Origin of the sequence: Asticcacaulis aquihabitans, assembly GCF_032490435.1 — a bacterium.
Lineage (GTDB): Bacteria > Pseudomonadota > Alphaproteobacteria > Caulobacterales > Caulobacteraceae > Asticcacaulis.
This window is the reverse complement of the sequence record NZ_JAVGWM010000004.1, coordinates 1-113,692: the sequence shown is the minus strand read 5'-3', so window position 1 is coordinate 113,692 and position 113,692 is coordinate 1. Positions and strand designations below refer to the sequence as shown.

The 113,692-nt window shown below is 58.6% G+C and carries 105 protein-coding genes and 1 tRNA gene (1 of these 106 cut by a window edge); 56 read left to right on the top strand and 50 right to left on the bottom strand.

All coding sequences use genetic code 11. The annotated features are described in order from the left end of the window. From chvI to RCJ00_RS14895, 7 genes are all read left to right on the top strand, one after another. Positions 1-58: the end of a two-component response regulator ChvI gene (chvI, locus tag RCJ00_RS14925; RefSeq protein ID WP_316222936.1), read on the top strand. 653 nt of this gene lie to the left of the window's left edge; only the last 58 of its 711 coding nucleotides appear in the window; its start codon lies beyond the left edge, outside the window; the stop codon is at positions 56-58. Positions 59-195: 137 nt separating this feature from the next. After that, positions 196-1,758 carry a two-component sensor histidine kinase ChvG gene (gene chvG, locus RCJ00_RS14920; protein WP_316222935.1) on the top strand — a complete coding sequence of 521 codons (1,563 nt, stop codon included), beginning with the start codon at positions 196-198 and terminating at the stop codon, positions 1,756-1,758. 8 nt (positions 1,759-1,766) lie between these two features. After that, positions 1,767-2,192: an HPr kinase/phosphorylase gene (locus RCJ00_RS14915; protein WP_316222934.1), complete on the top strand. Its 426-nt coding sequence runs from the start codon at positions 1,767-1,769 to the stop codon at positions 2,190-2,192. A 216-nt stretch (positions 2,193-2,408) separates the two neighbouring features. After that, positions 2,409-2,813 (top strand): PTS sugar transporter subunit IIA, encoded by a 405-nt coding sequence (locus tag RCJ00_RS14910; protein ID WP_316222932.1) that lies wholly within the window; start codon positions 2,409-2,411, stop codon positions 2,811-2,813. Between the two features lie 148 nt (positions 2,814-2,961). Next, entirely contained in the window at positions 2,962-3,249 is a 288-nt protein-coding gene (locus RCJ00_RS14905) for an HPr family phosphocarrier protein (RefSeq protein ID WP_023457373.1), read from the top strand. Next, complete coding sequence (locus RCJ00_RS14900; protein ID WP_316222931.1) at positions 3,246-4,082, top strand: hypothetical protein; 837 nt, start codon at positions 3,246-3,248, stop codon at positions 4,080-4,082. The genes RCJ00_RS14905 and RCJ00_RS14900 overlap by 4 nt, the downstream gene beginning before the upstream one ends. Positions 4,083-4,195: 113 nt before the next feature. After that, a complete protein-coding gene (locus RCJ00_RS14895; protein ID WP_316222930.1) occupies positions 4,196-4,399 on the top strand; it encodes a CsbD family protein in 204 nt (67 codons plus the stop codon). A gap of 131 nt (positions 4,400-4,530) precedes the next feature. On the opposite strand, the gene RCJ00_RS14890 is transcribed toward RCJ00_RS14895, so the two are convergent. From RCJ00_RS14890 to RCJ00_RS14880, 3 genes are all read right to left on the bottom strand, one after another. Continuing rightward, a complete protein-coding gene (locus tag RCJ00_RS14890; RefSeq protein ID WP_316222929.1) occupies positions 4,531-5,142 on the bottom strand; it encodes a hypothetical protein in 612 nt (203 codons plus the stop codon). 333 nt (positions 5,143-5,475) lie between these two features. Then, entirely contained in the window at positions 5,476-6,534 is a 1,059-nt protein-coding gene (locus RCJ00_RS14885; RefSeq protein WP_316222928.1) for a ribonucleotide-diphosphate reductase subunit beta, read from the bottom strand. A 234-nt stretch (positions 6,535-6,768) separates the two neighbouring features. Next, the gene (locus RCJ00_RS14880; RefSeq protein WP_316222927.1) at positions 6,769-7,659 is read right to left on the bottom strand and encodes a tetratricopeptide repeat protein; all 891 of its coding nucleotides are present in this window, start codon (positions 7,657-7,659) and stop codon (positions 6,769-6,771) included. Positions 7,660-7,781: 122 nt separating this feature from the next. Between RCJ00_RS14880 and RCJ00_RS14875 the strand changes: the two genes are divergently transcribed. Continuing rightward, positions 7,782-9,179 carry a leucyl aminopeptidase family protein gene (locus RCJ00_RS14875; protein ID WP_316222925.1) on the top strand — a complete coding sequence of 466 codons (1,398 nt, stop codon included), beginning with the start codon at positions 7,782-7,784 and terminating at the stop codon, positions 9,177-9,179. 157 nt (positions 9,180-9,336) lie between these two features. Continuing rightward, positions 9,337-10,197, top strand: a complete 861-nt coding sequence (locus RCJ00_RS14870) for a C40 family peptidase (protein ID WP_316222924.1) — start codon at positions 9,337-9,339, stop codon at positions 10,195-10,197. A gap of 120 nt (positions 10,198-10,317) precedes the next feature. Here RCJ00_RS14870 and RCJ00_RS14865 read toward each other — a convergent pair whose 3' ends face one another. Further along, the gene (locus tag RCJ00_RS14865) at positions 10,318-11,052 is read right to left on the bottom strand and encodes a c-type cytochrome (protein ID WP_316222922.1); all 735 of its coding nucleotides are present in this window, start codon (positions 11,050-11,052) and stop codon (positions 10,318-10,320) included. Between the two features lie 330 nt (positions 11,053-11,382). On the opposite strand from RCJ00_RS14865, the gene RCJ00_RS14860 reads away from it, so the two are divergent. Together RCJ00_RS14860 and RCJ00_RS14855 are read left to right on the top strand one after the other, a co-directional pair. Then, positions 11,383-12,246 carry a prephenate dehydratase gene (locus RCJ00_RS14860; RefSeq protein WP_411267550.1) on the top strand — a complete coding sequence of 288 codons (864 nt, stop codon included), beginning with the start codon at positions 11,383-11,385 and terminating at the stop codon, positions 12,244-12,246. An 8-nt stretch (positions 12,247-12,254) separates the two neighbouring features. Further along, on the top strand, positions 12,255-12,458 hold the full coding sequence (locus RCJ00_RS14855) for a SlyX family protein (protein WP_316222921.1): 204 nt from the start codon (positions 12,255-12,257) through the stop codon (positions 12,456-12,458). On the opposite strand, the gene RCJ00_RS14850 is transcribed toward RCJ00_RS14855, so the two are convergent. Genes RCJ00_RS14850 through ccmC form a run of 3 tightly spaced genes read right to left on the bottom strand, consistent with a single transcriptional unit; the run spans position 12,452 to position 13,879 of the window. Further along, on the bottom strand, positions 12,452-12,991 hold the full coding sequence (locus RCJ00_RS14850; protein WP_316222920.1) for a DsbE family thiol:disulfide interchange protein: 540 nt from the start codon (positions 12,989-12,991) through the stop codon (positions 12,452-12,454). The genes RCJ00_RS14855 and RCJ00_RS14850 overlap by 7 nt on opposite strands. Beyond that, positions 12,988-13,149, bottom strand: coding sequence for a heme exporter protein CcmD (ccmD, locus tag RCJ00_RS14845; protein WP_316222918.1), 162 nt, complete (start codon positions 13,147-13,149; stop codon positions 12,988-12,990). Before ccmD ends, RCJ00_RS14850 begins: the two co-directional genes overlap by 4 nt. Before the next feature lie 10 nt (positions 13,150-13,159). Beyond that, positions 13,160-13,879 carry a heme ABC transporter permease CcmC gene (gene ccmC, locus RCJ00_RS14840; RefSeq protein WP_316222916.1) on the bottom strand — a complete coding sequence of 240 codons (720 nt, stop codon included), beginning with the start codon at positions 13,877-13,879 and terminating at the stop codon, positions 13,160-13,162. A 109-nt stretch (positions 13,880-13,988) separates the two neighbouring features. Here ccmC and RCJ00_RS14835 point away from each other — a divergent pair, with 109 nt between their 5' ends. Then, positions 13,989-14,285 (top strand): hypothetical protein, encoded by a 297-nt coding sequence (locus RCJ00_RS14835; protein WP_316222915.1) that lies wholly within the window; start codon positions 13,989-13,991, stop codon positions 14,283-14,285. Positions 14,286-14,288: 3 nt separating this feature from the next. Here the strand turns inward: RCJ00_RS14835 and ccmB are convergent, their stop codons facing one another. Next, positions 14,289-14,966 (bottom strand): heme exporter protein CcmB, encoded by a 678-nt coding sequence (gene ccmB / locus RCJ00_RS14830; RefSeq protein WP_316222914.1) that lies wholly within the window; start codon positions 14,964-14,966, stop codon positions 14,289-14,291. Next, a complete protein-coding gene (gene ccmA, locus RCJ00_RS14825; protein ID WP_316222913.1) occupies positions 14,959-15,606 on the bottom strand; it encodes a heme ABC exporter ATP-binding protein CcmA in 648 nt (215 codons plus the stop codon). The genes ccmB and ccmA overlap by 8 nt, the downstream gene beginning before the upstream one ends. Before the next feature lie 191 nt (positions 15,607-15,797). Between ccmA and acnA the strand changes: the two genes are divergently transcribed. From acnA to RCJ00_RS14800, 5 genes are all read left to right on the top strand, one after another. Continuing rightward, positions 15,798-18,503 (top strand): aconitate hydratase AcnA, encoded by a 2,706-nt coding sequence (gene acnA, locus RCJ00_RS14820; RefSeq protein WP_316222912.1) that lies wholly within the window; start codon positions 15,798-15,800, stop codon positions 18,501-18,503. Between the two features lie 114 nt (positions 18,504-18,617). Further along, positions 18,618-18,890 (top strand): hypothetical protein, encoded by a 273-nt coding sequence (locus RCJ00_RS14815; RefSeq protein WP_316222911.1) that lies wholly within the window; start codon positions 18,618-18,620, stop codon positions 18,888-18,890. Between the two features lie 3 nt (positions 18,891-18,893). Continuing rightward, a complete protein-coding gene (locus RCJ00_RS14810; RefSeq protein ID WP_316222910.1) occupies positions 18,894-19,208 on the top strand; it encodes a hypothetical protein in 315 nt (104 codons plus the stop codon). Between the two features lie 8 nt (positions 19,209-19,216). Next, entirely contained in the window at positions 19,217-19,855 is a 639-nt protein-coding gene (locus RCJ00_RS14805; RefSeq protein ID WP_316222909.1) for a glutathione S-transferase family protein, read from the top strand. 342 nt (positions 19,856-20,197) lie between these two features. Beyond that, positions 20,198-20,545 (top strand): DUF2794 domain-containing protein, encoded by a 348-nt coding sequence (locus tag RCJ00_RS14800; protein ID WP_316222908.1) that lies wholly within the window; start codon positions 20,198-20,200, stop codon positions 20,543-20,545. A gap of 68 nt (positions 20,546-20,613) precedes the next feature. Here the strand turns inward: RCJ00_RS14800 and RCJ00_RS14795 are convergent, their stop codons facing one another. Further along, a complete protein-coding gene (locus RCJ00_RS14795) occupies positions 20,614-21,363 on the bottom strand; it encodes a Bax inhibitor-1/YccA family protein (RefSeq protein WP_316222907.1) in 750 nt (249 codons plus the stop codon). 148 nt (positions 21,364-21,511) lie between these two features. Between RCJ00_RS14795 and RCJ00_RS14790 the strand changes: the two genes are divergently transcribed. Beyond that, positions 21,512-22,297, top strand: coding sequence for an HpcH/HpaI aldolase/citrate lyase family protein (locus RCJ00_RS14790; RefSeq protein ID WP_316222905.1), 786 nt, complete (start codon positions 21,512-21,514; stop codon positions 22,295-22,297). A 2-nt stretch (positions 22,298-22,299) separates the two neighbouring features. Here RCJ00_RS14790 and zapE read toward each other — a convergent pair whose 3' ends face one another. Together zapE and RCJ00_RS14780 are read right to left on the bottom strand one after the other, a co-directional pair. Then, complete coding sequence (gene zapE / locus RCJ00_RS14785) at positions 22,300-23,427, bottom strand: cell division protein ZapE (protein WP_316222903.1); 1,128 nt, start codon at positions 23,425-23,427, stop codon at positions 22,300-22,302. An 85-nt stretch (positions 23,428-23,512) separates the two neighbouring features. Continuing rightward, complete coding sequence (locus RCJ00_RS14780; protein ID WP_316222902.1) at positions 23,513-24,352, bottom strand: NAD(P)/FAD-dependent oxidoreductase; 840 nt, start codon at positions 24,350-24,352, stop codon at positions 23,513-23,515. Between the two features lie 213 nt (positions 24,353-24,565). Between RCJ00_RS14780 and RCJ00_RS14775 the strand changes: the two genes are divergently transcribed. From RCJ00_RS14775 to rarD, 3 genes are all read left to right on the top strand, one after another. Further along, positions 24,566-24,976, top strand: a complete 411-nt coding sequence (locus RCJ00_RS14775; protein WP_316222901.1) for a response regulator — start codon at positions 24,566-24,568, stop codon at positions 24,974-24,976. Between the two features lie 131 nt (positions 24,977-25,107). Then, positions 25,108-26,136, top strand: coding sequence for an aspartate-semialdehyde dehydrogenase (locus RCJ00_RS14770; RefSeq protein WP_316222900.1), 1,029 nt, complete (start codon positions 25,108-25,110; stop codon positions 26,134-26,136). Positions 26,137-26,213: 77 nt separating this feature from the next. Beyond that, positions 26,214-27,119: an EamA family transporter RarD gene (rarD, locus tag RCJ00_RS14765; RefSeq protein WP_316222899.1), complete on the top strand. Its 906-nt coding sequence runs from the start codon at positions 26,214-26,216 to the stop codon at positions 27,117-27,119. Between the two features lie 6 nt (positions 27,120-27,125). On the opposite strand, the gene RCJ00_RS14760 is transcribed toward rarD, so the two are convergent. Further along, positions 27,126-28,250 (bottom strand): serine hydrolase domain-containing protein, encoded by a 1,125-nt coding sequence (locus RCJ00_RS14760; protein ID WP_316222897.1) that lies wholly within the window; start codon positions 28,248-28,250, stop codon positions 27,126-27,128. Between the two features lie 102 nt (positions 28,251-28,352). Between RCJ00_RS14760 and RCJ00_RS14755 the strand changes: the two genes are divergently transcribed. After that, complete coding sequence (locus RCJ00_RS14755; RefSeq protein WP_316222896.1) at positions 28,353-29,153, top strand: class I SAM-dependent methyltransferase; 801 nt, start codon at positions 28,353-28,355, stop codon at positions 29,151-29,153. Here RCJ00_RS14755 and cutA read toward each other — a convergent pair. Next, on the bottom strand, positions 29,150-29,464 hold the full coding sequence (gene cutA / locus RCJ00_RS14750) for a divalent-cation tolerance protein CutA (RefSeq protein WP_316222895.1): 315 nt from the start codon (positions 29,462-29,464) through the stop codon (positions 29,150-29,152). The two genes, RCJ00_RS14755 and cutA, sit on opposite strands and share 4 nt — an antisense overlap. Positions 29,465-29,520: 56 nt before the next feature. Here cutA and RCJ00_RS14745 point away from each other — a divergent pair, with 56 nt between their 5' ends. Genes RCJ00_RS14745 through RCJ00_RS14735 form a run of 3 tightly spaced genes read left to right on the top strand, consistent with a single transcriptional unit; the run spans position 29,521 to position 32,044 of the window. Beyond that, positions 29,521-30,753, top strand: coding sequence for a putative DNA modification/repair radical SAM protein (locus RCJ00_RS14745; RefSeq protein ID WP_316222894.1), 1,233 nt, complete (start codon positions 29,521-29,523; stop codon positions 30,751-30,753). Further along, entirely contained in the window at positions 30,750-31,574 is an 825-nt protein-coding gene (locus RCJ00_RS14740) for a TIGR03915 family putative DNA repair protein (RefSeq protein WP_316222893.1), read from the top strand. The genes RCJ00_RS14745 and RCJ00_RS14740 overlap by 4 nt, the downstream gene beginning before the upstream one ends. 59 nt (positions 31,575-31,633) lie before the next feature. Further along, positions 31,634-32,044: a DUF3597 domain-containing protein gene (locus RCJ00_RS14735; RefSeq protein ID WP_316222892.1), complete on the top strand. Its 411-nt coding sequence runs from the start codon at positions 31,634-31,636 to the stop codon at positions 32,042-32,044. On the opposite strand, the gene RCJ00_RS14730 is transcribed toward RCJ00_RS14735, so the two are convergent. Next, positions 32,045-32,854, bottom strand: coding sequence for an undecaprenyl-diphosphate phosphatase (locus RCJ00_RS14730; RefSeq protein ID WP_316222891.1), 810 nt, complete (start codon positions 32,852-32,854; stop codon positions 32,045-32,047). 139 nt (positions 32,855-32,993) lie between these two features. Then, positions 32,994-34,190, bottom strand: a complete 1,197-nt coding sequence (locus tag RCJ00_RS14725; RefSeq protein WP_316222890.1) for a citrate/2-methylcitrate synthase — start codon at positions 34,188-34,190, stop codon at positions 32,994-32,996. 183 nt (positions 34,191-34,373) lie between these two features. On the opposite strand from RCJ00_RS14725, the gene RCJ00_RS14720 reads away from it, so the two are divergent. From RCJ00_RS14720 to pgi, 5 genes are read left to right on the top strand one after another with little or no spacing between them, the layout of a single operon-like run. Continuing rightward, positions 34,374-35,345, top strand: coding sequence for a cation diffusion facilitator family transporter (locus tag RCJ00_RS14720; protein ID WP_316222889.1), 972 nt, complete (start codon positions 34,374-34,376; stop codon positions 35,343-35,345). A gap of 9 nt (positions 35,346-35,354) precedes the next feature. Continuing rightward, positions 35,355-36,056 carry an FtsZ-binding protein FzlA gene (gene fzlA / locus RCJ00_RS14715; RefSeq protein ID WP_316222887.1) on the top strand — a complete coding sequence of 234 codons (702 nt, stop codon included), beginning with the start codon at positions 35,355-35,357 and terminating at the stop codon, positions 36,054-36,056. Positions 36,057-36,100: 44 nt separating this feature from the next. After that, a complete protein-coding gene (queG, locus tag RCJ00_RS14710; RefSeq protein ID WP_316222886.1) occupies positions 36,101-37,249 on the top strand; it encodes a tRNA epoxyqueuosine(34) reductase QueG in 1,149 nt (382 codons plus the stop codon). Beyond that, positions 37,242-38,273 (top strand): glycosyltransferase family 2 protein, encoded by a 1,032-nt coding sequence (locus RCJ00_RS14705; RefSeq protein WP_316222885.1) that lies wholly within the window; start codon positions 37,242-37,244, stop codon positions 38,271-38,273. Before queG ends, RCJ00_RS14705 begins: the two co-directional genes overlap by 8 nt. Further along, positions 38,270-39,874, top strand: a complete 1,605-nt coding sequence (pgi, locus tag RCJ00_RS14700; protein ID WP_316222884.1) for a glucose-6-phosphate isomerase — start codon at positions 38,270-38,272, stop codon at positions 39,872-39,874. Before RCJ00_RS14705 ends, pgi begins: the two co-directional genes overlap by 4 nt. A gap of 56 nt (positions 39,875-39,930) precedes the next feature. Here pgi and RCJ00_RS14695 read toward each other — a convergent pair whose 3' ends face one another. The 3 genes from RCJ00_RS14695 to RCJ00_RS14685 all read right to left on the bottom strand — a co-directional run bounded on the left by RCJ00_RS14695 (position 39,931) and on the right by RCJ00_RS14685 (position 42,150). Beyond that, a complete protein-coding gene (locus RCJ00_RS14695) occupies positions 39,931-40,449 on the bottom strand; it encodes an FKBP-type peptidyl-prolyl cis-trans isomerase (RefSeq protein WP_316222883.1) in 519 nt (172 codons plus the stop codon). Next, positions 40,449-40,874 (bottom strand): FKBP-type peptidyl-prolyl cis-trans isomerase, encoded by a 426-nt coding sequence (locus RCJ00_RS14690; protein ID WP_023457322.1) that lies wholly within the window; start codon positions 40,872-40,874, stop codon positions 40,449-40,451. The genes RCJ00_RS14695 and RCJ00_RS14690 overlap by 1 nt, the downstream gene beginning before the upstream one ends. A 73-nt stretch (positions 40,875-40,947) precedes the next feature. After that, positions 40,948-42,150 carry a threonine ammonia-lyase gene (locus RCJ00_RS14685; protein WP_316222882.1) on the bottom strand — a complete coding sequence of 401 codons (1,203 nt, stop codon included), beginning with the start codon at positions 42,148-42,150 and terminating at the stop codon, positions 40,948-40,950. Between the two features lie 241 nt (positions 42,151-42,391). Here RCJ00_RS14685 and RCJ00_RS14680 point away from each other — a divergent pair, with 241 nt between their 5' ends. After that, a complete protein-coding gene (locus tag RCJ00_RS14680) occupies positions 42,392-44,428 on the top strand; it encodes an NAD(+) synthase (protein ID WP_316222881.1) in 2,037 nt (678 codons plus the stop codon). 36 nt (positions 44,429-44,464) lie between these two features. On the opposite strand, the gene RCJ00_RS14675 is transcribed toward RCJ00_RS14680, so the two are convergent. Beyond that, complete coding sequence (locus RCJ00_RS14675) at positions 44,465-44,899, bottom strand: hypothetical protein (RefSeq protein WP_316222880.1); 435 nt, start codon at positions 44,897-44,899, stop codon at positions 44,465-44,467. Positions 44,900-44,983: 84 nt separating this feature from the next. Further along, positions 44,984-45,904, bottom strand: coding sequence for a hydrogen peroxide-inducible genes activator (locus RCJ00_RS14670; protein WP_316222878.1), 921 nt, complete (start codon positions 45,902-45,904; stop codon positions 44,984-44,986). Positions 45,905-45,989: 85 nt separating this feature from the next. Between RCJ00_RS14670 and ahpD the strand changes: the two genes are divergently transcribed. The 3 genes from ahpD to ahpF all read left to right on the top strand — a co-directional run bounded on the left by ahpD (position 45,990) and on the right by ahpF (position 48,888). Beyond that, positions 45,990-46,520 (top strand): alkylhydroperoxidase, AhpD family, encoded by a 531-nt coding sequence (gene ahpD / locus RCJ00_RS14665; RefSeq protein WP_316222876.1) that lies wholly within the window; start codon positions 45,990-45,992, stop codon positions 46,518-46,520. Between the two features lie 121 nt (positions 46,521-46,641). Continuing rightward, positions 46,642-47,205: an alkyl hydroperoxide reductase subunit C gene (gene ahpC / locus RCJ00_RS14660; protein ID WP_316222874.1), complete on the top strand. Its 564-nt coding sequence runs from the start codon at positions 46,642-46,644 to the stop codon at positions 47,203-47,205. A 99-nt stretch (positions 47,206-47,304) separates the two neighbouring features. After that, positions 47,305-48,888 (top strand): alkyl hydroperoxide reductase subunit F, encoded by a 1,584-nt coding sequence (ahpF, locus tag RCJ00_RS14655; RefSeq protein ID WP_316222872.1) that lies wholly within the window; start codon positions 47,305-47,307, stop codon positions 48,886-48,888. A gap of 74 nt (positions 48,889-48,962) precedes the next feature. On the opposite strand, the gene RCJ00_RS14650 is transcribed toward ahpF, so the two are convergent. The 3 genes from RCJ00_RS14650 to RCJ00_RS14640 form a co-directional block, all read right to left on the bottom strand. Next, entirely contained in the window at positions 48,963-49,895 is a 933-nt protein-coding gene (locus RCJ00_RS14650) for a TraB/GumN family protein (RefSeq protein WP_316222870.1), read from the bottom strand. A gap of 73 nt (positions 49,896-49,968) precedes the next feature. Continuing rightward, positions 49,969-50,979, bottom strand: a complete 1,011-nt coding sequence (locus RCJ00_RS14645) for a TraB/GumN family protein (protein WP_316222869.1) — start codon at positions 50,977-50,979, stop codon at positions 49,969-49,971. Between the two features lie 2 nt (positions 50,980-50,981). Further along, complete coding sequence (locus tag RCJ00_RS14640; protein ID WP_316222868.1) at positions 50,982-51,848, bottom strand: glutamate racemase; 867 nt, start codon at positions 51,846-51,848, stop codon at positions 50,982-50,984. Between the two features lie 161 nt (positions 51,849-52,009). On the opposite strand from RCJ00_RS14640, the gene RCJ00_RS14635 reads away from it, so the two are divergent. From RCJ00_RS14635 to RCJ00_RS14610, 6 genes are all read left to right on the top strand, one after another. Further along, on the top strand, positions 52,010-54,124 hold the full coding sequence (locus RCJ00_RS14635) for a M3 family metallopeptidase (protein WP_411267554.1): 2,115 nt from the start codon (positions 52,010-52,012) through the stop codon (positions 54,122-54,124). A gap of 227 nt (positions 54,125-54,351) precedes the next feature. Further along, positions 54,352-55,185 (top strand): diaminopimelate epimerase, encoded by an 834-nt coding sequence (gene dapF, locus RCJ00_RS14630; protein ID WP_316222866.1) that lies wholly within the window; start codon positions 54,352-54,354, stop codon positions 55,183-55,185. Next, positions 55,182-56,453 carry a tRNA (N(6)-L-threonylcarbamoyladenosine(37)-C(2))-methylthiotransferase MtaB gene (gene mtaB / locus RCJ00_RS14625; RefSeq protein WP_316222865.1) on the top strand — a complete coding sequence of 424 codons (1,272 nt, stop codon included), beginning with the start codon at positions 55,182-55,184 and terminating at the stop codon, positions 56,451-56,453. Before dapF ends, mtaB begins: the two co-directional genes overlap by 4 nt. Then, positions 56,450-57,403 carry a signal recognition particle-docking protein FtsY gene (ftsY, locus tag RCJ00_RS14620; protein WP_316222864.1) on the top strand — a complete coding sequence of 318 codons (954 nt, stop codon included), beginning with the start codon at positions 56,450-56,452 and terminating at the stop codon, positions 57,401-57,403. The genes mtaB and ftsY overlap by 4 nt, the downstream gene beginning before the upstream one ends. After that, a complete protein-coding gene (locus tag RCJ00_RS14615) occupies positions 57,400-58,143 on the top strand; it encodes an inner membrane-spanning protein YciB (RefSeq protein ID WP_316222863.1) in 744 nt (247 codons plus the stop codon). Before ftsY ends, RCJ00_RS14615 begins: the two co-directional genes overlap by 4 nt. Before the next feature lie 91 nt (positions 58,144-58,234). Next, a complete protein-coding gene (locus tag RCJ00_RS14610; RefSeq protein WP_316222862.1) occupies positions 58,235-58,903 on the top strand; it encodes a MarR family winged helix-turn-helix transcriptional regulator in 669 nt (222 codons plus the stop codon). Here the strand turns inward: RCJ00_RS14610 and RCJ00_RS14605 are convergent. Further along, a complete protein-coding gene (locus RCJ00_RS14605; RefSeq protein ID WP_316222861.1) occupies positions 58,900-59,190 on the bottom strand; it encodes a hypothetical protein in 291 nt (96 codons plus the stop codon). The genes RCJ00_RS14610 and RCJ00_RS14605 overlap by 4 nt on opposite strands. A 135-nt stretch (positions 59,191-59,325) precedes the next feature. On the opposite strand from RCJ00_RS14605, the gene RCJ00_RS14600 reads away from it, so the two are divergent. After that, positions 59,326-60,882, top strand: coding sequence for an ArnT family glycosyltransferase (locus RCJ00_RS14600; RefSeq protein WP_316222860.1), 1,557 nt, complete (start codon positions 59,326-59,328; stop codon positions 60,880-60,882). A 543-nt stretch (positions 60,883-61,425) separates the two neighbouring features. Here RCJ00_RS14600 and RCJ00_RS14595 read toward each other — a convergent pair. Then, a complete protein-coding gene (locus RCJ00_RS14595) occupies positions 61,426-62,481 on the bottom strand; it encodes a 1,9-bis(guanidino)-5-aza-nonane synthase (RefSeq protein WP_316222859.1) in 1,056 nt (351 codons plus the stop codon). Positions 62,482-63,009: 528 nt separating this feature from the next. On the opposite strand from RCJ00_RS14595, the gene RCJ00_RS14590 reads away from it, so the two are divergent. Next, positions 63,010-64,032, top strand: a complete 1,023-nt coding sequence (locus RCJ00_RS14590) for an AraC family transcriptional regulator (protein WP_316222857.1) — start codon at positions 63,010-63,012, stop codon at positions 64,030-64,032. Between the two features lie 85 nt (positions 64,033-64,117). Here the strand turns inward: RCJ00_RS14590 and RCJ00_RS14585 are convergent, their stop codons facing one another. Further along, the gene (locus tag RCJ00_RS14585) at positions 64,118-65,389 is read right to left on the bottom strand and encodes a type III PLP-dependent enzyme (protein WP_316222855.1); all 1,272 of its coding nucleotides are present in this window, start codon (positions 65,387-65,389) and stop codon (positions 64,118-64,120) included. A gap of 307 nt (positions 65,390-65,696) precedes the next feature. Here RCJ00_RS14585 and phnD point away from each other — a divergent pair, with 307 nt between their 5' ends. Continuing rightward, on the top strand, positions 65,697-66,725 hold the full coding sequence (gene phnD / locus RCJ00_RS14580; protein ID WP_316222853.1) for a phosphate/phosphite/phosphonate ABC transporter substrate-binding protein: 1,029 nt from the start codon (positions 65,697-65,699) through the stop codon (positions 66,723-66,725). Positions 66,726-66,758: 33 nt separating this feature from the next. Here phnD and RCJ00_RS14575 read toward each other — a convergent pair whose 3' ends face one another. Beyond that, positions 66,759-67,835 (bottom strand): glycosyltransferase family 4 protein, encoded by a 1,077-nt coding sequence (locus RCJ00_RS14575; protein ID WP_316222852.1) that lies wholly within the window; start codon positions 67,833-67,835, stop codon positions 66,759-66,761. A 271-nt stretch (positions 67,836-68,106) separates the two neighbouring features. On the opposite strand from RCJ00_RS14575, the gene RCJ00_RS14570 reads away from it, so the two are divergent. The 3 genes from RCJ00_RS14570 to RCJ00_RS14560 all read left to right on the top strand — a co-directional run bounded on the left by RCJ00_RS14570 (position 68,107) and on the right by RCJ00_RS14560 (position 71,457). Beyond that, positions 68,107-68,781 (top strand): TetR/AcrR family transcriptional regulator, encoded by a 675-nt coding sequence (locus RCJ00_RS14570; RefSeq protein WP_316222850.1) that lies wholly within the window; start codon positions 68,107-68,109, stop codon positions 68,779-68,781. 170 nt (positions 68,782-68,951) lie between these two features. Further along, positions 68,952-69,317: an aspartate 1-decarboxylase gene (gene panD, locus RCJ00_RS14565; protein ID WP_316222848.1), complete on the top strand. Its 366-nt coding sequence runs from the start codon at positions 68,952-68,954 to the stop codon at positions 69,315-69,317. 262 nt (positions 69,318-69,579) lie between these two features. After that, positions 69,580-71,457, top strand: a complete 1,878-nt coding sequence (locus tag RCJ00_RS14560) for a ribonucleoside-diphosphate reductase subunit alpha (RefSeq protein WP_411267549.1) — start codon at positions 69,580-69,582, stop codon at positions 71,455-71,457. Between the two features lie 164 nt (positions 71,458-71,621). Here RCJ00_RS14560 and RCJ00_RS14555 read toward each other — a convergent pair whose 3' ends face one another. The 11 genes from RCJ00_RS14555 to RCJ00_RS14505 form a co-directional block, all read right to left on the bottom strand. Then, positions 71,622-72,641, bottom strand: a complete 1,020-nt coding sequence (locus RCJ00_RS14555; protein WP_316222846.1) for a type II secretion system F family protein — start codon at positions 72,639-72,641, stop codon at positions 71,622-71,624. A 9-nt stretch (positions 72,642-72,650) separates the two neighbouring features. Continuing rightward, positions 72,651-73,652, bottom strand: coding sequence for a type II secretion system F family protein (locus tag RCJ00_RS14550; RefSeq protein WP_316222845.1), 1,002 nt, complete (start codon positions 73,650-73,652; stop codon positions 72,651-72,653). Positions 73,653-73,656: 4 nt separating this feature from the next. Next, a complete protein-coding gene (locus RCJ00_RS14545) occupies positions 73,657-75,252 on the bottom strand; it encodes a TadA family conjugal transfer-associated ATPase (RefSeq protein ID WP_316222843.1) in 1,596 nt (531 codons plus the stop codon). Positions 75,253-75,303: 51 nt separating this feature from the next. Beyond that, a complete protein-coding gene (locus RCJ00_RS14540; protein WP_316222842.1) occupies positions 75,304-76,785 on the bottom strand; it encodes a CpaE/TadZ family protein in 1,482 nt (493 codons plus the stop codon). 51 nt (positions 76,786-76,836) lie between these two features. After that, on the bottom strand, positions 76,837-77,535 hold the full coding sequence (locus RCJ00_RS14535) for a CpaD family pilus assembly protein (RefSeq protein WP_316222841.1): 699 nt from the start codon (positions 77,533-77,535) through the stop codon (positions 76,837-76,839). Between the two features lie 8 nt (positions 77,536-77,543). After that, positions 77,544-79,103, bottom strand: coding sequence for a type II and III secretion system protein family protein (locus RCJ00_RS14530; protein ID WP_316222840.1), 1,560 nt, complete (start codon positions 79,101-79,103; stop codon positions 77,544-77,546). Next, positions 79,100-80,038 (bottom strand): Flp pilus assembly protein CpaB, encoded by a 939-nt coding sequence (gene cpaB / locus RCJ00_RS14525; protein WP_316222839.1) that lies wholly within the window; start codon positions 80,036-80,038, stop codon positions 79,100-79,102. The genes RCJ00_RS14530 and cpaB overlap by 4 nt, the downstream gene beginning before the upstream one ends. 224 nt (positions 80,039-80,262) lie before the next feature. Beyond that, positions 80,263-80,808, bottom strand: coding sequence for an A24 family peptidase (locus tag RCJ00_RS14520; RefSeq protein ID WP_316222838.1), 546 nt, complete (start codon positions 80,806-80,808; stop codon positions 80,263-80,265). Between the two features lie 171 nt (positions 80,809-80,979). Beyond that, on the bottom strand, positions 80,980-81,153 hold the full coding sequence (locus RCJ00_RS14515; RefSeq protein ID WP_316222836.1) for a Flp family type IVb pilin: 174 nt from the start codon (positions 81,151-81,153) through the stop codon (positions 80,980-80,982). An 89-nt stretch (positions 81,154-81,242) separates the two neighbouring features. Then, a complete protein-coding gene (locus RCJ00_RS14510) occupies positions 81,243-81,398 on the bottom strand; it encodes a Flp family type IVb pilin (protein WP_316222835.1) in 156 nt (51 codons plus the stop codon). A gap of 92 nt (positions 81,399-81,490) precedes the next feature. Then, complete coding sequence (locus RCJ00_RS14505) at positions 81,491-81,655, bottom strand: Flp family type IVb pilin (RefSeq protein ID WP_316222833.1); 165 nt, start codon at positions 81,653-81,655, stop codon at positions 81,491-81,493. 387 nt (positions 81,656-82,042) lie between these two features. Between RCJ00_RS14505 and RCJ00_RS14500 the strand changes: the two genes are divergently transcribed. The 3 genes from RCJ00_RS14500 (at position 82,043) to RCJ00_RS14490 (ending at position 83,764) form a co-directional block, all read left to right on the top strand. After that, positions 82,043-82,525 carry a pilus assembly protein N-terminal domain-containing protein gene (locus tag RCJ00_RS14500; protein WP_316222831.1) on the top strand — a complete coding sequence of 161 codons (483 nt, stop codon included), beginning with the start codon at positions 82,043-82,045 and terminating at the stop codon, positions 82,523-82,525. A gap of 109 nt (positions 82,526-82,634) precedes the next feature. Further along, on the top strand, positions 82,635-83,168 hold the full coding sequence (locus tag RCJ00_RS14495; RefSeq protein ID WP_316222830.1) for a TadE/TadG family type IV pilus assembly protein: 534 nt from the start codon (positions 82,635-82,637) through the stop codon (positions 83,166-83,168). Next, positions 83,168-83,764 carry a TadE/TadG family type IV pilus assembly protein gene (locus RCJ00_RS14490; protein WP_316222829.1) on the top strand — a complete coding sequence of 199 codons (597 nt, stop codon included), beginning with the start codon at positions 83,168-83,170 and terminating at the stop codon, positions 83,762-83,764. The genes RCJ00_RS14495 and RCJ00_RS14490 overlap by 1 nt, the downstream gene beginning before the upstream one ends. Positions 83,765-83,773: 9 nt before the next feature. Here RCJ00_RS14490 and RCJ00_RS14485 read toward each other — a convergent pair whose 3' ends face one another. From RCJ00_RS14485 to bioB, 3 genes are all read right to left on the bottom strand, one after another. Further along, positions 83,774-85,177, bottom strand: a complete 1,404-nt coding sequence (locus RCJ00_RS14485; RefSeq protein WP_316222828.1) for an anthranilate synthase component I family protein — start codon at positions 85,175-85,177, stop codon at positions 83,774-83,776. Between the two features lie 197 nt (positions 85,178-85,374). After that, positions 85,375-86,895, bottom strand: a complete 1,521-nt coding sequence (locus RCJ00_RS14480) for an AMP nucleosidase (RefSeq protein WP_316222826.1) — start codon at positions 86,893-86,895, stop codon at positions 85,375-85,377. 61 nt (positions 86,896-86,956) lie between these two features. Then, entirely contained in the window at positions 86,957-87,931 is a 975-nt protein-coding gene (gene bioB, locus RCJ00_RS14475) for a biotin synthase BioB (protein WP_316223623.1), read from the bottom strand. 96 nt (positions 87,932-88,027) lie between these two features. Between bioB and RCJ00_RS14470 the strand changes: the two genes are divergently transcribed. Together RCJ00_RS14470 and ahcY are read left to right on the top strand one after the other, a co-directional pair. Then, positions 88,028-89,128, top strand: a complete 1,101-nt coding sequence (locus RCJ00_RS14470) for an aspartyl protease family protein (protein WP_316222824.1) — start codon at positions 88,028-88,030, stop codon at positions 89,126-89,128. 89 nt (positions 89,129-89,217) lie between these two features. After that, positions 89,218-90,609: an adenosylhomocysteinase gene (gene ahcY / locus RCJ00_RS14465; RefSeq protein WP_316222823.1), complete on the top strand. Its 1,392-nt coding sequence runs from the start codon at positions 89,218-89,220 to the stop codon at positions 90,607-90,609. Between the two features lie 72 nt (positions 90,610-90,681). Here the strand turns inward: ahcY and RCJ00_RS14460 are convergent, their stop codons facing one another. Together RCJ00_RS14460 and RCJ00_RS14455 are read right to left on the bottom strand one after the other, a co-directional pair. After that, complete coding sequence (locus RCJ00_RS14460; RefSeq protein WP_316222822.1) at positions 90,682-92,238, bottom strand: methyl-accepting chemotaxis protein; 1,557 nt, start codon at positions 92,236-92,238, stop codon at positions 90,682-90,684. A 398-nt stretch (positions 92,239-92,636) separates the two neighbouring features. Next, complete coding sequence (locus RCJ00_RS14455; RefSeq protein ID WP_316222821.1) at positions 92,637-93,614, bottom strand: complex I NDUFA9 subunit family protein; 978 nt, start codon at positions 93,612-93,614, stop codon at positions 92,637-92,639. A 216-nt stretch (positions 93,615-93,830) separates the two neighbouring features. Between RCJ00_RS14455 and RCJ00_RS14450 the strand changes: the two genes are divergently transcribed. Next, positions 93,831-93,917: transfer RNA gene (locus RCJ00_RS14450), tRNA-Leu, on the top strand. Positions 93,918-94,973: 1,056 nt separating this feature from the next. Here RCJ00_RS14450 and RCJ00_RS14445 read toward each other — a convergent pair. Together RCJ00_RS14445 and RCJ00_RS14440 are read right to left on the bottom strand one after the other, a co-directional pair. Continuing rightward, on the bottom strand, positions 94,974-96,500 hold the full coding sequence (locus RCJ00_RS14445; protein WP_316222820.1) for a tryptophan halogenase family protein: 1,527 nt from the start codon (positions 96,498-96,500) through the stop codon (positions 94,974-94,976). A 221-nt stretch (positions 96,501-96,721) separates the two neighbouring features. After that, positions 96,722-99,844, bottom strand: a complete 3,123-nt coding sequence (locus RCJ00_RS14440) for a TonB-dependent receptor (protein WP_316222819.1) — start codon at positions 99,842-99,844, stop codon at positions 96,722-96,724. A gap of 452 nt (positions 99,845-100,296) precedes the next feature. Between RCJ00_RS14440 and RCJ00_RS14435 the strand changes: the two genes are divergently transcribed. Then, entirely contained in the window at positions 100,297-101,304 is a 1,008-nt protein-coding gene (locus tag RCJ00_RS14435; protein WP_316222818.1) for a LacI family DNA-binding transcriptional regulator, read from the top strand. 129 nt (positions 101,305-101,433) lie between these two features. On the opposite strand, the gene RCJ00_RS14430 is transcribed toward RCJ00_RS14435, so the two are convergent. From RCJ00_RS14430 to RCJ00_RS14415, 4 genes are all read right to left on the bottom strand, one after another. Then, positions 101,434-104,160, bottom strand: a complete 2,727-nt coding sequence (locus RCJ00_RS14430) for a TonB-dependent receptor (RefSeq protein ID WP_316222817.1) — start codon at positions 104,158-104,160, stop codon at positions 101,434-101,436. A 529-nt stretch (positions 104,161-104,689) separates the two neighbouring features. Then, entirely contained in the window at positions 104,690-106,543 is a 1,854-nt protein-coding gene (locus RCJ00_RS14425) for a glycoside hydrolase family 35 protein (RefSeq protein WP_316222816.1), read from the bottom strand. Between the two features lie 396 nt (positions 106,544-106,939). Next, a complete protein-coding gene (locus RCJ00_RS14420) occupies positions 106,940-107,722 on the bottom strand; it encodes a FadR/GntR family transcriptional regulator (RefSeq protein WP_316222815.1) in 783 nt (260 codons plus the stop codon). Positions 107,723-107,809: 87 nt separating this feature from the next. Continuing rightward, complete coding sequence (locus RCJ00_RS14415; protein WP_316222814.1) at positions 107,810-109,306, bottom strand: glycoside hydrolase family 30 protein; 1,497 nt, start codon at positions 109,304-109,306, stop codon at positions 107,810-107,812. 752 nt (positions 109,307-110,058) lie between these two features. On the opposite strand from RCJ00_RS14415, the gene RCJ00_RS14410 reads away from it, so the two are divergent. The 3 genes from RCJ00_RS14410 (at position 110,059) to RCJ00_RS14400 (ending at position 113,537) form a co-directional block, all read left to right on the top strand. Next, entirely contained in the window at positions 110,059-111,696 is a 1,638-nt protein-coding gene (locus RCJ00_RS14410) for a sodium:solute symporter family transporter (protein WP_316222812.1), read from the top strand. A 202-nt stretch (positions 111,697-111,898) separates the two neighbouring features. Next, complete coding sequence (locus tag RCJ00_RS14405) at positions 111,899-113,170, top strand: MFS transporter (protein ID WP_316222810.1); 1,272 nt, start codon at positions 111,899-111,901, stop codon at positions 113,168-113,170. Positions 113,171-113,234: 64 nt separating this feature from the next. After that, positions 113,235-113,537 (top strand): 1-deoxy-D-xylulose-5-phosphate synthase, encoded by a 303-nt coding sequence (locus RCJ00_RS14400; protein ID WP_316222808.1) that lies wholly within the window; start codon positions 113,235-113,237, stop codon positions 113,535-113,537. Positions 113,538-113,692: the final 155 nt, after the last annotated feature.

Genomic DNA, 113,692 nt, shown 5'->3' with positions numbered 1-113,692 from the left:
AACCTTTGATTCGATCGAAACCCTGTACGGTGTCGGGTATCGTTACCGCGAAATCTAGGCCGGGAAATCTGGGTCCAGAAATCTGAAACAAGAAATCTGGACCAGAAATCTCAGCTTGGCGGCAAACCCGGCCCGAGCATCGCATGACCCTTCGCCAGGAAGCCCACGCTTCCGGTACATTCTGGAAAGTGGCTGATGGCCAGACCCTGGTTTAAACGGTTCCCCTTCGGTCAATCCCGCCTTGGGCGTCTGATTTTCGGGCTGAACCTGCTTGGACTGGTCATTCTGGTCATTGGCGCGCTGGTCCTTAGCGACCTGCGCCGCAGCCTGATTGTCACCCAGATCAAGTCCCTGACCTCCCAGGCCGAACTGATGGCCGAGGTCATCGCCGAAGTATCGACCGAGGGCGAGCCCCAGCCGCACCTTGAGCCGGAGAACGCCGTCTTTGTCCTTAGCCGGTTTATACCGGCCGGCCAGCGCGCCCGCCTGTTCGACGACAAGGGCAAGCAACTGCTTGACTCGTATCCATTGTCCGACACCATCGACGTTCATACGCTGGCGCCCGCGCGCGCGCCGGGTGATCCCGTGCCCAAGGACAAGACGTCCAAACGCGAAGCCCTTCGCCAGGTGGCGGAGCAGCAGTTACGCACAGAAGTGATGATGGCGTTGTCGGGATCGGAATCGGCCACGGTTCGCGCGAACGAACGGGGCGTCAAGATTGTCTCCGTTTCTATTCCGCTGAAACGCGTCAAGGAAGTGCTGGGCGTCCTTACGATCGAAGGCGGAGACGTTGACAAGATCGTCCAGGCTCAGCGTTTGGCCATGCTACCCTTCATACTGATCGCGTTCGGCGTCACCATGTTGTCGTCTCTATTGCTGACATGGCTCGTGTCACGGCCGATCCAGCGCCTGAGCGCCGCAGCCGACAGCGTCCGCATGGCCAAGACACGCGCCATATCCCTGCCCGACCTGGAAGCCCGCCGCGACGAAATCGGCGTACTGGCGCGGTCCCTGGAAAGCATGACCGACACCTTGTGGCGGCGCATGGAAGAAATAGACCGGTTCGCGGCGGATGTATCGCATGAGATCAAGAACCCTCTCACCTCTATCCGGTCCGCGCTCGAAACCTTGCCCATGGTCAAGAACGAAGCGGCCAAGGAAAAGTTGCTGGCCGTCATCAATCAGGACGTCCGCCGCGCAGATCGTCTGATCACGGACATTTCCAACGCGTCGCGCCTCGATGCCGAACTGTCGCGCGATACCCCGCGCACGGTCGAGATCGGCGCCCTGCTGGAAGACGTCATTTCGCTCTATCAGCAAAGCCATATCGCCGGCGAGGTGAGCGTCGATTTCAAGCGTACCCTGACGCCGGCCGCATCCAAGGTCAGCGGGCGAGAAGGGCCGCTTGGTCAGGTCTTCCGCAACCTGATCGACAATGCTCGCTCCTTTTCGCCTCCGGGCGGCGAGGTGCGCGTGCGTCTGGAACACAGCAGCCTCGATCCTGCCCTGCCGCTCAGTATCGTTCTGGAAGACGACGGGCCCGGCATTCCGGAAGACAATCTGGAAACCATCTTCCAGCGCTTCTACACCTCGCGTCCCAAGGGCACGAGCTTCGGCAAGAATTCCGGCCTGGGCTTGTCAATCTCACGCCAGATCATCGCCGCGCATGGCGGCCGTATATGGGCCGAAAATCGCAAGGATGAGGCAGGTAACGTGATTGGGGCGCGCTTTTGCATTCTGTTGCCGTCGGTGTATTAACTGACCGAATGAGCAAACTTGTCATTCACGCCACGACCTTGAGCCTGCTTGTCGGGTCCGAGTGGCGCGGTGTGCTTATCCTGGGACCATCCGGCAGCGGCAAAAGCGATCTGGCCCTACGTGCCATAGATGCAGGCTGCGCCCTGGTCAGCGACGATTACAGCCACCTATGGACGTCCGGTGGCGCCCTGTACGCGACGGCGCCGCAAACCATCGCCGGACGCATGGAAGTGCGGGGGCTGGGCATCATGAGCGTACGGACCCGGCCGGTCACACGCATCGGCCTGGCCGTTCTGGTCCAATCCGACCCAATCGAGCGTTTGCCGGCTCACGATGTCACAACCATACTGGGACACAATATCCCAACCCTACGCCTCAACCCGCGCGAAGCCTCCAGCCTCAACAAACTCCTGCTACGCTTGAAAGTCCCTTAAAAAGACTTACATATTGAAGGTCATCGCGGCCATCTATTACCTGCATTATCGGCCCTGTCATATTTGACACACCCCTCTATTGGCGGCGCGAAATTTGCAGGTTGGCGGTAAATCTCATTTTGCAGTGCGATGAAATCGGGATTATGATGCGGGGCTACTCGTCCTCCGGCGAATAACCGGCGCGTTTAGCACAAAAGGTGCAAGGATAATGCTTTTATGATCGGACTGGTCATCGTTACTCACGGCAGGTTGGCTGACGAGTTCGTATCGGCGATGGAACATGTCGTGGGGCCCCAAAATCAGGTCGCCGCTATCTGCATCGGCCCTGACGATGATGTGGCTCAGCGCCGCAAGGATATCCTCGACGCCACTTTCAAGAACGATTCGGGCGATGGCGTCATTTTGCTCACCGACATGTTCGGTGGCACGCCGTCCAACTTGGCCATTTCGGTCATGGAGCAAACCAAAGCAGAAGTGATTGCCGGCCTGAACCTGCCCATGCTCATAAAACTGGCCTCCCTGCGCAAGAACGAGGACCTCGGGGCCTGCGTCTGCCACGCCCAGGAGGCTGGCCGCAAATACGTCACGGTTGCGTCCTACGTCCTGTCCGGCGATAACTGATCCACTTACCCACAGCGCCCGCCCTACCGCTTCGCTGCTTGAGGGCTTTGCATATACCCTACCGCTTCGCTGCTTGAGGGCTAACTAAATACTGGACTAAAGCCACGAACGCTTCCATTCTCATCGCGCCCCGGCAGGGAGGCGGTGAATGAGCGAGACTGAACAAAGCGTGCGTGCCGACGTCGAGATTTGCAATAACAAGGGCCTGCATGCGCGGGCCTCGGCCAAGTTCGTGAAGCTGGCCTCTTCATTTGACGCACAGATATATGTCATCAAAGACGATAATCGCGTCGATGCGCAGTCGATCATGGGCCTGCTCATGCTGGGCGCGGGAAAGGGTACGATGATCGGTATCGAAGCCGAAGGCGCTCAGGCCGAGGATGCCGTCAACGCCTTGGTCGAATTGGTCGCCAACCGTTTTGACGAAGACGCATGAAGCCGCTGATCGCCTTATGCGTCGCGCTTCTGGCCGGGCCATTTATTCTGGCATCGATCGCCCATGCCGAAGGCGCGCTCGAAGAGGACGCCGCACCCAAGCCCGTCAAGAAGCGGATCAAGCCTAAGGCCAAGCCCGCTGCGGCACCGGTGACACCGTCGTCGCCTATTCCTTATAAGGCCTACGGCACAGCTACCGCTGCGACACCCGCGCTCAGCCCGGACATGACGGCCGCGCTCACCCCCTCATTCCCGGCAAAATCACCGATTCCCACGACGTCGGAGCCATCCGATCATCCGTTATCCGCGCCGGCGATCAGCCAACCTGCGACCAGTCTTCCGGTGACCAGCCCGCCTTTGACCAGTCAGCCCCTGGCCGCTCCCCCGCCTGCGCCCCCCGCCGCCATACCCGCTCCGGAAGCCCCGCGCGCCCCTGCCTTTTCCACGGGTCAAGTCAGCCTGAAGTGCGAAACCCAGGTCACGCGTGGAGCGCGTTTCATTTCCCAGGGCACCTTCTACATCGACCTGTTCCCGTCCCCAGTCTTTCCCGATGAAAACGCCGACTTCAAGTTCCTGTTCGTCGATCCGGCGCATCAGTCATTGATACGCCAATCGGTATGTCTCGATGTGGGCTGTTCGGCAAATGTCAGCGGCACGGCCTATTACCTGGTCAACCGCGTCACCCGCAGGGGTAGCGCGCTGCGTATTACGCTCGATCGCTCAAACGGCGCCTTCTATGCCGAAGAGATCGAGAACAGCCGCTTAGGCCGCGACAGCCATCTCGGGGAAAAAGGCTACTGCGTGCCGCAGAAGCTGCCCAGCGCGATATTCTGACCCCAAAGGCCTTATGCGTTTCTTATGAAACCCGGACGCTCAAGCGTCGAAAACTTAGCAGGCAGGCCGCTAAGATATCTTCTAGGTTAACATATTGAATTCAGGAGATAATTATGAACAACGATCGTGTGCAAGGTAGCTGGGAACAGGTCAAGGGTCACGTTCAGAAGGCCTGGGGCAAACTGACCAATGATGACCTCGACGTTATCGAAGGTGACCGCAAGCTGCTCGCCGGCAAGATTCAGGAACGTTACGGCATCGCCAAGGACGAAGCGGATCGTCAGGTTGATGAGTGGAACAAGCGTCACGACGCCTGATTGCAAGAATTCATGAATTGTCGCTGCTTTCCCGCCGGATGGCAGCGATGATAAGAGCGGAAGGGCGTTTCCTCAGATGCGTCTTTCCGCTCTGTTTTTTTTGGCCGCTCTGTTTTTTTTGGCCGTACAGCCTAGCGAGATATCGTCCGCAGGGTTGATGGATCGAAAATCTGGATTTCGCTGCCCATATCGTAGTAGATGACCCGGGTCGGATCATCCGCCAATACGCGGAAGAAGCGGTCGCCGGCGGGCCCTATGCCCAGCTCTCCACACGGATTGGCCTGCGGTTCGACCGCATTGGCCTTATCATAGGCGACCCTCTCCGCGCCCGTTGGCTCCAGCAGCCACACCTTTCCCCAATCCCCATAGTCCGTCTCGACCAGTTGGCAGGACGCGCCGTGCGCTCCCGTCGCGGCCAGCACGGCGGACAAAATGGCCGAAACCGGCGCATTTGCCGACTTGGGAAAGGGTTGGATTACGGATCGCGGAGATGTGCCATCAGGCACGTTCGAACCGAGCGCAAAGCCCCCGGTTTTAGTGTCAGCGGTGAGCCGGACATTACCCATGTCCTCGCCGCACGCATAGCTCCATATCACCAGCGTCCGGCTTTCGACCTTCTCCCATTTGCACGTCTTGAAGGTGTCACGCATGGCTTGGGACGGCACGGGATCTGCCACCGGCGCAGACTGTTGCATACATCCCGTTACACTGATCATCGCCGCAACGGCTAGACATGCACGCATCCCTGCCTCCCCTTTTTGATTCAGGGGCAAAGTGTTGGCCAGTTATGACAGATTGTCCAGATGCGAAAAGGACCAGAAACACGCATATCCTTGACGGTGGTGCGTCAAAAAACCGGCTTCACGTGCCTCTGGTCCGTTGGCCTGCCAGGTGTTTCACAGTGAAACTTTGGCAGTCCTCACACCTTAGCGGCCATAGCATAAGGATGCGGCGCGGACCCCAGAGCTGACGGGTAAGCAACCCATAAGCCGGTCACGGCTAGCCAGTGCACGCTTGTCGCCATCCACCGTTTCCACATCCAAAACAAAGAAGCCTCCGTTTCCGGAGGCTTCTGCTTAGGCATTCACACCATTTTTTGTGGCTTCGGAGCGTTTTTTCAGCAACTGATCGAAGGCGCCCCAGACGCCTTCGTTACCGGTCCATTGCCCTTTGGTAGCAGCCTTGGAATATTCCGTGGCGCGCGCTTCAAAGAAGTTGGCGTGCTCGACGCCGGACAACAAGACTTGCAACCAGGGCAGCGGGTTTTCCTTCACGCCACCAAACACTTCCGGCAGTTCCAACTGGCGCAGGCGCCAGTCGGCGATATAGCGGATATAGGCCTTGATATCTTCGGGCGTCATGCCCTGGACCGGACCCTGCTCGAAGGCCAGGTCGATGAACTTGTCTTCCATCTTCACTACGGTCTTGCAGCAGTCGATAATATCGTCCGCCACCGACTTGGTGACCGCACCGGTTTCCTTGTTAAAGGCGTGGTACAACTTGATGATGCCTTCGCAGTGCAGGCTTTCGTCACGGACCGACCACGATACGATCTGGCCCATGCCCTTCATCTTGTTGAAGCGCGGGAAGTTCATAAGCATGGCGAACGAGGCGAACAGTTGCAGGCCTTCGGTAAAGCCGCCAAACATGGCCAGGGTGCGACACACATCGGCTTCGGTATCCATACCGAACGTGCCCATATAGTCGTGCTTGTCGCGCATGGCTTCATATTCCATGAAGGCGCCAAATTCCGACTCGGGCATGCCGATCGTTTCCAGCAGCAGCGCATAGGCCGCAATATGGATGGTTTCCATATTGGTGAAGGCCGACAGCATCATCTTGATTTCGGTTGGCTTAAAGACATGGCTGTAGCGTTCGAGATAGTTGTCCTGAACCTCGATGTCCGATTGGGTAAAGAAGCGGAAAATCTGGGTCAGCAGGTTGCGTTCGGAATCGTTGAGCTTCGTCGCCCAGTCCTTGCAATCCTCACCCAGCGGCACCTCTTCCGGGATCCAGTGGACCTGCTGCTGCTTGCGCCAGAATTCAAAGGCCCAAGGGTAGCGGAATGGCTTGTACGAGTGGCTCGGCATCAGCAGGCCAGCGGAAGACTTGGACAAAATTAGTGAACTGCTCATAAAAAATCCCGAATCGATACTAAAGGCCAGTGACAGACCTATATCACCACATTTCGTGGTTAAGGATAGGTTAACGTCTATATATGGTGTGTCTTTTTGGGGATAATTTCTTTTCCGCCTCAAGCCGACGCAACTTCGCGCCGTACCGCCTCACGCATAACATATGGCGATGCGGCGTCTAACCGAAAAGGTTAACCGGAACAATTTGTGATGGGGATGACGCCGTGGAGGGGGTTAGCTGCCGCTCGATTTCAGCGAATCCCACGACCGTACGGGCGCGGTGGCTGAGGCGGGCGCGGTCGCCGCCGGATGGGTGGCTATGGCTTGCTGCAACCAGGCCAGGTTGGCATCGGCTTGCGCGGGCGGCATGTCCTGGCGCAGAAGGCGTTCGGCTTCAGGCATCTTGCCTTGCAGCCCGAGAACAAGAGCCAGGTTCTGGCGGACCTGCATTGTCGCCCCTGTTTGCGCGGCGGCCGTCCGCAATAGCGGCTCGGCGCCGACGAAATCGCCACGCGTGACCTTGGCCATAGCCATGTTGGTCAGCACGACCGGATTGTCAGGGGAAATCTGCAAAGCCTTGGCCCAGGCGTTCTGAGCGTCTTCCGGCCGCTTGGTCTGATCGAAAGCGACGCCAAGCAGCGACCAGGCCTGCCAATTCTTGGGCTTGAGCTCCAGCGCGTGCTGCAACGAATCGATAGCGAAAAAGGCGTTGTTGTCGGCAATATGTGCGCGGGCCGCCGCAAGCAACAAATCCTGGTTGTCAGGGGCGAACAGCAGGACGCGATGCGCCGTGTCGGCGGCTTCTTCGTAACGGCCAAGCGCCCGTAAGGCGTTGGACAGATATAGTCCGATCTGCGGATTTGTCGGATTGTGAGAAAACTGCGTGTTGAAGAACGTCGCCTGGGCCAGCGGATCGGCGCGCAGGGCGGCTTCGATTTCGGCCTTAGTGGCCGGGGTGAAGGCCTCGGCTTGAGACGTCGTCTGGGCCAGTGTGGTGGTCGGCGCAGCCGGAGCAGCGGCTACGTCGGGCGTCTTATCCTTCTTGCCGAACAGGCCAGCGGAGGCGGGTTGTGCGGTGAGGGCAGCCAGAACGATCAGGCTGACGGCGGCGAGGCGAATGGACATGACGGCAACCCCGACTGCGCGCGGACTTGAATTGCGCGACGATTAAGATTTCAGTGACCGGTATGAAGATAGAGTTAAGCTCTTAATAAATGTTAACGCTGCGCCTCCGGAATTAACCAAAAATGTCCAAGCCGATCAAAACCCCGAAAACGACCGCCGAGCATACCCTTTTTGCCGTTTTCGAAGAGGATGTGGCCGCTGCGGTGGCGAGCCTGACACCGGTTCAGGCAGCCTATCTCAGCTTGAAGGCCTTTACCGGCAAGGCCGGCGCACTCGTCATCGTGCCTGACGAAACGGGGGTAAAGGCCTGGCTGGGACTGGGACCGCGTGCCGCCTATACGCCGATGACGTTTCGCGGCCTGCCCAGCCAACTGCCCAAGGGAACCTGGACGCTGATATACGACAAAACCTTGGACAGCCATGCGATCCATGTCGCGTGGGGCCTCGGCGCCTATGCCTTCACGCGCTACAAATCGGCCGCGGCATCCGGCGAGGTCAGGCTTAACGACGCACATCTCAGCGAAGCTGAACGCATGTCCATCGCGATCGAGGTGCGTGTGCATTCGCTGGCCCGCGACTTGGTCAATACACCGGCTAACGACATGGGCCCGGCTGATATAGAAGCGGCGGCGCGCCAGATCGCCCAGACGCATAATGCCGACATGTCCGTCATCTACGGCGATGACCTGCTTAAGGAAAACTACCCGGCGGTTCATGCCGTCGGCCGTGCCGCCGGTTCCGATCATCAGCCCTGTTTCATCGAAATCTCGTGGAAGCCCGCCGGCGGAGACGAAACCCTGCCGGTCATCGTATTGATCGGTAAGGGTGTGGCCTTCGATACCGGCGGCCTTAATATCAAAGGCGGCAGCGGCATGGGCCTGATGAAGAAGGACATGGGTGGGGCGGCCCACGCCCTTGCTTTGGCGGATTGGGTGATGACGACCCAATTGCCGGTGCGCCTGCACGTCCTGATCCCGGCGGTTGAAAATGCGATTTCCGGCAACGCCTTCCGTCCGGGCGACATCATTGCCTCCCGCGCCGGGTTGTCGATTGAAATCGGCAATACCGACGCCGAAGGCAGATTGATCCTGGCCGATGCCCTGGCGCGCGCCAGCGAACTGGCGCCCGCCCTGACCCTCGACTTCGCCACCCTGACCGGTGCGGCGCGCGTGGCGCTGGGTCCCGAGGTTATTCCCTTCTACACCGATGACGAGGATGTCGCGCGCCGTTTGGAGGTCGCCGCCATCGCGCAGTACGATCCCTTGTGGCGGATGCCGCTGTGGAAGGGCTACGATCCGGCGCTCGATTCCGACATCGCAGATTTGCGCAACGACCCCGCCGGGTGGGCCCAGGGTGGATCGGTGACAGCCGCCCTATTTTTGCAACGCTTCGCACCCAAGACAGGTGCATGGGTCCATTTTGACATCTACGCCTGGAACCCGCGCGGCCGCGCGGGTTGGCCGGTCGGCGCCGAAGCTCAGACGCTGCGCGCGGTCTATCAGTTGCTGAAATCATACTGAGGCACGTTAAGACCTGCTTCAGCTTTCATAAATCTCCTATTGACCGTGGCCGTTAAGGCGATCTTTGCAACCGGCTGCTAAAGTGCACATATAAAGGCGCATGGCGGGAAACCGGATGATGTGCCAGATGGTGACCTGTAGAAGGCAGATAAGCTAGATGACGCATCGCGATGACCCTTTCGACAAACGCGTCACGCCGTTCAAGGACGGTGTGACGGATCAGGCGCATGAAGGCCTGATCCGCGCCAAGACCTATGTCGCGGGTGAAGTCCTGAGCTGTTACGACGCGACCGCACCGATCCTGGCGCAGCCGGAACACGGCGCGGAACAACTGGATCAACTCCTGCTGGGTGAGCGCTTCAAGGTCATCGAGCGCAAGCACGACTTCTTCTGGGGCCAGGCCCTGCGTGACGGCTATGTCGGCTATGTGCCGGTGGCTGCTTTCCGTCGCGACTGGTACCTGCCGACCCATTTCGTATCGACGCTGCGGACCTACGTCTTCGCTGGCCCGAACCTGAAATCATCGACGATAGCGGCGATCAGCCTGAACGCGCTGGTGTCGGTGACACGCTACGAAAACGGTTTTGCTTATATCAATGAAATGGGCTGGGTGTTCGCCAACCACCTGTCGACCTTCGAAACCTTTGCGTCGGATTTCGTCAGCGTTGCCGAAAGCTATATCAACGCCCCGTATCAATGGGGCGGGCGCGAAAGCATCGGCCTCGACTGTTCGGGTCTGCTGCAGCAGGCGCTCTATGCCGCCGGCTACGGCTGCCCGCGCGATTCCGACATGCAGGCCAAGCTGGGCCTGTCGCTCGACATCGGACCCGACCTGAGCGGTCTGGTGCGTGGCGATCTGGTATTCTGGAAGGGCCACGTCGCCATCATGGTCGACGACGTCAACATCATTCACGCCAATGCGCACCACATGAAGGTGGCGATTGAGCCGCTGGCGGACGCCATCCATCGCATCGATGCGTGCGGCACCGGAATGCCGACCGCCTTCCGCCGCCTATAATCTTTTGTTTTACGCGCGTCTTAACTGAGTGCTCACTGTTTTACCCTGCCCTGAAGACGCAGTAAAAAGCCCCCGCCGGAGCCATCCGGCGGGGGCTTTTGCATCTGAATTGCCTGCCAATCAGTGTTTTGGTGCGGCGGCCGAAGACGATGCGGCCGATCCACCCGACAGAGGCGTATCCGTTTTCGTACCCGAAGCCGGCTTGGCCGGGGTTTCGGTCGTCGGCGCGCCAGCCGCAGGCGCTGCGCCTGAAGCCGGTACCGCACCTGCGGCAGGAGCCGCACCCGGTGCGCGTGACGGATCGGGAGCCGGGACGGCGTAACCGGTCGATCCCTGGCTATGCAGGTAAGCGATCAGGTTGATGCGTTCTTCCGGCTTCTTGACGCCGGCGAAGGTCATCTTGGTGCCCTTGACCACCTTCTGCGGCGCGCCGAGGAAGTGGAACAACGCGTCCCAGGACCAGTTCGGTGCGTCGGTGGCGTGGGCCTTCATGGCGTCGGAATAGGCAAAACCGCCGTGCGATGCCGTCGGACGGCCGACAACACCCCAAAGGTTCGGGCCGGTGGCGTTCGGGCCGCCATTGGCATTGTTGTGGCAGGAGGTACACTTGGTCTGGAATGTCTTTTCGCCGGCAGCAATGTCTGCCTTAGGAATGACCGTGCCCCAATCCGGCAGGACTTCCGCAGCGGCGGCACCACCGCCGGCAGCGGCCTCCGCCACTTCGATGGCATAGCCGGGCTTTTCCGGGGCTTCGCGTTTATAGATCGCTTCGGCGCCCAGCTTGACGCCCATGATAACCAGGCCGGTTGCCAGAACCGCACCGAGAATTTTGTTTACTTGAAGGTCGCCGCTCATATCGCCAAGTCACCCTGTGATTCTTTTGTTCACGAAGCTTAAGGCCGCAGACACGACTGTCAATATCGGCGCAAGCAACGCGCATTCATCTACTTGCCTTTGGCTCTCTGACACGCTACCGCCATTTGCGCAAGCGACGAAATGCCACCGAAGTGCCAAAAGTGGCATGATAGTGGCATTTCGTCGCACCCTTTGCCGCCCAATCGCCTTGACGTCTCATCCGTGCGAAGCCTGAGCGCTTAGCGGCCGGGGGACTTGATGGCGGGGCGCGCGACCCTGCCCGTCAAAGCTCTCCGGGCTTTGGCATTTTCGACGGAGAAGGTTACCTAAATGAACGTGCAGACCCATCGCAAGATCGCCTATCAGGGCGAGCCCGGGGCATTCAGCCATCAGGCCATCAAGCGTTGGTTCGGCGACTTTACCCCGACTCCGTTCCCGACCTTCGAAGCCGCCTTCGCGGCTGTCCGCGAGGGCGCGTGTGAACTGGGCATGATCCCGATCGAAAACTCCGTGGCCGGACGGGTCACCGATGTTCACCACCTGTTGCCGAATTCCGGCCTGAAGATCATCGGCGAGCGCTTCCTGCCGATCGAAATGATGCTTATGGCAGTGCCGGAAGCCAAACTGGAAGACATCAAGGTTGCCGCGTCGCACACCATGGCGCTCTTGCAATGCCGAAACGCCCTGCGCGAATTGAACATCACCGCCGAAGTTTTCCACGATACGGCGGGCGCCGCCCGCGCCCTGTCACAGACGCGCGAACTGGACCGGGCCGTCATCGCGCCGGAACCGGCGGCTGAACTGTACGGCCTCAAAATCCTCCGCCGCAACATGGAAGACGCCCGACATAATACCACGCGGTTTCTCATCCTGACGACGGAAGACCGCGTGGTCGCCCACGCGCCCGATGTCGATTGCATGACCAGTTTCATCTTCCGCGTGAAGAATATACCCGCGTCGCTGTACAAGGCGCTCGGTGGCTTCGCCACCAATGGCGTCAACATGACCAAACTGGAATCCTATATCGAAAACGGCGTCTTCGCCTCGACGGTCTTCTATTGCGATGTCGAAGGGCGGCCGAACGACAATGGCCTGAAACAGGCTCTGGAAGAACTCAACTTCTTTGCTGTCGATGTCGAAATCCTCGGCACCTATCCCCTCGACCCATTCCGCAACAGCGAGGGCCAAAGATGATTCCAGAGATGATTGAGGACCGCGTCACCGCGTTGGAAGAAACAGTGGCCCATCAGGTCAAGACAATTGACGAGTTGTCGGATCAGTTGGCCGAACAATGGAAGATCATCGATCAGATGCGCCGTATGCTGGGGCGGTTGGGCGAACGCGTTGAAAACGTCGAGTCTGGCGCCGGCGATGCCCCGCCGGTGACGCGGCCGCCGCATTACTGAGGCGGCGACTTTCCGCCGACCTTTGCATAGACCTCATCCAACGTCGCCGGCACGATCGGGCCGGTAATCTTATCGGTGATCGTGCCGTCCGGAGCGATGATATAGGTTTCCGGCACGCCGGAATTGCCAAAGGCCAGCGCCATCCGGCCGTCCGGATCGGTCAGGGTGCGGGCAAACGGATTGTCATGCTGGGCCAGAAATTTCAGCGTGTTTTGCGGCTCGTCCTTCCAGGCGATGCCGATGATCGTGATCCCCCTGGCCTTCAGCGCCATCAGTTGCGGATTTTCGCTGATACAGGGCGCACACCACGACGCGAAGAAATTGACCAGCACCGGCTTGCCCGATGCCGTGACCAGGCCCTTAAGCTCCGTTTGCGTCCCATCCTGCAAATCGGTCAGCGAAAGGCCAGGCACAGACTTGCCGACCATGGCGCGCAATTCAGATTGCGGCTTCTTATGGAAATTGTAGTAGCCCAAAACCGCCAGAAGGCCGACGAACAAAACCAGCGGCGCGAAAGCCAGAATGCGCTTCATTTCCTGACCTCATCGGCCGCGGCCTGAAGCGCCTCCAGCACCTTCCGGCGACGCATATGGGTGTGAAGCGACGCCAGTATAAGCCCGCCCAAGCCAAGTGCGGTTGCGCCATAGCAGCCCCAGACGAAAACGACATATTTGCCCATATCGAGGTCCATGACGATCTCCCTAGTTGAAGCTCAGACGCGCGCGCAGGGCGCGATACTTGCGGGCGAGAATTTCAGAATCGAGCCGCACCAGGAACAGCCAAGCCGTCAGCACATGATAGGCGGCGACCATGACGAACAGCGGCCACAGCATGGGCGCACCGATGGTCGGGCCGCCCTTGACGAAAATCGAGTCGCCCTGGTGCAGGCTGTTCCACCACTGCACCGAAAAATGCACGATGGGCAGATTGACCAGACCGACCATGGCCAGGATGGCGGTCGAGCGCGCGGCGCGGGCCTCATCCTCGATCGAGGCATGAAGGGCGATATAGCCGATATAGAACAACAGCAACACCAGCTCGGACGTCATGCGGCCATCCCATTGCCACGGCGTGCCCCACATCGGCATGCCCCACAAAGCGCCAGTGACCAGGGCCAGCGCCGTAAACACCGCCCCGATGGGGGCAATCGCCTTGGCCGCCGCATCGGCCAGGGAATGACGGAAGATCAGGCCGAAGAAGCTGGCCATCCCCATGGCAGCATAGACGGCAAGGCCCATCCAGGCGGCCGGGACGTGCACGTACATGATGCGCACCGTATCGCCCTGCTGGTAATCCTCGGGCGAGGCAAAACAGAGATAAAGCCCCCAGACGAACAGCAGGCCCGCAAGGCCGGCCAGCCATGGGCGCAAGGGCCGCGTAAGGCGCGTGAAGCGTTCCGGATTGGCTAGGAAATTGATCATGCTTCGCACATAGGGGTTTTGGCGTTTTTGGGCAAGAGGACGCGCCGTCGCACGTTAACCAGTTCCTTCCGGTTTTCGAGTAGGATGGAGGCACGCTGGGAGGCGCAGCATGTTGTTCAACCTATTTATTCTGGGCGTGATCGCCCTGGTGACCTTCACCATCTACTATGTCGAGATGCGCAAGGATTGCCGCTGGATCGCAGCAATTGCGACCCTGGCCATGGTCGCCACGATGGTTGCCATCTGGTATTTCGTTAAAGAAGAATCGCAAATGCAGATGCTGGTCAAGGGCGCGGTTCTTGTCATGGTGGGCCTAAGCATTCCGTCTCGCTACTGGTTTGGCGCCAGCCGCCGAAGCGTCTATCGCGAACATCACATCAAGACGACGCGCTTTCTGCCCTGGTAGGGCTCAGCTCAAGGCGCCGCGCAATGCCGCGCCCATGGCGATAGGCCCCAGAGCCAAGGCAAACAGGGCATAGGCGCCGAGAAAGGCCAAAGCCTGGGCCGGCGAAGCCCCCGTCTGGGTCGCCTGCATCAATCCCGCGCCGAAAATCACCGGCGGCACATAGAACGGCAGAACCAGCAAGGCCATCAGGACGCCGCCCTTGCGCGACCCCAGCGCCAGCGAGGCGCCGATGCCGCCGATCAAAGCGAAGCTCAGCGATCCGAGACAGGCGGAGACAAGCCCCATTAGCGCCAGGGACGCCGGCGCCCCCAGGATAATCATCACCACCGGCGTCATTAGCGACAAGATCACACCGGTGCCCAACCATTGGCTCAAAACCTTCAGCAGGGCGATCAGTTCAAGCGGCAAAGGACCAAGGCGCAAGGTATCGAATACGGCATCTTCGTAGTCGCGCTCGAACAGGCGCTCAAGAGACAGCAGGCTCGACAGCGCCAGACACAGCCAGGTCAGGCCGGCGGCAATACGCGACAAAACAGCCTGATCGGGTCCGAGACTTAAAGGGATCATCGCCATCAGAGTCAGGTAGAAGCCAACCGCCAGCAGCGGACCGCCGCCACGGGTGAGCGACAGACCCAGGTCACGTGTGATGAGGGCAAGGGCGGCGCGACGGAAATCAGACACAGGCCGCCTCACGATCCTGCATCGTCGGCCGCTCCAGGCGCAGGGCCTGGGTATTGAACGGCAGCGCGTCGTGCACGGCGGCGATGATCATGCCGCCATCGGCCAGATGCGCCTGCATCAGGCTGCCGAGCAAGGCGCGATGATCGACATCGAGCGGCGCCATCGGCTCATCCAGCAACCACAGGGGACGCTTGGCCATCAACAACCGGGCGCAGGACAGACGGCGTTTCTGACCTGCCGACAGGTGGCGCGTTTCCAGATCGAGCAGGGTATCCAGCCTGAGTGTGCCGATACCCGCCAGGTCGCCGCCCAGATCGCCTCCAAGAAAATCCGCCTGAAACCGCAGTTCCTGCAATACGGTGCGCGACGGGCTCAAGGCGTCGTGGTGCCCGAGGAAATGGACCTTGCGACTCTGCCAGATTTCCGATTCAAGCTGCACATCATTCTCATACGCACGGATCGTTCCGGTATGAGGTGTCAGAAAGCCGGCCAGGGTGCGCAAAAGCGTTGTTTTTCCGACGCCATTTTCACCCGTCAGACTGATCGCCTGGCCCGGCAATAAGTCAAAATTCAAATTATGAATCAAAAGGTTATATCCCTTCTTCAGGGATAGCTCCCTCACCTTCAGACTCACGCCCATAAAAATAACCCTTTTCGCCTTACGGCTTACATAGACGAAAACAAATAAGAAGTTTAGAAGGCAGATGCTCCGCCTTCAAGGTATTGCAGCGCAATGTCGAGACCCTGTGCGTCCCTCATTCACGCGCGTTCTTGTATTTACGGTCGCCATCGGGGCGGCCGGGCGGTTAATTTGAGAAGGACACTGCGTATATGTCTTCCGTTGATACGTTCAAGTCAAAAGCCGAACTGAAAGTCGGCGATAAAATCTACACCTATTACGATCTCAAGGCGGCCGAGGCCAACGGCCTGGATGGCGTCTCCAAGCTTCCCGCCTCCCTCAAGGTTCTGCTTGAGAACCTGCTGCGCAACGAAGATGGCGATACGGTCAAGGCCGACGACATCCGCGCCATGGCTGCCTGGGCCAAGAACAAGGGCAGCGTCGAACACGAAATTTCCTTCCGTCCCGCCCGCGTCCTGATGCAGGATTTCACCGGTGTTCCGGCCGTTGTCGATCTGGCCGCCATGCGCGACGCCATGGTCAAGCTTGGCGCCGATCCGGCGAAGATCAACCCGCTGAACCCCGTCGATCTGGTCATCGATCACTCGGTCATGGTCGACTATTTCGGCCAGCCGACCTCGTTCACCCAGAACGTCGATCGCGAATATGAGCGCAATATCGAACGCTACAACTTCCTGCGCTGGGGCTCTTCCGCCTTCAACAACTTCCGCGTCGTGCCTCCCGGCACCGGCATCTGCCACCAGGTGAACCTGGAATACCTGGCCCAGACCGTCTGGACCAATGTCGCTGACGGCGGCGAAGTGGCTTATCCGGACACGGTCGTCGGCACCGACTCCCACACCACCATGGTCAACGGCCTGTCGGTCCTCGGTTGGGGCGTCGGCGGCATCGAAGCCGAAGCCGCCATGCTGGGCCAGCCCATCCCCATGCTGATCCCGGAAGTCATCGGCTTCAAGCTGACCGGCAAGCTGCCGGAAGGTGCCACCGCCACCGACCTCGTGCTCACCGTCACCCAGATGCTGCGCAAGAAGGGCGTCGTCGGCAAGTTCGTCGAATATTACGGCGACGGCCTCGTCAACCTCACCCTGGAAGATCAGGCGACCATCGCCAACATGGCCCCCGAATACGGCGCCACCTGCGGCTTCTTCCCGATTTCGCAACCGACCATCAACTACCTGGCCGAAACCGGCCGCACGCCGGAACGCGTCGCCCTGGTCGAAGCCTATGCCAAGGCCCAAGGCCTGTGGCTGGAGCCCGAGCATGAGCCGGTGTTCACCGACACGCTCGAACTCGACCTCGGTTCGGTCCTGCCGTCGCTGGCCGGCCCCAAGCGTCCGCAAGACCGCGTTCTTCTGTCCGACGCCGCCTCGGCCTTCGCCTCCGCCCTGCAAGGCGAGTTCGGCAAGGCCGGAGACGAAGCCAAGCGCGTCCCGGTCGAAGGCTCGGACTTCGATGTCGGTCATGGCGACGTCGTCATTGCCGCCATCACGTCGTGCACCAACACCTCGAACCCTTCCGTCCTGATCGCCGCCGGTCTGGTCGCCCGCAAGGCGCGCGCCCTCGGCCTAAAGGTCAAGCCATGGGTCAAGACCTCGCTGGCGCCCGGTTCGCAGGTCGTCACCGACTACCTCAACTCCGCTGGTCTGACCGAAGACCTGGATGCCCTGGGCTTTAACCTGGTCGGCTATGGCTGCACCACCTGTATCGGCAATTCTGGCCCGCTGCCGGAAGCCATCTCGGCCGCCGTCAACGCTGGCGACCTGGTTGCCGCGTCGGTCCTGTCCGGCAACCGCAACTTCGAAGGCCGCGTCAACCCGGACGTCCGCGCCAACTACCTGGCTTCGCCGCCGCTGGTCGTTGCCTACGCCCTGGCTGGCTCGCTGAAGATCAACCTGTCGGAGGACGCGATCGGCACCGGTTCCAACGGTGAACCGGTTTACCTCAAGGACATCTGGCCCACCACGCAGGAAGTCGTCGAGCTGCAACGCAAGCACGTCACAAACGCGATGTTCGCCAACCGTTACTCCGACGTCTTCAAGGGCGACACGCACTGGCAGGCCATTCCGGTCGCTGGTGGTCAGACCTACGGTTGGGACGCGTCATCGACCTACGTCGCCAACCCGCCTTATTTCAACGGCATGACCATGACGCCTGACCGCGTCACGGATATCGTCGAAGCCCGCGTTCTGGGCGTCTTCGGTGACTCGATCACCACCGACCACATCTCGCCTGCCGGTTCGTTCAAGGCCGCTTCGCCCGCCGGCAAGTACCTGATCGACCGCGGCGTGCCCGTTTCGGAATTCAACGGTTACGGCGCGCGCCGCGGCAATCACGAAGTCATGATGCGCGGCACCTTCGCCAATATCCGCATCCGCAACAAGATGACCCCGGAAATCGAAGGCGGCGTCACCAAGCACTTCCCGTCGGGCGACGTCATGTCGATCTACGACGCGGCCATGCGCTACCAAACCGAAGGCCGCAACCTGGTTGTCTTCGCGGGCAAGGAATACGGCACCGGCTCGTCGCGTGACTGGGCCGCCAAGGGCACCAAGCTGCTCGGCGTCCGCGCCGTCATCGCCGAAAGCTTCGAACGCATCCACCGCTCGAACCTCGTCGGCATGGGCGTGCTGCCGCTGCAGTTCAAGGTCGACGGCTGGGCCAAGCTCGGCCTGACCGGCGAGGAAATCGTCACCATTCGCGGTCTGGAAAACCTCCAGCCCCGCCAGGAACTGATCGTCGAGCTGTTCCGGGCATCGGATGGCAAGGTCGCCCGCTTCCCGGTCCGCTGCCGCATCGATACGCCGACGGAACTGGAATACTACAAGAACGGCGGCGTCATGCCGTACGTCCTGCGTAACCTGGCACGCGGTGTCGTCACGAGCGACGCGGCGGAATAAGCCTTACGGCGATCTGTATAAAAGAAGCCTTCCAGCCGCCCGGCTGGAAGGCTTTTTCTTTGACGACGCGACGCAGATGATTTGCGTCCGCTCGCTGCCGTAGTAAGACAGGTCATGAAACATCGCGCCACATTGATCGCCGTCGCGGGCCTGGCTGCTGCCTTTTTTGCCATTGTGCTCAACCTGGCGCCGGCGCCGGACGCGTCGGCCGGTAATGTCCTGGCAATCGAAAGCCTGCTGGCGGCCCTGATCGCGTTGGGCGTCGGGATCCTCACCCTTCGTAACGGAGGCGCGTGGCGCTTCCTGGCCATCGCCATGATCGGCCCGTCTGTGTTCGTCCTCGCCGATGCGGGAATGCGGGTGCTGCTTCATCTGAAAGCCGGCTGACCGATGGATTGGGGGCTAAATCTGATCACCGTATCGATTATAGCCGCCCTTTTTGTTTGGCTGATTGCGGTTCTGGCCCATCGCACCTACCGCGATTACTATTTCGAACGCACGCCCTCGACTTGGCACAAACCCGGCTTCTGGGAAAATTACAGCCTGCGCCATGCCGTCTCCGCTGACATATTCCAGTCGGATGACAATGTAACCATGCCGTTGTACGCCCGTATCGTGTTGATGGGCTATCGGTTGGCAATTACCGCCTTCTATTGCCTGTTGTTCGCCGACCTATTGTTCTTTCTGTTTCACCTGTTCGCCTGAGGCCATACATGACCAAGCCTAGTCAACCGATCAAATTCTATTCCATGCACCTGTCGGGCAACGCGCATCGCGTCTTGCTGACGTTGAAGGCGCTCGACCTGCCTTACGAGCTGATCGAGGTCAACCTGCGCGAAAAGGAACAGAAGAGCGACGCCTTCCTGGCGATGAACCCCTTCGGTCAGGTGCCGGTGATTGACGACCAAGGTAAGGTTATCTGGGATTCCGTCGGCATCCTGACCTATCTGGGTCTGACCTATGACGACGGCACGCTGCTGCCCCGCGATGCGGCCCTGTTCGGCCAGGTGATGGTATGGCTGGCCAAGACCTCTGGTCCGATCGCCTACGGCCTGGCCCTGGCGCGACGCATCAACCTATTCAATGCCCCGTTCGATATCTCAGCCGCCCAAGGCATGGGTAACGATTTTCTGGCCGTGCTGAACCTGCATCTGGCGGAACAGAACTGGCTGGTCGGCGATACTGTGACCTTGGCCGATCTGGGCTGTTACGCCTATATCGCTCACGCACCGGAAGGCGGGATCGACCTGACGCCCTATCCGCAGATTTCAGCTTGGCTGGGGCGGATCGAAGCCCTGCCCTATTTCGAAGCCATGCCGCGCCACGATATCGGATTGTGGGCGACGGCATAAAAAAGACGCCGTCACCAAAGGTGACAGCGCCAGCGAATCTCAGGGGAAGAAATCTCAGGGATAGAAAATATCTGCCGGCCAAGGCGTACTCGAATTCCCGGGGGCTGGGGGGGCTGTTCAGGGGGGAACCCAAAGCACGTAGCCCTTGGCCGACAGGTAGATAATCGCTGCGGAACCCGGCGCCGAAAGGGCCAAATTGAGGTCATTCCACGACCATTTCATAACGATCCCATAAAGATCGGATACAATTGGCAGATCGGTTTCGCGCGACAAATTTACTTGCGCGATTCAGACGCTTGGGGCGTAATCCCCTCTGGAATTTCATCCAAGAGTCTTGTGCTTATGAGTATTCAGGATTTCAGCGGCGCTTTCAACGGCGCCGCCAGCCCCAAGGGCCCCGTCTTCTTCGAGCGCAAGGAACTGGAATTGATCCTGCGGCTGTATGGTCAGCATGTGGCGTCCGGAGACTGGCGCGACTACGCCATCGATCAATTGCCCGATGCGGTGGCTTTCAACATTTTCCGCCGCTCCAGCGAAGCCCCCCTATACCGCATCGAAAAGCGCCCGGCCCTGGCCCGCAAGCAGGGCGCCTTTGCCGTTTATAACCAGAGCGGCCTGATCCTGAAACGGGGCCGCGAGTTGGGGCCCGTGCTGGCCGTGCTCGACAAACGCAAATTCGACGTGCTGTAGTCCCCATACGCAGATACAAAAACCCCCGGAAGTCGCCTTCCGGGGTTTCACATTTAGCTCTTGTTCGCTTAGCGACGGCCGCCGAACAGCTGCAGCAGGCTGAGGAACAGGTTGATGAAGCTGACATAGAGGCTGATGGCGCCGATGTAGGTCAGGGCCGCACGATGATTGGCGGAGGCCTGGCCAACCGCATAATACATCTGCTTCAGGCTCTGAGTCTGATAGGCGATCAGAGCCGAGAACAGCAGCACGCCGATTGCCGACATGGCCATCATCATAATGCCGCTCTTGAAGAAGAAGGCATTGGCCAGTCCCGCAATGATCATGCCCAGAACGGCCACGGAGAAGAAGCCGCCCCAGCCGGTCATGTTGACCTTAGTGGTATAGCCGATCAGGCTCACCACGCCGAAGGTGGCGGCGGTGATGAAGAAGATGTTAGCGATCGAAATGCCTGTATAGAGCAGGAAGATCGACGACAGCGAGACGCCCATGACGGCAACGAACACCCAGTAGAAGGCGCCCGAAACGGCCGCATTCAGGCGATTCATGAACATGCCGGAAATGAAGCTGAGGCCCAGCGGTGCAAAGGCGAATATCCAGCCCAGCGGTGTGTAACCCGTGACAACGTCGCCTCGGAAACTATAAAGCAGTTGCGCAACGGCCGGCGTATTGGCAACGGCCCACGCCATTGCCCCTGTCAGCACAAGACCGAGAGCCATCTTTTGATAGATGCCCATCAGGAAATTGCGCAGGCCCATATCCTTCGCTTGTTCTTCGACGGACGGCAAGGCTACGTAGTTTGTGTCCATATCGCTCATAGGTGAAACCCCTGTTTCAATATTTGGTCAGCCGTAGCGCTTGCCACGGCGGGCGTAGAGGTAATATGGGGATCCTATCTTTTTCTGACAAGAGCTTTCTCCGTCACAGCGTTATAAACGGTCTGTGATCGCCAAAGGGAGTGCCACCATGTACCGTTCCGTCCTGTTTATCCCTTGCGCCAACGCGCGGGCCATGGCCAAGGCCGCGACGCTGGTCTGCGATGCGCTGATCTTCGACCTTGAAGACGCCGTGGGCGACGCCGAACGCGACAGCGCCCTGACCACACTGGCGGACACATTGCGCGGCGCGTTTGTGGCCAAGACCATCCTGGTCCGCATTCATCCGCAATATCTCAACGCCATTCATAAGACCCTGGCCGGACTGCCGATCGGCGGTCTTGTCATCCCAAAGGTCAATGACGTCGAAGATATCCAAGGCGTCGCCCATGTTTGGCCGGGCGTGCCATTGTGGGCCATGATTGAAACGGCGCGCGGCGTCGTCAATCTGAGCGCCATCGCTGCCTTACCGCTCAGAGGCCTGATCGCCGGCCCGAATGACCTGCGCAAGGATTTGCGTACGCGGCCAATGGACGGCCGGGCGGACATCGCACTTGCCCTGTCGCAGATCGTCCTGCATGGCCGGGCGCGCGACCGGGTTGTCCTGGACGGGGTTTATAATGCTTTCAGAGAGGAAGCCGGATTTATGGCCGAATGCGAACACGGCCGCAGCCTCGGTTTTGATGGCAAGACCCTGATTCATCCGTCGCAGATCGCGGGCGCGGAGGCGGCCTTCAGTCCGTCGGCGGCGGAACGGGCATGGGCGCAAGCTGTGGTCAACGCTTTCGACGGCAGTGCGGCGGGTGTCGTTTCGGTCGATGGAGAAATGGTCGAACGCCTGCATCTGGAGCAGGCGCAGCGTATATTGGCCGTATAGCCCTATCCTGCGCGGTTAATATAATCTTCCGATCGCATTTCTTCCAGGCGCGATACCGTACGTTCAAATTCGAATGCGCCGTCGCCCGCGGGGTAAAGCTGGGCTGGTTCGGCATCGGCCAGAATGACCGTCCTGACCCCGGCTTCATACAGGGCGTCGATCAGGGTGACGAAGCGCCGGGCTTCGTTGCGATTGGCCGGTGACAGCACCGGAACATGGTCGATAAACACCGTGGTGAAGCGGTCGGCTACGGCGAGATAATCGGCGGGACCATTGGCCGCGCCGCACAGCTCAGCGAAGGTGGCGCGCAGCATAGGACCCGCGGCACGGGCGAAGCGGATCTTGCGTTCATTGACGGTCAGGACGCACTCCATCTCCGTCATCAGGTGCTTCATGTCGCTCCATAGCACGTTAAAACCGGCCACGGCCTGCGGATCGCTGGACGGGCAGAACCACGTCTTGGCGCCGCGCAGACGGTCCATGCGGAAATCCCTGGGGCCCGCCACTTCGACTACCTGCGTGCGCGCCTTGATCATGGCAATGAAGGGCAGGATATGTTCGCGGTTCAGGCCGTCCTTGTAGAGGTCGTCCGGCGGCCGGTTGGAGGTGGCGACCAGGATCACCTTGCGCGCAAACAGGGCTTCGAACAGGCGCGACAGGATGGTGGCGTCGGCGATATCGGTAACCTGAAGCTCATCGAAGCATAAAAGCTGGGTCTGATCGGCGATCAGCTTGGCGACCGGCGCAATCGGATCGTCGCCCCATTTGCGTCCGAAGCCGGGCGTGCCGAAATTGATCCGTCGCGTCTTGGCATCGCTTTCGCGCCACAGGCGAATATTATGGTGCACCTCCGCCATAAAGGCGTGGAAGTGAACGCGCCGCCTGGTGACCTTTTTGATATTGTTGTAGAAAAGGTCCATCATCATGGACTTGCCGCGCCCCGGCGGTCCCCACAGGTACAGCCCGCACACGCGGGGCTGAATACCGAGCAGGCGGCGCCATGTCGCCCGGCTCTGGCGGATTTTACGTTCGAGTACGACCAGCGCTTCAATGGCTGATTTTTGCGCCGCATCAGGCTTGATCTCGCCCGATTTCAACAGGCGCTTGTACTCGGATCTGATATTCGGCATCGAAAATTCAGCCACCACCACTTTTCTTTGGCAGCACCATAGACGATCCGGTTTAAAATCGCGTCAAAAAAATGCTGCGGATGCGTTAACAACCTATCAGGGACAGTGAGATCTGTTTGGCGACCTGAATGCCGTGCGCCGTGGCGGTCGTGACGCAGGGATGCCAGAAGTCGGTGACTTCGCCGCAGGCATAGACACCGGGCAGGGAGGTTCGGCCCTGGCGATCGACGGCGACGTAGCCATTTTCCAATTCCGGGGACATACCGGCGGGGATTACCGCCTCGAAACCGAACATGACGCCGAAAGCGTCGAACGGCCTGTCATTGACCGTCATTGCCGCCTGATCCGCCTTATAAGGTCCGACCACGACGGGCACATCCGGCACAAGGGCTCGCAACCCCGCCTGTGCCCGGGGCGGCGTACGCGAAAAGATGGTTACCTGGCCGCCGCGATCCCGCACGAAACGGGCCTGGTCGAAGGCATTGTCGCCACCGCCCAGTATGGCCACCCGGCGGCCTGATACCTCCAGCGCTTCCATCGGTTCGCCCGGTCCGATGGCGACGGTCCGCGCCGATTTGAAATCGGCCGCGCGCGGACATGACCCCGTGGCCATGACGATGAACCGTGCATCGACAATCTCATTCGCTGTCGCCACGCGTAAGCCGTCTACGGACAGCACAAGGCTATTCAGGCGCATATCGATCTCCAATGCTAGGGCATGGGCTTCCAGACTGGCGGCAACCGCCTGCCCGGTCTTGCCCTGAACACCAGGAATCCACAGGTTTTCATAGGGACTGCGCGTCTGCAGGCCGCCTAATCGTCCGGAGGCTTCCAGCAGCAGGCAATCGACGCCCAGTTTTTTAAGCCATATGGCGCAGGCAACGCCCGCCGGTCCGCCCCCGATAATCACCACGTCCCTGTTCATAACCCGACTTCACACATTTACGTGACCGACCCTTAGGCAAACCGTTCCAGGCATGGCTCATGCACATGCCTATGTGCGGCCCGGTCATTTTCCCAATCCGGGACCGTATAAAAAAACAATGTGTGTTCAGATTTCACTAAGACACGGATTGTATAACATTGTTACAGGCGCGAATCCGTCAGCGTAACCGCGCCCTTCAGGAGGAGTATGGCTATGAGACTTTTGTGCGTCGAAGACAATTCCACCCTGCGCAAAATGATCGATCTCATGCTGGCGACGACGGGCATAGACGTCGATTTCGCCGTAGACGGCCGCGAAGCCGTCGAAGCCTATCAGGTCAACGAATATGACGCCGTCCTGATGGATATGGAAATGCCGGTCATGTCGGGCCTTCAGGCCGCGCGTGAAATCCGTCAGGTCGAGGATGGCCATCACCTCACCTATACGCCCATCCTGTTCCTGGGGTGCGCCGAAGCTTGCGCCCAGGCGGAGCAGAGCTTCGAAGCGGGCGGCGATGGTCTGCTGCCCAAGCCGTTCACCTCAGAAGCCCTGATTGGCGCGCTTGACGGCGTGCTGCGCTCGGCCAATCGGTCAGGCCTGCAAAACGTCGCCGCTCTGCGCTGATTTCAAGGTGGCCAATCGTCAAAGCGCGGACATTCGCCGCTAATTCGTCAATTCATCCTTGTAATCGCGGGCAAAAAGCGTCATTTGCCCGTGGCGGATTTCGATGCCGCAGATTATCAAGGAGCAGCATTATGGGTTATCGGGTCGCCGTTGTCGGCGCCACCGGCGCCGTGGGTCGTGAAATGATGACGATCCTCGAAGAAGTGAACTTCCCCGTTTCGGACATTTACGCGGTCGCTTCGCGTAAATCGGTGGGTATTGAGGTTTCCTTCGGAACAAAAACCCTCAAATGCGTTGATCTCGAAACATTCGACTTTTCCAAGGTCGATATCGTCCTGATGAGCGCCGGCGGCGATGTGTCGAAGGCGTGGTCGGAAAAGATCGGCAAGGCCGGCCCCATCGTCATCGATAATTCCTCGGCGTGGCGCATGGACCCGGACGTGCCGCTTATCGTTCCGGAAGTGAATCCTGACGCGATCTGGGACTGCAAGAAAAAGAATATCATCGCCAATCCTAACTGTTCGACCATACAGATGCTGGTCGTGCTGAAGCCGTTGCATGACGCCGCCCAGATCAAGCGGGTCGTCGTATCGACCTATCAGTCGGTGGCCGGCGCCGGCAAGGCGGGCATGGACGAGCTGTGGGACCAGACCAAGGCCATTTATGGCATGGGCGACAAGACGCCGAAGAAATTCACCAAGCAGATCGCTTTCAACGTCATTCCGCACATCGACGTCTTCATGGACGACGGCTACACCAAGGAAGAGTGGAAGATGATCGTCGAGACGCACAAGATACTCGATCCGACGATCGATGTCGTGCCGACCGCGGTGCGCGTCCCGGTCTTCGTCGGCCATTCGGAATCGATCAATATCGAATTCCACAATCCGCTCGATGAACGCGAAGCCCGCGAGATCCTGCGTGAAGCGCCGGGCATCCAGGTTATCGACAAGCGTGAAGCCGGTGGCTACGTCACCCCTATCGAAGTCGTGGGGGAATTCGACACCTTCGTTTCGCGCATTCGCAACGACACCACCGTGCCTTACGGCATTTCGCTGTGGTGCGCGGCCGACAACCTGCGCAAGGGCGCGGCGCTCAACGCCGTACAGATTGCGCAATTGCTCGATGAACGCGGTGTGATCGCTTCCGTAGACGCTTAAGAAACTTCGCACTGTAAGTTTTTGTAAGCCGGCGGAACGAAAAGGTTCCGCCGGTTTTTTCTTTCTGGATATTCGATATGTCGTCCCAGACGTCCAACCCCGTCACTTCGCCCATCAATCTAGCCGTCATGTGCTACCTGATCTGGGGGTTCGTGCCGCTGTTCTACATTCCGATCCACCATTTCGGCGGCGGCGCGATCGAAATCATCGCCCACCGCTCGCTATGGGCGCTGATCTGGGCCGGTGGCCTGGTCTTCATGACCCGGCAATGGCCGGAGGTGTTCGCGGCTTTCAAATCCGCTCACCTGCGCACGATGCTGGCCGTTACCTCGCTGCTCATCGCCGGCAACTGGGGTGTCTATGTCTGGGCGGTGACCAATGGCCACACGATAGAAACCTCGCTCGGCTACTACCTTAATCCCTTGCTCAACATGGCCGCAGGCGCGGTGCTGTTCAAAGAACGGCTGGACAATTGGGGTAAGGGAGCGATCGCGTTGGCCGCTGTCGGCGTCGTTATTCAGGCGCTGGCCATCGGCCACGTGCCGTGGATCGCGCTGTTCCTGGCCGCCACCTTCGGGTCATATGGCATATTGCGCAAGCAACTGGTTATCCCCGCCCTGGCGGGGCTGTTTGTCGAGTGCGCCTATCTCTTCCTGCCGGCCCTGATCTATCTCATCTGGTTCGAAAGCACCGGACAGGGCCATTTCTTTGTGCCGTCCCAGGCCTTTTGGTTCGTCCTGACCGGCCCCGTCACCGTCCTGCCACTGGTCCTGTTCGCCTATGTCGCCCGCCGCCTGCCCCTATCGACCATGGGCTTCATCCAGTTTATCGGGCCGACGAGCACGCTCGTCATCGGTCTGTTCCAGGGCGAAACCTTCACCCTGTTGCGCGGCATATCCTTCGCCTTCATTTGGCTGGGCGCCCTCGTCTTCGCCTTCGGCGCCTGGCGTCGGCTGAAGGCGATCAAGCCGCTGGAGGCGTAGGCGAGCTTACAGGCAGCCGTATAGGGCATTGATCAGCCCGACCGGACGAGGATCGCCGATCAGATAGGCTGATTGCTTGTTCATGACGTAGCCAATGCTGAGCTTGCGCTCCGGGTCGGCCAGGGTGCATGATCCGCCCCAACCGCTGTGGCCTAAGGCGCGTTCGTTCGGACCGTAAATGCGGATCCCGGTGTTGCGCAGGAACCCCGCCGCCCAGGCCAGCTTGAACGGCAATACCCTGTCCTGACCATAGACGCGTTCGCGCGTCGCCTGGCCCAGGGTATTGACCGACAGAAGTTTCTGGCCCTTCAATTGCCCGCCATTGGCGATGATCTGCATGAAATCCGCGAGTGCCAATGCCGTGGCGTGGGCGTTGGCGGATGGAATTTCCATGCGTCGCCAATCGGCCGAACCCTTGCCGGCCGGCGCTGAGCCCTTATCGAGGAATGCCGCCTGCTTGATGGCATCGAGCGTCCCCAGATCAGGCGCGGAGGTCGGCTTTTGCATGACCGAGATGCGCGACGCATAGGCATCCGGCGTGCCGATCATGAGATCCAGGCCAAAGCGTTCGGCTATGTCTTCACGCAACGCCGTTCCCATGGTCCGGCCATCTACGCGGCGATGCAACTCATTCAGCAGGTAGCCACCGGCGATGGGATGATAACCAGACCCCTCGCCCGGCGTCCACAGCGGCGCCTGGGCGCACAACGCTTTCAGCGTGGCGTCGACATCGAACCAGATGCTGGGGTCCTGGGGCGGAGAGAAACCGGGCAAACCGCCCTGATGGGAAATCAGTTGCCCGACCGTGATGCGCGATTTGCCGTTCTGGCCAAATTCCGGCCAGTAATGCGCCACGGCGGTCTCGTAATCGAGCTTGCCCGTGTCCACCAACCGCGCGATCAGCGTCGCCATGACCGCCTTGCCGGTTGAAAATATCGGCGTCAGGGTCTGGTCGCTGAACGGCACGGCACCTTCGCGATCGGCGTTGCCGCCCCATATATCCAGAACCGTCTGGCCGGCGATCACAGCGGTGAAGCGCGCGCCGCGTTCAAGCCCATTGGCGAAATTGGCGGCGAAGGCATCCTTGACGGCGGCGAACTGGGGCGGGCAGATGCCCGAAATCTCTGTCATGAACAACCTCGCTGATTTCCGCCTGTGTGTATCGTCCTGACGGCGTTGTGACAAGACACAGCCCGCCAGTCTTGCTAAGGCTTCGCAAAACAGGAGGACCTCATGATTGCCCGCCGTACCCTGATCGCCGCCTTTGCCGCCGCAAGCCTGTGCACAAGCCTGCCCGCCGTCGCCGACGACGCAGCCCTGACCACCGCGATAAACGGTGCCTGGCGCAGCGATGTCAACAAGGCGCGCGACGCCTACCGCCATCCGGCCCAGGCGCTGGCCTTCTGGGGGCTCAAGCCCGGCATGACCATCGTCGAGATCGACCCCGGCGCCAAGGGATGGTGGACCGAAATCCTGGCACCTTACGCCAAGGCGACCGGTGGGCATTACATCGCCGCCCTGCGTAACCCGAAGGATGAGACATTCTGGAAGGAAGTGGCCAACACAGCCATCTACGGCGACGTATCGGCCAAGACATTAACGCCGCAAGGCAGCGACCTGCCGGCCAATTCAGCTGACTTCCTGCTGGTGGCCCGAGCCTTCCATAACTGGGCGCGCCAGGACGAAACCACCGATACCTACCTGAAAATCTTTTACACCACCCTGAAACCAGGCGGCATATTGGCGGTGGAGCAACATCGTGCGCCGGACGGCGCTGACCCGAAGGCGGGAACTGGCTACGTGCCGGAATCCTATGTCATCCAGGCGGCGGAAAAGGCAGGATTCGTGTTCGACGGCCGATCGGAAATCAACGCCAATCCAAAGGATACGCGCGATCACCCGTTCGGTGTCTGGACCCTCCCGCCGGTGCGCCAGAGCAAGGACAATACCCGCACCTTGACGGACGCGGAGCGCCAGACATACGACGCCATCGGTGAATCGGACCGCATGACGCTGAAATTCCGCAAACCCTAGTCGAGGGCGTCCCGCAGCCATGCGGCGTAGGTGTCGCTGGCCCAGACGACCGGCGTTGCGATAATTTCCGGCACGTCATAGCTGTGGTGCTGCTTGACAAGGGCTTCCAGCATCGGCAGGCGGTCGGAAAGGGTCTTGGCCGTCAACATGATTTCATCTGCGCGGTCGATCTCGCCTTTCCAGCGATAAACCGAGCGGATTTCATGACTTTGCACGCATGCGGCCAAACGGGCGGTGACCAGCAATCCGGTCAGGCTTTGCGCCTCCGCTTCGTTCGCGCAGGCAATGGACACAATCACGATATCGTTCATGGTGCCTACCATACATGGATTGACGCATTCGCAAACAGAACATATCATGAACAATTATGAAAAAGAGTTTGAAAGCGCGCCTGGCCATTCTGTCCGATGCGGCCAAGTACGACGCGTCATGCGCCTCGTCCGGGACCACTCGACGCGATTCATCGGGGTCGGGAGGATTGGGGTCCACCGAAGGGTCGGGCATCTGCCACGCCTATGCGCCGGACGGCCGCTGCATTTCGCTGCTCAAGATTCTGATGACCAATTTCTGCATCTATGATTGCGCCTACTGCATCAACCGGTCATCGAGCAATGTCGAGCGCGCACGCTTTTCGCCGGAAGAGGTCGTCTGGCTGACGCTAGAATTTTACCGCCGCAACTATATCGAGGGCCTGTTCCTTTCGTCTGGCATCATCCGCGATTCGGATTACACCATGGAGCAAATGGTGCGCATCGCGCGCGATTTGCGCGTGAAACATAATTTCCGCGGCTATATCCACCTCAAGACGATTCCGGACGCCTCGGCGAAGCTGATCGAAGAGGCCGGGCTTTTCGCTGACCGCCTATCGATCAATATCGAACTGCCGACGGATGCCGGGGTCGAGAAATTCGCCCCGCAAAAACACCCGCGCAATATTCGCCGGTCCATGGGCGAGTTGAAAACGAAAATAGACGAAGCAGGCGAACCGACGCTGCGGACCCGTCGCCGCAAGACCTTCGCGCCGGCCGGTCAATCGACCCAGATGATCATCGGCGCCGATGAGGCGTCGGATGCCACCATATTGGGGACAAGCGCCGGTCTGTATGACGACTATCGACTGCGCCGCGTCTATTATTCAGCCTTTTCCCCTATTCCCGACGCCAGCAAGGCCTTGCCGCTGATCAAGCCGCCGCTGGTGCGCGAACATCGCCTGTATCAGGCCGACTGGCTCTACCGTTTCTACGGTTTCGGCATCGAAGAAATCACCGCCGGACGCCCGGACGGTATGCTGGACCTCACCATCGATCCGAAACTGGCCTGGGCGCTGGAAAATCGTGGACGGTTTCCGGTCGATATCAATACCGCCGACAAGGAGATGCTCCTGCGCGTGCCCGGTTTCGGCACAAAGACCGTCAAGGCCATCCTGTCGGCACGGCGGTTCAAGCGGTTGGCTATGGACGACCTGGCGCGTCTGAAGGTGTCGGTGAAAAAGGTCCAGGCCTTCGTCACCGCCAGCGGCTGGTCGCCGCTCAAGCTGATAGACCGCAGCGATTTGCGCAGTCTATTCGTGCCGGAACCTCAGCAGTTGGTTTTGCTGTGAGGATCGTTCTGCGGGCGCGTGGCGATTTCGAGGAATGGCGAACCGCGGCGCGGGCATTACTGAGCCAGGGCGTGGCGCCGCGCGATATCGAATGGGTGGGTGAAGACGCCGCCGGCACCGATCTGTTTTCGGCGCCCGCAACGCCGCCCATGGGCGGGACCGTGCCGGTATCGGTGCCCAAGGCGTTCCTGCCTTTGGCCGAAAGCCTGATCTGTCATAGCGATCCGTCGCGCTTCGATCTGGCTTATCGTCTGCTGTGGCGATTGCAGACCGAAAATACCTTGCTGCACATCCGATCCGATCCAGATGTGGCCCGCGCTCACGCGTTTGACCGGTCCGTCCACCGCGATAGCCACAAGATGCACGCCTTCGTTCGCTTCAAGGAAATTCCCAGCGACAACGAACGCCGCGCCTTTGTATCATGGTTCGAGCCCGACCATTTCATCGTCGCCCGTAACGCCGGCTTTTTTCGCCGCCGTTTTGCCGACATGGACTGGCTGATCGCGACACCCAAGGGCGCGATATCGTGGGACGGTACAGATATCCGGTTTTGCGACGCTCCCGCAGACAAGCCTGACATCCAGGATGACGCCGACGACCTATGGCGCACCTATTTTGCCAATATCTTCAATCCAGCCCGTCTCAAGATAAAGATGATGCAGACGGAAATGCCTAAGAAATACTGGAAGAACCTGCCAGAGGCCAAACTAATTCCGGACCTGATCGCCGGTGCCGAACAAAGGGTCCGCGATATGGCCACCCGCCAGGCCAGCGACACCGTGCCCAAATTTTATGAGCGGCTGCACAGGCGCAAACCGTAATCGCATCTTTATATCCGCCGGGCGTAGCCTATATAGGTAATATCATAAGGAGCTACGTCATGGGCCTGTTCACCACGATCCGCGATTTCATTTTTCACAAGCAATTGCAATCGCCGGGCACGCCGACCATGGCCGCGCCCGTGCCACCGGTCCATACCTCGGCCATCGCTCCGGCCACTACCATGGCGACGCCGGCCATACTGGAAACGGAGCTGGTCGATGTCGCGCCCATTCTGGACACAGCGGCCGAGCAAGCCGGCGAGGCGCTTAACTGGCGTCACTCCATCGTTGACCTGATGAAGCTGGTCGGGCTCGATTCCAGCCTGGAACACCGCCGTCAACTGGCCGATGAGCTGGGCTATATCGGCGACAAAAGCGATACGGCCCATATGAACATCTGGCTGCACAAGGCGGTGATGCGCAAGCTGGAAGAAGGCGGCGGCCGCGTGCCGGACGATCTGAAGGGCTGATCAGCCCACGTGGGCAAAGCCGAACCACCAGACGAGGCCGCCGACACCCACCAGAATGCGCCACAGGGCGAAGAGCCCATAGCCGCGCTTTTGCACGAAGCCAATAAACGGCTTGATGACCAGCAGGGCGGACAGGAAGGCGACGACGAAGCCGATGGCGATAAGGCCGTATTGATCGGTGGTCAGCAGCTTGTGGCTGTCGGCGAATTCGACGACAAATGCGCCAAGCATGGTCGGGATGGCCAGAAAGAATGAAAATTCGGCCCCGGCCTTCTTGTCCACCTTGCACACCATGGCACCGATCAAGGTCGAACCCGAGCGCGACATGCCGGGAATAATGGCCATACATTGAAACAGGCCGATCAGAAGCGACGTCTTGACGTCCAGGGCTGCTGAATCGTGATACACAGGTTTGGGCGCAAATTTGTCGACCGCCCACAAGGCAATGCCGCCAACGATCAGGGCAACACAGATTAACGGCACGTTTTCAAAAATGGCGCTCAGAAGGCCGGATTTTTTCACCACTACGCCAATAATGACCGCCGGGAAGAAGGCGACCAGCACGCTGATGGCGAAGCGGCGGGAGTCTGCGCTGGTCGGAATGGAAATCACCGCCTTGAAGAGGCGTTGGAAATAAAGCACGACGACGGCCAGGATGGCACCCAGCTGAATCATGACGGCGAAATTGCCGCCCGGATCACTAAAGGCCATCAGCTTTTCGGCGATCAATAGATGCGCGGTTGAGGAAACGGGAAGGAACTCCGTCAGTCCTTCGATCAGACCGAGAAGCGCAGCCAACAGATAATGCATGAGAAAACCCTCTAAGACGCGACAGTCTTAGAGGGAAACTTCAGCAAAGGAAATCGTCATTCGCGCAATTTTCGAACGTAATTTGTGCACGTGCGAACACTGATGCTGATTTCCGCACTCCCCGATTGCCGGCAGGCGGTCACCCCGCCGAATGGGGATGGATACCGATGTAACGCAGGCGCGCCTTGGGCGATCCACCGGTCTGCATCTGCTCGATAGCGTGGGCCAGCCATCCGGCGCTGCGGCCCAGGCCATACAATGTCATCGGCGCTTCACGTGGCAGGTCGAGGTGGCGACCGATCAGGGCGAGAGCCAGCGACATACCGACACTTTGGCCGGTCAGGTCTTCACCGACCTTAAGGATTGTCTTGAGGTCTTCGCCCATATGCGGGGCGGCATCGATCAGGGCGCGGGCGCGCAGCGGCTCGGATGGCGACGGGTCCTTTTCAAACCCCGGAAGTTCGAGGCCCTTATCGAGCAGCGACTTGGCAAGGGTCACCGGATTGCCGGTACGGCGCGCCTGGGTGACATAGGATTCGGCGCGCGAAATACGTCCGCCCAGGCGCGGTCCGGTTAAGGTGGCAAATCCCGCCATAGCGGCGATGGCCAGTGGCCCCAGAGTCGCGGCAGAGACACGCACCGCCAGCGTGGCTTCGTCGAGACTGGTATCCGCCGACAAGACCAGCGCACGGCGCAACAGGTCTACATCCTTGCTGTCGTAGACCTTCCATGCCCGCGCCAGGCGCTGGTGGAAGAACAGACGCGGGCCGCCATTGGTGACCGAATCGAACATTTCATTGACCAGGCTGGCCGCTTCCAGGGCGAGGTCGCGCTGAGGATCGACGTCCGACAAAGCGTCTTCTTCCAGGCGACGGCTGAGCATGGACAGCACACGGGTGCGCGGTCCGCCGGGAAAGTTGACATCGGGACGCGGCTTCAACGGCCCAAACGGGTTATTGCTTTCCGACCGCCACAACAGCGCGGCCACGGCTTCATAGTTCTCCGTCGCTGCCAGATCGACGAGGTCGCGGCCGCGAATATAGTGGTGACCGTCGATCGTGATGGCGATTTCGGTATCGATAGCGGCCTCACCGCGAGTGATTGTACCGCCCGATAGAGTCTGCATCGGCAACGGTGCCGTCGACGCGCGAGCGATTCGGCCGGGTGCGCGGCGCGACAACCGCTCGACATCGTCCAGCGCATAGAGGCTCATACGCGGGTGGCTCGGATCGCTTTTTGCCGCGATCCGCTGGCGGCTGACATAGGCATAGAGGGTTTGCGGCTTGACCTCAAGACGTGCCAAGGCCTCGCTGCGGCTAATCCAAACGCGTGACATACTCGTGTCCCTGTGCAAATAACGAAACGAAAGCCGACGGAATTATCAAGATTGATTATTTCCGACGCTACATGGTTCGTCGCCGAGCTCCAACCCACTTTTACGTTTTGTTAACACCTTTTTACTGACCTGCGTCATGCGCCACACACTTGCACGCCACAGGCGAAGTGCTAAGACAGATAGATGAGCCCATCCACACCGCCGCCGCCCGCTGCTCCGCCATCTTCGGGCAATCTGGTATTGCTGGCGTCGAGTCTTTCGGTCGTCGTCGCCTGTGTCATGGTGGTGATGAAGGGAATCACCCTCTATTTTTCAGGGTCGCAATCCATCCTAGCGTCTCTGGCCGATTCGGGTCTGGATCTTCTGGCCTCCCTGATCACATTCGCCGCCGTGCGATATGCCAAGGCACCGCCGGATAAGGAGCACCCCTTCGGCCACGGCAAGGCGGAAGCCTTCAGCGCCCTGGTCCAGGCCGGACTGGTCTTTGCTTCGGCAGCGCTGATCATGCAGTCATGCGTGGAGCATCTGAAAAATCCCGAGCCTGTTACGCAATCCAGCCTGGCTATCGGTGTGCTGATCGTTTCCATCATTCTGACTATCGGGCTGGTCTTCTTTCAGAACCTGGCGCTGAAAAGCAGCCAATCGGTCGCCATATCCGCCGACCGCATGCACTATGTCACCGATCTGGTCAGCAATTCGATCGCCCTGATCGGCGTGGTCGCAGCCGCCCTGGGCTTCGTGCAGATGGATGCCATCGCCGGCTTCGTCATGGCGGCTTGGTTCGTCTGGGGCGCGCTTAAGGTCCTGCGTGAAGCGGCCGATCACCTGATGGACCGCGGGCTTGAAGATGGAGACGTTGCCCGCATCATAGACCTGATCGCGCAAGACCCGCAGGTGTTGGGCGTCCATCAATTGCGCACGCGCCTGATGGGGCCCTATATTCTAATCCAGGCGCACGTTGAAATGTCGCCGACCCTGTCGCTGGACGCCGCGCACAAGATCATCATCGGGGCCGAAAAGCGTCTGCTGGACGTCTTTCCCAATGCCGATATTCTGATCCATGCCGACCCTCAGGGGCTTGCAGAGCCGCATGGCGGCGTTTTCGGTGAAGAAGCCCCAACAGGTTTTGACTTAAGCGCGCCGAATAAGGCATAAGTGTCCGCAATGACCGCCTTTACCCGCCAGCTTTACCATTTCGCCTTCGACCCGCATTCCCGGACGATTCGCCTGGCGTTGGGCGAAAAAAAACTCAGCTTCGAAGAGGTCCCGGTTCGCTACTGGGAACCGGACGATACCATCCTCCGGCTAAACCCGTCCGGGCTGTTGCCTATTCTCGTCGAGATGCCTGAGCAGGAGTCGGGCGGCCAGACCCATCGCATCTGCGAGGACCGCGCCATTATGGAGCACCTCGAGGAGGCTTATCCCGACATTCGTCTCTGGCCAGCCAATGTCAACGAACGCGCCGAAGCGCGCCGCCTGGTCGGCTGGTTCGAGCGCAAGTTCGACTATGAGGTCAATGCGCTGCTGCTCCACGAAAAAATGGAAAAGCGACTGATGGGCGGTGGCGTCCCGGACATTCCCGCCATGCGCGCCGGGCGCGAAGCGCTTAAAGACCACCTGCGGTATTTCGAAAGCCTGCTCGGCGCTCGTAACTGGCTGGCGGGACATGCACTCAGCTATGCCGACTTCGCCGCCGCAGGCCAATTGTCAATCCTTGATTATTTCGATGAGATCAACTGGACCCGCTATCCGCACCTCAAGACCTGGTACATGGTCATGAAATCACGCCCCTGCTTCCGGCCGCTCCTGGCGGACAAGCTGCCGGGCGTGGCGGCATCGGCCCATTACAAAGAACTCGATTTCTAAACGCTTTTCGTCCAGAACTATAGGCACATTTGGGGAAAGCGCCCATGGGCCAGCATCAGCCCATTACCGACCTTGCCACCGCCATCCGCACCGAAGCCAAAGCGCTCGGGTTCAGCGCCGCGCGTTTTGCTGCGCTACCGGAGGTATGGGCGGCGTCCGACCGACTGAAAACCTTCATCGACGCCGGATTTCACGGCGACATGACCTGGATGGAAGACACCCTGGAGCGCCGCCAGCATCCGCGCAATATGTGGGCGGGCGCCCAGTCCGCCTTGGTGCTCGGTTATAATTACGGCCCCGACAGCGACCCACTGACGCTGCTCGGCCAGACCGAAATCGCCAATATCAGCGTCTATGCCCGCGGCGACGACTATCACGACCTGATCAAGAAGAAGCTCAAGCAACTGGCGACCTGGATCGTGTCTCAAACGGGCTGCGAACTGAAGGTCTTCGTCGATACGGCGCCCCTGATGGAAAAGCCGCTGGCGGCTCTGGCCGGCCTCGGCTGGCAGGGGAAGCACACCAACCTGGTGTCGCGTGAGTTCGGTTCGTGGCTGTTTCTCGGCGTTATCCTGCTTGATCGTGTGCTGGAAAACGACACGCCCGAACGCGATCATTGCGGCTCATGCACCGCCTGCCTCGACACGTGTCCCACCAATGCCTTTACGGGACCGTACCAACTGGACGCGCGCAAATGCCTGTCCTACCTGACCATCGAGACGCGCGGCCCCTGGCCTGAACCATTCCGACGCGCCATGGGCAACCGCATCTATGGCTGCGACGACTGCCTGGCCGCCTGCCCGTGGAACAAGTTCGCCGAGGCCACGCACGAAACCAAATTGCAGATGCGCGACGGGTTCGATGGGTTGAAACTCACCGACCTGGCGCGGCTGGACGACGGCGAATTCCGCGCCCTGTTTTCCAAGTCCCCGATCAAACGTATTGGACGGGCCTCATTTCTGCGTAACGTGAACTATGCATTGGGCAATCATTTCCGCCAAACAGGCAACACAGCCGCTCAGGCCGCTCTGGAAAACGGCCTGAAGGATGACAGCGCGGTAGTGCGCGGATCGGCGGTATGGGGATTGAAGCAGGGCTTGAGCGCGGACGCCTTCACGGCGCTTCAGGCGCAATATGCCCACAATGAGACGGATGACAGCGTGCATAGCGAGTGGAACGGCCGGTATGACTGACGGTTTTCGCGCCCCCACACCACCCTCTGCCCGCAGGCAAGGAGAGGGCGACTTACTGTTCAGCCTCGTCACGCTCAGCTATCGCTCAGCCGAAAACATCGATCGCTGTCTGGCCGCCTTGACGGTGCAGGATGCGCAAATCATCCATGCTGATAATTCACCCGGCGATCTCGACATGGCTGCTCTTGCCGCGAAATATCCGTCCGTGCGCCAGATCGCCAACCCTATCAATCTCGGTTTTGCCGTCGGTATGAACCGCGCGGTTGCCGAAAGCACCGGCGAATGGATCGGGCTGATCAATCCCGACGCCTTCCTCGATGCCGGTTGGCTCGATGCCATGCGCGATGCCATTGCCGCCCATCCCGATGTCCGGTTGTTCACGTCGCTGCAACTGAATGATGACCACCCCGACCGGCTGGACGGCGCCGGCGATGCCTTGACCTTTTTCGGCTTTCCCTATCGCTCCGGCATCGGGCACACCCGTCCGGAGGGACTAGAGATCGCCGAGGTGTTCGCTCCGTGCGGCGCGGCCATGCTGATACATCGTGACCTATGGGCGCAATTGGGCGGCTTTGACGAAGACTTCTTCTGTTACTGCGAGGATGCCGACCTGGGGTTCCGCGCCCGCATGGCCGGTGAACGCTGTCTGCTGGTCCCCGGCGCCATCGTACGTCACGTCGGTTCGGCCAGCCTGGGCGTGCGGTCGGACTTCGCGCTCTATCACGGCTACCGCAACCGAATATGGCTCTATGTAAAATCCATGCCGATGGGGCTGTTGATCGCCACCTTACCCATACATATTGGTATGACCCTGATTGGGGCAGTAAAAGATACCCTCAAAGGCAAGGGATCATTGGTGTGGAAGGCCCTTGTGGACGCATGGCGAGGCCTAAGACCAATTCTCGAACATAGAAAATTTATTCAAAAAACCCGACAGCTAGGCTCTTTACGACTGGCCAAAAGCTTGACATGGAACCCAGTGAAAATCGTCACCCGCGATCTGGACCACAGGAGACTGAAATGACCCTCGATGCCCTGAAAACACAGGCCTATGCCGACGCCTCGCTCAAGATCGTTGATCAGTTCGCCGCAGACCCCGATCGTCTGGCGCGCATGAGCCTGAATGTCGCCGGTATTTATGTCGACCTGTCCAAGCAAAGCTGGTCGCAGGCCGGTTTCAATACCGCCATCGCCGCCATCGAAAACAGCGGTCTGGATGCAGCCCGCGAAAAAATGTGGACCGGTCAGACGATCAATGTCTCCGAAGGCCGCGCCGTGTTGCACGTGGCGCTGCGCGACAGCGACAGCGAAAATCAACGTCTACGCGGCGACGAAATCACCACTGACGTCAAGACGGCGCGTGACGCCATGAAAGCCTATGCCGACGGCATTCGTGCCGGGCAGATCACCGGCGCCACGGGCAAACCGTTCAAGACGATTGTCCATGTCGGCATCGGCGGCTCCGACCTCGGTCCGCGCCTGGTCTTCCAGGGCCTGACGCCGCTTCAGCCGCAGATCGACATCCGCTTCGTCGCCAATGTCGACGGCTCGGAACTGGCGCTCGCCCTGGCCGGCCTCGATCCGGCGGAAACCCTGGTCATCGCCGTCTCCAAGACCTTCACCACCCAGGAAACCCTGGCCAACTTCCTGGCCGCCCGTGACTGGCTGATCCAGGGCCTGGGTGAAGAGGCCGCCAAGGCCCACCTGGCGGCGGTATCGGCCGCGCCAGACAAGACCGGCGCCTACGGTATTCCGGCTGATCGTGTCTTCGGGTTCAAGGACTGGGTTGGCGGCCGCTATTCGTTATGGTCGGCGGTGTCGTTGTCGGTCATCATCGCACTCGGCTACGACGTCTACCAACGCCTGCTCGACGGCGCGCATGCCATGGACCAACACTTCCTGACGGCACCGCTGGAAAAGAACGCGCCGGTCCTTCTGGCTGCGGCCCAGCTCTATAACCGTATCGGTCTTGGCCGCACCAGCCGCGCGGTCATCCCCTATGTCCACCGTCTGCGCCGTCTCGCTGCCTTCCTGCAACAGCTTGAAATGGAATCGAACGGCAAGCGCACCTCGCCGACCGGCGATATCCTGAAGACAGCGACCTGTCCTGTGGTCTTCGGCGACGAAGGCACCAATGCGCAGCATGCCTTCTTCCAGATGCTGCATCAGTCCGAGGATATCGTTCCGCTGGAGTTCATCGCCGCCGCGAAGAACAGCGAAGCCAGCCTGGACATGCAGCAAAAGCTGCTGTCGAACGTGATCGCCCAGGGCGAGGCCTTCATGGTCGGCAAGTCGATGGAGACTTCGGTTGAGGAATGCCGCAAGCTCGGCTTCGATGAAGCCCGGACGGCCCAGATTGCGCCGCAGAAGGTGTGCCCGGGCAACAAGCCATCGACCCTGGTTCTGCTCGACGAATTGACGCCGGAAACGCTGGGTGCGCTTCTGGCCCTGTACGAGCACAAGACCTTTGTCGAAGGCATCGTCATGGGCCTCAACAGCTTCGACCAGTGGGGTGTAGAGCTGGGCAAGACGCTGGGGGTCAATGTGCTGAAGGACATCCAGGGCGCCGCTATCGCGCCGCACGACCCATCCACCACCGCCCTGATCCAGCGCATCAAGGGATAAAATCTGATGCTTAAGGTGATGGCGCGCGCATGGACATCATACGTCGCGCCATCGCTTTACGAGGCGATGCCGAGTAACTGTATCCGGAACACCAAGGCTGAATTGGGCGGGATCTCCCCCATGTCGCGCTCACCATAGCCGGACGATGACGGCGTATACAGGGTCACTTCGTCACCGACATGCAGCAAGGGGATGACCTCCTGCCAGGCCGGCACCAGCTGCGCAAGAGGGAAGGTCGCCGGTTGATTCCGCGCATAGGATGAATCGAACACCTTGCCGTTAATCAGCTTGCCTTCATAATTGATGGTCACCTGGTCGCTCGGCTTCGGTTGCGGGCCGGGTTGCGGCGCGCGTGACACGACCTTGTACATCACGCCCGACGGCAGCTTGACGATACCCGGCTGCTTGGCGATATCAGCGAGATAGGCCTGGCCATCCTTCAGGTTCTGGGCGGCGGCGGCATCGGCCGATGCCTGCATGGCCTCAAGCTGAGCCGAGGTGCTGCGATCATTGCAGCCGGTCAGGGCCAGTGAAGCGGTCAACAGCGCCAGCGCCGCACATGTCATAATACGCATTACTGGTTGATGCCCAGCAGTTGAACGCGGAAGATCAGGGTCGAATTGGGCGGGATTTCCCCCAGATCGCGCTCGCCATAGGCCGAGGTCGGCGGCGTATAGAGGACGATTTCATCCCCGACATGCATCAGCGGGATGACCTGCTGCCAGGCCGAAATCAGACGGTTGAGCGGAAAGTTGGCCGGTTCGTTGCGGGCATAGGACGAATCGAAAATCGACCCGTCGAGCAACTTGCCTTCGTAATTGATGGTCACCTTGTCAGCGACGGTCGGCTGCGCACCCGGTGTCGGCGATTTCGACACCGTCTTGTACATCACGCCCGACGGCAGGACGACGACGCCCGGCACCTTGGCGGTGTCGGCCAGGAAAGCCTGACCTTTTTGCAGGTTTTGTTCCGAAACGGTTTGGGCGTTTGTCTTGTCCATGGCTTGTCCACACGCAGCTAAGAGGAAGGCGATTGCAAAGAGAGGGAGTTTTTTGGTCCACGTGCCAGACGTTTTAGTCCATCCGTAAGGCATATCCGGTGCTCCTGAGGGCTTCTGAAATTTCAAAGGCATGGCGCGGGCCTTGCGTCTCGACCATGATGTCGAATTCCGCTCCCTTGGCCGGCACATCCAGAACCAGGCGATTGTGCGCCACATCCACAATGTTACCGCCCTTGTCGGCGATGACGTCGGCCATGCGCGACAGCATGCCGGGACGATCGTCACCCAAAATACGATAGGTGACAAGCCGCTTTTCGCGAACCAGTTCCCGTTGCAGCACCGAGGCCAAGAGGCGCAGGTCGATATTGCCGCCGCACAGGATCAGGCCGACATTGAGGCCTTCGAACCGCTCGGGAAAACGCATGACCGCGGCCAGGCCTGCGGCGCCAGCTCCTTCGGTCACCGTCTTTTCGATATTGGCCAGCGCCGCGATACCGCGCTCAAAGTCCGATTCGTCGATGACCAGTATGTCGTCGACGAGTGGATTGGCCAGGGCGAAGGTCAGGTCGCCCACCGCCTTGACCGCTATGCCTTCGGCGATGGTCGATCCGCCCATCGGGAGGGGCATGTCGCGGCGGCGAGCGGTAAAGGACGGGAACATGGCCGCTTCGACGCCGATGACCTTGATCCACGGCTTGATGGCCTTGGCGGCAATCGCCGCGCCGGCGATCAGGCCGCCACCGCCGATAGGCACCAGAAGCACATCGAGTTCAGGCACGTCCTGCAACATTTCGATGACCAAGGTGCCCTGACCGGTCAGGACCTGTTCGTCATTGAACGGATGGACATAAACACCCCCCTTGTCTTCGCACAGCTTTTGCGCAATGGCGGAGGCTTCGTCGTAATTGGCGCCGTCGATGACCACTTCGGCGCCGTAGCCGAGCGTCTTTTCCACCTTCACGAAGGGCGTACCGACCGGCATGACGATCGTGGCGGGGATATCGAGGCGTTTGGCATGATAGGCCAGCCCCTGCGCATGATTACCGGCGGAGGCGGCAAAGACGCCGCGCTGTTTTTCAGCGTCGCTCAGTTGCAGCAGCTTGTTAAGCGCGCCTCGCTCCTTGAACGCCGAGGTATATTGCTGGTTTTCCGACTTAAGCCACAGCTTGGTGCGGTAAGCCGTGCTCAGGCGCTGGCTGAAGGTGCAGGGCGTGCGGACGACGTGGCCCTTGATACGCTCGGCAGCCGCTTCGATGTCTTGGAAGGTTACGGTCATGATGGCCTCCCATAACAGAGGCGCGGAAGGTGCGCTTTCAAAAAATGGCACGCGGAATAAAAAAGGGCCAGAGGTGCGGCCCTTGCTTATCGTTTCTATTGAAACAAAATAATCGACCTTACGTCTCTCATTCATGAAATTTACGAAAAATGGCAGTAATTTTCATAGTCACGTCTTCATTATTTTGATTTAGCTGCCCGAAAGACGTATCCTAACGCCAAACCTTGCCGGAGATGATGAAATGTCCATAGAAATGTCAGATTTCCTCTCCCCGGCCGTCCATGGCTTTGTCCGCATCGCCTGCGTCACGCCAAAGGTACATATTGCCGATCCGCACGCCAATCTGACCGAACATCTGGTTCTGGCCCGTCGCGCCGACGCGGCCGGAGCCGATCTGGTCGTCTTTCCGGAACTGAGCCTGTCGGCCTATGCCATAGACGACCTGTTTACTCAGGACATCCTGCTGCAATCGGTAAAGGGCGCGCTCAGCGAACTGATCGCCACGTCCGGCGACATCCGTCCGGTGTTGGTGGTCGGCCTGCCGATGCGCATTCAGGGCGCCGTCTATAATTGCGCCGCCGTCATCCATCGCGGGCGGGCACTCGGTATCGTGCCGAAAACCTTTTTGCCCAATTACCGCGAATATTACGAAAAACGCTGGTTCGCCTCCGCCGCAGACTTGCCGCCGACGCATGTCGAACTGGCCGGACAGCCTGTCTATGTCGGCACGGACCAGATTTTCCGCGCGCTTGATTTCGAAGCCTTCACCTTCGGGATCGAGATATGCGAAGACCTATGGGTGCCGCAGACCCCATCGACGCCGCTAGCCCTGCACGGCGCCAACATCATCGTCAATCTGTCGGCCTCCCCGGTCGTGGTCGGCAAATCGCGGGCGCGCAAACGCCTGTGCGCCGCCGCGTCGGAGCGCCTGTTCTGCGCCTACGCCTATTCCGCTGCCGGACCTGGCGAATCGACCACCGACCTGGCCTGGGACGGTCAGTCGCTGATCTATGAACTGGGCGACCTGATCGCCGAAGGCCCGCGCTTTACCTCGGACAGTGTGACCTTGGCCGATGTCGATGTCGATCGCATCGCCGCCGAGCGGCTGCGTACCGTTACCTTCAATGACGCCCGCCGGACCACGCCGTTCGACATATCCGTCACGCTCTTCGATCACGAAACACACGACCTGACCGATTTTCACCGGCATGTCCCGCGCTTTCCCTATGTGTCGACGGATCGGGAACGGCTGGACGACGACTGTTACGAAGCCTTCAACATCCAGGTGCACGGCCTCATGCAGCGGCTGGAAACCAGCGGCACGCGCAATGTCGTCATCGGTATTTCCGGCGGCCTGGATTCGACCCATGCCGTCATCGTGGCTTGCAAGGCCTTCGACCGGCTGGGCCTCCCGCGCGAAAACATCCACGGGTACACCATGCCGGGCTTCGGCACATCGACAGGCTCGAAGAACGATGCGCTGAGGCTGATGAAGGCGCTGGGTATTTCCTCGGAGGTGCTGGATATTCGCCCCGCGGCCAAACGCATGCTGCTCGATATCGGCCACCCCTATTCGCGCGGCGAAAAGGTATATGACGTCAATTTCGAGAACGTTCAGGCGGGCCTGCGCACGGACTTCCTGTTCCGCCTGGCCGGTGAAAAGCGGGGCTTCGTGGTTGGCACCGGCGACCTGTCGGAACTGGCGCTGGGTTGGTGCACCTATGGCGTCGGCGACCATATGAGCCACTACAATGTCAATTGCGGCGCGCCCAAGACCCTGATCCAGCACCTGATCCGATGGGCGGCAAGCCGTGAGTTCGACCCCAGGACGGGCCGTATCCTGCAGTCAGTTCTGGACCGCGAAATCTCACCGGAGCTTATTCCGATCGATGCCGGCGCCATTCAGAGAACCGAAGACAAGGTCGGCCCCTACGAATTGCAGGACTTCAATCTCTATTACATCACCCGCTACGGGCTTAAGCCGTCCAAGGTCGCTTTTCTCAGTTACCACGCCTGGCGCGATGCCGCCGCCGGCGAATGGCCGCAGGATTTCCCCGTGCATAAACGGCGCAGCTATGAGCTTGCGGACATCAAGGCATGGCTGTCGGTTTTCCTGACCCGCTTCTTCTCGATGTCTCAGTTTAAGCGGTCGGCCGTGCCCAATGGGCCGAAGCTGATTTCGGGCGGCGCCCTGAGCCCGCGCGGTGACTGGCGCATGCCGTCGGACGCCAATGCCCGGATCTGGCTGGAGGAACTGAACCGGAATGTGCCGGACTAGACATTGCGTGCGGGTTTCGGCAGAGCCTGACGCCGGCTAGTTCACCTTCGCCGCCGTACCCTCGAAGGGGCAGGACAGGCCATGATAGGCGGTGCAGATGCCGGTCTCACTGACCGTGACCTTGCCGCCATTACGCACAATACGGATGGTGCAGACCGTCTTGTCGTCCGGTTTCAAAACCAGGCTAAGCTCCGTCGCCGACACGTCGCGGGCCGGCTCTCCGCCTGCCAGTCCGACATCGCCGTTACAGCCATCCGCTTCGGCTTCGACCAGCACGACCTTGTGCGCGCCGGGTCCGCCGCTGATACGGACCATCAGGTCGCCTTCATACTTGCCGGGCCAGGGGTCGATCACCGGCGGTGGCGGCGCGACGGACGCGGACGTCTCTTCCGCCTGAGGCGCGGGTTTCGAACAGGCGGCCAGAAGCGGCAGCCCCAACACCACACAACCAAGCCACAGGACGCGTTTCATGCGGTCGATCACTCTCGGATTCAATGAGGCAGCCAGAACCCCGGCCACTTAAGACTTTAGCGAGTCGGCCAGAAGTCTGGCCACTTAGGACTTTAGAGACTCGGCCAGAAGTCTGGCCTCTGGTGCGCGGCTCGAGCCCGCCCGCCACACGACCACAATATCGCGGAAGGCGTGGTCCGATGCAAGGGGCCGCACGCTGACATCGGCCGCCTTGACCAGACCGGATTCGACCGCCATGGCCGGCACCAGTGAGACGCCCAGACCCGAACCAACCATCTGAACCAGGGTATTCAGCGAGGTCGCCGCGAACCCGCCGCCATGGTTGGCCGTGTAGGTGCTCAGGTTTTCCGACGTACCGGTCGGAGAGGTCCAGGAACAGGCGGCCAGGGCGTGATCGCGCAGGCAGTGCCCGTCTTCGAGCAGGATCAACTCCTCACCCTTCAAATCCTCCGGCGAAATCCGGTCATTGATGGCAAGCCGATGATTGCTTGGCGTGGCCGCCAGGATTTCGTCCTTGAGAATAAAGGCGCTGTCGAGCCCTGACAGATCATACGGCAGGGCGATCACGGCCGCATCGAGCGCGCCCGACTTCAACGACGCGATCAGCCGAGAGGTTTGGTCTTCGCGCAGGAAGAGGCGCAGATCAGGAAAGTCACGGCGCAGCTTGAGTAGGGTCTTGGGCAAGAGAAACGGAGCGATGGTGGGAATGACGCCGAGACGGAACCGCCCGGTCAACGGCCGGTTGGCGCCGCGCGCAGCTTCCACCAGGTCTTCCGTGCGCGCCAGGATGTCCTCGGACCGCTTCAACGTCTCCTCACCGACCGCCGTCAGGATAACCTGACCGCGTGACCGGTCGACCAGCCGCGTCCCCAGGGTTTTTTCCAGTTCGGCAATACCCGACGACAGGGCTGGCTGCGACACGAAGGCCGCCTCGGCCGCGCCGTTGAAGCTTTTATGTTCAGCCAGCAGCTTTAGATATTGCAGTTGTCGCAGGGTCGGAAGCATGGAACACTTTCACGGAATACACCGGCATTTTATAAATCAAATTTATCAAAATGTCAAAATGAATAGATTTTATTGAGAGGCGCCCATGTCCATCGATGCCCTTCGCCAAATGATTCCCGCCTACGGGCGCGACCTGGCGCTGAACCTGGATACTCTGCTGGCCGAAACCCTGCTCAGCGACCAGCAAAAATGGGGCACCTTCCTGGCTTGCGCCCACGCGGTGGGCGTCGCGCCGGTGCTGACGCATGTGGAAGCCGCAGCCGCGCAAGTCATTTCGCCCGAGGCCGTAACCGCCGCCAAGGCCGCCTCCGCCCTCATGGGCATGAACAATGTCTATTTCCGCGCGCTGCACCTGATGCATAACAAGGAATATGAGACGATGCGCTCAGGGCTGCGCATGAACATCCTGACCAATCCCGGCGTCGATAAGGTCGATTTCGAGCTATGGTCATTGGCCGTATCGGCCGTCAACGGCTGTGGCCTGTGCATGGACAGTCACGAAAAGGTATTGCGCAGCCATGGGGTCAGCGCGGTTCAGTGTCAGGCCGCCCTGCGGATCGGCGCCGTCATCAATGCCATATCCGCCGTGGTGCGCGCCGAGGCCGCGACGCATTAATGTATATAAATAAAATCTATTCAAAAATAAAATAAAACAAATTTGCTCTATGGTCTTTTTTTTGCGATTGTCCGCTCGTTCCGCTTAACCCGGTCCAACTCAATTCAAGGAAAGATCCCCAATGGCCCTTATCAACACCACCATCAAGCCGTTCAAAGCCACCGGTTACAAGGAAGGCAAGTTTGTCGACGTCAGCGATGCCGATCTGAAGGGCAAGTGGTCGATCTTCTTCTTCTACCCGGCCGATTTCACCTTCGTGTGCCCGACCGAACTGGAAGACCTGGCCGACAACTACGACACCTTCCAAAAGCTGGGCGTGGAAATCTACAGCGTTTCGACCGACACGCACTTCTCGCACAAGGCCTGGGCCGACACGTCGCCGGCGATCGGCAAGATCAAGTACACCATGCTGGGCGACCCGTCGGGTCAGATCACCAATAACTTCGAAGTCATGCGTGAAGGCGTCGGCCTGGCCGATCGCGGCACCTTCCTGGTCGATCCGGAAGGCGTGATCCAGTTCACCGAGGTTACTGCCGAAGGCATCGGCCGCAACGCCGCCGAGCTGCTGCGTAAGGTCAAGGCTGCGCAATACGTCGCATCTCACCCCGGCGAAGTCTGCCCGGCCAAGTGGGAAGAAGGCGAAAAGACCCTGGCACCTTCGCTCGACCTCGTCGGCAAGATCTAAACCTTAAGGCTTCGCCACCGTGCGTCGCCAACAGGCTGCGCGCGGTGGCGACCTGCCGCCCGCGCGCCTGATCCCCCAATTTCATTTCGGAGTAAAATCATGTTGGACGCCGGCCTGAAGGCACAGTTGAAGGGTTATCTGGAAAACCTTCGCACCCCCATCGAACTGATCGCCTCGATCGATGACAGCGCCAAGTCGCGCGAACTGGTCGAGTTGCTGAACGATATCGTCGCCGCGTCGGACAAGGTTTCACTGAAGACCGACGGCGCCGATGCCCGCAAGCCATCCTTTGCCATCGTCCGCCCGGGCAGCGACATCAGCGTCACCTTCGCCGGCCTGCCGATGGGACACGAATTCACCTCACTGGTGCTTGCCCTGCTCCAGGTTGGCGGCCATCCACCCCGTGTCGAGGCGGACGTCATCGAACAGGTAAAGGCGCTGGAAATCGACGACGAGCTGCGCTTCGAAACCTATTTCTCCCTGACCTGCCAGAACTGTCCGGACGTGGTGCAGGCTCTCAACCTGATGAGCGTGCTCAATCCGAAGATCAAGCATGTCGCCATTGACGGCGCCCTGTTCCAGGCCGAAGTCGAAGCGCGCCAGATCATGGCCGTGCCGACCGTCCTGTTGAACGGCGAAGCCTTCTCGCAAGGCCGCATGGGACTCGAAGAAATTCTGGCCAAGATCGATACCGGCGCGCATCAACGCGAAGCCGCGAAGATCAACGCCAAGTCGGAATTCGACGTGCTGGTTGTCGGCGGTGGCCCGGCCGGCGCTTCGGCCGCCATCTACGCGGCCCGCAAAGGCATTCGCACCGGCATCGTAGCTGAGCGGTTCGGTGGCCAGGTACTCGACACCATGGCGATCGAGAATTTCATCTCCGTCTCCCACACGGAAGGGCCGAAACTGGCCGCGTCGCTGGAACAGCACGTCAAGGAATATGACGTCGACATCATGAACCTGCAACGCGCCACGGCCCTGGTCCCCGCCGCCCTGCCCGGCGGTCTGACGGAAATCAAGCTGGCCTCCGGTGCTTCGGTCAAGGCTCGCACGGTCATCCTGTCGACCGGCGCGCGCTGGCGTCAGATGGGCGTGCCCGGCGAAGAGGAATATCGCAATAAGGGCGTGGCCTATTGCCCGCACTGCGACGGTCCGCTGTTCAAGGGCAAGCGCGTTGCGGTGATCGGCGGCGGCAATTCTGGCGTCGAGGCGGCCATCGATTTGGCCGGCATCGTGGCCCAGGTCACCTTGCTGGAATTCGCCCCGGAACTGCGCGCCGATGCCGTCCTGCAACGCAAGCTGTTCAGCTTGCCGAACGTCACGGTCATCGTCAACGCAGCCACGACCGAGGTGCATGGGGACGGCGCCAAGGTCACGGCCCTCAGCTACAAGGACCGTATCCACGACATCGACCATCGCATCGAACTGGAAGGCATCTTCGTACAGATCGGCCTTCTGCCCAACACCGAATGGCTGAAGGGCACCATCGCCCTGTCGCCGCGCGGTGAGATCGAGATCAATGCGCGCGGGGAAACCTCGGTGCCGGGCGTCTTCGCCGCCGGTGACGCCACCACCGTGCCGTATAAGCAGATCGTCATCGCCATGGGTGAAGGGTCAAAGGCAGCCCTGTCGGCCTTCGATCATCTGATCCGGGTCACGGCCCCGGCCGATATCGCAGCCTGAACCGGAAAAGGGCATTATGGAAGGCCGGAGGCTATGCTTCCGGCTTTTTTTTCGCGGCTTTTTTTCAGCCTGTTTCAGTCCTGGGGCGCCGACACGCTGTAGCCCATCCCGCGAAGCCGATCCAGAATGCCGCCCTTGCGCAGCAAAAGCCCCAGCGGCAGAACGGCAACCGTCTTGCCAGGCTTGGCCAGGGCTGCCGACACGGCCGTGACCGAGTCGCCGACGCCACGATCCATTATGCCCGCCGATTGCGGAGAGCCCGACAGACACTTGATCAGGGCCGATCCCTGATAATTGGCGCGCACAGCCGCGATATCACCAACTGCCCAGGCGCGGGCCGCCAACGGCGCACGGTCGATATCGAAGTCGATATCATCCAGTGTGTAGACCAGACAGGCCTCGCTGCTGTCTTCGTTCATCGCGTTGACCGCCTTGAACATAGGGCCAATATCATAGCGGCCCGCTGCCTTAACCGGCACGCTAGCGGAGCGGGCCAGCTGCCGGACCGTGGCAACCGGCTCATCGTCGCTCAAGCCATATTTTTGTAAGACTTCGCGGCGCAGACGCGCCCCGGCCCATATCGGCTTGTCGCGCGCGAAATCCTTGATGGACACGCCCGCGCGCTTCGCCGTCCGTTCATAGCGGGCATACAGCGCCGGCGGCAGGCTGTCCTTCAGCGTGCCGCGATCCGGTAGCCCCTTCTTCGACATCATCATCCACATATCGCCCAGGCCGACACTGCTGGCTGGCGGGGTGATCAGGCGATTGGCGCCGCGCAGTGCGTTTTCGATCCGCTGCGTGCTCCATTTCTGCTTTTTCGGAAATACCGGGAGGATTCCGAGTATGATGACCTGGCTATCGCCGTCGCTGACGCGCCATAAGGCCGGACCGACGGCGGCCTTGCCGCGCACCACGACTTCCGTTTCCGGCCAGGTTTCCTGCGCCGTCGACGCTGTAGCGATCGGGGCTGTGAAAAGGACCAGGGCCAACAACAGGCGTTTGAACATCAAAAGTCTCCGGATACGCGGCGTCAGACTACAACGCTTTTGTGACCGTTTTACCGTTTATTCGACTTCCCGTTTACTCGACCGGCGAGCTGACTTCCACACCTTGCGCGCGCAGGCGATCCAACACCCCGTCCTTGCGCAGCAGATCGCTGAAAGGGACCACGGCCAGGCTCTTGCCAGGCTTGGCCAATGCCTCGCCGATACTGCCCACCATGCCGCCAATGAACAGCGCATCGTATTGCTCACGCCAGCCCGGCGTCGTCAGGTTGCACGTCAGCATCGCCGAGTCGCGATAACTGGCCAGCGCCGTTTTGACATCCCCCTCCGCCCACGCCCGAGCCATGCCAGGCAAGCTCTTCAGATTGTCGATGCCGTCGAGGAAGATGGTCAGGCAGGCTTCATTACCCTTGGTGTCAAGCAACAGCCACTGATCGGACAACAGGTCCGCATTGACCGTATAGGCCACCTTTGTCCGCGCCCCGGCCGCATCGGCCAAGGCCATGACCTGACGCGTCATGTCATAACGGCGAATGCCCCTGGCCTGGAGCACGTCCTCGAACAGTTCCATGCCGGCGCGCATCGGCCTGTTGAGGATGTAGTTGGCGGCGCGAAGTCCGGGTTCGTGTGCAACGGCGGCCTTGAAACGGGCATAGGTCTTGGGCGCCACCACGTCTTCCAGATGCGTGCCGTAAGGCAGTTCCGAACCCGCCAGCCAGCGCTTGTCCGCCTGGCTGCTGCCGCGCGAAAAGCCCGGCACGATGACGAAGTTGACGCCCTTCAGGATCCGCTTCAATCGCGTCTGATCCCATTGCAGGTCCTGGGGCGTTTCAACCGGAACGCCCATTACCCACACGGTGGCGTCACCACGCTTCAGTTTCCACATGGCCGGGCCGGACACCTTGGCGCGCACCACCACTTCGGTCACGTCCGACCATTCCTGCCCCGACGCGCCCGTGCCGCCTTGAGGCAGGGGTTGAGCGCCGGATTGTGCGGCGGGCGATGGCGCGGCGTGTTTCGTCGCCGCCTCTACACCGGATGCCCCTACCAGGCAAAGGAGCGAAAAGAGTGCCGCACGCGCCTTCATGACTAGCTCGCAACCGCCTGCAGGGTTTCGAAGCTGAGCGGTCCACCCCAGAAGGCTTCGGCCAGGGCGGACTGGGATTTCAGCGCGCCTGTGGTCAGGAAGGCGCGGCGTCCGCTATCGCCGATATTATATTCGGGATGACGACCAATATAGTCGGCCAAAGCTTTGGCGACCGGCTCCGGCTGGTGGATGAGCGGCGTTCCAGCCGGCAGATGTTCGCGAAACAGGTCGGCGACGATCTCATAGTGTGTGCAGCCCAGTATGGCGCGGTCGGGATAGCGACCAATCCGGATTTTCAGGCTGTCGACATGGCCCTTGATCTTGGCCGACAACTGCGCGCGCTCGGCCCCCTGCTCGATCATGTCCGCCAGGCCGGAACAGGCTTCGGTAAAGACCGCGAGATCCTGACGGCGCTTGTCGATTTCGATTTCGTAGACGCGTGACCGTGCGGTGGCGACCGTGGAAAAGACGCCAATGACGTCCAGCTTTTCGATCTTGGGGCCGCGGCGCTCCGCCTCATGTTCCCAGGGCAGGCCCGTTGCGGCTTCGATGGTCGGGACAATAATGCCCAGCACATTGACCGGGCGCTTATACGTCTTACGGAACTGGGCCAACCAGCTTGATTGCAGGCGGCGCAGCGCCACGGCCGAAGCGGTATTGCAGGCCAGGACCACCAGCGATGCGCCGGCGTCGAACAGGGTTTCGCAGCCGAGACGCGTCAGTTCGACGATTTCCTCTCCCGAACGGTCGCCGTATGGCGTATGTTTCTGATCGGCCAGATAGACGAAATCGGCCTGGGGCAACCTGTCGACGAGCGCGCGATGAATGCTCAACCCGCCGATCCCCGAGTCAAAAACACCTATGGCCATAAACTGGTATCCTATATTACTAAAACTTAATTTGGCCGCATCTCATCGGCCTTATACGCTCACTCGATACGCCTTTTGCGGCCAGCCGTAAACAGGCTTAAAGATAACAAAATAGTCAAAGTAAACAAACGCGTACCCGAAGGGACACCCGCATGTCGAATATGAACCGCCGCTCCGCACTGGGCCTTATGGCCGGCGCCAGCACTGTTGCGTTTGCCGCGCCCGTTTTTGCACAGGGCGGCGGCGCGATCGCGTCCGCCTATCTTACCCAGCCGTGGAGCGGTCCCTATGGCGGCGTGCCGCCCTTCGACAAGGTAAAGATCGCCGATTTCGAACCGGCAACCCTGGCCGCCATGGACGACATGCGCGCGGAGATCCGCGCCATTACCATGAAGCGTTCGGCACCGACCTTCCAGAGCATTATCGAGGCCTTCGAACTCTCAGGCCAGGCCTATGATCGCGTCGGATCGGTTTACAGCGTCTGGGATTCCAACCTGTCGAACGATGCTTTCCAGGCGGTTTCCGCCAAGTTGTCACCGGTAAAGGCCGCTTTCGGCGACGAAATCAAGCAAAACCCCGACCTGTTTCAACGCATCGAAGCCGTCTACAACCAGCGTGACACATTGAAGCTCAACCCGCAGCAGGACCGCCTTCTGTGGAAAAAGTACAAAAGCTTCGTCCGCGCCGGCGCCAAGCTGACGCCCGAGCAAAAAAAGGAAGTGGCCGACATCAACCAGCAGCTGGCCACCCTGTTCGATGCCTTCTCCAAAAACCTGAAGCACGACGAAGCGCAAGCAACCTTCATCACCAAGGACGATCTGGCGGGGCTGCCCGAAAACTTCATCGCCGCCCTGGCCGCCAAGGCGAAGGATCTGGGCAAAGATGGGCTGTACGCGGTGCAGAATACCCGTTCGGCCATGGAGCCCTTCACCACCTATTCGACACGCCGCGACCTGCGCGAAAAAATCTGGCGCGCCTATGTCATGCGCGGCGACAATAACGACCAGTGGGACAACAAGGCGATCGGGGCGAAAATTCTCAAGTTGCGCGCCCGCCGCGCCAAGCTCTACGGCTACCCGACCCACGCCCACTGGCGCCTGGAAATCGCCATGGCCAAGACGCCGGAAAACGCCATGAACCTGATGGAAGCCGTGTGGGGGCCCGCCGTCAATCGTGTCCACGAAGAAGTGGCCGACATGCAGAAGATCGCCGATGCCGAAGGAGTCAAGATTACGATCGCGCCATGGGATTACCGCTTCTATGCCGAGAAGGTGAAGAAGGCGAAATACGATCTCGATGAGTCGGAAATTAAGCCGTACCTGCAACTCGACAAAATTCAGGACGCCATGTTCTGGTGCGCCAACAAAATGTATGGCTTTGAGTTCATCAAGATCACCGACGTCCCTGTCTTCCATCCCGATGTCACCACCTACAAGGTGATGCGCGCCGGCAAGCAGGTCGGCGTCTGGTACTACGACCCCTATGCCCGCGAAGGCAAATCGTCGGGTGCGTGGGAAACCGAATACCAGTCGCAATCCGGGATGCTCAAACACATCTGCATCTGCTCCAACAACTGCAACTTCATCAAGGCGCAGCCGGGTCAGCCCATCCTGATTTCGTGGGACGATGCCGAAACCATGTTCCACGAATTCGGCCATGCCATACACGCCCTGTCGTCAAACGCCTGGTATCCGTCGCAGGCCGGCACCAATACCGCGACCGATTTCGTCGAGTTCCCGTCGCAGCTCAACGAACACTGGCTACCCCTGCCAGTCGTGCTCAACCAGTTCGCCATCCACTACGAAACCGGCAAGCCGATGCCTAAGGCGTTGCAGGAGAAACTGGTCCGGTCGTCGAAGTTCAACCAGGGCTTCGCCACGGTCGAATACCTGGCCTGCGCCCTGATCGACATGAAGTATCACCTGGCCGGTGAAACCGATATCGATATCGATGCCTTCGAAAAGACCGAACTGACCAAGCTGAACATGCCGAAGGAAATCGTCATGCGTCACCGCCCGACCCAGTTCGCGCACATCTTCTCATCGGACGACTATTCGGCCGGCTATTACAGCTATCTGTGGTCGGATGCCCTGGTCGCCGACGCCTATGAAAAGTTCATGAAGGAAGGCGGCCCGTTCGAGGGACCGACGGCGAAGAATTATTTCGACCATATCCTCAGCGTAGGCGACACCATTCCGCAGGACGTCGCCTATCGCAACTTCCTTGGCCGCGACGTCAATCGCGACGCCCTGATGCGTCAGCGCGGTTTCGCCTAAGCATCAGCACCACCACCGATCCTGGCGTTCGAAGGTCAGCCCCCGCTGGCCTTCGAACGCCCAGACAAAGCCTCAGGCATGGCCGCGATCAGGTGGGCGCTCTCCCTCTGCGCAATACGAGGGCATTATTTTCACAAAATCCTACATTTATGCCGGTTTTGCGACTATATAGCGCCATTGTCACGCCTAAGTGACGATACACTTAATCAAGTGACCGCACGCTGACCATGACCCGCCCCTTTCTAAAGATGAATGGCCTTGGCAATGATTTCATTGTCATCGATGCCCGCGACCAGGCTTTCGCGCCGGCGCCGGAGCAGATCCGCGCCTGGGGCGACCGCACATCCGGCATCGGCTTCGATCAGTTGATCGCCATAGAAGGCAGTACCGAAGGCGACGCCTTCATGCGCGTATGGAACACTGACGGCAGCACGGTGGAAACCTGCGGCAATGCCTTGCGGTGTGTCGCCTGGTACCTCAACCGCGATGCGAACGACCGGACGCTGAAGATCGACACCCTGGGCGGACAGACCCGTGCCCGCGTACTTCGCGCCGACGCCCGGACGGGGACGGCGAGCGTCGATATGGGCAAACCGGGTCTGGACTGGCGGCAAATCCCGTTGGCCGAAGAGATGAACACCGCCAAGCTGGAATTGCAGGTCGGGCCGATTGATGCGCCGCTGTACCACACGCCGGTGGCGGTAAGCATGGGCAATCCGCACGTCGTCTTTTTCGTCGATGATATAGCGACGGTCGATGTCGCCGCGACAGGATCGCTGATCGAAAATCACCCCCTGTTCCCGGAAGGCGTTAATGTCGAATTCGCCCAGGTGATCGATCGTCAGACCATTCGCATGCGCGTCTGGGAACGCGGCGCGGGCATTACCAAGGCGTGCGGCACGGGTGCCTGCGCTACGCTGGTCGCCGCCGTCCGGCGTGGCCTGACTGATCGCGCCGCCACCATCATCATGGACGGTGGCCCGCTACATGTCGCCTGGGCGGAGAACGATCATATCGTCATGACGGGGCCGATCGAGGTCGAGTTCGAGGGCCAGTTGTGAGCAAGGTCGACGTCGTTACCTTTGGCTGCCGCCTGAATTCCTACGAAAGCGAGGTCATCCGCAAGACCGCCGCCGAAGACGGGCTGGACAACGCCATTATTTTCAATACCTGCGCCGTAACGGGCGAAGCCGTGCGCCAGGCACGCCAGGCCATCCGCCGCGCCCGCAAGGAAAATCCCGATGCGCGCCTGATCGTTACCGGTTGCGCCGCCCAGACCGATCCTGACACCTTCGCCAATATGACCGAGGTCGATTTCGTCATCGGCAATGCCGACAAGCAAAAGGCCGGCGCTTACCGGCTGACGCCTGATTCGGCCCGCGTTGTCGTCAACGACGTTTTCAGCGTCAAGACCACGGCTGGCCATCTGATCGATGGACTGAAGGATCGGGCCCGCGCCTTTGTCGAGGTTCAGAACGGTTGCGACCACCGTTGCACCTTCTGCATCATCCCCTATGGCCGCGGCAATTCGCGCTCGGCAGCGGCGGGCGATGTGATTTCGCAGACCCAGACCCTCGTTGCCCAAGGCTATAACGAAATTGTGCTGACCGGGGTCGACCTGACCTCGTGGGGAGGCGATTTGCCCGGCAATCCGCAACTGGGCCATCTGGTGACGCGCATCCTCAAGCATGTGCCCGACCTGAAGCGCTTGCGTTTGTCCTCCATCGACGCCGCCGAAATCGATGACACGCTGCTGCGCGCCTTCGCGGAGGAAGAGCGGCTGGCGCCCTACCTGCATCTGTCGCTACAACATGGCGACGACATGATCCTTAAGCGGATGAAGCGCCGTCACCTACGCGCCGATGCCATAGCCCTGGTCGAAAAGGTGCGGCGCGCCCGCCCGGACATCAGCTTCGGTGCCGACATGATCGCAGGCTTTCCGACCGAGACCGAAGACATGTTCGCCAATGCCGTGTCGCTGGTCGATGCCTGCGACCTGTCCTTCGTGCACGTCTTTCCCTACAGCCCGCGTCCACAGACACCGGCGGCAAAGATGCCGCAACTGCCGCGCCCGCTGATCAAGGAGCGCGCCGCCCGGTTGCGTACCAAGGCCGAAGAGGCCCTGACCCGTCATCTAACGCGCCAGCACGGCCGCGTTTTGTCGTGCGTCGTTGAAAAGCCAGGCTTTGCCCGCGCCGCCGACTTCACCGAAGTCGTCTTTGACGGTGACGCGATGGTCGGCGGCCTCAGCGACATCCGTATCCACGGCCATGATGGCAAACATGTCATTGGCACGCTGGCCCAAACTCAGCTACAGCAGGCGGTATGAGCGAAGACAAGAAAAAAGGCTGGTTTCAGCGCCTGACTGCGGGCCTGTCCCGCACCTCGCAAACCCTGACCGAATCCGTCACCCAGGTGTTCCAGCAAAAGGAAGCGCTGGACGATGCCGCGCTTGAGGAATTGGAAGACCTGCTGGTCGAAAGCGACCTGGGGCCGCAGATTGCCGCCACCATCGCCGGCAAGATGGCGCAGCAGCGCTTTTCTTCGGCCAAGGACCCGAATGCCGTTCGCTCCGCCCTGGCCGAGGCCCTGGCTGACGAACTGGCCGGACACGAAGGCATATTCGATCCCCTGGCGGGCCCACGTCCCTATGTCGTGCTGTTCGTGGGCGTCAACGGGTCGGGAAAAACCACTACGCTCGGCAAGATCGCGGCCAAGCTGACCAAGAGCGGCGCCAAGGTCCTTATCGTCGCCGGCGATACGTTCCGCGCCGCCGCTGTCGAACAGCTAAAGGTCTGGGCCCAGCGCGCTAATGCCGATTTCATGGGCCGCAAGACCGGGGCAGACGCCGCCGGACTCGCCTACGACTCCTTCGTCAAGGCGAAGGAAGAAGGCTATGACGTGGTATTGATCGACACGGCCGGCCGTTTGCAGAACAAGCAGCAGCTGATGGACGAGCTGTTGAAGGTCGTCCGCGTCATCAAGAAAGTCGATCCTGACGCCCCGCACGAAACACTTCTGGTCCTAGACGCCACGGTTGGCCGCAATGCGCTCAGCCAGGAACAGATTTTCGGCCGGCAAGCCTTCGTATCGGGCCTGGTCATGACCAAGCTGGACGGTACGGCGCGCGGCGGCATTCTGATCCCTATCGCCAAGGCCTCGGACGCCCCAATCAAGCTGATCGGTGTCGGCGAAGATATTGAGGACCTGCACGATTTCAAGGCGCGTGACTTCGCGCGCTCCATGGTCGGCCTCGAGCCGTTGGGAGATGCGCAATGACGTCCCGAACCGAGCCCCCAGAAGGTCATGAGCCCATTGATCTGGGTACGGAAATCAAGGCTGGCGATCAGATTGTCGATCGCGCTGCGGGAAAACTGGCGGAAAAGTTGGGCGAGGCCAATCCCGAACTGGCGCTGAAACCCGAAGCGCCGAAGCAGAACACGATCAAGATGGTCGTCGATTACGGGCCTCTTGTCGCGTTCGGCCTGACCTTTTTCGCCTGCTCCGCGCTCAAATTGGTTGAGAAACCGATGGCACTGGTATGGGCATCGGGCGTGCTCGGCGCTGCATCCGTGGTTGCCCTGATCGCCGGCCTGATCATGGAAAAGCGGGTGGCGTGGATACCGCTGATGTCCTGCCTGATCACCATCCCATTCAGCGTGCTGACGGTCGTCTTCAAGGATCCGACCTTCGTCAAGATCAAGATGACCATTGTCGATGCCATCATCGGGTCGATCTTGCTGGGGGCGCTGGTGCTGAAGAAGGAGCCTTTGAAGGCCCTGCTCGGCGACAGTCTCAAGCTGAAGGATGCCGCCTGGCCGAAGCTGACCATCTATTACGCCCTGTTCTACTACGCCATGGGCGCGACCAACGAAGTCATCTGGCGCACGCAGAGCGACGATTTCTGGGTGACGTGGAAACTGGTGTCCATGATCGGCGGGCCTATCGCGTTCTCGATCGTTCTGCTCCCATTCCTGATGAAAAATCTGGAAACTCCGCCAGAGGAAAAAGCAGATTGATTATTTACTCCGTGTTCTGATTGAAATGTCGTGAATACGTCATATAGTCATGTCACTATATGGCGCGGCAAAAAGAAAGCGGCTGGACATCATGAAAAAATCAAAGCACGGCGACAAGGTCATGTCGAAAAATGGGCTCGATACCTCGCCGTCGCATTTGTTGCACCGGGTGTTGCAAATTGCGCTTGATATCTACAGCGAGGAAGCGGGCGAAGGGGCTTTGTCGCAACGACAATATGCCGTTCTGAAAGCTCTGGAAGGGTCGGAAGGCCTGTCCCAGACCGATCTGGTCCGGCTGACGGGCATTGATCGCTCAACCCTGGCCGACCTGGTGTCGCGCATGCTGGCCAAGGAGTTGGTGGCGCGCGAACGATCCGTGACTGACGCCCGCGCTAATCTGGTTCAGATCGCGCCCAGCGGCAAGGCGGCTCTCGCCGAAATGGAACCCCGCGTTGCCGCCGCCGATGAAAAGATTCTCAGCCTCTTGTCCGCCCCCAAGCGCGACAGCTTCGTCAAGCTGCTGCGTAAGCTGACCGCCGCCCGGGAAGAGGCCTTGTCAGGTGAGATCAAGCCACGTAAGGACACCGTCGCCGACGGCGAAAAGCCCATCAAGGAAAAGAAGGGCGGCAAGAAAAAAGACAAGGTTTCGGGCAAGAAGATGAAGAAGCTGCCCTTCCCGCCCCTGTCCGAAGGCGTATCGGAAGCCGCCACCACCGAGGAACTGGTTCACGCGCCGGTCGTAAAGGCCGTTTCGGTCTAAACCACGATATTCAGATAGGACCCCGGACGACGCAGCGGCTGATCGGCTGATTGCGGGGTCGCAGGAGCGGCGCTGGTCTGCACATTGGTTTGCACTGGGGCCGTCGCCTTGGCGACGTCAGCGGCGGTATAGGTGGCCGGCGTAATCTTGGGAGCGGTGACCTGCTGGAAAAACGCCTTTTGCGCCGCCAGGGCACTGGCGAAGCCGCCTTCCGGCTGGACCGGTTTGGGCGCGGCCGCCTGCGGATTAAGCATCTGGGCGAGTGAGGGGCGAATCGGCGTGGTCATGCCCAAGGTTTAGCTATTTCAGGTATTTAAATGGTTAACACGGCTTAAGGCGGCGTTAATTTCTGCTAAGGCGCCTTAAGCCGCGTCCGGCGTGCGAGTAACCATATTTTTCAGGTTTGACCTGTATACGGTGTGATGCCCTCGATCTCGCCTCAGATACACGCCCGTCCGCACCTTTCCGGCGTCCTGCGTCAAATCGCCGAACAACACCCCCGTCTGACCGCGGGGCTTGTGCTTTTGCTGTGGACCCTCGCGGTCCGCCTCCCCTTCATACATGTCATCGGCGATGACGAAGCCTTCTTCAGCGTCGTTGCCAGCCGATGGCTTCGGGGGGAGTTGCCCTATGTGGCCAGTTACGACATCAAGGCGCCAGGCATGTTCGCCCTCTTTGCCGCTGTCCAGTTCTTCGTCGGTTCAGGTCTGGCGCAAATCAAGGCGATAGAGATCCTGTTCATTGCCTGGGGCGCCTATAGCCTGCACCGGATGCTGACGGACCACGGATCGCCGGCCATGGCCTTCTGGGCGGCCGGTCTCTACCCGATCTATTCCCTGTTCCAGGAAGGCACCACCTTCCCGACACAGCATATCCAGATGGCGCTCACCATCGCAGCCGTCCGGCTTATGCTTGACGCCGGGCGGGCTGATGAGCGGCGCGCCCTGGGCATACTGGCACGCAGTGGCCTGATGATCGGCTGCGCCGTCATGGTCAAACAAACCGCTGCCTTCGAAGGTCTGGCCCTGTTCGGGTGGCTGGCCTGGCAATGCTGGCAGCGCAAGACCGTCTGGCCTCTGGCTGTGTTTTGTGGTGTGGCGCCCCTGCCGACACTTGGTTTCGGGCTTTATTTCGCGGCCACCGGCCATTTTACTGAAGCGTTCAACGATGTGGTGATGTCCGCCTTGCAGCGGTCACAACTCGACATGTGGATCCAGACGCAGTCGCCTTTGATAAAGTTCTTCCGGCGGCCTTTAAACTTTCTGGCCATGATCAAGCCGCTCCTGGTCATCACGGCGGGCGCCCTTCTGGCCGTGCTGCGGCTGGGGCGCGTACGAGCCGTTGCCCCGCGCCTGATTGCCCTCACCCTCTTGTGGTACGTCACGGCTGCCATCGGCGTGTTGATGGTCAAATCGCCCGATCTCTATTGCGGCTTTCCGTTGATGACGCCGACCGTCATCCTGTTTGTCGGCGTCCTGTGCCACGGCATCGACTTCAAGCCCCGGCAGCGTAACCTCTACATGGCCCTGTACATGACGGCCGCCGTCGCACAGCCAATGATCATGGAACGCGAAGACCTGTTTCCCGGTGGCTACCTGGCGATCCCGGACTACCGGGCCAGTGTTCTTGGGGCTGAAAGCTTACGCAAGCAGGGCATAAAGCCCGGAGACAATCTTCTGGTCCTGAGCCGCGGGCACTATGTCTACCTGTTCACCCAGACCCTGCCAAAGGCGAAATACTTCAACGCCATGCACCTCCTGTGCAATTTTCCCACGCCCGACGCTGATCCCCTGGGTGCCGCCTTTGACAGCCGTCCGCAATACATCCTGCTATCGGATATGGCCTATGTGATGGGATGCCTTAATCGCGATCGGTTGCCGCAGATATACAAGCGGCTCGACGCCGACTACGATCACGTCTCTACGGTCCGGGGGGACTGGGATGGCTTTAACGTCTATAAGCGCAAGCCAGGACACTAAGCGGCGTTCGTCGACGCGGTCGAAAAGGGCCTAAGGCAAAACGCAAAACGGAGACCCTGATGGGGTGCCATGGTCTGCGACCATTGCCGGCACCCAAAACGCAAAACGACGAGAGACCCTGATGGGGCGCCATGGTCTGCGACCATTGCCGGCACCCAAAACGCAAAACGACGAGAGACCCTGATGGGGTGCTATGGTCTACGACCATTGCCGGCACCCAAACGCAAAACGACGAGAGACCCTGATGGGGTGCTATGGTCTACGACCATTGCCGGCACCCAAACGCAAAACGGAGACCATTGGGGGGCAATGGTCTCCGTCGCATGCCACCGGTTTCGAGGGGGGGGGATGATCCCGGTGACGAACTTGTTGCTTTATTGCTGGATGAGAGGACTCATTCAGCGGTCTGCGTTAGAACTGTATCTAATACTTTGCGCAAAAAATGCTAGTGCGACGCACAAAATATCTACGCAAAATAAGGGATATTTTCCCTGCTTCACGTATTTTTGAACACATTATTGCGCAAAGCCATAGATGGCCAGGTTACGCGAACAGCTTGGCCCAACGCGGCTTTTCACGGCCTTGCCAAGCGCCGCGATGGTAGGCGTCGGATCCGATGAGCGGAACGACCGTGGTCGCTTCGGCAAAAACCATCTGTTCGTAGGTGGTCGAAACCTTACCCCACGACGCGGCTTCCTTCAGCGTCGAGGACGAGCAAGCGCCGTCGCGCACGTCGGCCACAGTGATCTGAACCGCGTATTTGTGCATGTCGGCTTCGACACCGAGGATTTCCGCGCAGACAACCGTGTCCTGGGCAAAGTTCTTCGGCACGCCGCCGCCGACCATGAACAGGCCGGTCGTGCCGGCAGCGATCTTGATGTCCGTCAGTTCACGGAAATCAGCAACCGCGTCGATGGTCAGGTAGGGCTGCTTGGCGGCAATGCGTTCCTTCTGGTGCTTGACCAGACCGAAACCGGCCGAGGAGTCGACAAACGCCGGACAGAAGATCGGCACGCCTTCTTCGTAGGCGGTCTGGATCAGCGAACCCGGCTTCTTGGCGTTGCCGGCGGCCAGCCATTTGCCCATTTCCCAAATGAATTCGCGCGACGAATAGGGGCGCGGTTCCAACTGGTTGCAGATTTCGAGAATAGTGTGATCGCAGTTCTGCAGCTCCTCTTCATCGATGTAGGTATCGTAGATACGATCGATATAGTTGTCGCGCAGTACGTTGTCGTCAACCTGGCCGGCGGCCTGATAATGCTTGAAGCCCAGGGCTTCGAAGAAATCCATGTCGACGATCGACGCGCCCGTGGCGACCACGGCGTCGATCATGCCAAATTTCACCATGTCGCGATAAACATGCATACAGCCACCGGCTGAGGTCGAACCAGCCAGGATCAGCCAGGTCGAGCAACCTTTGTCGGCCAGAGCCATGTTGAAGATGTCGGCAGCGCGCGCCGTGTCGCGCGACGAGAAGGACATCTTGCGCATCGAGTCGATGATCGGACGCGCATCATAGGACGTGATGTCGACGTGTTCGACCGTCTCGGCGAGGAGCGTGGCCTTCATGTTGGAAAGAGGTGCGGTGTCTGCAGTCATGTTTGCGTTCCTTTGAGAAGCGCCCCGGCAGCGGGGTGGGTAAAGGTGGACGCCCGTCATTTGCCCTCAATCCCCCAGACGGTGCGATGGGGAGGGTTATCAGAGCGGCGCGTATAGACTATCGCCCCGACTTTGGCAAATGACTTCAATCGAACACCGTTCGACTTTGTAAAGATTTGATTGGGTCGCGGCGTTCGCCGCATATCTACCGCATTTTCGCAAAACATTTATGATAACAGTACCATGAGCTGAAATCGAATGGCCAATATCGAAAGACAGTCTATTGCGCCAATTGGATTAAATTTCGCTCTTTATGGATATTTTTTTAAAGTACCTACAATTCTAAATCGTTCTAAGTTTTGTATTTTTCACTTTGTGGATTATTTTTGGGTCCACGTTGTTTTTTTCGCTTAGCGGCTTTTGCCTTTCATTACTGGACAAGTGTTACCTTTGCACATGAAAGCTTTTCCTTTACTACCCGATTCCGAGCAGTCGATCACTCAAAAACGGTTTACGGGGAAGAATGTCATGGAAGGAAATCCGCTGGATTCCGTTGAAACATGGCAATGCGTCGGCGACAGCTTCGAAAAATTCCAGGACGTCATCTGTACATTCTTCCATTGGAACTGTGCTCAGGAAAGTGGCGGCCCGGACTTCCAATGGCAAATGAACCTTGGCGTTCTGAAATCCCAGGAAGACCGCAACGACCCGCAGATCCACATGGCCCGCCTGATCTCAACCTCAGGCTTCGTGCAGATTCAGACCACCGCCAGTCACGATGTCATCATTATCATGCCGGTAAAGGGCTATCTCAATCTGCGCCGCGGGACTATGACGCAGAAGGTCACCGCCGGCCAGGCGATGATCTACCAGCCCATGGGGGAGACCCATGTATCGCACATCGCCGACGGCCAAACCTGCGAAGCCTATATTATCAAGGTGTCATTCAGCTGGGTCCAGCGCTTCCTGTTCGACATTCTGCAACTGCCCGTCGAACGCGACTTGCGCCTCGGTCCTGTCATCGACCTGGGCACGCCCAAGGCGCGCGTCCTGTCGCGTTTGATTTCCACCCTGTGTTCCGACGCCTTCACCTTCCAGAGCCGCGACTTGTCACCCAGCCTGCAACATCGCCTGGTCGAGACATTCAGCCATCTGCTGCTGGAAAGTATTCCGCATCGCTATTCCGACCGCATGCAGACCACCAAGGCGGGTCCCATGCCCAATTATCTGCGGCTGGCGCGCGACTACATGCAACGCGAAGCCCGCAACAATCCCAGTATGGCCGATGTGGCAAAGGCGGCAAATATCAGCGTCCGGACGCTGGAAACCAGTTTCCGCGCTCATCTTGACGTCACGCCGCACGCCTATTTGCGAACCATGCGCCTGAAGATGACGCGCCAGGCACTGATGGAAGGTCGCGACGGCCGCTCCATCGCCGATGTCGCCGCTGCGCATGGCTTTCCCCACGCCGGACGATTTGCTCAGTATTACACAGAGCTGTTCGGGGAATCCCCATCGGAGACCCGCCGCAAGGGCCCTTTGGCGCTTTAGTTTTTCGAGAAACGGCGTGGATTCTCAGTCGATGAGTCCCAAATTATGTAATCAAGGCCGGTACGCGTACCGGCCTTGAAAAATCCTATGCCTTGGCCTTGACCCGCTTCTTGCCACGCTTGCCGCCCTTGGGACGGTTGAGGCGAACGACCTTGTTGTCGTCGACATCGAACAGCGAGCGCGGGTTGCTCAGGCTGCGTGGCCCTAGACCAAACAGGGAAGCCATAGGCGCGTCGTCGAGGAAAACCGTCTCCGTCTCACCATAGCCATTGAAACGCGTGCCCATAGTGACGCCATAGGCGCCCAGCATGCCGATTTCGACATAATCGCCTTCATCGACGTCAGCAGGCAGCCAGAAGGGGCCGGGCATGGAATCGATGGAATCGCAGGTCGGACCGTAGAAACGGAACGGTTTCAGGGTCTCGCTCTCGGCCTCGTCCTGACGGTGCAGGCGCACCGGGAAGGGCCATTTGGCGTGGGTGGCATCGAACAGATTGCCGTAAGAACCGTCATTGAGATACAGGGCGTCGCCCTTGCGCAATTCGACCTTGGTCAGGACCGAGGTCGATTCCGCCACCAGCGCACGGCCAGGTTCGGCCCAAAGCTGGGTTTCGTCATGCACCTTCATTTCGTTGAAGGCGCGATTGATGGTGTCCATGTATTCCGACAGGGCCGGCGGGATCATGCCGGGATAAACTGACGGGAAGCCGCCACCGACATCGACGACGTCGGCGAAGACGCCCGCACGGACCAGTGACCGCGAGGCGGACGCCATGGCCGCCGCATAGGCGGTCGGGCGCATGCATTGCGAGCCGACGTGGAAGGAAATACCCATCATGTCCTGGGTCGCCTGGCGCGCGGCCAGCAAAAGGCTGGGCGCTTCGTGAGTCTGAGCGCCAAACTTGTTGGTCAGGGGCAGGTTCGAGCCTTCGCCCGAGGTCGCCAGGCGCACAATCAGATTCAGATCCTTGGCGTGATTGGTCGCATCCAGGATTTTGGCCAGTTCTTCATGCGTATCCAGCGAGAAGGTGCGAACGCCGAAATCGAAATAGGCACGGGCGATTGATACTCGGCTCTTGACGGGATGCATAAAGGCCAGGCGCGCCGCCGGCAGCGTGGTACGCACCAGCTCGACTTCCTGGATCGAGGCCACATCGAAAGACCGGACACCGGCCGCCCACAGGGTTTCGAGAACCCACGGAGACGGATTGGCCTTCACGGCATAAAAGACATCGCCTTTGAAATTAGCCTGAAACCATTGCGCGGCAACTGTTACGGGCGCGCGTCGCACGAGTGCGACGGGACGTTCCGGAGGCTGCTTGCGGACCAGGTCCAGGGCTGACTGGTAGTTTTCCACCACAGTGCACCCTAAATTAAGTTAACCCAGACCGGCGTTAGCAGCGATGCCTGAGCCTCATCCCGCGGAAGGTACATGACCTTTTTGCGGAAAATGAGGCAGGACCTGTATGAACTCGGGGTCCGCCGGAAGAATGCCCTATATAGAGGAATAGGAAATTATGTAAAGAATAGCCGGTAAAAAAATTTCGCCCGGCGACCGACAAACGCAAGCCGTTAAAACAGTTGCCACTGGCGGCAAACTTCCCATATGATTCTTGTGGGCGCGGAACTAAAGACAGTAATGGGAGCTCTGCGGCATGTTGCCGATGGCTTTATCTCGCAAGGCATTTTTATACGGTTTACTGGCCACTGTCGCGGGCACGCTTGGCGCCTGTGAGCGCACGGCCGATCTCGGCGCCCGTAAAGACATCGCCTTTTCCATATTGTCACCCGAAGGCGCCACATCCGCAAAAGCCTTGTGGATGCCGCTGCTCAACGACCTGGCGGATCAGACTGGTCTTAAGGTCAAACCGGTTTTCGCTGAAGATTATGCCTCCCAGGTCGACGCCCTGCGGACCCACAAGGTTCAAATCGGGTGGTTCGCAGACCTGAAAGGCGTCGAAGCCATCACGCGCGGCCACGGCGAGGTCTTTGCCAGGGCCGATGCCGTCACTGCCCTGCAGGGGCTGATCATCGCTCCGACCGAGTCGAAGCTGACGCCAGAAGACCTGCTGAAATGCGACCGAAAGCTGACCTTTGCCCTGGGCGAACGTGACAAGCCGGCCTCCGGCCTCGCGCCACAATACTATCTGTTCCAGCCGCAAAAGCTGGCGGCTGGGCAATGCTTCAAGACTATTACAACAGGCACGCCAGACGCCAATATATCGGCCGTGCTGAATGGCAAGCTGAACGCCGCCGCAACCGACACCACTGCCCTGCTCGCTCTACAGCACACCGACGACGCGGCTTTTCGAAAGCTGAAGGTTATATGGGCGTCCAATCCATTTCCGGGCGACGCGCTGATCTATAGGCAGGATCTTGACCCCGTCACCAAGGAGAAGCTTCGATCCTTCTTCCTGAGCTACGGCCGCGCCGCCGGTGCCGATGGCGACCGCCAGCGTGCCATTCTGGGCGCGCTGCGTGTCAAAAGCTTTACGCCCGAAGACAACACCCACTTTATTCCGATAAAGCTGATGCAGGCGTCGGTGGCCATGGCCGAGGCCGAGCGCGGCGGCAATAGGGACACGATCGACAAAGCGCGCCTGGCGCTCAGAAAAGCCCGGGCCGAACAACGCATGCTGGACGCGCACACCGCGCCACAACTGCCCGCCGACCGCCAATCCAGTCCAGGCTGAGCGGCCCAAGCCGCTACTATCAGGCCGCTACCATCAGGCCGCTTCTGGCTTCCGCCGGATCTTGCGCGGCAACTGGCGCAGCCGCGTCCACAATTTTGTCTTGGCCGGCTCGGGATAGGGCTCCAGATTGCGGATGAACTCGGCCGCGCATTCCGGCCAGGAAAATTTTTCGGCATAGGCGCGAACATCGCGGCGGTCGATCTTCAGGGCCTCCTGGATGGCGACGGAGAGATTGTCGTTGATCGCTCCTGCGCCTGAGCCCGGAATAATGTCTATCGGACCGTGCGCGGGGAAGGCCGCCACCGGCGTTCCGGCCGCCATGGCTTCGGTAATCACCAGGCCGAAGGTATCGGTCAGAGACGGGAAGACGAAGACGTCTGAATCCGCATAGGAACGCGCCAGTTCCTCGCCGAAGCGCGGCCCCGTGAAAACCACATCCGGGTATTTCAGCTTCAGCTCCTCCAGTTGTGGTCCCTTACCGACCACTACCTTCGTACCGGGCAGGTCGAGCGACAGGAAGGCCTCGATATTCTTTTCGACCGCAACGCGGCCGACATAGGTCATGATAGGACGCGGCAGGTCGCCAAAGATCGGCTCCAGGCCCGGTTTGAACGTCACCGTATCGACACCGCGCGTCCAGGGCGAAATATTCTTGAAGCCCCGCTCCTCCAGATCCTTCTGCAGGGTCGGCGTCGCCACCATCACCCGACCGGATGGCTTGTGGAACCAACGCATGAAGGCATAGCCCCAGGACAAAGGGATCGGCAGACGCGCCGATACGTATTCAGGGAACTTGGTGTGATAGCTGGTCGTGAACGGCAGTTTGAATTCCTGGCAGACCCGCCGCGCCGCCATACCGACGAAGCCTTCCGTCGCGATATGGATAGCATCCGGTTCATAGTCGAGGATGATGCCACGCACCTCCTCATAACACCCGAGCGCCAGCTTGACCTCCGGATAGTCCGGCCAGGACACGGTTTTGAACTGGTTGTAGTCGATGATATGGAACTCGTGACCGAGCTTTTCGCACTCCTCTATAGTGCGGCGAAGCGTCGTCACCACGCCGTTCACCTGAGGTTCCCACGCGTCGGTTGCCAGCAAGATACGCAAATTCGTCTGTCCTCAGGGGCGGATGTCTCAGCTCCCTATTGCCCGGTTTGTCCCGAATTGGCAAGCAACAGACGTCATCGCTGTTTGCGAACCCGAAATTTCTTGTGCCGTGCACAAATTACGCCGAGGGAGACAAAATCGCGGGCCGGTGCGCGGTTTGCGGCTTGCTTAAAGTCCAAAATCCCTTATTTTTAAAAGTGAGGACGGATTCCGATACCTCCCATTGTCAAATGACAATATACGGGATTCCAGAAAGACCCCAGAAAGACCCATGAGCGAGCCACCAAAACTTGCGCAACTGCGGGATAAAGAAACGCCATCCCGTGACGGCGGGGCCAAGGATACGCCCAAATCGCGCCGTACCCGCGTGCAAATTCTGGAAACGGCCATGCGCCTGTTCGCCGAGTTGGGCTATGACCGCTCCGGCAATGCGGCCATCGCCGAGGCCTGCGGTCTGACACGCGGCGCCATGTTGTACCACTTCCCGACACGCGAAGACCTGGTTGAGGCCGCCGCCTGGCACATCCATGCCGCCCGCGAAGCCGCCTTTGAGGCGGAAGCCAAGAAGCTGAAACCGGGCCAGGACGCTCTGGACGGCGCGATCGATGCCTATTGGCGTCTGCTCAGTTCGGTACCGTTTGCCGCATTTCTGGCGCTGGAGCGCGCTGGCCGGCAGGACAGCGAGGTCGCCAAGGCGATCCGTCCCGCTCAGGAGGCCTTCGACAAAGCCGCCATGGGCCGCGCCACTCCCGGCTTCATCATGGCGGGTGCCGATGCCCGCTTCCAGGCCAGTCGCGATCTGGCCCGCTTCGCCCTTGACGGCATGCATCGCGCCGCCCTGACCTATGAATCGGACGCCCGCGTCGAGAATGTGCTGACCGTCATCAAGCGCGCCATCCATATGCTCAACCGCAAGGGAGACGTTACCGACCTGTGGGGCGAGTAAGCCTGAACCCCGTCCGTCGGCGTGAGGGCTTACGCGTGCGGTTCTATACATGTCAGATCGGCTGATCGAACGACTCTTTACGTCATGGCCCCTGCCGGCGACATCTTCATTGTGGACGAAGAGTGCGAGGGCGCGTAAGGGAGCCAAAACTGTCCTTAGCGAGTAATTCCATGCGTCACGTTCTGCGTTCCAAGATCCATAACGCCTATGTCACCGAAGCCAATCTGGCCTATATCGGGTCGATCACCATAGATGAAGCCTTGATGGAGGCCGTCGGCCTCTGGGAAGGCGAACGCGTCCTTGTGGTGTCGAATACGTCCGGCCATCGCCTGGAAACCTACGTCATTAAAGGCGAACGCGATTCCGGCGTCATCGCCATGAACGGCGCGGCTGCTCATCTGATCAGTGAGTCGGAACAGATCATCATCATGGGTTTTGAGCTAACCGACACGCCGATTATCCCCAGCGTCGTGCTGGTCGACCGGCACAATAAACTTGACCGCTACCTGTCCGAAGGTCCGGCGCAAACCGTGTGACGATTCGTTCACAGCTTTCGTGAATCCGGCGAAAATTCGTATCGCATTCGCAAGCCTTTGAGCGGTATGGAGAAAGCGGAAATTTAACGCCTCATTAACGAAAAAGTTCGCCAAAACATCGACTTGATCCTTGACGAAAACTCTGGCCTATGGCCCCATATATCGACGGCGGGGGCGCCCAACACACTAGATATAGTTGTTTGCGTCCCCCATATGGGTAGCTCCGAGCACGGAGCGGTTTGAGACTAAGGGTAGAGTGAAGATGTCAGCGAACGAAGCAGCCAAGCGTGAATCAACAGCAGCCCCCTCGGCCAAGGCAAACATGGCTGTGCGTCCCAAGGCGCGCCCGGAGTTCAAGCTGGTCAAACATGTCGTCACCGACCCGTCGCGCGATTCGCTGCTGACCGATTTCGGCAAGACGACCCTGGACGACCGATATCTGATGCCAGGCGAATCTTATCAAGACATGTTCGCCCGCGTCGCCACTACCTATGCCGATGACTCCGAGCACGCCCAGCGCATCTACGACTACATCTCGCGCCTGTGGTTCATGCCGGCGACTCCGGTCCTGTCGAATGGCGGCGCGGCGCGCGGCCTGCCGATTTCGTGCTTCCTCAACGCCGTGCCCGACAATCTCGAAGGCATCGTCTCGACCTGGAATGAAAACGTCGCCCTCGCCTCCAACGGCGGCGGCATCGGCACCTACTGGGGCGGCGTCCGCTCCATCGGTGAAAAGGTCAAGGGCGCCGGCCAGACCTCCGGCATCATTCCGTTCATCCGCGTCATGGATTCGCTGACCCTCGCCATTTCCCAAGGCAGCTTGCGCCGCGGTTCGGCCGCCGTCTATATTGACGTCTTCCACCCGGAAATCGAAGAATTCCTGGAAATTCGCAAGCCGTCGGGCGATTTCAACCGCAAATCGCTCAACCTGCACCACGGCATCGGCATTACCGACGAGTTCATGGAAGCTGTCCGCGACGGCACACCATTTGGCCTGCGTTCGCCCAAGAATAATGAAGTCCTGCGCTTCGTAGACGCCCGTTCGCTGTGGCAGAAGATCCTCGAGATTCGCCTGCAAACCGGGGAACCCTACCTGATCTTCTCCGACACGGTGAACCGCGCCATGCCCGCGCACCAGCGCGAACTGGGCCTGAAGGTGCGCCAATCGAACCTGTGCTCGGAAATCATGCTGCACACCGGCGTCGATCACAAGGGCCGCGACCGCACAGCGGTATGCTGCCTGTCGTCGGTCAATGCCGAAACCTTCCTGGAATGGCGCGATCAGCCGGGCTTCATCGAAGACATCATGCGCTTCCTCGACAACGTTCTGGAGGACTTCATCCAGTGTGCCCCGTCGTCCATGGAGCCCGCCATCTATTCCGCCATGCGCGAACGGTCAGTCGGTCTGGGCCTGATGGGCTTCCATTCCTTCCTGCAAGCCCAAGGCGTCGCCTTCGAATCAGCCATGGCCAAGTCATGGAACATGCGCCTGTTCAAGCATCTGCGCCGCGAAGCGGACAAGGCATCAGTCAAGCTGGCCGAAGAACGGGGCGCCTGCCCGGACGCCGAGGAACGCGGCGTCATGGAACGTTTCTCGCACAAGCTGGCCATTGCCCCGACTGCCTCAATTTCGATCATCTGCGGCGGCACTTCAGCCGGTATCGAGCCGATCCCGGCCAACATCTATACCCACAAGACCCTCTCGGGGTCATTCGCCGTCAAGAATCCTTATCTGGTCGCCCTGCTCGAAGAAAAGAACCTGAACAGCTCGGAAATCTGGGACTCGATCGTACAGCATGAAGGGTCCGTCCAACATCTGGATGCTTTGTCGCAGGACGAAAAAGACCTGTTCAAGACCGCCTTCGAAATCGATCAGCGCTGGGTGGTTGAACTGGCTGCCGACCGTACGCCGGAAATCTGCCAGTCGCAGTCGTTAAACATCTTCCTGCCCGGCGATGTCGACAAGTGGGACCTGCACATGCTGCACTGGACTGCATGGGAGCAAGGCGTCAAGTCGCTCTACTATCTCCGTTCCAAGTCGGTTCAGCGCGCCGCGCACGCCGGCGCCGAAGCCCGCGAAGTCGTCGAAAAGATGGATACGCCGCGCACCGACTACGAAGAGTGCCTGGCCTGCCAATAAGTCTGTAGGCAAACAATCATGGTGATATGAGACGCGAGGCCCCAGGCTCCGCGTCTCTTTTTATAGCCTTAGCGACGGCTTTGCGGATTATCTGTGTTGGTGCTCACATAAGTACGGGCAGAGACGAGACGAAGTGGTCAGGCCTGCTTAGTGGTTAGGCCTGCTTATTTTTGCTTGCTGACATCATTGACTACAGGGGCATCCGGCTTGTTCTTTTGCATATCTGTGATGCGCAGAACGACCGGTCCGAGAATGACCAGGAAGAGCACAGGCAAGAAGAAGACGATCATTGGAACGGTCAACTGGGCCGGCAGGGCGGCGGCCTTCTTTTCAGCGGCCGACAGACGCATTTCACGGTTTTCCTTGGCCATGACGCGCAGGGCCGTGCCGAGAGGAGTACCGTATTTTTCCGCCTGTACCATAGCCGTACACACCGACTTGATGCCTGGATGCCCCGTGCGCCTAGCCAGACCGTCATAGGCCTGACGACGCTCTGGGAGGTAAGACAGCTCAGCCACCAACAGGGACAGTTCCTCGGCCAGTTCGATCGAAGACGGTCCCATTTCGGCAGCCACCTTTTGCAGAGCGGTCTCGATCGACATACCCGCTTCGACTGAAATCAGCAACAGGTCGAGCGAATCCGGAAAGGCCTGCATGATCGACAGACGACGTTTTGCCGCGCGGTTTTTGATATAAATATTCGGTGCATAATAGCCGATGACAAAAGACCCAACCGTGATCAACATCTTGATCTGAAACGAATAGTGGCCGACATCCACCACGAACATCTCAAAAGCCGCAATGGCACCCAGGACGAACGGCATGGCAAAGCGGAAGAAGTAGAAGGTGGAGACAGGCTTGGGCCCGCGATAGCCGGCCATGGCCAGATTTTCGACCACCTTCGGGTCTTCCAACAAGGTCTTCAGGTTCAGGCGATCGACGATGTTGCGCGCCAGACCTTCGTCCTTTTGCCGTAGGCCGCCCGCGCCGTCCTTAGCCACGTTCTGACGTGACAGTCGGCGCAATTCCTCACGACGATTGGCGACCGACTTCATACGCTTGTCGAGCTGGTCGCCCGAGGTCATGCTGCGGCCCAAGGTGACAAAGGTCAGGAAAGCCAGGATAGCAACAACACCAGCGATCAGGTTGCCGGGGTTCATGATGAATGCAGCGAAGTCTTTCATATGCCCCCCTTAGAATTTGAAGTTGATCATCTTGCGCATCATCATGATGCCCATGAACATCCATACCGCGCCGCCTAACAGCATCAGTTGCCCGCGAACATCGGTGAACATCGGCGCGATGTATTCCGGGCGCGTCAACGCGATCATGGTGCCGACGCCGGGCGGCAGAACCCCAATGATCGAGGCCGAGGCGATGGCTTCGGATGACAGTGCCTTGATCTTCTCACCCATCATCTTCCGCGCGCGCAGGACGTTCGACAGGTTACCGAGTGCTTCGGACAGGTTGCCACCGGTCTTGGCCTGAATGGAAATGACAATGGCGAAGAAGCGGAGTTCGGGGGCAGGGATGCGTTCGCTCATCTTTTCCAGTGCGCCGTCGAGCGACATGCCTACGCCGACGTTTTCGACCAGACGCTGAAATTCCGGCCCGAGCGGCGCATGACATTCCTTGGCAACCAGTTTCAGGCCGTCATTGACAGGCAAGCCGGATTTGATACCGCGGACAATAATGTCCATGGCATTGGGAAACTCTTCAGTGAATTTCTTGACGCGTTTGCCGGCCATCACGCCGAGTACCCAGCGCGGCAAGCCATAGCAGGCAATGAAAGATGCACCCAACCCAACCAGCAGGCGTCCCCAGACCGGCATTTGGCCGAGCACGATAACTGGCGGAAAAAAGGCAACAGCACCCAGAATTGCACTGAATATCCAGAACTTTGCCACATCCGGTTCAAGCCCGGCATGCAACATACGGGCCCGTAGCGTAAGTCGCGCCTTGCGCTCCCGCTTTTCAGCCTCTTTGAGCTGCTCGCTGATTTGCTTGCGGCGCTCTTCCGGCGTCTTGGCCTGCGCCTTTTGACGATGCTTGGCGCGCGAGCTCGTCCCCAAGCCGATGGTTTGGGTGCGTTTGGTCAGGGCTGCCGAAGATCCGCTACCGCCGCCTGTTATGGCATAGCCCAGGCTGGCGAGGATCACGAAGCTCAGAAAGGCGATGAGAAGGGTTAAAAGCATAGCGTTACTCGGAAGCGTCTAGGGCTTCGGCCAACTCGCGCTCGAGGCCATAATATTTGGCGCGGTCCCAGAAGCGCGGCCGGCCAATGCCGGTGGAGCGATGGCGACCGAGAATCTTGCCTTGCTTGTCTTCACCCTCGATTTCATAAAGGAACAGGTCCTGGGTGACGATAACATCACCTTCCAGGCCCAGGACTTCGGTGACGTGGGTAATGCGGCGCGAACCGTCCCGCAGACGCGCGGCTTGAATGATCAGGTCGATCGACCCGACGATCATTTCGCGGATCGTCCGCGACGGCAGGCCGTAACCGCCCATCGTAATCATCGACTCGAGACGGGAAACAGCTTCGCGCGGCGAGTTGGCGTGCAGCGTGCCCATGGAACCGTCGTGGCCGGTGTTCATGGCCTGGAGAAGGTCGAAAGCCTCCGGGCCACGAACTTCGCCGACGATGATGCGTTCGGGGCGCATACGCAGACAGTTCTTGACCAGATCGCGCATGGTGATGGTCCCCTGACCTTCCAGGTTCGGCGGTCGGGTTTCCAGACGCACCACATGCGGCTGTTGCAGTTGCAGTTCGGCAGCGTCTTCGCAGGTCACGACCCGTTCGGTTGGATCGATGAAGGCCGTCATGGTGTTGAGCAGGGTTGTCTTTCCCGAACCGGTACCGCCGGAGATCAAAACGTTGCAGCGCGAGGCACCGATGACACCGAGGACGCGCGCGCCTTCCGGACTGATGGAGCCGAACTCCACCAGGTTGCGCATGGTCAGTTTGTCTTTCTTGAACTTACGGATGGTGAGGGTCGGCCCGTCAAGCGCCAGCGGCGGCGCGATGACGTTGACGCGGGAGCCATCTGGCAGGCGGGCGTCGCAGATCGGCGAACTTTCGTCAACGCGTCGGCCGACCTGGCTGACGATGCGCTGGCAGATGTTCATCAGCTGCTGATTGTCGCGGAAACGGACATTCGTCAGTTGAACCTTACCACCCACTTCGATGAAGACTCGGGTCGCGCCATTGACCATGATATCGGCGATATCGTCGCGCGCCAGCAAAGGCTCAAGCGGCCCGTAGCCCAGGACGTCATTAATGATGTCCTGGACAAGGTTATCCTGTTCCGCCACCGACATCGAAACGTTTTTGATCGCCACCAGTTCGGCGACGATGTCGCGAATTTCTTCCGAGGCCGCCTTGTGATCGAGCGACGCGAGTTGCGACAGGTCGATCGTGTTCAGAAGCGCATTGAAGATGGCGGTTTTGGTGGCGTGATAGTAGTCGGACTGCTCACGCACGATTTCCGTCACGGCCTGTGCCTGGTGCATCTGCTCGAGGCCCTGAGCCAGCTTTGCCTTCGCCGCGCTGTTTGCCGCTTTGTCACCGGACGAGCCACCGACACGTTTTTCCTGGCTCAGTTCAGGAAGCGCCACCTTGGGCGCGGTGTTTTGCGCCGGCGTCTTGGCGTCAAGTTTCTGAGGACGGGTGGCGATGTCCGAATTGGCGGAGGCCGGGGGCGGCGCAGCATTGCCCCCGCCCTGGCTAAGCGCCTGCGGCTTTACCTCCGAAGGCGAAGGCGACGCCGGTGCCGACGCTGGCCGCGCTGCCATCGATGCCTTTTTGTCATCTGTCGGACGTTTTCCAAACACGTTGCGTGTGCCTTACTTCTTAAAGAGGTTGGCGAGGAAGGATGACGACTTTTTCGTCTTAGGTTCCGGATTTCGGCCGGTGACTTTCGAAGTCAGTTGCATAAGGCTGTCGGCCACCTTGGAGGCCGGACCGCATTCGGCGATCATCTGGCCATTATTCGATGCCTGGCCGAACAGCTTGGCATCGAAGGGGATGAGTACGGCGGGCTCGACACCAAGCGCAGCCGTAAAATCCTTCACCGGGATTTCCGGGCGGCCTGGCATATCCATCTGGTTAAGCACCAGACGCGGCGGCGTGTCGTTCGGCCGATACTGCTTGAGCAGATCGATGATGTTCTTGGCATTGCGCAATGAGGCAAGATCCGGCGTGGCAACGATGATAACTTCATCGGCGGAAATCAGGTTCGACTTCAGCCATGGCGTCCAGACGTGCGGCAAATCCATGACGATATACGGCGCGGCTGAGCGGATCTTGCGGGTAACTTCTTCGTAGGTTTCCTGATCTGCCGTATAGTCCTGGTCAAGGGTTGCCGGCGCGGAAAACAGCGACAACCGTTCGGTGCACTTGGTCAGCATGCGGTCCAGCAGGACATTGTCCAGACGGTCCGGCTCATTGAGCGCGTCGGCCATGCCGTGCAAAGGGTCCTGATTGAAATCCAAGCCCGCTGTACCGAACGGCAGGTCATAGTCGACGATAACCGTGTTCGATTGCATCTGTTCAGACAGATTATAGGCGAAGTTGTGGGCGATCGAGGACGAACCGGCGCCGCCGCGGGCGCCGACAAAGGCGATGGTGCGACCAACAAACGGCGTCTCCGGATCGTCAAACAGCCCGGCAGTCGTCTTGATCAGTTGCAGCGGCTGAACCGGCAACACCATGTATTCGCTGACCCCCTGACGGATCAGTTCCCGATATAGGGAAATATCGTTGTGAGCACCGATCACCACCACCTTGGTGTTGGCGTCGCACACTTCGGCGAGTTGCCCAAGCTGATCCAGCAGATCGCGTCCCCGCGACCCGCTTTCGACAAAAATCAGGGATGGCGTAGGTTCATGCCGGTAAGTATCTATGGCTTCCGAAATGCCGCCACGGCGAACGATACACTGCGCGCGAGCCATCCGGCGGTCGAGGGAGGCCGTATCGCATGCGGCAAGCGAGGCTTCGCTTTCGGGGAAGAAATGAATCGTAATGCGCGGAATGGATACCGCGCCGATATCTTCATCTTCTGCAAGGTTATGCAAACCCAGAGGTGGGGCGGCCGCGGCAGGCGCGGCGAACGCCTGGCGTTGCATCGCCATTTCCGGTTCGAAAGCCTCAGCCGTATCAAAATCATCATCGGCAAAGGGGTCGCTCACCGTCTCGTCAACCCGTTGCGGAGCGGCCTGGCTGCCATAGTCATCCTCTGCATCCAGACGCGCCTTATAGTCGATGAATTCGTCATCAAGGTCGTCGAGGCTGTCGAACGGATCGGTATGTTTGGCGGGGTTTACCATGGTCTGCCTTGCTCTGCCAAATGTTGCTGGCCGGGGGTCGATTCGGGTGTGTTAGTTGATGGCTTGCGAAATCTTTGCGTCGGACGCGGAATCGGCCTGCGCCGATGTCACTTCACCCTTCTGATACTTGCCTATGATTGTCGTTTTCCGAGCGGCATCCTTGGGTGTCGCTGCACGCGGATTATCCAGATCACGCGGGTCTGCAATCTGGGCGGCAAGATTGGCGTTCACCGCACAGCCGAAATTGTCATAGGGCCCATTATTGAAGGTCTGGGTGAGGTTTTCCCAAGACTGATTGCAGGCGTAAGTCCGGGACCGGTAAAATACCATATTGACGGTTATGATATCGGTTGGTTGTTCACGGGCGCTCAGGATCGTCAAATTCGGTTCTGCCACATCGCGGCCGCGCAGATATGAGACGACACCGCGACCGGCTGAAATTGCGGCCGGTTCGCCGCTGGTGACGATTTCGACATTTACCGGTTCGCCATCTATCCAATTGGCCTTATCGGCTATCTGATCCAGCGCGACCCGCTGATTCTGCGACAGGCCATTGGGATTGATACGCAGGTTGATCGTCTTACGAAGGGTTTGCGCCTGGAGCGGATACTGATCAATTGGCGTTACAGGCTTGGGCGTGTTCAGATTGGCGTGGCTGCCCGTTGTCGTCGTGCAGGCAGCCAAGCCGAAGCCGGAGACGGTCAACAAGACGGCAAGTTTGAGGGCGGGTTTGAAAAGAAATGCAGTCATGACAGCTCCTATTCAATCACGTAGCCGACGGGTGCTTGATAACCAGCGGTCTGTCCGTTGGCGTCGCCAGCGATTTGGCCGCCCTTTTTCTTGACGATCTCATTGAGGTTACCCATGAAGACCGCATTGAGATCGTTCGCCGGACGCAGATTGTCCGCCGGCGTCTGCATGTCTGCGGGATGCGTTGGATCGACAATATACGGCGTGACCAGAACAACCATTTCCGTCTGGTCGTCGAGGAAGTCGCGCGAACGTAACAGCGCGCCAATCACCGGCACGGAGGTCAATCCGGGCAGGCTGTCGATCGACTGCTTGAACTTGGATTGAAGCAGGCCGGCGATCATCAGTGATGAACCTGATTGCATTTCCACGCTGGTTTCGGCACGGCGCACCGTCAGCCCCGGAATGGTCAGGCTACCCGTTACCAAGGCGCCAACATTGGTCAGCTCGGATATTTCAGTGGAAATTTTCAGGGAAATTCGTCCGGCAGACAAGACAACCGGCATGAAGCCCAGACCGACACCGAACGGTTTGAATTGAACAGAAACGCGGCCTTGCGAATCTGTCCCCCCTTGTACTGGGAACTCACCACCGGCCAAAAATTTTGCGGACTCACCAGAGACGGCAGTCAGGTTGGGTTCTGCCAACGTGCGCGCCAAACCGACGCGTTCAAACGCCTGCAGGCAGGATTTGTTTGTCACACCATAGGACGCAGTCCCGGTGTTGGTCGTCGTGCTGGAGTTACCCGGCACGCCGGGGGTCCCAACGATATTCGTATTGGTCCCGTTATAGGTGGCCGTGCCTGCCTGATTGTAGCAGGCGCCCTTGCCGCCCTGGAACGAACCATTTGTGCTGTAGCCTGACGAATTGCCGAAACTGTAGGATTGCGTGCCGTAGCTATAGGTAATGTCCGTCGACAGGCCGAGTTGCTTGATAACCGACCGATTGACCTCAACAATGCGGACCTTCAGCGTTACCTGATCCTTACCCGCAATACTCATCATGTTGAGCACGTTTTCCGGTTTTTCAGCATAGCTTTCAGCCAACCGCGAAATCTGCGCCGCCTGACCGTCGTTCTGGGCAATGCCCGACAATACGACATAGCCGTTCATCGTCTGAACCTCGACATGAGCGTCGGGGAACAGCCGGCTAATTGTATCGCTGAGGCCGTCGGTCGGCGTATCGACGCGTATGGCGAGATTCAGGATTTGCCGGCCCATGCCGTCGAAGAAGATTGCGTCCGAACTGCCTGAGGCAACGCCCAGCACGAAGATCCGACGCGGTGTGCGCAACACGGCATCGGCGATAGCCGGATTGGAAACAAAGACATCGGACGCGTCAACCGGCAGGTCAATAACCGCCGAACGCCCCTTGGGCAGGTTCAATACCTGAACCTTCGCGGGTGCCCCGGTTTGTACCTGCACACCGGACGCAGCGCCTGAATAGCCGCCAGATGTGTTCGCATAGGCCTTCGGTTCAGCCGAAACCGCTCCGGCGCCAAACACCGCGACAGCGCTCAGGACGGCGCCCGCGCTCAGAATAGCTGTTTTACGGATTTTAGAGATCATCGTGACACCAACACCTCTGAAGTCGAGCCGGGGCGGATAACGCGGACAGCCTGATCACTGGCACCAACAGGTTCCTGGATAACGGCGCCGGACGGGCCGGCGGCATCGGCATAGGAGCGCAACATGAGCGACAATGTGCCCGATGCCTTGGCCAGGGTCAGTATCTGACCATCGATCGGCGTTACTTCCAGCGTAGCCGTGGCACCTATGACGCTTTGCTTACCCTCTTCGGCGGAAACCTGCTGGTCGATCGCCAGAACGCGGATATTGCGCAAGACCGGTTGGACGCTATCGATGGTGCCACTGCCACCACCCTGACGCGGCGTCTGATGGGTCGCCAGTATGTCAACGCGATCACCCGGCAGGATAAAGCCACCGGCCGTGTTGTCGACGCTGACCGGTACGGCCAGGGCACGCATGCCCGGATTGAGCATCACCGCCATGAAGCCGCCTTCGTCAGCGCGCACGATCTTAGCAGGAATAATGGGTTCATTGGCTAGCAAGGCCTCGCGTACCACGCCGCCAACATAGGCCTCCTTACTCGGCGACGGCGCGACCTTGTCCGCCACGGCCTGAAGCACGCCATTGCCCGGCTTCTTGACCGCGACCGGCCCCTTCGCCGCCGCGTCCTCGGCACCGGAGGCAGGCGCTGATGACAAGGCCCCTGTTTCCGGGCGCCCCCCGTCGACGATATAGGCAGGGTTGAGGGTATTGACTGGCCAATCCTGCCACGCCATGTCGCCGTCTACCAGACGGGTACCGGCCGGAATGTCGCGAGTCGCCACCAGAACGCGCGCGGTCGGTACCGCAGGCGCCTGAACCGTTGCCGCCGCTTCGTGCGTGGCCTTTCCGCCGATCATACCGCGGACAAGAAATGCCAGAACAAGCGCAGCGACGGCGGCTATACCGAATACGACGTATCGTGACGTCTTCATCTACCCAATTCCCCTGAAATATCTGGTCTCCGCACCTGCGAATTTCTATATGGACCAAATCAGTTTGATGTCTTGCCTTAGGGAATCTTCGCTTAAGGTTAGTTAACGTTCGCCTAAAGAATGCTTGCCAAGGGGTAAATTCGTAATTTTTGCCGAGATTTAGATGGTTTCCATACACGGGTCAGTTTCGCGCCAGAGCTTTGCGGATCTATCCGCGGACCGAATCAGGACCAAAACTTAAGGGCGTGGAGAAATTGACTTTCGCCGATAGCAAACAGACCGCCCGCGCAAATACCGATGCCATAAGGAATATCGCCCTTGGCCTCCAGGTGACGCCCCGCCCATTCCGGCAGGTTCGGCTTCAAGCCCCAAAACAGCTTTCGCGCCAAAATAATGACAATGGACAACACGCCACCGAAGAGGGCTGTATAGATTAACAAGGCCACGAAGGCGCTATACCAGGTCTGAATACCCGGCCCCACCCAGAGCGCGGCGGCGGCGATCAGTTTGGCGTCCCCCCCGCCCATGAGACGGAAGGCGAACAGAGCCATGCCCAATACCAAACCGGCCAAGCCTATGCCAAAATGAAGCCCCCAATCCTGGACGCTCAACGGCTGCCCGAAAAATTGATTCAATAAGGCGACCGGAACGAAGGCGATCGCCAGACCAAACGTCAGGCGATTGGGAATTTTCATGGTGGTAATATCGGAATAGGCCGCCCAAATCAGACAGATCGGATATATGACGGTTAATAGGGTCGTGATCGGCACGGAAGCGAACCTTGATATGATTAACAGGCCAAGCGTTCTAACAGTGCAGCGGTTAAGGATGTCCTATTCGTAGGTCCGGTTAATAAATAAAAAAAGCCTAGGGAAACCCCAAGGCTCGTTGCTCTATAAATGTATTAAGGTACTGATGGTGGTTCGTCAGTATATCTGACATCAAGGGCGATTGGTTACTTGTGTAATCGCTGTGCCAATCCGATTGAACATAGCCGTGGCGCTGTCACCGAAGGCGTAAAACGCGGTCATGCAAGCCAGAAACATAAGCGCGGCTATCAGACCGTATTCGATCGCCGTAGCACCGCTTTCATCTCTTAAAAATCTGCCCAGCATTGCCTTCTCTCCTTAAGAAACAGGCCGCAGACCATTTAATCTGCAGCCTGTAATCCGGTCGCCGTTTGGGCCACCGTACCATTCAGGTATTAGCCGAGCTTGACGGCGACCTTTGAGAAGGTCCCTGTCAACTTGCTGCCGACGGTGCCCAGAACCGTAATCAGGGCAACGGCGATCAGAGCAGCGATCAGACCATATTCGATAGCCGTGGCGCCGCTTTCATCTCTTAAAAATTTGCCTAGCATTGGGTTCTCTTCCTTAAGAAACAGGCCGCAGATCATTCAATCTGCGGCCTGCAGTCAGGTTACCCCATAAGGGTTGCCGTCTCGTCTGGGTATTAGCCGAGCTTGGCGGCGACCTTCGAGAACGTGCCGGTCAGGTTGCTGCCGACAGTGCCCAGAACGGTGATCAGGGCAACAGCGATCAGAGCGGCGATCAGGCCATATTCGATAGCCGTGGCGCCGGATTCGTCTTGAGCGAATTGGTTGAGGAACTTGGTCATGTGATTTTCTCCAGGTTAAGTTTGATAATAAGCAGTTGAACCGTTTGTCGTATCGGGCCACCGATAACCGGCTCAATTGCTCCCGAACACGAGATCAATTTAAATGCCCATGATTAAAACCAAGTAAACAGAAAAGAAAATTTCAAATTATTCTATGATTAATATATAATTACTATTAATTGTAATTAACCTTAACTTTAATTAAGCAATATTAATGCTGTATTTATAGGATTTTTTTGACGTTAATATTACGTTTAGCAAATTTAAAGATTTCTTGTTTACCTTCTTTCATAACAAGACCCTCACCTCATGGGCGCTACTCATAGTGTGCGGATGCATTATGATCGTAACGAAGCACCTGAAAGCATAACGGGATACGAGCCTAGAATGACGAAACACATGATTGGAACGCGACTCTGTATTCTGGCAGCCTCTATTGCCTGTGCAGCGGCCCTTACCGGTACGGCCGAAGCCGGCCAACGCCTTACGGTCGCCAAAAACCACACAATGCGCGTCACACTCAACGGTTCGGCTGGGGCGGTGATCGTCGCCAATCCGGACATTGCCGATGTACAGGTGATTGACTCGCGGACTATATATATTGTCGGCAAGGGCTTCGGAAATAGCGCCGTCACTGTCACCGGACGTGATGGCCGCACCCTGTTCGATGGCGAAATCATCGTCAATGCCGCCCAAAAGGGCGCCATCAACGTCTATAAGGGTCTGAAGTCTTCCCTGACCGTCTGCTCCAATGTCTGCATATCGGAAGACGCTACTTCGGAAAACACGAGCGCTTCTGCCCCTCCGGCGCCAGTGGCCACGCCAGTGGTTACCAGCTCACCGGTCGCCATGCAGTCGGTCAGCCACTGATATGCTGCCAGGCTTTCGGGCACCTTCCCGAAGGATTTGCGCCCTTAACGGACTATTGACGCAGACATCGTAGTATCCGGCCTAGCTGAACAGAAGGCGCGGGGCTATCATGCTTGCCAAATTCAAAACTATGAAGCGGGCTGTTAAAGACACGCGTGGTGCGGCGGCGTTGGAATTCGCGCTGGTGGCCGGCCCATTGATCGTAATGATATGCGGCTGCATTGAACTGGCTGTGATTATTTTGCTGTCCGTCACGCTTGATAACGCTACCGATGTAGCGGCGCGCGACATACGCACCGGCCTTACAACCATGGCCAACACCCCGAACGCAACGGCCTTCAAAGCCAAGATCTGTAACAATATGGGGTGGTTGTCCGCCAGTTGCGTCGACAGCCTGCGCGTCGATGTCTCTACCTTCAAAACCTTTAATGATGTAAAGGCGCCGACGGCGATTCAAAACGGCCAGTTCATACCCGCTTCGAATTTCTCGTACACCATCGGTGCCGGTTCCGAAATCCAGATGGTTAACGCCTATTACGAGTGGCCAATGTTCACGCCATTCCTGTCAGCAGGGCTTACCACGCTCAGTAATAACGACGTCGTTATCCGGTCCAGTTCCGTATTCAGAAACGAGCCCTTCTGATGATATCCCTGCGCCGTCTCAACCACATCGCTACGCTGAAAGCGTTTGGCCGTAAATTCGCCCGAGACAATGGCGGCGTGTCCGCCATCGAATTCGCCCTCGTCGCGCCGATTCTGGTCGCGGCCTATCTCGGCCTCGCCGAACTGACCCTGGGCATGATGGCGTCGCGCCGCACATCCCACCTGGCCGCGACCGTCGGCGACCTGGCAGCGCAGTCGGAGACCCTGACCACCGACAATATCAGCGATCTCTGGCAGATCGGTAAAAGTATGCTGCCCGATACTGCATCAGGCTCAAGCCTGAAGATGCGACTAACATCCGTCACAATGGATGCGACCAACCATGCGATTGTCAACTGGAGTGTATCTTCTCAGGAATCTGCCTATCCGCATAATAAAAAGGGCACGCAGATCACGGCCATCACAACCACACAGATCGCAGCCGGGGAAAGCCTTGTCATGACGGAAGTCCAGTACGACTATACGTCACCGCTAGGCGGGTTTTTTGTGCCCACCGGCACGCAGTTCAAGGACGCCTTCTACCACCATCCGCGTAACGGCTCGGCGGTGCTATGCCCCTCATGTCCAACACCATAACCCGCGCGCCTAGCCTTCCAGCACCCTTTTGATCAAGGACAACTTGGTCTCGGTCTCGATACGCTCGGCACGCGGCACACTGTCGGCGACAATGCCACCGCCGGCACAGGCGCGGATATTCCATCTGCCGGCCTCGTCACGTTCCATCGCCAAGGTGCGGATCAGGACATTTGAGTCCATAGCACCGCCCGCATCGATAAAGAACAGCGACCCGCAATAAGGCCCGCGCGCCGCTTCCATCTCGTGAATGACCTTCATCGCCTGGACCTTGGGCGCTCCACTGATCGATCCTGGCGGGAAGGTCGCGGCGATCACATCCGCCGCCGTCTTATCGGCTCGCAATTGCCCTGTCACGGTCGATACCAGATGATGCACGTTTGGATAGCTTTCGAGTACATGTAATGCCGGCACAGTGACGCTGCCTACGTCTGCGACGCGCGATAAATCATGCCGCATCAGGTCAACAATCATCAGATTTTCCGCACGGTCTTTTTCACTGGCGCTCAATTCAGCGGCGAGATCCCTATCCTCCCCTGCCGTGCGACCGCGCGGACGTGTCCCTTTGATCGGCCGGGTTTCCAAACGACCGCCGGCATCGAGACGAATGAATCGTTCCGGACTATTAGAAATCACGAACCTTTCATCCAGTCCCAGAAAGCCACCGAATGGCGCCGCCCCCGCCGCATGCAATGCGGCCATTACCGCACCGGGCCTTATTCCCCGGCGCAGGCGGCCAGTCCATCCCCGCGCGAGATTAGCCTGAAAGAGATCCCCGGCATGAATTTGCTGAATCAAGGCTGCCACCTTGTCCTCGTGCACGCCGTCGGGCGTTTCAAGACACAAGGCGCCGTCGACCAACCTGCCGGACACAACCGCCGAAACCGGTGTGCCTTCATAAAGGGTGACAAGCCGATCGCGCGCTGCCGCCGCTTCGGCGGGTGTGGCCCCACGGCCTATAACCACCAACGTCTGATGGTGATGATCAAATGCCAAGACCGCCGGATAACACAGCACGATCAGTTCGGGCCAAGCCTTGCGACCTTCGATGCGGAAGGGCCGGCGCTTCATGGCTTCCAGCCGCAACCCGAGTTCGAACGCGGCCATTCCCACCAGACCGCCGGTAAACGGTGGAATGGCCGCGTCACCGATTTTTGGTATTTCGTTATCCGGCGTGATCGCAGCCGTGACTTCGGCCAAAAAGGCCGTCGTTTCGCGCGGATCGTCATAGGTTAGCTCGGCGCGCGCCACCGGCTCCGCCATCAGATAGCTGTAGCGGCCCAATGGGCCGCCATCGGAGAGGAAGCCTGCCGCCAAGGCATGGGCCAGCCAGCCGTCAAGCCGCGAGCCGGGCGGCTCGTACGGCAAAGCCCTCACGGCGCTACAGGACAGGTCGATCGCCGAAAACGGCAACATTCACAGCAACTTGATTCGATAGTGAAAGCCAAAGGGCTCAAAATGATATCAGGATTTAGCCACCAGCGACAAGCCTGCACCGCCCGCGATCGCGGCGACGCCCGCCCGCTACGGATGAACCCTATGGATGGAGGTCCATTGATCTGACTGGAGCGGATTGCGTCACAGCAACCCGCTCCTTTTGTTTTGCATAACGCTTACCGGAACGGCGGCTCATCGAAAGAGCGCAGCTTGCGCGAATGCAGGCGTGCCCCAAAGTCGCGCAGAATACTCACCGTCTCGATCCCGATCTGGATATGCTCGGCGATGGCGCGTTCGTAGAAATGGTTGGCCTGGCCCGGAAGCTTCAGTTCGCCATGCAGCGGTTTGTCCGAAATACACAACAGCGTCCCGTAGGGGACACGGAAGCGATAGCCCTGCGCCGCCAGGGTGGCCGACTCCATATCAATGGCAATGGCGCGCGACTGCGAAAACCGGCGGGCGGACAGGCTGTATTTCAGTTCCCAGTTTCGATCGTCGGTCGTGACCAGCGTGCCAGTGCGCAAACGCTTTTTCAGTTCGTCTCCGTCCTGGCCGGTGATGCGTACGGATGCCTGATGGAAGGCCTGCTGGACTTCGGCGATCGGGGGAATAGGGATTTCGATCGGCAGAACATCGTCCATGACATGGTCGTCACGCAAATAGGCGTGCGCCAGGACATAATCACCAATGCTTTGCGACGCGCGCAAACCGCCACAATGGCCGATCATTAGCCAGGCATGCGGACGCATGACGGCCAGATGGTCAGTGATGTTCTTGGCATTGGATGGGCCGACACCGATATTGACCAGGGTTATGCCGCGACCGTCCGGCGCCATCAGGTGATAGGCCGGCATCTGATGCTTGGCGCGCCAGGGTGAGTTGACGATCAGCTCCAGCGGATTGACCGTGTCCTTGGTGACGACGAAATTGCCGCAGCACGACAGGGCCGTATAGGGACTGTCCGGCTTTTGCAGTTGCTCCAGGGCGTAGGCGACGAATACATCGACGTAGCGATTATAGTTCGTCATCAGGATATAGCCCTGAGTGTGGTCCGCCGGCGTGCCTGTATAGTGGCGCAGGCGCGCCAGCGAGAAATCGGTGCGCAGACCATCGAACAGAGCCAAGGGGCGATGGCCGTGACTATCGATGAAATCCATGCCGTCGGCCACTTCGTTGCCGATGAGCGCCAGTTCCGTGGCCGGAAAATGCCGCGACAGGTCCATGGCTGAGACACTATTGAGGTCGAGCCCGGCGCCATCGAGGACGTAAGGATAGGGTATTTCCTGGTTGGATAGTGACACCGAACAATCAGCGCCGTAATCGCGGATCAAAAAATTCAGTTGTTCTTCGATATAGTCGCCGAAGATATCCAGACGCGTGATCGAGCTGGAATAGCTCCCCGGCCGGGAAAAGCGCGCAAAGGCGCGATTAACCTGCGGATGGCGATGATCGAGGACAACGCCCTCTTCTTCATCGTCGTAAACGCCTTTCCATACAACGGTCAGCTTCGGGTAGCAGTAACGCCCCTCCTTGCGCAGATGACGCGACGGCCTTTCCTTGCGTTCGAGATAAGCATGCAGGTCGGCCTGGAGATTGGCGACGGCGTTACCGTAAATCTGTTTCAGCTGGCGGACGATTTCGGCGGCGGATTGAACCTTGGCGCCCCGGTGGGCGTCCTTTTTCTTTTCTTTTTTCATTCCGCGCAAATAGCATACAGAACCCGTCTTCGCCAGATCATGCCCGCAATTTTGAAGTGGGCTACGATTGCATCGGGCGCAGGCCCAGTTCACGCAACAGGTGGGCATCCGTGCCAGGTTGCGGATTGGGCGTCGTCAGCAGGGTGTCGCCAATAAAGATCGAATTGGCGCCGGACAGGAAGCACAAGGCCTGCAGCTCTTCGCTCATCTCGGTTCGGCCCGCCGACAGTCGCACCATTGATTTCGGGCAGACGATCCGTGCCACCGCTATGGTGCGCACGAATTCCAGACCCGAAATCCCGCGCTCTGTGCCGACCTTATCACCTAAAGGCGTGCCCAATATGGCGACCAGATTGTTGATAGGGATCGAATCCGGATGATGCGGCAAGGTGGCCAGTTGATGCAGGAAGGACACCCGATCCGCGCGCGCCTCGCCCATGCCCATTATGCCGCCACAGCAGGTCTTCATGCCGGCATCGCTCACCGCCTGAAGCGTATCGAGCCGTTCGGCGTAGGTGCGGGTCGTTACCACGCTTTCATAATATTCAGGCGACGTATCGAGGTTGTGATTGTAATAGTCGAGGCCTGCCGCTTTCAGCGCCCGCGCCTGGTCGGGCGTGATCATGCCGAGTGTGGCACAGGTTTCCAGGCCCATCGCCTTGACGCCACCGATCATGGCGGCGAGCGCCGGCACATCGCGGTCTTTCAAATCGCGCCAGGCGGCGCCCATGCAAAACCGTTGCGCGCCACCGGCCTTCGCCTTTCCCGCCTCCGCCAATACAGCGTCAACGGCCATCAGCCGGGACGCCTTCAGGCCTGTGTCGAAGTGCGCCGACTGCGAACAATATCCGCAATTTTCGGCACATCCTCCCGTCTTGACCGATAGAAGCTGAGACAACTGCACCTCGGACGGGTCGAACTGCTGACGGTGAACACTCGCCGCCTGGAAAACCAGTTCCATAAACGGCAGGTCGAAAAGGGCGGCAATTTCGTCACGGGTCCAATCGTGGCGCAGGGAAAAGGCGGGAGCATTCATCATCAATTCCTTAGCTTCACGCCATGATCTAATCCATCGGCGCCACTTAGGCACCCCCTTTTTGCCCTTATCGTCTGCTATTCAGACTCCATGCAAATGAACCGCCGCCATCTCTTGACCGGTATTGCCGCCTTGGGCCTGGCCCCTCACGCCGATGCGGCGCCTGCCGGTTTTGGTCTGCGCCTCAGCAATGAGGGGCTGATCATGCCAGTGATCGTGAAGGGCCGGCGGCTCACGGGCGTGCTCGATTGCGGCGCCAGCGCCTCGTTGATCGACAGTGGTGTGGCCGCCAGCCTGGGCCTAAGCATCGATCGCGAACGCAAGGGCGATGCCATCTACAAATCGATCCGCGCTGCGCAAAGCGCACCCGTTCTGATCGCGGCGGGCGACACCGCCTATACCGCGCCGCTGATGATCATGCCGTTGAAACAGGCCGGATTGACCAGCGACATGATTGTCGGTCGTGATATTCTGGACGGACACAGGCTGGACCTGGATGGGCCCGGTTTACGCGCCACCTTTCAGACGCGGCAACCGCCATTGGCCGGCATGACGGCCTTGGCGCTCAACCGCAGCACAAACGGCAGCCTTGCCATTGACATGGAAATCGACGGCGTTCCGGTCCGCGCCAGCGTCGATACCGGTAGCAATACGCCCTTGATCCTGAAAGCCGATTGGGCCCAGCGCAATGGCTTGACAGGCCGCAAAACATCGCAATGGCTGGGCGGAGATGTCACCGGACTGCATAAGATCACGATGTCGAGCGTCGACCGCGCCACCTTCGGCGGGCTGACCTTTCGGGACATACCGGTCGAAATTTCCGACAACCGGCTTACCTACGACGTCAATCTGGGCCTCGACTTTTTCCTGCGACTACGATCCTTTTGGGACATCGAAGCCGGTCGTCTATGGATATCGACCACGCCTGACCATTTGGCGCGGCCCTTCGATCGCGAACGGTCTGGCCTGGCCTACCTGCCGCAAGGCGACGGCCTGAACGTCATTTTTGTTGCGCCGCAGAGTCCTGCAGAAGCGGGCGGCTGGCGCAAGGGCGACCTGATCACCGCCATAGACGGCACGCCGGTGGCGCAAATGGCCGCCATTGACGACTGGAAACGCGATCCAGGCCGACAAAGCGTGCGCCTGACCATCGCCAGCGGCGAAACGCGGACCTTGACGCTCCAAGACTACTACTAAATCATATAAAGACATCTTTATATCTTTATTGCCAACTTCCGCGCGGGCGGCTATAAGCCGTTTCATATCTCTTGAAACGGAAACCGACCATGGCTGACTATATTGTAAAAGACCTGTCTCTCGCGGCCTGGGGCCGCAAGGAAATCGACATCGCAGAAGGCGAAATGCCAGGCCTGATGGCCACGCGCGAGGAGTTCGGTCCGACCCAGACCCTGAAGGGCGCCCGTATCGCCGGTTCGCTGCACATGACGATCCAGACGGCCGTACTGATCGAAACTCTGCAGGCCCTCGGCGCGGAAGTGCGCTGGGCATCTTGCAACATCTTCTCGACCCAAGATCACGCCGCCGCCGCCATCGCCGCCACGGGCACGCCGGTTTTCGCCATCAAGGGTGAAACGCTGGAAGAATACTGGGACTACGCCCACAAGATCTTCGAATGGCATGACGGTGGATACCCGAATCTGATCCTCGACGACGGTGGCGACGCCACCCTGCTCTGCGTCCTCGGCCCGAAGGCCGAACAGGACCCAACCTTGCTCGACAATCCGCAGAACGAAGAAGAAGAAGCGCTTTACAAGGTCATGAAGCGCTACCTGAAAGAAAAGCCGGGCTTCTATTCCGCCATCCGCGACGCCATCAAGGGTGTATCGGAAGAAACCACCACCGGCGTTCACCGCCTTTACGCCATGGCGCAAAAGGGCGACCTGCCCTTCCCCGCCATCAACGTTAATGACAGCGTGACCAAGTCCAAGTTCGACAACCTCTATGGCTGCCGCGAATCCCTGGTCGACGCCATTCGCCGCGCCACCGACGTCATGCTGGCCGGCAAGGTCGCCGTTGTCCTGGGCTATGGCGACGTCGGTAAAGGGTCAGCCGCCTCGCTGCGTAACGGCGGCGCACGCGTTATCGTCACCGAAATCGACCCGATCTGCGCCTTGCAGGCCGCCATGGAAGGCTATGAAGTCCGCACAGTCGAGGAAGTGGCGGCCGTCGGCGACATTTTCGTCACCGCGACCGGCAACAAGGACGTGCTGCGCCTCGAACACATGCGCGAGATGAAGCACAATGCCATTGTCTGCAATATCGGTCACTTTGACTCGGAAATTCAGGTCGCGTCGCTGCGCAACTACAAATGGGACGAGATCAAGCCGCAGGTCCACCACGTCGAATTCCCGGATGGCAAGAAGATCATCGTCCTGTCCGAAGGTCGCCTGGTCAATCTCGGTAATGCCACCGGCCACCCGTCCTTCGTCATGTCGGCATCGTTCACCAACCAGACCCTGGCCCAGATCGAGCTTTGGGTAAACGGCAAGAGCTATAACAAGTCGGTATACACTCTGCCCAAGCATCTGGACGAGAAGGTCGCTTTGCTGCACCTGGCCAAGCTGGGCGCCAAGCTGACCGTGCTGAACAAGGAACAGGCCGATTACATCGGCGTGCCGGTCGAAGGCCCATTCAAGCCAGATCACTACCGCTACTAAGATTGGCGCCACTAAGATCGGCACTACTAGTGCAGAAAGCCCGCCCTAACCGGCGGGCTTTTTTATCGGTCCCTACGCTGCTTTTTGAACGCGGATCAGGCCCAGGAAGGCATCGACCTCTTCCGACATGGCCTTGACCTGTTCCGACAGGCTGCCGGCGCCTTTGAGCACTTCGGCCGACGTTTCGGTTGTGATCTGCGACGCACGCGACACCTGGCTCAGATCCTCGTTGATTGTATCCGCGCCATTGGCCACCTGGGCAACATTATTGGCGATATCGGCTGTGGCCGCGGATTGCTGAGTGACGCCCGCGGCGATTGAGGTCGCTACGGCGTCGATACGTTCGATCGTGTGGCTGATCGATTTGATGCATCCGACCGTTTCTTCGGTCACACTCTGCATGGTCGATATGTGGTCACGAATTTCGCTTATGGCGCGCGAGGTCTGAGCTGACAGGTTCTTCACTTCTCCGGCCACTACGGCGAAACCGGCGCCGGCTTCACCCGCCCGGGCCGCTTCGATAGTGGCATTCAGCGCCAGCAGGTTGGTCTGAGAGGCGATGTCCTGAATAAGCGCCACGACATCGCCAATTTTCGACGAAGCCTGAGTCAGATTGTCGACCGTTTGACCCGTCCGGCGTGCCTCTGCCGTCGCCGCCTGAGTCATCATTGTCGTCTCTTCAACCTGGCGGCTAATTTCGTTGATCGAGGCCGATAGCTCTTCGGTGGCAGACGCGACCGTTTGCAGATTGGAAGACGATTGAGACGTCGCGCTCGCCATTGAGGTCGACCGCATATCGGCATCGCGTGCGGCCTGATCCAGATTGTGGGCTGCCATATTCAAGTCGGTCGAGGTTTGCCCAACACGCGCCGCCACAGACTTGATCTGGCGTTCGAATGCCTCGGCGCTTTTCAGCACTTGTAAGGCGCGGGCATTGTCGCTTTCCAGCCTGGCGCGCACAGCAGACTGCTCTGCTTCCAGCCTCGCCACCGCGGCTATATTATCTTTGAACGCCAACACGGCGTGCGCGATGTCTCCGACCTCATCCCGACGATTTTCGTAAGGCACCTGAGCAACAGTCTCGCCGCTGACCAGTTTGTGGAGCAGACCGGCCAGGCGTTTGAGAGGAACGGAGATATGGCGGACCGTCACAAAATTGATGGTACTGCCTAGCAGAAGTGCCAAAACACCGATGAGGCTCCCGATCATCAAAATCCGACCCGATAATTTATCGAAATCGGCGTCAGCCTGATTGGCCTTGCCGACTGTCAGCTTTGACAACGCCATCAGCGGGTCGACCATCTTGACGCAGGCTTCGTCAATCTGACCGTCCAACGCGCGAGACTGGAGCGTCAGCACGTCGCTGGCCTTCAGTACAGGCATCATCTCGGACTCGAACATGTTTATATAATTGCGGTATCCCGTCATCGCCTGGTCCAGAAGCGCTGTCTCATCGGCTTCTTTCAATTGACCACGTAAGTCGGCGAACAAGGCCTCCGTCCGGCTCTTTTCCATGGCCCAGTCCGTTTGCGTCCGGTCCAGCTCGTGATTGATTTGAGCATCGGCTATGATCTGGTACAGGGACGCGCCTTGACCAGAGAGGGCTTGCGCCGCCGCTGACGTTTGCATAAGTACAATGCCGCGATTTTGGAGGTGGCGTAGATGGGACAAAGACGCCCACGCCCCCGCAACAAATGCTCCCATTGCCAAAACAAACACCAAAGATGCGGCAGCGAGCTTATGGCCTATGGAAAATTTCATGATGGGACCCATAATCAAAAAACGCGATTATGTGAAAATTACGCAGGTGTGGTTAAGAAATGATATCTACCGACAGTGGAGAAAAGTATGACTTATCTTTTGGGCCACAGCGGCAAATAGCCGGTTACCGGACCGCCGTGCGCGGTCTTGGCGTCCAGCCAGCCCTTCGCCAGCCGACGCAAGCGTTACCACCGAGGTAACAGCTAAGTTATGGAGCAGACTACGGGCGCGACATAAACCTACAGCCTATCGCCTGCAGCGCGACCTCAGCCTTGGGCGGCAACCGCGAACTGGCCATTCTTGCGGAAGCGCCAGAGATAGGTCGGCACGATCGATTCCACCGCCGTCGGAGCGATGCCCAGATCATTAAAGCCCTTGGCCCCCTGGCTCACTACATTATCGACCGCCAGCAGCAACACCTGATCCGTGGTCAGAAGCGGCGCCGGAATCACCGGCACGATACCGCGCGCCCATGCCTGAACGTCTCCAACCAAACCGATAAGACGAGCCACAATGACCGGCGTCCATATCTGCGGACGGGGGCTCATGACCTCCGTACCGACATATTGAACCAGAGCCTTGAAGGTGAAAACCTCTGGGCCACCCAGCTCAAATGTCTGGCCATAGGCATCTGTGTTGCCAAGTACGCGCGCCACGGCCGCCGCGACATCGCCGACATAGGCCGGCTGGAACTTGGTTTCTCCACCGTCGATCGCCGGCATGACGGGGAACATCTTAATCTGCGCCGCCAGCGATGTGAAAAATCCGTCCTGCGGACCGAAAAGGATCGACGGACGCAGGATAACGGCTGTCGGGAGAGCCTTGCGGACGGCGACTTCCGCCTTGCCCTTGCTGGCGGAATAGGCCGACGCTGCCTCGGGATTGGCCCCCAATGCCGACATCTGCACAAAATCGCCAATGCCGCGCTGCTTGCACATATCCGCCATCCAGGTTGCGGCCTGACGGTGGACCAGATCGAAACCCTGGCCGCCGCCTTGATACATGGTGCCGACCAGATTGACACAGGCCGTGGCATTTTCCAGCGCGCTGGCGATGTCTGCCTCGCGACGCACGTCACAACGCACCACCTGGATTTGCCCGACATCGCCCAACGGCTTCAGATCATAGGCAATGGTCGGCTTGCGGACCGCCACGCGCACCCGCCAGCCCTGTTTGGCCAAGGCACGCACCACCTGCTTGCCCAAAAACCCCGAACCGCCGAACACCGTGACCATCTTTGCCATGATCTTATCCCTTGAATACGCTTGGCCCACGCCTGACTGACGTCAGCGTGCGAACCTCTCGATAACGCAAGGTTTTTATCGAAGCAACGCCTTTAAGTCAGCCCCCGAAAAAGATTTGTGAAAATCGTCATCAAAGGCGTTGACCGGCGAAAACTTTCCCCCTATAGGTCGCCGCCTCGCCGAGCAATCGGCAGAGACTACCACCTAAGACGAAGTGCCCAGGTGGCGGAATTGGTAGACGCGCTGGCTTCAGGTGCCAGTGGCTTAACGGCCGTGAAGGTTCGAGTCCTTTCCTGGGCACCATCTTGCTTTGTGACGAGAATTATCCGTTACAGAACAATAATTCCACATAATCCACACCAGCATAGTCAACGATCGTAGCATCAAGCCGGGTCATCAACGGCTCAATAACGACGTTCTCAATTCGCAGGATTATGATCCGTCGGAACGTTCGACAATGCTTTCGGCACCGCCTGAGCTAAGCGTAAAACATAACGCCATCAGATCATTTTTCCGAATGATCTCAAACCACGCTAAGCAGACAAAGGTCCGATCATATGCTTCCGGCATAACTCTGCGAGGCAAATGGTGCGCAAGCTGGAAACATGTTTGGCTCTCAATATCGAAAGCGCCATCACCGTAGTAGCGGCAGCTTATCATTTATTAACCATTATTCTCAATTCTCGTCTTGTTTTTGACATTTATGTCAAATAGCATAAATGGAGAGTAGGAGTATTTGTATGGCCAAATCAGCTTACCACGATGAAATATGCTCAACGTCAGACGTGAGAACACCCTCTACAATTGATATTGAGACGCTCGGCGAAGAATCGAAGAAGTATCCGTTTTCTTTCACTCTGATTGGCGTGACCCTCTTTTGCGCCGCGTGTTGGGCGGGCGTCGCTTATCTCATTTTTCACTAGAGCAGCGCGCGTACAGAAACTCCCCAAAGCGGCGAGCCCTATTGCTTTGCTAATTCCGCAATTGTTAGCCCTTTAAAATGTTTCAAAAACTCTTGGAAAATCACTTCCCGCCCCTGCCCGCCCATCGTGGGGCAGCCGCGCTCATTTTCCTGTTTTACCTACCCTATAATGTGCCTCGGATACTTATTGTGAACATCCACCGCCATTTCCGTTCGCGGTCCAAAAAGTGACGCCCCAAGAGGGGTAGACTGTGTCTTGCCGATCTGCGCAATCGAACGAATAAGGTAGGTCCAAGACACCTCAATGGCCGAAGATGCCCCCAATGCGTCCGTCAGACGTCAGCGTTCGTGCCGCAAGAGCACCAGAAAAGCCTTATAGAATAGCGGATAGCGGGGTGCTCATGTTTGGTCACGCCCTTACGCGCTCGGCGATTGCGCTAAATTGAACTGGCCGCACAATATCGCGCAACGAAGTCTTCGTGCCTGGGCATAAGCGCCACATTTGATGCCACGACCTTTTCTACGTGATCGATGAGCGCCTGCATGTCTTCGTTTTTGACCCAATCCACAGCGGGGTGATAACTGCGCGGCATGATTCCCTGGCCCAGCATCACCTGCACCCAGCTGGTTAAGCCAAACAATTCAGTGCCTTCGCGGAAGAACTGGCCATTGGCGGAAAACAAATCGATATAGGACTTCACCGAATCCGGAACACGCATGGTTCGCACATAGTTCCAGAATTGGGAATCGCTGCGCTCGGTGGCATGATAATGGAGGATGATAAAGTCCCTGATCCGCTCATACTCAAACTGCATTTGCGCGTTATAAACATCTTGCAGCACCGGCTCAAAGTCCGACTGCGGAAACAAGCTTACCAGCCGCGATATGCCCGATTGAATAAGGAAAATGGCGGTTGATTCCAAAGGTTCAATAAACCCTCCGGCCAAACCAATCGCGACGACATTCTTATCCCAGAGCTTTCGCCGCTTGCCGGTTGTAAAACGTATGGCTTTCGGATCGGAGAGTGCTCGACCATCGAGCGACTTGAGCAACAGATCGGCGGCTTCAGAATCGCTGGTGAACTGGCTGCTATAGACATAGCCATTCCCGGTGCGATGCTGTAGCGGGATACGCCATTGCCACCCTGCAGAACGCGCTGTGGAACGCGTGTAAGGGGTTGGCGGCGCAACTTTCTCGCACGGCACGGCCAGGGCCCGATCACAGGGCAGCCAATGCGTCCAGTCCTCAAAGCCCGCGTGCAGCGTGTCTTCAATCAACAAGGCGCGGAAGCCGGTACAGTCGATAAACAGGTCGGCCGTGATCGTTGCGCCGTTTTCGAGCGTTACGCTTTCAACAAACCCGCTCTCTTTATTCTGATTGACCGCAACGACCTTACCTTCGGTACGCACGACGCCCTGCGCCTCTGCGCGTTTGCGTAAAAAGCGGGCGTAAAGGGTCGCGTCGAAATGATAGGCATAGGCGATCTCAGCCAGTGGCGAATTCGCTGGCGCGTCGCGCGGCGGCGCCATGAACTTGCCCATAGGCGCGGCCACTGTATTGAGTGAATATTGGCTAAGCCCCTTCGCCTTACCGGCGAAACGGGCCTTCAGCCAGTATTGGTGGAAAGGCATTAAACCCAGGTCACGGCCGATTGTGCCAAATCCGTGGATATAGGAATCGCCAATCTTGCCCCAATCGTTGAACTGGATACCGAGCTTGAAGGTCCCCTTGGTCTCACGAACAAACTCCGCTTCATTAATGCCCAACAGGCGGTTGAAAGCTGAAATGTGCGGAACCGTCGCCTCACCAACCCCGATCAGGCCAATCTCTTCGGATTCAACCAATTGAACCTGGATGTCCGTGCCGAATGACTTGGAGATAGCTGCAGCGCTCATCCACCCGGCCGTTCCACCACCGATAACCGCGACGGTTTTTATGGGGCGTTTGGCCTGTTGCAAAGTCATTGGATGTCCAGCGAAGGAAGAGGAAATAAGGGCTCGGCGCTCAGGCTGAGCTTAAAAATTATTCGACGGATAATAGTGTGAAAAATCGCGCTGCACCAGCACAGCGGGTAAAAGCAGATTGGCTTGAGTTCCGCGGAATATAATCAACTGACTATAAGTACGCCTGGTAGTGGTTAGGTTCCGGCATTTGCGCGAATGCAAATGCCGGAACCCATTCCATACTAGAACTTAGCGCCTGTCGAGAGTCTGACCGTAAAGGGCGATCCAACGATGGGGCCGTTTTTGGTGTAAACAGGTTTCGCACCGAAGCTCGGGAAGTAGACCGAATTCGGATCGTAGTTGACCCAATTGAACAGGTTCAGGACGTCCGCCCGCACATAACCGTCAACGCCGCTAGGCAGCTTGAAGTTCTTTGAGATCTGCAGGTCGATCTCTTTGTAGCCGATGGTATCCTTCGGTCGTTCGCTGACGATTGTCTGAACGCCGCCGCCATAGCTGTTACAGACGGAGACGCCGGGTGTCTGGCAGCCGTAAATCTGCATGGCCGATGTGGGCGTTGCCACTGACAGCTTGGCCGCCATCGACATGTCCCAAGGCAGATCGCGGGAGTAGGTCATGACCAGACGATGTTTTGGCACCGCCGTGGACTGCAGGAGCGGGTAGTCGCTGATATTCGGGTAATCGAACAGATATTGGTTGTTACCCACCGAATACGGGTTGATACCGGCGACATTGTTCTGCTTGGCGTCGGAGTAGGTGTAGGAGACGGTCATGCTCCAACCCGATTCCTTGGTGTAAGGCTTTTGCGCCGCCAGACCGAGCTGGAGGTTTTCATCCTTACCGCCGTTATCCCACAGAATGAGCCCGCCAACACCCGGCACGCCCTGGGCGCCCCATTGGCTGCCGTTCTGGAAGTAAGACCCGTCCGCATAACGATTACCCAAGCGTCCGATAATCGAATCGTAGCTGGCGATATAGGATAGGGTGGCCTGCGTGTTCCATTCCCCCAGCGTGTTGCGAATCCCAAGGCTGAACTGGTCCGAATACGGCGTCTTGATGTCGTTATTCAGCAAATCCACTTCGTGCGAAGAGGCATCGGTCTGAAGCGTTGAAAGCCCTGCCGGCGTCAGATAGGACGCGTCCCAAGCATAGCAGTGATGAGCCGGATTGACGTCCGCCGCCGTAAAGCAGGCGCCAAACGCATCCTGGTTTATGGGAGATGGGAAGTAGATCTGCGGGTTATTGTTCAGGGCGACCTTGGTGGTTTCCAGGGCGAGGGTTCTGAACAGATTACGGTTATAAGAGCGGGCATAACCGCCGAAGAGCACACGTCTGCCGTCACCGGTCAGATCATAAGAGAAGCCCAGGCGCGGTGCGAAATTATTCGGCGCCTTCCGATTGGACCCGGTGCTGATATAATTGTCCAGGTTGATGCCGGGGGATCCAGGCTTGTCTGAAATCTGCAGAGCCAGGACTTGCTTATAGGTCAGTGCGGTACCAGGATACAGGCTGTTAATCCCCGCCACAACGTCCGACGGCGTGACATAGTTCAGGTAGGCCGGCACCTCTTCGTGATCCCAGCGCAGGCCGAGATTGATTTCCAAGCGATCATTCACCTGCCAGTCGTCTTGAATATAGGCGCTGAATTGCTTGTCGGTCGTGCTGACGCTTGTGTTGGTATAACCGGGCACAATGTTTGGATATTGAACCAGATAGGGCGTTGCTGAAACGCCGCTCGCCGTGACAGCATAGTAATAGGTCGCGTTGGACTTATCAGAGCTGCCGTCCTGCGTGAACAGATCGATGCTGCCGTAGCTAACGCCTATTTTGAGCGTGTGATTGCCGTATGCTTCCAAATTGGCGAAGGTGAGGTCGTCCTGGAGGGTAAAACCCTTCTGCGAGCTCACCGCGCCAACGCCCGAGCCCGGGCCACCGACATTGATCAGCCCAACGGAGCCAGCGGTGGGGTTGCTCACGCTCGACGCGTTCGGATAGTAGGTATAGGCAAACTGCGGGGAGCCTGTTGTCGTCGACGTCGACGCATTTGTGTCCTGATAGGACAGGCGTAGTTCGTTCACCCAGGCGTCGGCGCTATGCTGCCACCGGATATCCGAACGCTTGACGTTATTGGTGTAAGGCGCCTCAGTCGTTTTCGCGTTCTGGCCGCTGCCGCCGGTAAACATGTCTTCGAGACGATAGTTGAGGCTTGCCTCAATTCTATCGTTCGGGCTGGGCTCAAAGTCGATTTTCGCGAAATACAGATCTTCCGTGAACGGATTGGTCACAGGGCCATATTGGCTCGCGACATTTGCCGGCAGCAACGCCTGGGCCTGCGACAGCGATACACCGGCGCCCGGATAGACGTCACTCTGGTTCGACAGATCCTTGTGTTCCCAGGTGACGAAGAAGTGCATGCGGTCCTTGATGATAGGGCCGCTGAAGGCGAGACCATATTCCTTGCTGGGTGCCTTGCCCTTCTCGGTACCAGACGCCTTTTCAGACGGGTACTTGGCGCGCAAATTCTCGTCGGTATAGGTGCCGAAGATCTCGCCGTGGAACTTGTTGCCCCCTGATTTGGTCTGCGCGATGATGATGGCACTGGCGGCATCGCCATATTCCGCGCTGTAGTTGGAGGTAACGACCTTGTATTCGCCGATGGCGAGCTGAGGGAAGGGGTTGCCCGGATCGCCCGAGCCATTAACACCCGCGCTGCCGGCAAAACCGGAACCGCCCTGGACGAAGTCCTTCTGGGAGACGCCATCGATATAGACGTTGACGGCGGAAGCCAACTGAGCGCCGCCACGCAGCGAGGTATTGTGTGTGCTGCCGCCGTCCACGTTAAATTGCACGCCCGGAACCGTATCGGCAAATTCCATGAAGTTGCGCGTGGCCTGCGGCAGGGCCTGGATGTCGTGCAGAGACACGAACTGATTGACCTGCGACGAACGAATTTCAACAGACGGCCTGCGGCCGGTGACTACGACCGTTGTGGTACCCCCGCTGGCCGCCTTATCCGAACCAAAGTCGTAAACCGCAACAGAGGCCACGGCCACTGAGATGTCAGCCGCTTCCTTGTCGCCAGCCGTAACGTGATAATTACCTGACGGCAGGCCCGCAATGACGTAGGTGCCATCGGCGCTGGCCTTGACCTGGCGCACGGCGCCCGAATTGACGTCTGTCGCCACAACCGTCACGCCAGCCGGCGCCGTTCCGCGCAAAGTGGACCCAGCCGTTTGCGCCCAACCCGCGGTCGGCGCAGTTAACGCGGCCGCAATCGCGAGTACCGCCAACGAACTACCTAGTCTGGTCAGACCGGACGTCGCCTTTTTGCTGGTGTGTCTCATCTTGTTCCACTTCCTCCTGTTTGTGTAATCTTTTTTAAGTTTCGCGCCCTTGTCGGGAACGCGAATTACGGTGCCTGCGCATTGATCCTGCCGGGTCATGTCGTACAGCGGCATCCCCACGGCGTGACCATGGAGTTGGTGCGTGTCTGGCATGCGCATTGGGGGCAAAGCTATCACCAATCATCGCGAAGGCAATGCACATTTGCGCAACATGCGCTGCAACTTTGCGCCCTGTTGTAATTTTGAGACATTGTTACCATCGAGCCTTATTTCGCAAAATCATTCGCCGGGGCGTGCGTATTGCGGCAACCATTTGTTTTTTATTCTATTTAATAGTTTCAACTTTTCGCACCCTCAAAACCCTCACCGCATTCAGGGCTTGATTGTGATGCAAATTTTGCATAACCTGTATGTAATTTGCGGAGAACAACCGCGCAGGGTAAATAGACTGCATGCAAAAAGAAACCGCGCCCCCCGTGACGCTACAACAGATTGCCCTTCAGGCGGGCGTGTCCGTTTCCACCGTGTCTCGCGCCTTGGCTCGCCATCCCGCGATCAGTGAAGAAACGCGCGAACTCGTCCTGAGGCTGGCAAAGGAGAGCAATTACGATATTAAGCGACGCCAGGGAATCGACCATAGCCAGATTATTGTGGTCATGGCAGTTCCAGCCGTCAGTACACAGATGGCGGAACCGTTTCAGTTACGCCTGCTGGGCGGCATTGGAAGCGCCATGCGTGAGCGTCATATCGATTTTTCAATCTCTCATCGCGTCCCAAGAGACGCCGATGGCGTGGCCGAGTTGATGAGCGCTCATCCGACCGGCGGCTTCATTTTTCTTGGGCAGAGCCAGTATCACGAGGCTCTGAACAAGTTCAACAAGCAGGGAAGGGCGCTCGCTGTCTGGGGGGCGCAGCTTGAGGATCAGAATTATTGCTCAGTTGGAACCGATAATTTCTTTGGCGGACAGAGGGCCACGAGCCATCTGCTGAGATTAGGCCGGCGGCGGATCGCTTTTCTCGGCGCCTGCGATGTGGCTGAAATCGAGCAGCGCCTGGCCGGTTACAAATCCGCACTGACAAACCATGGCGTTGAAATGGATGCGTCCCTGATACAGCACACGAAGCTGGTCTATGATTCTGGTTTTGAAGCCGTGAACGATCTTTTGGACCGCGGCGTGAAATTTGATGGCATTGTGTCAGCTTCGGACATGCTGGCCATTGGGGCGATGCGCGCCTTGTCCATGCATGGCATCGTCGTGCCTGACGATGTCTCTGTCGTCGGTTATGACGATATAGACGTTGCCAGTTTTTCGAGCCCGGCGCTCACAACCATTCGTCAGGACGTCCTGAAGGCGGGTCACCTCCTCGTGACGAAGGCCATGCGCCAGCTTGCGGGGCATAATTCGCCATCCGAAAGGCTGCAAACGGAGCTCATCGTCCGCGGCTCTTGCGGAGGCTAATACCGTTTGAGAGTGACACCGCACTTGGCGGGCATACCGGCCACTTATAGACTAGCCATCTAAAGAAAAGAAGGGCGCACCCGAATGGGCACACCCCTCTCACATCTCAAAAGGTTCCAAACCCCTTGATCAGTTGTACTTGAACCGCAGGGACAGGCCGAGATAACGGCCTTCATCGCGGATATCGCGCACGAACGCTCTGCCCGGCTCATAGGTGTGGAAGTTGTGGAACGGCTGGGCCAGAATATTCGAGACGTCGAGGTTGATCGTGTAGAAGTCGTTCGGTGAGTAGCTGAACGAATAGTCCAGGCGGTTCACCGCTTCCGTGCCTTCCCCTTCGACGCCGGCGTTACGATTGTCGTATCCGTTTATCCAGCGCGAACGGCCGTTATATGAGAGGCGTGTCGAAATCTTGCCCTTCTCGTAAAACAGCGCCAGATTATAGCTCCAGTTGGATACACCCGGAATTTTGACCATTGCACCGGTGCTGTCGATCGTGGCGGGCAACTGGTTATAGGCATCGATATAGGTCAGGTTCGCCTGGACGCCGAAACCACTCCAGGCGTCGGGCAGGAAGTCGAGGAAGGTCTGTCCCGCGATTTCGATGCCCTTGATCTTGCCGTCGCCGGCATTTTCAGGCCGGGAGACTTCCAGAACTCCATAGACCGGATCATTCGTCCGGGTCGTATAGTTATTAATGAAGCCGTTTACTTTGTGGTAGAATACGGCCACGCTCGCCGAAGTGTTTGGCGACGGATAATATTCCCACGTTATATCGTAGTTGGATGACGTCAAAGGCTTCAGATCCGGGTTACCCGCCGAACCATAGGCGTCCGCGGCAGTTGGACTTGGCGTACCGGTATACTGCGAAATACTGAGGGCAGGATTGAGCTGGCTAAAATCTGGGCGCGTACGCGTCTTGGTAATGCCCAAGCGAATCTGCATGTCGTTGGTTGGCCGCAGGCGCATGCTCACGTTCGGAAGCACATCGATATAGTTCTGGGTGATGCTCTTCGGAATACCTTGCTGGACCCCGCCCCACGTCACGCTCGAAAAGCCGCTATATTTGCCGACCGTATTGACGACGCGCACGCCGATGTTGCCGTCGACATCCGAATTGAAGAAGTGCGATTCGTAACTCCCCTGGAGATAGGCGGTGCGGGTCGCTTCCTTAGCCGTGAAGCCTCGGTAAGGATTATACCCCATAAGATCGGGTGCCCAGTTCGCTATGCCACCGACGTCCTTGAGTTGCGCCATGGCGGCGCGGGTTTCAGCAAGGAGAACCTGACGATTGCTGACAATCCCTTCACGCGACGGCTGAAGATAGTTGCGGAAGCCTTGCTCATTACCGCGGAAGGTATCCTGAGTGAGAGACAGGTCGCCGACGCCGATCGACGTGAATGGAATCGCGAGCGGGAGGGTCCAGCCGTAACGATCGTTGCTTTCGAGGAATGCGTTACGGTCGGAGTATCGCAGCCCCGCCTTGATCTGCTTGAAGATACCCCAGTCGGTGTCGTAGACCGCGTCGCCACGCCACTGGATGCCGTTGCCGCCCACCTTGTAAATGCTCTCGTAATAACCGCGCCAGATGTACTTGCTGGCGTCTGACACGTCCAGTCCGACCGCCGTCCACGCTGCCCCGCCGCCTGCGGTGTAATTGATGTTGATCGGATAAGAGGTGTTGAGTGCCGAATCGAGGCTCCACGACGAGTTCGAATAGACGCTGTTCGTATAAGCCAGATCAGTCGACAGCTTCAGCTTGCCGCTGGTGAAGCTGCCGCCTACCGCGATCTGCTGCGTGTCGGTGCGGTCGTAGCCGGTCGAGCGGTAGAACGAGATCGGCTCACCACCGGTATTGGTCATGCTCTGGATCTTGTTGGTACCGTCTTCAAACACCACGTTCGTCTTCGTGCCGCTCCACAGCGGCGCCTGCGCCCAGTCATTGGAATGTTCAGCGCGATAGGCCTGCCAGAGCAAGTCCGCATAGAGGTCGACCTGCGCGTTCGGTTTCCACTGCAGCGTGGCATTGGCGGATGGCCGCCAGCGATGGCCTGTATCCATGTACACGCCGACGGCATCAGGATATCTGGCGGTCTGCCCGGCCACAGTATTGGTTGCGATATATCCGGTCGCCCAGCGCACGGCATTGCGGAAATCCTGTTCCGTGTAGGACAGGTTTAACAGGGCGCCAACTTCGCCGGCGCCGGTATTCCAGCGGTCGGTGATCAGTACGTTGCCATTGGTGTTGAACTTTTTATTCTGATCATTGTAGGTTTCGCGGATCGCACCGTCGATTTCAAACCCTTTGAAATCGAACGGACGGCGCGTACGCACATTGATGAGGCCGGCAAGACCAGGCTCCAGCAGGTCCGCAGACCCCGACTTGTACACTTCCATGCCCGCCAACGCGCCGGAGGGGAAATCCTGAAGCTGTACACGACGCAGTTCGGCCGTCGAGATGTCGCGGCCGTTGACCGTCGTCGCCACATCCGGCAGGCCCCGTACCAGGACGCCACTGCCTTCATCGCTGCCGTGAACAATCTGGATACCTGGCAGGCGCGCCAGCGATTCGGCTGCGTTGACGTCCGGGAGCTTCCCGATGTCTTCGGCGACAACGGCATCGACGATTGAGTCAGAACGGCGCTTGATCTGTTGCGCAGACCGAAGACTGGCCCGGTAGCCTTTGACAACAACGAGGGTCGAATCCCCCTTCCCATCCGTAGACTCGGCCGTGGACTGCCCCTTGGTGGCGCCGGCTTGCGTTGCGGCATCTGGAGCCGATTGGGCAAAGGCAATGCCCTGTGCCGCCAACAGCATGATCGACGCAGACGCAAGCAAGCGAATTTTGGATTTCATATGTTCCTCCTGGATTTTTTATAAAGGCCGCTGATGGGGTGCGTGCTCTTGAATTTATTTGTAAGACAATATGATTTAATTTCTACCCATGATTTTTCAAATCTGACTAAATTGTAATGGATGTGCTTAAATTGTAACAGGGTGAGGCGACCACCCCAAAAAGAGCGCGACTTAGGATGTGGAATGGGCGTGCAGATATTATATCTAATATAAAAATCAACTAGATATGAGAGGCTTGAGGCGTCGCATCAAAACGATCAACAAACACGTCCCTCCCCTCGCTTCAGTCAGAGGCAAGCATTTGCAAGTTAAATCATATTATTATAAGTGATTATAGATTTTAAAGCCGATTAGTGAGGCGCGAAATTACGCATACCATTGCTAGATCCGGTTCAACTCAACAGCTTCTGAACCGCCGCCCACGTAAATTGGACGATCAGACTTACTACGGCGACGAGCGCTACATTCAGGCCTTCGCCAAGACGCGGTCGGCCCGCGCGAGGCTTTCCACCCGCGGGCCTCGAGCCATCTAAGCTTTTACAAGCCCAGGCAAATCCCATATTTCATTGGCGCCGCCCGCCAATGTGCGTTCCGCGCTTTCATGCAGGTCCAGGACGACAACTTCGTTTTCGCCCGCCTTGAGCCAGGGCCCGGGTACAAACATTGCGCGCTGCGGCCCAACCGACCAGTGGCGGCCAAGATTGTGCCCGTTGACGAAGACGTACCCTTTTCCCCAACCCCGCATATCAAGGAAAGTGAATCCCGGCTTTTCGACCGAGAACGTCCCGCGATAAAACGCAGGTCCATCCGGAGCCTGTGCGCTGAAGGTCAGGCCCGTAGGGCTATCCATTGGCAGGCCATATTGCGCCCATCCCTCCAAAGGTGTCCCGTTTAGGGTGACGCCACCGATAAGGCCCTTTTGGTCGCGGCCGATATTCTTGCCGTAGTTACAATGACCATGAGTATCGACCAAGACATCGAGCACAGCGCCTTTCGGCAAGTCCACTGAGACAGAGGTTTCCTTCAAACGCCGGTCGAGGGTAGCTACGGTCTTGCCGTTTATCCGCACGAGGGCGTAATCGCGAACATCGCCGAATTTGAGCTCGCCCTTGGCCGCGACCTTTGCCTGATAGCGATAGAGCATTAAGCCGTGCATCTGTCCCAAGGCGTCCAAAGATTTAGGCGTCTTCTGAAGGGTCGACTTTAACAGTAACTGATCAAGCGGCGCCGCCTGCTTCAGGCGGAAACGCGGTATAATTGCCGGAATTTCCGGTTCAGGAAGCGGTGAGAACGCCGAGGCGGGCAAGTAGTTCTTCAGCAGGGCGGACACCGCCTCATACTTGGGCGTCGGGCGCCCCGCTTCGTCCAGTATGGCGTCATAATCATAACTGGAAATATCCGCCGCATAGCCCTTGTTGTCCCAGTTGGCGCCCGCATACCAGGCGAAGGAGGTTCCCCCATGCAGCATGTAGAAGCTAATGGACATCTTGTGGTCGAGCATCCACTTCAGGCTGGCGATCAGCGGCGGAATTTCCATCGTGGCGTGAAGGTCGCCAAAGGCATCAAACCAGCCGCCCCACAGTTCGGAATTAAAGAACGGACCGTCCGGACGCACTTTCGCGCGGGCAGCGAATTCCTCCTCCGCCTTGTAGTTTGTGCCGAAATTAATGCCCGCTACAACACCGGGAATGGAGCCATTGGCAATAAACTGCGATGGGTCAGCGGTATAGAGCAGGCCGGAGAAGCCGGCGTCACGCTCAGCCTGCATGACCTCAGCCATGTAAGCATGGTCCGCGCCAAAGGCGCCGTATTCGTTTTCGACCTGAGTCAGAATGATCGGGCCGCCACTGTCGATCAGAAGCGGAGTCAATTCCTGACCGAGTCGCTTAAACCAACGCTTCATTGGCTCAATGAATTTTGGATCGCTTGTCCGCGCAATACCGGTTTCCTCGGGAAACAGCCATGCTGGCAATCCGCCGCCATCCCACTCGGCGCATACGTAAGGCCCAGGGCGTAAATTGACCCAAAGGCCTTCCTCGTGAGCCATCCGAACATAGGCGGCAATATCGAGATTGCCGGAAAAGTCGTAAACCCCGGGCGCCGTTTCATGTACGTTCCAGAACACATATGTGGTCAGGGTGTTAAGCCCTAAAGCTTTCAGTTTGCGCAGCCGGTCACGCCAGTATTCACGGGGAATACGTGGATAGTGCATTTCGCCGGCAAGTATCTGAAACGGCTTGCCATCCAACATGAACTGGTCGCCTTCGACCGTGAATCGCGGTTTGACAGCGGAAGCCGAAGCGGCCCCAAAAACGGCGAGGCTTGCGCCCATGGCGGCCACGGACGCAACAAAGCCACGTCTGTTCAGATGATTTGAATCCATTTTGGCGCTTCTTCCTGCTCAATACGTCTTATATGCCCTGCCCTGCGCAACACCCCTGGAGCCTTGCGGCAAGGCCAGTGGGACGAGTCCGAAATACGTTTCGCTGCCCAGAGCAGAATATTATTTAAGTGCGATTTATTTAAGCGACATCATGGCGCTTCGCCTTAGCTAGCAGCGCACAACGCCCCCCATAATATCGCAATATTGCCTTTTGCGCGCATCGTTTTGATTGAAACCCTTGATGCGCCCTGTCGATTAATAGTCATACAATCGAATTTTTGCAATTATAAATGTGATTTTATAAAAAGAATAAGCGCGCTGAGTTGGCAATGGGAGATCACACTTTGCCCATCTTACCGCACCAGGCTGTGCGCTTAAGCCCAGCCTGTGAACCACTTATCCTTTATTTGACGGAGTCTCACGCCGCTTTTGCGAACGACGGGTGTCTTCCAGGGCGAATCGGACAAGAGACTCCATCGACCAGCGCGCGGCCCGACCATTGCCGGCCTCAATGGCCTCAAAAACACGATAGTGATCCTGCCAGCTATTTCGGGCGTCCTTTGGATCCGATGATTTCAGCCGCGTAGACCAGGCGATCGCGGCAGCAATTGAGCTGTTAAGAGAAATCAGCACCTCATTTTTGGTCGCGACCAGCAAGGTCTTGTGGAAGTCGATATCCGCAAGGCGCCCCGTCTCGGTGGCCAGGGTTTCAACCCGCATCACTTCCATCGCATGCCGCATGCGATCCAACTCCTCCGCCGTTCGGCGCTCGGCGGCCAGCTCAGCCGCTGCGGGCTCATTGATCAGCCTCAACTCAAATAGACCATCGATGAAGTCATCCGTGGGCGTCGTCTCAAACATCCAGCCCATAACTTCGGGGTCGAGCAGGTTCCATTGTGTGCGATCGCAAACACGGGTGCCGCGTTTGGGGCGACTTTCAACAAATCCCTTTGCCGACAGAATCTTTAGCGCCTCCCTGTAGGGAGTCCTCGAAATATTGAGCGCTTCGCTGGAATCCAACTGATATGGCAAAATGTCCCCGGGCTTATAGACGCCACGCAGTATGTCTACGGCCAGACGATGGGCAAGCGTGCCGTGGAGACGCCCGGTCGACACGGCCTCCTCGTAGGTTCCTTCCGACAAAACCTCTTCTTCGCCAGCGTCCTCATGTTCCTGCATTCGTCCACCCCAGTCTTTTCCATAGGCTTTATGATTTAGGTTCGCGATAGACACAAGATGTCAAGCCCTTGGCAGGTTGTGTCCGCTCTACCGTCGCCCCCCATCTACAGGACGAAGCACGAAGGTTGTGACCGATTTGGGCGGCACGACAAGCCCGCCGCTATCAAGCGCGCGTTCGGCACATAGGCTTTGCGCATGATGGGCGGCATCTGTGACCGTGGTGGATACATTGTAAGTCAAGCCCGCATGTAGCGATGGCAGGCTCAGCATCAGATGTCGCGAATAGAGTCCCGGATTGACGTGCACCACAACCACGGTCTGATTGTCCGGCCGAAGGGCGACAACCGTGTCGGTGTCATCGACAGGAATGAACCTGTCGCCCGGCCGTATAAACCGCGAAAAATTGGCCATGGCCCAGTATTTTGTCGTGATGTTTATCTGAGGCGCAGCCGTGTCGTCGTAATTCATTTTTATGAGCCCCCAATCAGAGCCTGGCGATGGCGGCTTTGCCTCGTTCTCAACCGCCTGCCACAATACCCATCCGACCGGCCTCAGGCGATTAATGTCGCTCACGATCTGCTCCCCCAAGGCGAGCGCGGGACGCATATCATCAAAGGCCTGAGGCACATTTGGCGGCGACAGATCGACTTCGGACATCCACAGACGCTTGCCGGTAGCCTGGGCAATATCGCGGATAGCTGTCTTTCCGGTGGTATCGTAACTATGCACATTAATCTGGTCTATGGCATCGATCGCTGTCTGATCGAGGCCAGCCCAGTCCTCGACAAAGGTCTGGGCGTTGGTTTCGTCCATCGCAGACAGGGTGGTTGTCAGCCCTCGGCTTCGCAATGCCTTGGCAACCGCCGTCAGGATTGTCGCCTGATGCGCGGGCGACCAATGCGCCCCTTCCTGCGTGTTGTCTGCGTACCAGTAGGGGGTATTGGGCTCATTTATGGGTGACAGGGTGCGGAAATGAATATGGTGACGCTGCTCAAGTTCCGCTGTGACCCTTACCAGGTAATCGGCAAAAATCTCTTCATTTCCCGGTCGCAGATTGTCGACCAAGCCGTCAAGGTTTCCTGAGACCCGTCCGCTGACCGTCATGAAATACGGCGGAGAGTTCGAAAACGCCTCAAAAATCTGATCCTCTCTGGGCACACGCTCGCGGATGGCGCCCAGCCACCAGCGCTGCCCCGGGTCCGCCGACCAATCCCATTGCGATGGATCATCCGGATGCCACCAGTCATTGCCCGATGCGCCCGATGGCCGTTTCCAGAAGCCCGAAATATCGGCTCCAGTGCGCAGATAAGCTTTCCCCTCAGGCGCATTGCCGCCGCCAATATTATATCTGGCGATATTAAATCTGAGACCGCTCTCACCGTATAGCAGGTCAGCCAGCCTATCCCGCTGGGCCGAACGCAGCCTCCCCGTCACATTCGCGAACCAGGCAAGGGCTGTTCCCCACCCTTCAAAAGACTTTCCGGGCTCTGCCCATTTGGGCGACACGGCGACCTTGACCTGTTGATCCGTCCGCGCGGCAAGACAGGCCGTCTCATCTGGTACAGCAAATGCATTCGGGGCCACTAAGCTTCCCAAGCAAACGGCGCAAATTGCCAGAATGGCGAGCCTATTCGGCGATTTCGCAAGCAATCCAAGAGACCCATACTTTGACATTATATCTCCACGAGGCCCGGCCTGTGGCCAGCTCTCTCAATTCCACGCATTCAGGACAAGTTCCCCGCGCATGGCTGCCTCCGAAAGTCCCGATATACAAAATCGGATAACGGGGATGCGGCACATACGCGGGGCGACGATGAAGAAGCCTTCAGTCGAGTCAGGGAGTGGGTCAAAGAGTTACCTCTTCGGCGTCAGAACGCTGAAAATGCCGGTCACTGGCAAACTCAGCAGCGACTCCACTAGGGAAGAATGGAGTCATCAAACACCGATGATAATAAATCACATTTAATATTTGGCAAGTCAATTACACCATTTTTTTCAGCCACGTTTCTCGCCCTTAGCTATCGGCGGCAAAGCCGCAAACCATGCGCGCAGACCAAGACAGGATTATATTCTTTAGGAAAATCAGGCCGCCATATTGGTCGCCGATCAAACGCTTGCCGCTAAAGACCTATTCATAGGGTCAGGAACGTCCCGACCACCTATACAGCAAACTGTCATTTGCTATAAAAAATGTGACTATAAAAAACAATCTATTGAAACCTTTGCGCTCGGCGTATTGAAACAAATCTGTGTTCTCCCACCTTACCCGCCGCTGAATTTTCAGCTACGGCTAAAGAAACCACTTCCACTGACACGCAAGGCAGGACAGGCCCGCAATGACAGCGAATAGCTTATCGGCTGTCGATATCGCGATCACTATCGCTTACGCTATCGGTATTTTCGTCCTTGCCCAATACGTTACGCGCCGTCGGCCCGAATTACAGACAAGCACGGAGGGCTACTTTTTCGCTGGCAACCAGCTTCCGTGGTGGGCGATCGGCGCCTCACTGATTGCCGCAAATATTTCTGCCGAACAAATCATCGGGATGTCAGGGTCGGGATTTCGTATTGGCCTTGCAGTGGCTTCGTATGAATGGATGTCGGCGGCGACGCTGCTGCTCGTCGGTAAATTCGCCCTGCCTGTCTTTTTCAGCAGTGGCATTCGGACGATGCCTGGATTTTTGGCTCAGCGATTCGGGCCAAGCGTCAGATACCTCATGGCCGTATTCTGGCTGGCCCAATACATACTGATAAATCTCACAGCCATACTCTGGCTGGGCGGAACCGCTATCACCACGGTGACAGGCATGGACCCTATGCTCGCGGTCATTCTGCTCGGCTGCTTTTCCCTGGCGTATCAGTTGTCCGGTGGTCTCAAGGCTGTCGCGCTGACGGATATCGTGCAGGTGTCGCTGCTCACGCTTGGCGGTCTCATCATTGTCGCGGTGACATTGTCCCGTATCGGCGGACACCCGTCCCCAGCAGGCGTCATAAGGGGTGCCAGCGAATTGATACGTCAGTTCCCCGAGCACTTCAAAATGATCCTGCCAAAATCAAGCCCGTACTACAAAGACCTGCCCGGGATTGCCGTATTGGTCGGGGGCATGTGGATCATGAATATCTCTTACTGGGGATTCAATCAGTATATCATCCAGCGCGCCTTGGCGGCGAAATCATTGTCTGAGGCGCAAAAAGGTATCGCATTTGCCGGCTACCTCAAACTGCTCATGCCGTTGATCGTCGTCGTGCCCGGCATGGCAGCCCTTATCCTGGCTCCGGACATCAGCCGGTCCGACCAAGCCTACCCAACCATGATGACGCTATTGCCGACGGGATGCCTGGGCCTGGTTTTTGCCGCGCTCGTAGCGGCGATTGTCGCTTCGTCTGCGTCCAAGATAAACTCGATCGCCACCATCTTCACAATGGATATCGTAAAGCCTCTTAATCCGACCATCCCTGATGGGAGACTCGTGGTTATAGGCCGCTTCGCTTCGGCGGCTGCGCTTCTGACCGCCATTATAGTCGCAAAACCGCTGCTTGGCAGCTTCGACCAGGTCTTTCAATTCGGGCAAAGCCTGACGGGCTTTTTCGCCCCCGCCATTGTGGTCATATTCGTGCTCGGTATGGGATGGCGACACTGCACAACCGCCGGCGCCTTCTCCGCCGTTGCCGTAGGCTTCGCGGCCTCCTGCATATTTTATCTGGTGTCCTACCTTCATCAGCACCCCTCGCCAGATACGGTTTCACACTGGGTGGTCGGCCACCTGCCGGATATGCCCTTCCTCAATCGCGTCGGATGGGTCTTCTGGATATCGCTTGTAACCTGTATCGGCGTCTCGCTCCTCACGGACGAGCCCCCATCCGAGACCACTATCGACCTCGGCAAAATTGATTTCAGGACGTCGAAATCATTCAACGCGGCCGCCCTGGGGATAATTCTTATATTGACCGCGCTCTACGCGATTTTCTGGTAATCCCGCCCAAGTCTAGAAATGTATATAATAAATCATATGATATATGCGAAAATTTAGAGAACCTGTACAACCATCACCTAAATTCCTTATGAATTGCCATTGACGCACATTATATAATGCGATTTTTATGGCGGATTGATATTCATCGTGATAACGCTATCAGCCTAATCTCGCCCCCAATATTCCGATAGAAGGTCCCATCGTGGCGAAGAGCCGAGTGCAGCCGGCAGAAATTGTCTCCTCACTTGAAACAAACGTAGCCAAGCCGACGCTTGCGCTGCGACGGACGTTAATTCGCCAAGCGGTGTTTTATGCCCTGCTATGCGCCGGGATGGGTGCCAGCCTGCCATTTATCCCCTTGTGGCTGGGACACAAGGGGATGTCGGCCGGGCAAATCGGCTGGATACTCGCAGTCCCTTTGCTTGGCCGGGCCATCACGGGCCCCCTCTCCGGCATTTGGGCAGACAGATTTAAAAAATACAGAACCCCGATTATGTACCTGGGCCTGCTTTCGGCGCTTTCCTACGGCATGATGGGGCTGGGGACGGGGTCAAGCCAGGCCCGCTTCATCCTCTATATGGCCCTCTACGGGCTGGGCTACACAGGTATATCCAGCATCACGCCGCTACTGGATGCCATGACCTTGCAACTATCGCGATCCGAGCGATTTGCCTTTAGCACCGCCAGGGCCGCCGGCTCAGCTTCATTTATATTTGCCAATATTTGTCTTGGCTATCTGCTGCAGACCGCCGGCATAAACGCAGTCCTTGTATGGACAGTGATATCGGCGTCAACTGTGGCCATAGGCGCCAGATTTATCCTTCCGTCTCATTTCCGGCTTGATCCGACGCTCACCCCAAGCGAGCAGTTTGCGCCTCGGGTTCGATTGGCGACACTGGTTCGCAACAGGGATTTCATCTTGGTGCTGGCGGCCGTCGGCTGCCTTCAGGCCGCGCACAGCTTTTACTATGCCTTTTCGACCATCATCTGGGAAAAAGCCGGCCATAGTTCAACTATCTGCGGCCTCCTGTGGGCAGTGGCGGTTTTGGGTGAACTTCTTTTCCTGGGTTTCGGCGGTCCCCTTCGGCGACGCCTCGGCCCATGGCGACTCTTGATACTTGGCGCCGCCGCAGGCGTTTTGCGCTGGGCCTTATTGGCAAACGTATCGGAGCTCTGGCTCCTCTGGCCGTTACAGCTTCTGCATAGCCTGAGCTTCGTGGCGGTTTACCTGGCAGGTCTGGAGCTTATTTTCCAGGTCGTCCCCGCGGGCTACGAAGGCCTCGCGCAATCCATAAATTCGGCCTATGCCAGTGGCGTCATGACAGGCATATGTACCTTGCTTTCCGGCATGTATTTTGATCATCTGGGCGTTAGCGGCTATTACCTGATGGCTGTGCTGGCGGGATTTGGCCTGATAATTTCAATTTGGCTTTTTTTCCTTCGCAAACAAGAAGCATCTCTGAACTCTCCATAGTTGAGACCGCTCTGACGGTATAGCAGGCATTGCGCAAAGCGTAACAGGTGTACATTATCTTCAGATGACCAAGACGCGCATCATGTACGTGGAGAACAAATCTGAATCGCTTAACGGCGAAGCTCGGATCGGGCGTGTCACGTTGTCGAAGACTGGCAAGTCATTGACCTACCAAGGGCGAAACTTTCAAAGCCTAAAAGGGAACGGATTCAGGGCCAACTACTACGACATTGAAACGGGCGAGGAATTCTGGATTTCCGGCCCCCGCAAAGATGGTCAGGATCGCTTATATGGCGGCAACATTCCGCCCGTCGAAATCGACGCAGATATAGCTGACGAATATTGGTCAAAAATTAGAGGCAAGTGAAAGAGCGGGCCCCTAGCCGCTTGGGGATATAAGGATTTCAGCATCCACAGCGTGATGAGCGCCTGCTCTCCATCTGTCCGCAGGTAGATCCTGGTCATCCGGGCATAAAAACACCCGCTAGGCTTTCACCTAACGGGTTGTTTTATTTTGTATTT

What these genes read in the sequence shown, in the direction of transcription:
- RCJ00_RS14500 (WP_316222831.1), top strand. Translation starts at nt 82,043, where the DNA reads ATGACGAAACACATGATTGGAACGCGACTCTGTATTCTGGCAGCCTCT.
- RCJ00_RS14505 (WP_316222833.1), bottom strand. Translation starts at nt 81,655, where the DNA reads ATGACCAAGTTCCTCAACCAATTCGCTCAAGACGAATCCGGCGCCACG.
- RCJ00_RS14605 (WP_316222861.1), bottom strand. Translation starts at nt 59,190, where the DNA reads ATGACCACGCCGATTCGCCCCTCACTCGCCCAGATGCTTAATCCGCAG.
- RCJ00_RS14815 (WP_316222911.1), top strand. Translation starts at nt 18,618, where the DNA reads ATGAAACATCGCGCCACATTGATCGCCGTCGCGGGCCTGGCTGCTGCC.
- RCJ00_RS14425 (WP_316222816.1), bottom strand. Translation starts at nt 106,543, where the DNA reads ATGGATTCAAATCATCTGAACAGACGTGGCTTTGTTGCGTCCGTGGCC.
- RCJ00_RS14550 (WP_316222845.1), bottom strand. Translation starts at nt 73,652, where the DNA reads ATGCTTTTAACCCTTCTCATCGCCTTTCTGAGCTTCGTGATCCTCGCC.
- RCJ00_RS14850 (WP_316222920.1), bottom strand. Translation starts at nt 12,991, where the DNA reads ATGAAGCGCATTCTGGCTTTCGCGCCGCTGGTTTTGTTCGTCGGCCTT.
- RCJ00_RS14535 (WP_316222841.1), bottom strand. Translation starts at nt 77,535, where the DNA reads ATGACTGCATTTCTTTTCAAACCCGCCCTCAAACTTGCCGTCTTGTTG.
- RCJ00_RS14685 (WP_316222882.1), bottom strand. Translation starts at nt 42,150, where the DNA reads ATGACCGTAACCTTCCAAGACATCGAAGCGGCTGCCGAGCGTATCAAG.
- RCJ00_RS14635 (WP_411267554.1), top strand. Translation starts at nt 52,010, where the DNA reads ATGAACCGCCGCTCCGCACTGGGCCTTATGGCCGGCGCCAGCACTGTT.
- RCJ00_RS14590 (WP_316222857.1), top strand. Translation starts at nt 63,010, where the DNA reads ATGGAAGGAAATCCGCTGGATTCCGTTGAAACATGGCAATGCGTCGGC.
- RCJ00_RS14455 (WP_316222821.1), bottom strand. Translation starts at nt 93,614, where the DNA reads ATGGCAAAGATGGTCACGGTGTTCGGCGGTTCGGGGTTTTTGGGCAAG.
- fzlA (WP_316222887.1), top strand. Translation starts at nt 35,355, where the DNA reads ATGACCGCCTTTACCCGCCAGCTTTACCATTTCGCCTTCGACCCGCAT.
- RCJ00_RS14640 (WP_316222868.1), bottom strand. Translation starts at nt 51,848, where the DNA reads ATGGCCATAGGTGTTTTTGACTCGGGGATCGGCGGGTTGAGCATTCAT.
- RCJ00_RS14675 (WP_316222880.1), bottom strand. Translation starts at nt 44,899, where the DNA reads ATGAAACGCGTCCTGTGGCTTGGTTGTGTGGTGTTGGGGCTGCCGCTT.
- RCJ00_RS14510 (WP_316222835.1), bottom strand. Translation starts at nt 81,398, where the DNA reads ATGCTAGGCAAATTTTTAAGAGATGAAAGCGGCGCCACGGCTATCGAA.
- ahpF (WP_316222872.1), top strand. Translation starts at nt 47,305, where the DNA reads ATGTTGGACGCCGGCCTGAAGGCACAGTTGAAGGGTTATCTGGAAAAC.
- RCJ00_RS14905 (WP_023457373.1), top strand. Translation starts at nt 2,962, where the DNA reads ATGAGCGAGACTGAACAAAGCGTGCGTGCCGACGTCGAGATTTGCAAT.
- RCJ00_RS14410 (WP_316222812.1), top strand. Translation starts at nt 110,059, where the DNA reads ATGACAGCGAATAGCTTATCGGCTGTCGATATCGCGATCACTATCGCT.
- zapE (WP_316222903.1), bottom strand. Translation starts at nt 23,427, where the DNA reads ATGCCGAATATCAGATCCGAGTACAAGCGCCTGTTGAAATCGGGCGAG.
- RCJ00_RS14730 (WP_316222891.1), bottom strand. Translation starts at nt 32,854, where the DNA reads ATGCATTATCTGTTGGCTGCGCTTCTCGGTCTGATCGAAGGACTGACG.
- RCJ00_RS14400 (WP_316222808.1), top strand. Translation starts at nt 113,235, where the DNA reads ATGACCAAGACGCGCATCATGTACGTGGAGAACAAATCTGAATCGCTT.
- chvG (WP_316222935.1), top strand. Translation starts at nt 196, where the DNA reads ATGGCCAGACCCTGGTTTAAACGGTTCCCCTTCGGTCAATCCCGCCTT.
- RCJ00_RS14875 (WP_316222925.1), top strand. Translation starts at nt 7,782, where the DNA reads ATGTCCAAGCCGATCAAAACCCCGAAAACGACCGCCGAGCATACCCTT.
- RCJ00_RS14865 (WP_316222922.1), bottom strand. Translation starts at nt 11,052, where the DNA reads ATGAGCGGCGACCTTCAAGTAAACAAAATTCTCGGTGCGGTTCTGGCA.
- RCJ00_RS14530 (WP_316222840.1), bottom strand. Translation starts at nt 79,103, where the DNA reads ATGATCTCTAAAATCCGTAAAACAGCTATTCTGAGCGCGGGCGCCGTC.
- phnD (WP_316222853.1), top strand. Translation starts at nt 65,697, where the DNA reads ATGGCTTTATCTCGCAAGGCATTTTTATACGGTTTACTGGCCACTGTC.
- RCJ00_RS14555 (WP_316222846.1), bottom strand. Translation starts at nt 72,641, where the DNA reads ATGAAAGACTTCGCTGCATTCATCATGAACCCCGGCAACCTGATCGCT.
- RCJ00_RS14855 (WP_316222921.1), top strand. Translation starts at nt 12,255, where the DNA reads ATGATTGAGGACCGCGTCACCGCGTTGGAAGAAACAGTGGCCCATCAG.
- RCJ00_RS14755 (WP_316222896.1), top strand. Translation starts at nt 28,353, where the DNA reads ATGATTGCCCGCCGTACCCTGATCGCCGCCTTTGCCGCCGCAAGCCTG.
- RCJ00_RS14735 (WP_316222892.1), top strand. Translation starts at nt 31,634, where the DNA reads ATGGGCCTGTTCACCACGATCCGCGATTTCATTTTTCACAAGCAATTG.
- RCJ00_RS14490 (WP_316222829.1), top strand. Translation starts at nt 83,168, where the DNA reads ATGATATCCCTGCGCCGTCTCAACCACATCGCTACGCTGAAAGCGTTT.
- ccmC (WP_316222916.1), bottom strand. Translation starts at nt 13,879, where the DNA reads ATGATCAATTTCCTAGCCAATCCGGAACGCTTCACGCGCCTTACGCGG.
- ahcY (WP_316222823.1), top strand. Translation starts at nt 89,218, where the DNA reads ATGGCTGACTATATTGTAAAAGACCTGTCTCTCGCGGCCTGGGGCCGC.
- RCJ00_RS14485 (WP_316222828.1), bottom strand. Translation starts at nt 85,177, where the DNA reads ATGTTGCCGTTTTCGGCGATCGACCTGTCCTGTAGCGCCGTGAGGGCT.
- RCJ00_RS14725 (WP_316222890.1), bottom strand. Translation starts at nt 34,190, where the DNA reads ATGTCACGCGTTTGGATTAGCCGCAGCGAGGCCTTGGCACGTCTTGAG.
- RCJ00_RS14770 (WP_316222900.1), top strand. Translation starts at nt 25,108, where the DNA reads ATGGGTTATCGGGTCGCCGTTGTCGGCGCCACCGGCGCCGTGGGTCGT.
- cutA (WP_316222895.1), bottom strand. Translation starts at nt 29,464, where the DNA reads ATGAACGATATCGTGATTGTGTCCATTGCCTGCGCGAACGAAGCGGAG.
- RCJ00_RS14910 (WP_316222932.1), top strand. Translation starts at nt 2,409, where the DNA reads ATGATCGGACTGGTCATCGTTACTCACGGCAGGTTGGCTGACGAGTTC.
- RCJ00_RS14775 (WP_316222901.1), top strand. Translation starts at nt 24,566, where the DNA reads ATGAGACTTTTGTGCGTCGAAGACAATTCCACCCTGCGCAAAATGATC.
- RCJ00_RS14435 (WP_316222818.1), top strand. Translation starts at nt 100,297, where the DNA reads ATGCAAAAAGAAACCGCGCCCCCCGTGACGCTACAACAGATTGCCCTT.
- RCJ00_RS14795 (WP_316222907.1), bottom strand. Translation starts at nt 21,363, where the DNA reads ATGAGCGATATGGACACAAACTACGTAGCCTTGCCGTCCGTCGAAGAA.
- RCJ00_RS14810 (WP_316222910.1), top strand. Translation starts at nt 18,894, where the DNA reads ATGGATTGGGGGCTAAATCTGATCACCGTATCGATTATAGCCGCCCTT.
- RCJ00_RS14615 (WP_316222863.1), top strand. Translation starts at nt 57,400, where the DNA reads ATGACGTCCCGAACCGAGCCCCCAGAAGGTCATGAGCCCATTGATCTG.
- RCJ00_RS14600 (WP_316222860.1), top strand. Translation starts at nt 59,326, where the DNA reads ATGCCCTCGATCTCGCCTCAGATACACGCCCGTCCGCACCTTTCCGGC.
- queG (WP_316222886.1), top strand. Translation starts at nt 36,101, where the DNA reads ATGGGCCAGCATCAGCCCATTACCGACCTTGCCACCGCCATCCGCACC.
- RCJ00_RS14720 (WP_316222889.1), top strand. Translation starts at nt 34,374, where the DNA reads ATGAGCCCATCCACACCGCCGCCGCCCGCTGCTCCGCCATCTTCGGGC.
- RCJ00_RS14890 (WP_316222929.1), bottom strand. Translation starts at nt 5,142, where the DNA reads ATGCGTGCATGTCTAGCCGTTGCGGCGATGATCAGTGTAACGGGATGT.
- RCJ00_RS14780 (WP_316222902.1), bottom strand. Translation starts at nt 24,352, where the DNA reads ATGAACAGGGACGTGGTGATTATCGGGGGCGGACCGGCGGGCGTTGCC.
- RCJ00_RS14805 (WP_316222909.1), top strand. Translation starts at nt 19,217, where the DNA reads ATGACCAAGCCTAGTCAACCGATCAAATTCTATTCCATGCACCTGTCG.
- RCJ00_RS14420 (WP_316222815.1), bottom strand. Translation starts at nt 107,722, where the DNA reads ATGCAGGAACATGAGGACGCTGGCGAAGAAGAGGTTTTGTCGGAAGGA.
- RCJ00_RS14895 (WP_316222930.1), top strand. Translation starts at nt 4,196, where the DNA reads ATGAACAACGATCGTGTGCAAGGTAGCTGGGAACAGGTCAAGGGTCAC.
- RCJ00_RS14495 (WP_316222830.1), top strand. Translation starts at nt 82,635, where the DNA reads ATGCTTGCCAAATTCAAAACTATGAAGCGGGCTGTTAAAGACACGCGT.
- acnA (WP_316222912.1), top strand. Translation starts at nt 15,798, where the DNA reads ATGTCTTCCGTTGATACGTTCAAGTCAAAAGCCGAACTGAAAGTCGGC.
- RCJ00_RS14690 (WP_023457322.1), bottom strand. Translation starts at nt 40,874, where the DNA reads ATGGACAAGACAAACGCCCAAACCGTTTCGGAACAAAACCTGCAAAAA.
- panD (WP_316222848.1), top strand. Translation starts at nt 68,952, where the DNA reads ATGCGTCACGTTCTGCGTTCCAAGATCCATAACGCCTATGTCACCGAA.
- RCJ00_RS14595 (WP_316222859.1), bottom strand. Translation starts at nt 62,481, where the DNA reads ATGACTGCAGACACCGCACCTCTTTCCAACATGAAGGCCACGCTCCTC.
- RCJ00_RS14885 (WP_316222928.1), bottom strand. Translation starts at nt 6,534, where the DNA reads ATGAGCAGTTCACTAATTTTGTCCAAGTCTTCCGCTGGCCTGCTGATG.
- cpaB (WP_316222839.1), bottom strand. Translation starts at nt 80,038, where the DNA reads ATGAAGACGTCACGATACGTCGTATTCGGTATAGCCGCCGTCGCTGCG.
- RCJ00_RS14610 (WP_316222862.1), top strand. Translation starts at nt 58,235, where the DNA reads ATGAAAAAATCAAAGCACGGCGACAAGGTCATGTCGAAAAATGGGCTC.
- RCJ00_RS14860 (WP_411267550.1), top strand. Translation starts at nt 11,383, where the DNA reads ATGAACGTGCAGACCCATCGCAAGATCGCCTATCAGGGCGAGCCCGGG.
- ahpC (WP_316222874.1), top strand. Translation starts at nt 46,642, where the DNA reads ATGGCCCTTATCAACACCACCATCAAGCCGTTCAAAGCCACCGGTTAC.
- RCJ00_RS14745 (WP_316222894.1), top strand. Translation starts at nt 29,521, where the DNA reads ATGAAAAAGAGTTTGAAAGCGCGCCTGGCCATTCTGTCCGATGCGGCC.
- RCJ00_RS14760 (WP_316222897.1), bottom strand. Translation starts at nt 28,250, where the DNA reads ATGACAGAGATTTCGGGCATCTGCCCGCCCCAGTTCGCCGCCGTCAAG.
- RCJ00_RS14515 (WP_316222836.1), bottom strand. Translation starts at nt 81,153, where the DNA reads ATGCTGGGCAGATTTTTAAGAGATGAAAGCGGTGCTACGGCGATCGAA.
- RCJ00_RS14695 (WP_316222883.1), bottom strand. Translation starts at nt 40,449, where the DNA reads ATGCGTATTATGACATGTGCGGCGCTGGCGCTGTTGACCGCTTCACTG.
- RCJ00_RS14445 (WP_316222820.1), bottom strand. Translation starts at nt 96,500, where the DNA reads ATGACTTTGCAACAGGCCAAACGCCCCATAAAAACCGTCGCGGTTATC.
- ftsY (WP_316222864.1), top strand. Translation starts at nt 56,450, where the DNA reads ATGAGCGAAGACAAGAAAAAAGGCTGGTTTCAGCGCCTGACTGCGGGC.
- RCJ00_RS14570 (WP_316222850.1), top strand. Translation starts at nt 68,107, where the DNA reads ATGAGCGAGCCACCAAAACTTGCGCAACTGCGGGATAAAGAAACGCCA.
- RCJ00_RS14430 (WP_316222817.1), bottom strand. Translation starts at nt 104,160, where the DNA reads ATGAAATCCAAAATTCGCTTGCTTGCGTCTGCGTCGATCATGCTGTTG.
- RCJ00_RS14800 (WP_316222908.1), top strand. Translation starts at nt 20,198, where the DNA reads ATGAGTATTCAGGATTTCAGCGGCGCTTTCAACGGCGCCGCCAGCCCC.
- RCJ00_RS14540 (WP_316222842.1), bottom strand. Translation starts at nt 76,785, where the DNA reads ATGGTAAACCCCGCCAAACATACCGATCCGTTCGACAGCCTCGACGAC.
- RCJ00_RS14880 (WP_316222927.1), bottom strand. Translation starts at nt 7,659, where the DNA reads ATGTCCATTCGCCTCGCCGCCGTCAGCCTGATCGTTCTGGCTGCCCTC.
- dapF (WP_316222866.1), top strand. Translation starts at nt 54,352, where the DNA reads ATGACCCGCCCCTTTCTAAAGATGAATGGCCTTGGCAATGATTTCATT.
- RCJ00_RS14670 (WP_316222878.1), bottom strand. Translation starts at nt 45,904, where the DNA reads ATGCTTCCGACCCTGCGACAACTGCAATATCTAAAGCTGCTGGCTGAA.
- rarD (WP_316222899.1), top strand. Translation starts at nt 26,214, where the DNA reads ATGTCGTCCCAGACGTCCAACCCCGTCACTTCGCCCATCAATCTAGCC.
- RCJ00_RS14440 (WP_316222819.1), bottom strand. Translation starts at nt 99,844, where the DNA reads ATGAGACACACCAGCAAAAAGGCGACGTCCGGTCTGACCAGACTAGGT.
- ccmA (WP_316222913.1), bottom strand. Translation starts at nt 15,606, where the DNA reads ATGGGCGTGAGTCTGAAGGTGAGGGAGCTATCCCTGAAGAAGGGATAT.
- pgi (WP_316222884.1), top strand. Translation starts at nt 38,270, where the DNA reads ATGACCCTCGATGCCCTGAAAACACAGGCCTATGCCGACGCCTCGCTC.
- RCJ00_RS14870 (WP_316222924.1), top strand. Translation starts at nt 9,337, where the DNA reads ATGACGCATCGCGATGACCCTTTCGACAAACGCGTCACGCCGTTCAAG.
- RCJ00_RS14545 (WP_316222843.1), bottom strand. Translation starts at nt 75,252, where the DNA reads ATGGCAGCGCGGCCAGCGTCGGCACCGGCGTCGCCTTCGCCTTCGGAG.
- RCJ00_RS14680 (WP_316222881.1), top strand. Translation starts at nt 42,392, where the DNA reads ATGTCCATAGAAATGTCAGATTTCCTCTCCCCGGCCGTCCATGGCTTT.
- RCJ00_RS14650 (WP_316222870.1), bottom strand. Translation starts at nt 49,895, where the DNA reads ATGTTCAAACGCCTGTTGTTGGCCCTGGTCCTTTTCACAGCCCCGATC.
- RCJ00_RS14915 (WP_316222934.1), top strand. Translation starts at nt 1,767, where the DNA reads ATGAGCAAACTTGTCATTCACGCCACGACCTTGAGCCTGCTTGTCGGG.
- RCJ00_RS14560 (WP_411267549.1), top strand. Translation starts at nt 69,580, where the DNA reads ATGTCAGCGAACGAAGCAGCCAAGCGTGAATCAACAGCAGCCCCCTCG.
- ccmD (WP_316222918.1), bottom strand. Translation starts at nt 13,149, where the DNA reads ATGGACCTCGATATGGGCAAATATGTCGTTTTCGTCTGGGGCTGCTAT.
- RCJ00_RS14470 (WP_316222824.1), top strand. Translation starts at nt 88,028, where the DNA reads ATGAACCGCCGCCATCTCTTGACCGGTATTGCCGCCTTGGGCCTGGCC.
- bioB (WP_316223623.1), bottom strand. Translation starts at nt 87,931, where the DNA reads ATGAATGCTCCCGCCTTTTCCCTGCGCCACGATTGGACCCGTGACGAA.
- RCJ00_RS14705 (WP_316222885.1), top strand. Translation starts at nt 37,242, where the DNA reads ATGACTGACGGTTTTCGCGCCCCCACACCACCCTCTGCCCGCAGGCAA.
- RCJ00_RS14900 (WP_316222931.1), top strand. Translation starts at nt 3,246, where the DNA reads ATGAAGCCGCTGATCGCCTTATGCGTCGCGCTTCTGGCCGGGCCATTT.
- ahpD (WP_316222876.1), top strand. Translation starts at nt 45,990, where the DNA reads ATGTCCATCGATGCCCTTCGCCAAATGATTCCCGCCTACGGGCGCGAC.
- RCJ00_RS14790 (WP_316222905.1), top strand. Translation starts at nt 21,512, where the DNA reads ATGTACCGTTCCGTCCTGTTTATCCCTTGCGCCAACGCGCGGGCCATG.
- RCJ00_RS14460 (WP_316222822.1), bottom strand. Translation starts at nt 92,238, where the DNA reads ATGCAAACGTCAGCGGCGGCGCAAGCCCTCTCTGGTCAAGGCGCGTCC.
- RCJ00_RS14480 (WP_316222826.1), bottom strand. Translation starts at nt 86,895, where the DNA reads ATGAAAAAAGAAAAGAAAAAGGACGCCCACCGGGGCGCCAAGGTTCAA.
- RCJ00_RS14835 (WP_316222915.1), top strand. Translation starts at nt 13,989, where the DNA reads ATGTTGTTCAACCTATTTATTCTGGGCGTGATCGCCCTGGTGACCTTC.
- RCJ00_RS14645 (WP_316222869.1), bottom strand. Translation starts at nt 50,979, where the DNA reads ATGAAGGCGCGTGCGGCACTCTTTTCGCTCCTTTGCCTGGTAGGGGCA.